Raw genomic sequence first — 115,343 nt, forward strand, 5'->3', positions numbered from 1 at the left:
TGTAGATACCCGCTGTCGGGTGACTCTGAATTGGCCGCGATGAGATCGGGGGTGATGAGGCTAAAGCCATCGAGGGCTGTCTGAAATTGGTTCACTTTTTGAGTTTCCGTTAATACTAAGCTTACTATAGAAAAAGAATCTCCTTCGCGCTAGAGTTTAATAAATAGCGGAGTTGCTGGGAATTTGTGACGTATTGTCACGCGGTATCCTTGTGGCGATATAAGGCTTAACTAAAATTTCATCGGCAATATCTATGGTCGCGATGACGTTGGCTGCACCATCTGCGATGACAGCAAATAGTTTCGACGTCGCTGAAGCGGACGGAACCCTTCAACTTTCGATGAGCTCGGGTGAACCGTGCATGAGGCACACGCTGGCAGAAGTCGAGACAACGCTCTTTGCGCCGCAAGAGGCTCATCAGGCCTGCGAGATGCGAGCGCTCTATCTCAAACATGGGGATCAACGTCGCAGAACATCAGCGCGCGCAGGCCTGTGGTTGGCCGTCACGGTCTATCTGATGTTCTTCGTGACCGACCTGCTGCTTATTCCCGACGTGGCGATCTTCACCATCATCGCGCGCGTGATCGTCGCGCTCGGCGTCTTGATGGTGCTTGAAGTTCAAGTTTGGCGAGGCGTGGGAACCAACGTCCTTGATTTGACGTGCGCGGCTGCCTTGGTCGTGGGGTATTCAGGATGGCTCGTTCCGACGATGACCACGGCATACGTTGAAAATCTCTCCTACTATATGGTGTTCGGCGCGATCTTCATGATGGGCGCAAACCTCTTTTTCAGCTTTCGCTTTGCGTTGTCGATTATCGCATCCGGCCTGATATTGGCGATCTTCCTGGTATCGCTTGCCGTCTTCAGTCCCGGCCCTTCCTATTATCTTTCTTTCGTGACGTTCTACGTGTCGTGTTTCACATTTACGTCCTATGTGAATTGGAAGCTCAACAAGGAGCGGTTCAATGTCTTCCTCAACGCGCATGAGGCGGACCTCCAGCACCAGGAAGCTACAGAGCGGGGGAAAGCGCTTCATAGGCTGGCGAATACCGACCCATTGACCGGATTGGAAAATCGAAGGGCCGTTGACCAGCGCTTGCGTGACTGTTGGGAGGAATGGCAGACGAAGGGGCTCGAATTTGCGACATTTCTGATCGATGTCGATTTCTTCAAGAGATATAATGACTTCTACGGCCATCAGGAGGGTGACAGATGCCTCATCGCCGTGGCAACGGCTCTCGAGGACGCTGTGGCGGCTATCGGGGCGACAATCGGGCGTTACGGCGGCGAGGAATTTATCGTCATCTCGCGTCAAAAGGGCGATGAGGAGGCTGCGCATTTAGCTGAAAAACTCTGCCGAACGGTCGAGAATCTCAAAATCGCGCACGGGCAGCGCCGTGACGGAGTGCCGGTGGTGACAGTCAGCGTTGGCGCAGCGGTGACAAGACCAGGGGCGGGCTCGAAGCTTGAGAAAATTATTAACGAAGCAGATCGCGCTCTCTATTCGGCGAAAGCCAGCGGCCGGAATTGCGCGAAACTCTTCGATCCGAACGATCCTCAGAGCGGCGACGAGACGGAGCATATAGCTGCGCTTTTGAAGATTGCTGTGCCTCAGAAACTCGTTTCCCTCGTTTACCAGCCGATTCAAGACGTCAGCAGCGGCAGCGTTCATGCCGTTGAGGCTCTGATGCGACTTAGGATGCTTGACGGCACGTCAGTGCCGCCAAGCCTCTTCATTCCCGTGGCTGAGCGAACCGGTGCTGTCATGGAACTGGGCTATTGGGCTCTCCGTACCGTGTGCCGTGAACTGCTGACCGCAGATCATGTGGAACTTGTGAGCGTAAATGTGTCCCCGATCCAGTTGAGAGCGCCCGGCTTTGCGTCGTCCGTTGCCGCCGTCCTTTTCGAGACTGGGGTGACGGGCTCAAAACTCGCCTTCGAAATTACCGAGGGGCTTGAAATGGAAATGCATTCGGATCTTATCCGCTGCATCAGCGACCTGAAAGCGCTTGGCATCAAAATCTGGCTGGACGACTTTGGCACAGGCTTCGCGGGCCTATCCTGGCTTCGCCTGATCGACTTCGATACCGTGAAGATCGATCGGTCCTTTCTTCACGACAGTGATACCGCGCGCGGAAGATCCATGCTGCGCGATATCGTCCGGCTCATCCGCAATCGTGGGCATCGTATTCTTGTGGAAGGGGTCGAAACGGCTGAGCAGCTCGAGCTGATGCGAGAATTCCGAATTGACGATGTTCAGGGTTTCCATGTGGGGCGGCCCGCGCCGGCCTCGGAATTCACGCGTCAGCCCACGGACGTTGCGACCAGGTCCGACGGCGACTTGGCCTACAGCGCGAAAGCCTCATGATTTGCGATTCCGGCCTGCAGGTCTTCGGGACAGAGATCTGCCGCAGATAGATTGCTCGGCTTGATCGTGTCCCAGCACGTGGTTTAGGAGCGCTAGAAGAGCCGAGCGCCGACGCGGTGCATGGCGCTGTAGTGGTGAGCGGCTTTGCGGGCGGCCATCAAGGTTTTCCGATTGGGGCGGGTTGTTGAAAGGCCACCGATGACCAACGCCATGATGAACCTGCGCTCGCTTGTTGAGAAGAGTGCAGACGCCGATCTTTTGCGCGACATGATCGGCTTTGCTGCCGAGAAGCTGATGGAGCTGGAGGTTGGCGCAAAGACGGCTGCCGACTATGCCGAAAGGAATGGCTTGCCAATGGCCCAACGCAGGGCTACCGCGACCGAGACTGGGGAAAATACCGATCGAACGGATCAGTGCGCTGATTGCCTATGCGTTTTGAACATCGAATTCTGTAGCTAGGATCGGTCGGCGGCTGACAGGGTTTGTCCACGAGCTCCTATACCTTCTTCTCATTATGGATCGATTGTGAAGGGACGTTGACAGCCCCATCTTCTATCAATCTGCGCTGCGGACGCTGGTAGGAGAGATGTTCCTACACGCTGAAAACGGATCTTCGACCATCCGCAGACTGAGCGAAATCGAAAATAGAGCTACACAGCGTGGCGTTCAAGCAGGGTGACGGCGGCAAGCGTCGTCCCACGAAATCGCTCGCCTCTCCTTTTACCAGGGGCGGGGTTGGCGAAGCCGTAGACCGCCAACCCGCAATTGACCTAGGTGGTTTCTCGAAAGTCAGGCAAGCTTGAACGTCGGTTGAGCATCTTCGAACTTACCATTCAGCTTTACAGCGACCCACAAGGGCTTATCGATCGGAAGAGCGTCAAGCTCCGGTTTCGCTATTAACGACAATACCCTGTCTGTGCTCGTAGAAGAATCATCAGGAACTATTTTGATTTTATAGGTTGATGCATCGTTGCTCCCATCTGGGTTTGAAACGTCATCCCCACCGTCTTCTCTAGTAGATATATACACGTATATATCTTTACTTAGGCCGTAGCCTATGAGTTTAAAAGGGGTCCGAACAAGTAACGGAGCAACTACAGTCGCCGGCTCTAGACGCTCAATTTTAACCTCAGGTTTCGTGGGCATACTAGTCTCCTTGGTCCATCTCTATCGGTGGATTAGTCGTTGTCGCCCGATCTGCGAGGGATGAATCCACCTGATCTTGACATCACGCCGCCGGAGCGGGACATCGCGCCGCCCGATCTCGACATACCGCCGCTCGCCATTCCTCTGGGATCGGCGGAAACCTCGGCCGACAGGAGAATTTGCTCAAGGGTTCCTGTTTCGGCATCGAGCCTCATCGAAACATCGCCCTTGTCATAGATCCAAACCCTCATATCCTTAGCCAGGGCTCCGATTTGGGAACCGAGGCCCGTTCGTGCACTCGAACCAGGGGATCGATACAATCGGTCATACTCGATATCACCGTCGATGTTCCTCGGGGGTGGATCGTCGGGATCGGCGCCGGGGCCGTGGACAACGAAGATTGCTGGCCGACCGAGCTCAAGGAAAGCTCCTTCGAAAGAGAAAGCAAAAATTCGCGCCAGAACCGCGTCGGCCGCACCAAGCTGGTCCCTCAGAAAGTTGTTTCTTCCAGCCAGCGGTACGCTTAGATTCTGGTAAATGGGCCCGCCTCTTAGAATGAGATCACTAAGTGTCTGTTCAAGAATGGCTGGCGGTCGTGGGGTTGAGTGAAGGGCGGCAATCAGATTCTTTGTATTTTGCGACAAATACGGAGAGATCGAATGGCCTGGACACCCTTCACCCGGCGTCATCATGACAGAAGCCGCATGCGCTACGCAAGCGATCTGACTGACCGTGAGTGGGGCCTGATCGAACCCTTTATGCCAAGGCAGCCTCGACTGGGCCGCCGACGCAAGACGTCGCTTCGGGCGGTGATGGACGCGATTTTCTATCTGCTGCAGTCAGGCTGCCAATGGGCATTGCTGCCGCATGATTTTCCACCGAAGAGCACGGTCTATCATTATTTCAAGCGGTTCTGCCGGGACGGGACGTGGCGTCGTATCCATGACGCGCTCTACTGCCGGACGCGGCGGCTTGAGGGGCGCGAAGAACAGCCGTCATTTGCCATCATCGATAGCCAATCGGTGAAGACCGGCCCAGATGCCCGTCTCGATATCGGATACGACGCAGGCAAGAAGATCAAGGGCCGCAAGCGGCACATTCTGGTTGATACCCTGGGCATGCTTCTGAAAGCGGAGGTTCATTCGGCAGGTATTCAGGATCGTGATGGAGCAGCACTTGTTTTCGACAGGCTCGTCAACCGCTTTCCATTCATCGAGAAAATTTGCGGCGATGGCGGGTATCAGGGCCCGACAGTCGAAGAGGCCAGTCCGCGATCGATGGAAATCGTCAAACGCAATCAGGCCGGCTTTCAGGTGCTCCCGAAGCGATGGATCGTCGAGCGGACGTTGGCGTGGCTCGGCATAAACCGCCGAATGGCAAAGGATTTCGAGCGCTTCTCTGGCACAAGCCTCGCCTTCATTCAGACCGCTATGATCAAGCTAATGACAAGAAGGCTCGCTCGATATCCGCTTTCTTGAACGGACTCTAAGTGGGCGCCCGAACAGATATACCGCTGATACGCCGAGCAAGGTTTCATTGTCTGCCACTTCTCCCTCCGTCACCTGATTATTGACCGGTAATTAATCTCGACAGCAGAAACTTCTCGCGATAGTTCATTTTCGGAAGCGCTAGATAATCTATCGGCAGTAACGTGCGTGCAGAAAGCACATGGCTTCGATGCTCGCCGCCTTTAACGTGCACGCCGGCGTGCAGCTCGCCGATCGCCCGTTGCTTGAAGTTTCTACTGATGATCCTTGTGAATTCGCCGCCACTTTCGGCCTGATCAATCGCAAGCATCGTTCTCGCGACGTCGCCGTAGTCCAGAAAGTCGGGAGCAAGAGTCCACAAGGTTTCAGCCAGATATGTCCCGGTGATATCTCGTGCGTCGAGCAGTGCCTCGACAAATCCATCTGAGTTCCGCGCGAAAGCGCGGTCGAAGGCCTGCTGCACCGGCGCCTCGGCAACCGGATCGAACTCGGCGATATCTGCGAGATCTTCAATGGCACGCGAGATCAAGCCGCGGCCCACCAGGCTCTCATGAAAGATGTCGACAAGGATGTCGAATATCGCGCCGGTGAGCGGTTGCGAAAGCTCATGCTCGTCCTTCCATCCACGCGCGAATTCGGTCATCGTCCGTTTGTTGTTGGCAGAACGTATCTGGCGATGCGGCGAAAATTCCGAAAAGCGCGCCAGGCGATTTGCAAGGTAAAGATTGCCGCGCGTCTCCGCGAGGACATTGTCGATCACGGACGGAAAATGCATGGCGGCAATCAGCGACACGCAGTCGGAAAATGCCTCCTGAAAACCAAGATATTCGGCGTACTCAGTTCCCGGACGCGGCACGCCCAATACACTGAAGATAATCGCGTGCCCCACCTCGTGGGCGATGACATCGAAATCCAAGCTGAAGGGAAGGATGCGTCCATCCTTCTCGAACTGGCTCCCAACTTCGAGGAAGCCATAGCCGTACTGAGCGTTGTCCCATTGCGGCAGGATCGTGATTTGCAGACGGTCGTAGTGATCGCGAAAATGCCAGACAAGCGGCTGACCGAGATAGCGCTCCCACACATCCAGGGTGAACCGCACGCAACCGAAGACATGGGCGGCTTCGAAGCCAGGCATCGAGGGTCGGAAATGGTCGAAATTGCCACACCCGCCGGGGGCCGCCGGCTCGAGGATTTTTCCGGTCCAAGGCGGCAGATATATGTACGGCGTTCCCAGCGGCCCGCGGTTCACACCATAACGGCAGGTCTTGCCGACCGGCTCCACAACATACATGCGATCGTCGGCCGGACCAGCTGTCAGGCTACCCAGCGGAGACGATACCTCGACAATCTCGGGGCTTGACCGAGCATCCTCAAATGGAGGCTGTACAAAAAGTCTGAACCGCGTGCCCATCCGCCCCCCAAAGAAAGACTTTATATCGGCCAGCTTAACCTTCGTCGCTTGGAGAAGTTTTAGAACATCCTAAAATAGTAGAAACCAGCCAAATGTACAGCACAGTTATTCAGAAAGCATAATCAACTTCGAATAGCGCGGGTGGCCGCGAATGGAATCGAGGTCGGAATCGTTCCTGAACCACAGCCTCATCTCGGCGCCGACTTGAGGCATCCAACCTTCAAGCACGTCAATCGCGCGGTCTACTTCGCCAAGCAGCGCATAAGTGCAGGCGGCATTGTATTGAATGTTTATGTCGTTGGGATCGGTCGCCAGGGAGCGGCCCAACCATTCCAGTGCTCGATCCCGGACACCGAGAAATGCCAGCACAGTCGCTCCAAGACAGGCAACATTGGCATTCTCCGGATGTAGCCGCATTTCTTCCTCAGCCTTTCTTATCGCGATCCGAGCATAGCTCTCGGCCTTGTCTAGCTGCCCGAGAGAACGGAAAACGTGAACAAGCATGATCGGCGCACCATAATCAGCAGGCTTGATTTCCATTGCGCGCTGAAAGTACGTGGCCGCTGGCCCGAATTGACCGTCGGTGACGCAAAACTCGGCATAGTACCGATTAGCCTCGTGACAATTGGAGTTAAGCGACAGGGCCTGCTCGAATGCAGAAACCGCCTCAGCGCGATTGCCGGCGACCGCCAACGCAAACCCCCTGGCCGCATGGGCCTCCGCCAGATTGGGATCGATAGCGATCGCCTTCGCCGTGTTCGCAAGAATGTCACCCACCGGAATCTGCATGCCAAACTGCGACCGCAGACGCGCGTCGCAAACCGCGACGCCGGCATAAGCGCGGGCATAGCCCGGATCCAATTCGATGGCTCTGGCGAAACTCTGTCTAGCCATCAGATGGTTTGAGCTCGAGGCGATGTGGTAGTACTCGCGCCCCCTCAAGTAGTGAGTATACGCTTCGACGCTGTCTGTTGGCGCCTGCTCGATTGCCTTCTTCTCCTCCGGGAGCAGCTTGACCTTAAGTTGCTCGACGATCGCCTTGGCGATCTCGTCTTGCACTTCGAAAATATTGGTGAGGTCGCGGTCGTAACGCGCGGCCCAGACGTGACCGTCGCTGGCTGCTTCGATCAATTCTGCATTAATCCTCACACGGTTTCCGTCCCTCCGGACGCTGCCCTCGACTATGTAGGCGACGCCGAGTTCCCCGGCGATGCGCTGCAGGTTCTCGTTCCGGCCTTTCCACGTGAAGACGGTATTGCGGCTCAGCACAAATAGGCCTGAGACATTTGATAAATCGGTGATGATGTCCTCAGTGATGCCGTCGCTGAAAAACTCCTGCGCGGGATCGTTGCTGATGTTAGCGAATGGCAGGATTGCAACCGACGGCTTGTTGAAGGGTGCCTGCGTATGGCCACTTGTGGCAGACGGGACCTCGCCTGAGGCTACGTTGCCCCAATCGGCAAAATAGACATGGACCGGACGGGAAATGTTCTTAACCGCCTTGGTGCCCTGGTCTGCGAAATCGAGACCGAGCTTATTTCCGACTTCGTGGCGCACAGCCGCCGAGCAAGCAATGCCACCGGGCGCTGCAAGGGCTTGTAGCCGGACGGCCACATTAATGCCATCCCCGTGAAAATCGTCCGCATCGAAGACGATGTCGCCGAGATTCAGGCCTATCCGGAACGTAAAGTGCCTGTCCGCTGGAATCCCGATGTTGCGCTCTAGCATGCCGCGCTGGATTTCGACTGCGCAGCGTGCCGCACTGAGCACGCTGCCGAACTCGACTAGGAAACCGTCGCCCATTACTTTGATTATACGCCCGCCATGGTTTGCGACCGCGGGATCGAAGAGCTCCCGGCGATGCTGACGAAGGGCATTGAGCGTATCCTCTTCGTTGGCCTCCAGGAGACGGCTGTAGCCCACCACATCGGCAGCCAGGATAGCTGCTAATCGACGTTCAACATGCTCTGCGCACATGCCCGTCTCCCCAAATCTCCCTCAAACCGATAGTCAACATCTACCTGTTTGATCATCCGTTGCGGAAGCTACCCCACGTGCTGGGGCACGAGCCTCGGGGTTCAGTGAGCGCCTTTGATCTCGGCGGCTTCGTCACTACATTAATTCTATCAGGAAAATGCTAAAAATGCAGTGCATCCATGACACAGCAGGAATACCAGCCGAAATATCGATGGCGGAAGACTTGGCCGGGAAAACACGACCAGGATTACAGCGCCTGGGACGGCAACATCGAGTTTGGGAGAATTTTCTTTGAGCGTGCGGGAGCGATGAAAGGCCGTTGGTGCTGGGCAGGCGGTTACGATCCGCGCATCAAGATGATCGTCAAGCCACGTTCGGGTTGGAGCGAGACGGCAGGCAGAGCAACCCAGAAAGTGGAAGAACACTACGAGGCATGCCTTCGTCTGAATGGCCTGTTAGCGTGAGCCATGGCTTTGCCACCACTTCGAACGCAGTAGCCGACGGCCACGCCAGGAGCGGAGCGCGCCTGCCGCCATTTCATTCTGACCTCCTATCGTTCGATCGTGCCGGTCCGGCGAATCTTCTTTTGCAGAAGCATGACGCCATAGAGCAGCGCCTCTGCCGTCGGGGGACACCCTGGGACGTAGATATCGACAGGTACGACCCTGTCGCAACCGCGAACGACTGAATAGGAATAATGATAGTAGCCGCCGCCATTGGCGCAGGATCCCATCGATATGACGTAGCGCGGTTCCGGCATCTGGTCGTAGACCTTGCGAAGAGCGGGGGCCATTTTGTTGCAGAGCGTGCCGGCGACGATCATGAGGTCGGATTGCCTCGGGCTTGCGCGCGGAGCGACGCCGAACCTTTCCATGTCATAGCGGGGCATCGCCACCTGCATCATTTCGATCGCGCAGCACGCGAGGCCGAAAGTCATCCACATGAGCGAGCCGCTGCGCGCCCAGGTGATAAGATCATCCGTTGATGTAACGAGGAAACCACGGTCCGCCAGTTCCGAGCTGAAATCCTCGAAGGAACGTCGTGGCAAGGTGGAAGCTGGGTCCGGGTTCTGCATGTCGGCCTCCCTGTCCCAATCCCAACACACAGGCCCTCGTGAAGTTCCCGCTGCGAGCAAAAGTTAGGGAAGCAAAGGACGAATTCTCCTTCGGCAAATATGAGATCTCACCTAGGCTGCTTGGGCCGGCGCGCAACAGCACCGCTAACATTTTCCTCGACCGAACCTCATCATGCTTCCTCTTGACAAGAGTGTTCACGATCGTGTTTATACGTATAAACAGCTAATACGTATTAGCAACGAGAGGGGAGAAGGAGTGGCAGGATCAAAGCGTCTGACGCAGCACGATATTGCGAAACTGGCTGGCGTCAGTCAGGCGACTGTCTCTCTCGTGCTGAACGGGACCGACACGGCTCTTGACCGCATCCCTCAGGATACGCGCGAACGTGTGCAGAAGGTCATTCGCGATACCGGCTATGTGGCCGATCCGATCGCCCGGCGCATGGTAAAGGGGGTCAATCGCATCCTTGGCGTCTTTACTTATGAGCCTGCCTTTCCGAGTGCGCAGGCAGACTTTTTTGCGCCATTCCTGCTCGGTATCGAGGAAGAGGCGCAGGCGCAAAGCTACGATCTTCTGCTTTTTACCGGTGCCGGCGTCGGCGGCAGGCGCAAAATCTTCGCGGACGGCAATCGCCTGCGGATCGCCGACGGCTGCCTGGTGCTTGGCCGCGAATTCGACCGCTCCGAACTCAAGCAACTCGTCGCCGGCGATTTTCCATTCGTTGCCGTCGGGCGGCGCGAAGATGCCGGCGGGCCGGTCCCTTATGTCGGCGGTGATTATGCTGAGGCGACGCGCGTGCTCGTCGAAAAGGCAAGGCTTTTGGGTCATCGCAAGCTCGCCTATATCGGCCCGAAAGGCTCGGCGGAATCGACTGCAGATCGCTGGAAGGGTTTCAGCGAAGCGCTCAAAGACAAGCTCGACCTTTCATTGCATATCCCGGCAGTGAACGCACCTGCCGGCGAGACCTTGGATGCCCTGCTTTCGAGCGGCGCTACGGCCGCATTCTTCATCGAGCTTGCCGACGCCATCAGACTTGAGGCTGCGGCGCACGAACGCGGATTGTCCTTGCCCGCGGATCTCTCGGTCGTCGTGATTGGAAGCCATATCCGCCCCGAGCGCAGCCGCACGCAATTTACCTCCTTCCATATCCCCCGTGAGGAAATGGCCCGCCAGGCGACGGCGATGCTGGTGCGGCGGGTGGAAAATGCCGAACCCGTACAGCAGATCCTGCTGCCGTGTGAACCCGTCGAGGGCGAGACCCTCGGCCCTGCAATGAGACGGAAATGACGATCGTGAGAGAGATGCAAACAGATATCCTGGTGGTCGGCGGCGGTCTTGGCGGCGTGGCAGCAGCCCTCGGCGCGCTTCGGGCGGGCCGGAGTGTCATCATGAGCGAGGAGTATGACTGGATCGGCGGCCAGCTGACCAGTCAGGCCGTGCCGCCCGACGAGCATAGCTGGGTGGAACATTTCGGCGTCACCCGCAGCTACCGCCAGCTTCGAAACGGCATCCGCCAGTATTACCGCGATCATTTTCCGTTGACGGAGGCCAGCCGCGCCTGGGGTGATCTCAATCCTGGTGCCGGATGGGTCAGCCGTGTCTGCGCCGAGCCGCGTGTCGGTCTGGCCGTTCTCGAAGCCATGCTGATGCCCTATCGCGGCGGCGGCAAGCTGAAGGTGCTGCAGCCCTATCGTCCGGTTGCGGCCGATGTCGAAGGCGATAGCGTCCGCACGGTGACCCTTCGCCACCGCGACACGGAAGCCGAGATCACTGTCTCGGCCACCTATGTCGTCGATGCGACGGAGCTTGGCGACCTGCTGCCGTTGACCCGCACGGAATATGCCATCGGCTTCGAAAGCCGGAGCGACACCGACGAGCCGAATGCGCCAGAGCATGCGCAACCGGAAAATGTCCAGGCCGTCTCGATCTGCTTTGCGATCGACCATGTCGATGGCGACCAGACGATCGACAAGCCGGAAAACTACGATTTCTGGCGAAGCTACGAACCCTCCTTCTGGGGCGGCCCGCTGCTTGGTTTCAAGGCCCCGCATCCGCGCACGCTCGAAACGACAACCCGCTCCTTCACGCCCAATCCGGACGACGATCCGTTGCTCGTCGACGCCGATCAGCGAAAGGGTGGCGGCGACGAGAACCTTTGGACCTTCCGGCGCATTGCCGCTCGGCGCAATTTCGTGCCGGGCGCCTACCAGTCGGATATCTGCCTCGTGAACTGGCCGATGATCGACTACATGGAAGGCTCGATCCTCGACGTCTCCGAAGAGAAAAAGGCCCGACACCTGAGGGCGGCGGCGGAACTTTCCTATTGCGTTTTCTACTGGCTCCAGACCGAAGCGCCGAGGGTGGACGGCGGGCAGGGGTTCAAGGGACTGAGGCTGCGCGGCGACATCACCGGAACCGAGCACGGCCTTGCCATGGCGCCCTATATCCGCGAAAGCCGCCGCATCAAGCCGGTGACGCGCATTGTCGAGCAGGATCTTTCCTACGCCGTTCGCGGTGAAAAGGGAGCGGTCAACTATCGCGACAGTATCGGCGTTGGCATGTACCGTATCGACCTCCATCCCTCGACCGGCGGTGACAATTATATCGATGTCCCGTCTTGCCCATTCGAGATTCCGTTGGGCGCGCTTCTGCCGCAGCGGGTGAAGAACCTTCTGCCGGCCGGCAAGAACATCGGCACGACGCACATCACAAACGGCTGCTATCGCCTGCATCCGGTCGAGTGGAATGTCGGCGAAGTGGCCGGCATGCTCGCCGCCCATTGCCTGAACAAGGGGCTGACGCCGCACCAGGTTCAGGAAAACGACGTTCATCTCGCCAACTTCCAGTCGCAGATTTCCCGGGAGGGGATCGAAATCCGCTGGCCGGACGTGCACGCCTACTAACCGACAAAAGGAGGAGGAACCATGTCGAACCGTCTGAGAATGAAATATGCCGCCATCATGGGGAGCGCCGTGCTCTCGCTGGGCCTTGCCAGCAGCGCAATGGCACAAGACGCCGTCAAGTTGCGCATGACGATCTGGAGCGCCAACGAGGCGCATTTGAAGCTCTTCAACGACATCGCTACAGGCTTCAATAAGGCGCATCCGAACGCCACGGTGACTTTCGAATCCCTGCCGTTCGAAACCTACACGACGGCGCTGACGACGCAGATCGCCGGTGGCAACGCGCCCGATATGGCCTGGATATTCGAGACCACGGCTTACGACTTCGTCAATTCGGGCGCCCTTTATCCGTTGACCGAAAAACTGACTGCCACCGAAGGCTACAATCTCGCAGAGGTCAGCCCGGGTGCTGTCGAACGCTGGTCGAAGGGCGGCACGCTCTATGCCTATCCCTTCTCGACTTCGCCATTTGGGATGTTCGTCAATAACGACCTCATCAAGAAAGTTGGCGCCAAGACGCCCGCTGAGCTGATCTCGGCCGGCCAATGGACCTGGGACAATGCAATCGCGACAGCCTCTGCCGTCGGCCAGACGGGCAAGGGCGGCCTGATCGTCCGCGACTTCAACTATCAGGCCTGGCAGAACCTCGCCTCAATCTGGACCGGTTGGGGCGCGTCGCCGTGGAGCGAGGACGGCAAGACCTGCACGCTTGGGGAAAAGCCGATGACGGACGCGCTGACCTTCATCCATGACGCGGTCTTCACCAAGAAAGCGATGCCGGGGCCTGGCGAGAACGTCGACTTTTTCGCCGGAGATGCGGCCATGACCATAACCCAGATCAGCCGCGCGTCGCTGCTGCCAAAGCAGAACGGCTTCGCCTGGGATCTCGTGCCGCTGCCGAAGGGGCCGGCCGGGGAGTACGCACTTATCGGCCAGGCCGGTATCGGCGTCATGCAGTCGAGCAAGAATGCCGAGACCGCCGCCGAATTCGTAGCCTATATGACCAATCCGGAAAACTCCGCGAAACTTGCCCAGTTCTTTCCGTCGGCCCGCAAATCTCTGCTTAACGCCGAGGTCCTGAAGAAGACCAATCCGCTGCTGTCGACCGAACAGCTGGACAAGGTCGTCATCTCCGGTATTGCGACCGGCAAGGTTATTCCGGGCCACACCGGTTTTGCCCAGATCCAGCAGGTCGTGCGCGCCGGCCTCGACAACATCTGGACGCCGAATGCCGATATTCCGGCCTCCATGCAATCAATCTGCGGCCAGATCGGGCCGTTTCTGCAGCGTTGAGGAGAGCCGTATGGCTGCCGCAGAACCCTATGCGTCCAATCCGAGCCTGCCGGCGGCGAAGCCGTCCTTCTGGACGGTGGAGCGACGTGACAGCCTCGCCGGTTTCCTCTTCATTGCGCCGCAGCTGGTCGGCATCATCATCTTCGTGATGGTGCCGCTCGGCCTCGTCTTCTGGTATTCACTGCATGAGTGGAACGTACTGGCAAATACCTTCACTTACACCGGTGCGCAGAACTACGCTCAGCTCCTGAGCGACCCTTCCCTGCCTTCCGTTCTGGGCTCAACGGCGATCTTTTCGGCCGGGCTTGTCGTGTTCAATATGAGTCTCGCATTGCTGCTTGCCGTCCTGCTGAACCAAAAGCTTGCCGGAATCACCATTTTCCGTACGCTGTTTTTCTCGCCCGTCGTCGTCTCGCTTGTTGCATGGACGATCGTTTGGAGCTTCCTGCTGCAGAAGAACGGCGGCATCAACGGAGTGCTGATGATGTTCGGCCTCGAAGGCCCGAACTGGCTACGCCAGCCAACGACGGCAATGATTTCGGTCATCGCGGTTCAGGTTTTCAAGAATGTCGGCCTCAACATGATCCTGTTCCTGGCGGCCCTTCAAGGCGTGCCGAACGAGCTCTATGAAGCAGCCCGCATCGACGGGGCGCCGCGCTTCAAACAGTTTCGCCGGATCACTTTGCCGCTGATCAGCCCGACGGTTCTGCTGACCTCGATCATAACGATCGTCGGCTCGCTGCAGGTCTTTGCACAGATTGCGGTACTCACGCAGGGCGGCCCTGGCCTCTCGACGACGGTGCTCGTCTACTATCTCTACCAGCAGGCCTTTCAGTTCCATTTCTTCGGTTACGGTTCGACGCTTTCCATTCTGCTGTTCATGATCGTCGCCGTTCTCACCTTCGCCCAGTGGCAGTTGCGCAAGAGGGTCGTCTTTTATGAAAACTGACCTGTCCCCGCGCATGAAGGTCTTCGTCTACGGGCTGATGTGCGTGCTGCTCATTCCCTTCGTCTTTCCGACCTGGTGGATGGTGACCTCGTCTGTAAAGCCGGTCAGCGATATCTTCGCCTTCCCGCCGAAATTCATCCCGACCTCTTACGACTGGACGACCTATTCGCAGGTATTCAAGCTGCAGCCCTTCGTCCATCAGTACTGGAACTCCGCCTACATCGCAGCGATCGTCACCATCGGCACGATGGCCGTGTCGTCGATGGCGGGCTACGCCTTCGCGCGCATACGCTTTCCTTTCGCCAACGCGATCTTCATGGTCGTGCTGCTTGGGCTGCTGATCCCTTCTGAAGTGACGATCGTGCCGCTCTTCCAGATGTTCCTGAAGATGGGCATGGTCAACACGCACTGGCCGCTGATCCTTGTTCCGATCTTCGGCGCGCCGAGCGTTTTCGCCACCTTCGTCATGCGCCAGTTCTTCATCTCGCTGCCGATCGAACTGGAGGAGGCGGCGCGGGTCGATGGCCTCGGGCGTTTCAAGATATTTCGCAAGATCGCGCTTCCCTTGGCGCGACCGGCGCTTGCCTCGGTCGCGATCTTCACCTTCCTGCATAGTTGGAACCTCTATCTGGAACCGATCGTCTTCCTCTCCAGCGCCGAGAAATTCACGCTGCCGCAGGCGCTGACGCAATTCACCGACGCCTATGGCGGGCCGATGTGGAACATCCAGCTCGCCGCCGCGACGCTGACTGCGCTGCCGGTGCTTATCGTCTTCATCATCGCGCAGAAGCAGTTCGTCGAAGGGCTCGCGCATACCGGCCTCAAGGGCTGAAGAACCGGATATCGATCTATGGCTGAAGTTGCACTCTCGAACGTTCGCAAGGCTTATGGCAGCCACGCCGTCATCCACGGCGTCGATCTCGACATCGCCGACGGCGAATTCGTCGTGCTCGTCGGTCCGTCGGGCTGCGGCAAGTCCACCTTGCTGCGCATGGTAGCGGGTCTTGAGACGATAACCGGCGGTGAGGTTTCCATCGGTTCGCGCATCGTCAACAATCTCGATCCGAAAGACCGCGACATCGCCATGGTCTTTCAGAACTACGCGCTCTATCCGCATATGACAGTCGCCGCAAACATGGGTTTTTCGCTAGAGCACCGCGGTGGCAGCAAGGCGGAAATCGCCGAGCGCGTCAAATGGGCGGCAGACATTCTCGGCCTCGCGCATCTGCTTGACCGCTATCCACGCCAGCTTTCCGGTGGCCAGCGCCAGCGCGTCGCCATGGGCCGCGCAATCGTGCGCGACCCGCAGGTCTTTCTCTTCGACGAGCCTCTTTCCAATCTCGATGCCAAGCTGCGCGTCGTCATGCGCGGCGAGATCAAGAGCCTGCATCAGAAGCTGAAGACAACGACGATCTACGTCACCCATGACCAGGTCGAAGCCATGACCATGGCCGACAAGATCGTCGTCCTGAATGGCGGCCGCGTCGAACAAATCGGTGCGCCGCTCGACCTTTATGATCGGCCGGTCAACCAATTCGTCGCCGGCTTCATAGGGTCGCCCTCGATGAATTTCATTCCGGGAGAGATCACCTCCGAAGGTTTTGCGGCAGCCGGTGTGATACTGCCGCTGCCCGAGGCGGCGCATGATCACAACGGCAAAAAGGCGATCTACGGCGTGCGACCGGAAAACTTCCACCTGGCCGAAGGCGGCATCTCTGTCGAGGTTGTGCTTGTCGAGCCCATGGGATCAGAGACGCAGGTGACGATGCGGATCGGACCCATAGAGCTCAACGGTATCTTTCGGGAACGCGTCTTGCCCAGGCCCGGCGAAACGATCACGGTCGAACCCGATATAAGTGCAATTCATCTCTTCGCAGCTGACGACGGCATGAGACTGAACTAGAGCCTCATATCACGTTTCGAGAATCGGAGAGCGCGAACCTTGATAGGTTTGCAACTATGCCGCATTTCAAGTGCGTGGAACTCACCGGGCGATAGATGGGCGCCTCGGCCGAAACCGAGCAGAACCTTATGGGCGCTTTTGATAAGAAAGCTCGAAAGGGGACCTCCTTGCTCGATACTTCGCTGCGCAGCGCTGAGAGCCCGGCTGTATAGGAAGACTTCGATCGCCTCATTTCGATAGTGCCCTTCCGGCTCATTGCCGCTTTCTTCTTGATCTGCCTCATATCTCAGCACGTCGTCGAGGGTGCTCACGGTTCCTTCCATTCGAGAGGAACCCACCGCTTCCTGGTTGCGCAATGGCGCAAGCAGGATCTCGCCATTGTGCATACCCTTAAGCATCTGGTCATAGCGAGCGAGCGCCGCTGATGCAGAGGCTATCGGAATTATGAGCCGATTGGCATCCATTCCCTTGGGAGGGAAATTGATCGTAGTGGTATTCCACTGCGTTTGACAGGTCGAGCGTGGGATGCTGAACCATATTTGGCTCCCAGAGTTCGGTATTTTTGCAAGATAAATAACCTTGGTCGCGCCATGGCCAACTCAATGACATTTGTCCACCAAAAACGAGGAATATTGGAAGACAAACTATTTTGAGTCCGAGTCGTGAGAGTCAATTTGTCTTGAGGTCCGAGATCCTGGATTTTTGAGAGTCAACGGGATTTGAGTCTCACGTGAGAGGTACAAACAACGTTCCCTGCCAAAATACCCAGAATCTGGCAATCAAAGTGGTCGATACCACCACTTACAGCTTCTGCGACGGTCGAGTGCGCGGCGACGATCAAGATCAAGGCGAGACTCGTCGGGGGCTGGGACGCTCATACGGTCCGGGCTGTCTCGCAGCGATCAAACGGCGAACTGGCGATAAGGCCATATCACTCCTCAGCGCCGCATGGTATATTTTGAGGCATGGCGACTAGGTGCCGCTGGAATAGCAGGTTGCTGATCGCGGCAGGTCGCGAGTGCCATATCATGACAGAGGCGCCCTGCTGCGCAGTTGCGGTACCGCTCTCGTGCACAAGGCGGAAGGCTGTTTCATGCACCGCATCGCCGTCGCAGTTTTCGCGCTTGCAGCCGTGGTCAGTTTTTCCGCGCACGCTGAGGTACTGATCGGCGTTTCAGCCGCGATGACCGGACGGCTCGCGTGGATCGGCGAACAGGGGCAGCGTGGCGCAGAGATGGCCGTGGCCGATATCAATGCGGCGGGCGGCGTTCTAGGCCAGCAGGTGCGGCTCATCGCGGTCGATGACTTCTGCGATCCAGAGCAAGCGGTGGCCGTCGCCAAAAAACTCGTGGCTGACGGCGTGGTTCTCGTCGTCGGGCACTACTGCTCTGGAGCCTCGATCCCGGCATCAGAGGTGTATGAGGCGGCGGGAGTTCTGCAGATTTCACCGGGGTCGACCAATCCGCTGCTGACTGAGCAAGGCCGCGCCAACGTGTTCCGCGTCATTGGTCGCGACGATGCGCAAGGCGTCGTCGCCGGCAACTATCTGGCCGATCATTGGGGCAACAAGAAAATTGCGATCCTTCACGATGGCACCACCTATGGCAGGGGCCTTGCCGATGAGACCAAAAAGCAGTTGAACAAGCGGGGTGTGATCGACACGGCCTACGAGGCGTACAGTCCTGCGAAGAACGACTATTCGGTTGAAATCGCTGCACTAAAGGCTTCAAAAGTCGCCGTGATATATGTTGGCGGTTATCATGCTGAAGTTGCGCTGATGGTTCGCGCTGCACACGACCAAGGTTACGCGGTTCAGTTCATCTCAGGCGATGCCCTGGCGACCGAGGAATTTGCCCTGATCGCCGGTCCAGCCGCTGAGGGAACTCTCTTTACGTTCTCCGCGGACGCACGGCGAACGCCCGAAGCGGCCCCGGTGGTGGAGCGGTTCCGTGCAGAAAACTTCGAACCTGCAGGCTATACGCTGCTGAGCTACGGCGCGGTTCAGGCCTGGGCGCAGGCGGTCAAGGAAGCCGGTTCGCTGGAGTTGCGCGAGGTGATTGCTTCATTGCGCGCCCACTTGTTTGATACTGTGCTGGGCCGTATCGACTTTGACGACAAGGGCGACCTCACGGTTCAGAGCTGGGTATGGTATATCTGGAAGGGTGGCGAGTACGTGCCATTGCAATAACGCAACGCTGATCACTGCGGATCGCGTTCGAGAAAAAAGCTGTGCGGGCCATGTTGACCACATCAGCCGGATGGATGGGTCGCCGCGATGTTTGAACGTCTCGGCATACGTGGCCGCTTACTCTTCGCCTTCTTTGGTATCAGCACCTTCGCGGTGCTCGCAACCGCTGCAGCCGTGTATGCCTTCCTGCAAGTGGGCGAGGTCGTCGAGAGGATCACGGAGCGCCGGGTCCCGTCGGCGCTTGCATCGCTCGAGCTCTCCCGCCAAGCTGAGCGGGTCGCCGCCACTACGCCGGCCGTACTTGCAACGACCAGCACGGTTCAGCACAACGAGGTCTCGGCTGCGATCGGCGTGGAGATGTCGCGCCTGGAAGGGTTGCTCGCCGCGCTCAAAGGCACCGCGGCAAGCACGGCGGCGGTGGCTGAGATCGAAGCCGCAGTGATTGGCCTGAGGCGTAATCTCAACGCCCTCAACGATCTTGTCGCCGCTCGCCTCGGTGTGGTGGCGCGCAAAGAGGAACTGCTGGGCCGTTTGTCGGCTACGACAATCGCAAGCGAGCGTCTTGTGGCAGCCGGCATCCTCGTGATGAACTCCAAGATCCCCCAGTGGCGAGTAACCGTGGCGGATGCCGCCGTACCACCCGAAGCACGCGCGGCGGCTACGACAGAGCTTGCGCAGGCAATTTCCGCCTACATCCCGCAACAGAAGGCTCAACGGGAGATTTCCGCGATCAACGAAGCGCTGCTCAAAACGGCGGTTGCACCGACGCCCGGCGACCTAGCGCTGATGTCGTTTCCGCTGCGCCGCTCGGTCGAGTCGCTTGCGACGGTGACATCGGAGATCGATGAGAAGCTGCGAACGCGGTTCCGCCAGCGTGTTGACGAGTTCGAGGGGCTGATCGACGGCCCGAAGAGCATTGCACAAGCGCGTGAGGATGAGCTCGCATTACTCGCAAAGGGCGGGAAGCTATTGGTCGAGAACGCTCAGCTCTCGCGTAATTTGACCGTTGCCGTGGATCGCCTGGTAGCTGCGGCTAACCGTGACATCACCGAGGCTGGTCATGAAGCCGCTACCGTCCAGCGCTACGGTACCGGTGTTGTTCTTGGCTCAGCCGTTCTGAGCCTCCTGAGTTCAGTTCTGATCGTATGGTTGTATGTCGACCGCAATCTTCTTGCCCGCTTGTCGGGGCTGAGCCAGAGCATGCTTGCCATCGCCGGCGGCAATCTTCGGGCACCACTGCCTGCCACGGGCCGCGACGAGATCGGCCGCATGGCCAAGGCGCTTCTGCTGTTCCGTGACACTGCGGTCGAGGTCGAAGAAAAAAACCTGCGTGAGATCGCCGAAGCGCGCCAGCGACTCGTCGATGCAATCGAGAGCATCTCCGAGGGCTTCGCCCTTTACGATGCTGAGGACCGGCTTGTTCTGTGCAACAGCCGCTATAGGGAAATCCTCTATCCCGGCATAGCCGATGCCGTCGCGCCGGGTGCGCAATTTGAGACGATTGTCCGTAAGGCAGTGGAACAGGGCCTCGTCGAGGACGCGAAAGGTCGAGAGGAGGAATGGCTCGCCGCGCGGCTTGAGGCACACTGCAACCCTAAGCAGACGCTGGTTCAACATCGCAGCCATGACCACTGGGTTCAAGTAAATGAGCGGCGCATTACCGGCGGCGGCACCGTCGCGGTCTACACCGATATCAGCAAGCTTAAGAGGCATGAAACAGAGCTCGAGATAGCCCGCGACGCGGCCATGGCGGCGACCCAGGCCAAGAGCAAGTTCCTTGCCAGCATGAGCCACGAGTTGCGCACGCCGCTGAACGCCATCCTGGGCATTACCGAAATGCTGCAGGAGGATGCCAGCGAAGCCGGCCAGGACGAACTGATCGAACCGCTTCAGCGGGTCTCGCGCGCCGGCAAGCATCTGCTCAAGCTCATTAATGAGGTCCTCGATCTGTCAAAGATCGAGGCCGGCCGCCTGGAATTGCATATCGAGGAGTTCGATATCGCAGGAATGGTTCAAGATGCTGCCACAACCGCGCAGCCCCTTGCGCAGAAAAACCGCAACCGGATCATCATCCGCTGCCCAGATGACATTGGCAGCATGCGCGCCGATCAGCTTCGGGTGCGCCAGATCCTCCTCAACCTCTTGAGTAACGCCTGCAAGTTCACGGAGAACGGCCAAGTGACGATTGGGGCGACCTGCGCGGAGCATGATGGAGGCGGTGGCGTGATATTTACCGTCGCCGACACTGGCATCGGTATGACGCCGCAGCAGATGACGAACCTGTTCCAGGAGTTTAGTCAGGCCGACAGTTCCACCACCCGCAAGTACGGCGGCACTGGGCTAGGGCTTGCCATCAGCCAACGCCTGTGCCGCGCGATGGATGGCCAGATCACTGTGGACAGCACTCCCGGCGCCGGTACTAAGTTCACGGTGTGGTTGCCCTCGGCAATCGACGTAGGCTTCACCCTGGCAGAGCAGCCGGCCCCTGGCACCGGCGTCGCCGCTGATGATCACCTTCGCCTCGTCTCGAACGTGGTCCTCGTCGTTGATGACGATAAGGCGGTGCGGGACCAGATGCGCCGGTTTCTTGCCCGCGAGGGTTGCGATGTAGTGACGGCCAGGGACGGTGCCGAAGGCCTTAATCTGGCCCGGCAGGTGAAGCCAGCGCTCATCACCCTTGACGTGCTCATGCCGGGTTGCGACGGCTGGAGCGTCCTGCAGGAACTGAAAGCGGATCCTGAGCTCGCGAGTATCCCCGTTGTGATGCTCACCATGGCGGATAAGAGGAATCGGGGGTACGCGCTCGGTGCCGCCGATTACTTGATGAAGCCGATCGACCGCGACGCGCTCCGGAAACTGATCGCCAAATTCTGGTCGGGCGCGCCCAGCCCAGCGCTTCGTGTTCTGATCGTCGAAGATGATGAGAACACGCGCCAGCAATGGCGTCGCATATTGAGTACCGAGGGTTGCGATGTGGACGAGGCCGAGAATGGCCGGGTCGCGCTGGAACGGCTCATCCGCGCGCCTCCGGATCTGATCATTCTCGACCTCATCATGCCGGAAATGGACGGCTTCGAGTTCCTTATCGAACTGCGAAAGCAGCCTGCCTTCAAGGCGATGCCGGTCGTGGTTGTGACGGCGGCGACCCTTGGCAAGGAAGACCACCGGCGTCTGAACGGTGGCGTCGAGCGCGTGCTCGCCAAAGCCGCCTTCAGCCGCAACGAGCTTCTGGAGGAATTGCGCAAGATGGTTGCTCGATACATTGTCAAACGAAGCTCACCTGACAAGGATCGCCGTGATGGTTAGGATCCTCTATGTCGAGGACAATGAGGACAACGTCTACATGCTGTCCGCGCGGCTAAGACGAAAAGGCTACGAGGTAGTCGTCGCCACCGACGGCGATCAGGGCGTGGCGCGTGCACGATCGGACGCCCCGGCGCTTATCCTGATGGACTTAAGCCTTCCCGTCCTCGACGGCTGGGAGGCGACAAGACGTCTCAAGGCATTGGCTGAGACGCGGGGTATTCCCGTGATCGCACTCTCGTCGCACGCGATGGCTGGCGACCGCGAAGCAGCACTGGCCGCCGGGTGCGATGACTTCGATACCAAGCCCGTCGACTTCGCGCGCCTGCTTGGAAAGATCAAGGCCCTGCTTCCAAAGGAGTCGATGCCATGAGTGAGGTTGGACCTGCCCTGCTTGTCGTCGATGATAACGAGGACAATCGCTTTACACTGACCGAACGCTTGAAGCGAGAAGGCTACCGGAACGTGGGATGCGCCAGCAATGGACGGGAGGCGCTCGAAATGCTGGCAACGAGACTGTTCGACCTTGTGCTGCTCGACATTACGATGCCGGAAATGGACGGCTACCAGGTGCTCGAGCACCTGAAGGCCGACACAACGCTGCGCAACATTCCGGTTGTCATGATATCGGCGGTCGATGAGATCGACAATGTGGCGCGCTGCATCAGCCTCGGCGCCGAGGACTATCTGGCCAAACCGTTCAACGCGGTTCTGCTGCGTGCCCGCGTGGCCGCCTGCCTGGAAAAGAAGAGGCTGCGCGACCAAGAGGCGGTATATATGCAGCAAATCGAAAACGAAAAGCGCCGAGCTGACGAGCTTCTGTACGCCATCCTACCGGCCGGCGCGGTGCGCGAGCTCAAAGCGACCAATGAGGTCCGGCCCCGCCGATACAATGAAGTCGCGGTGCTATTCTGTGATATCGTTGGCTTCACAGCCTATTGCGATGAGAATCCGCCGGAGAAAGTGGTGGAGGATCTTCAGGCGCTGATCGGCGAATGCGAACGAATCGTCCGTCAGCATGGAATGGAGAAGATCAAGACTATCGGCGACGCCTTTATGGCTACGGCCGGCCTGTTTGATCGCATGCCAGATCCGGTTTTTGCCAGCTTGCAATGCGGACTCGACATGGTGACGGCATCACGCCGCATCGAGCCCAAATGGGAAGTACGAGTCGGCGTTCAATTCGGTCCAGTTGTGGCGGGGATCATCGGGCAGCGGCAATACGTGTTCGACCTGTGGGGCGACACGGTAAATATGGCCTCCCGGATCGCAGCCCATGCTAGCCCTGGGACCGTAGCGACCAGCGGGGCCACGTGGCATCGCATTCGCGAGCGGGGTCGCGGGCGCTCACTGGGCTTCGTAGAAATCAAGGGCAAGGGTCGGATTGAACTGATCGAATGCCAGGAACTTCGTTGAGGGGACCGGAACAACCCTAGCCACCCTTCGCCATGCAGTTCGTCTTGCCAGGCTGAGACGTTCCTGAGCGGCGGATGTGGCCGGCATGTGCCGGTGACATCGTGTCCGTGCATTTACCGGATCGGCACATCCCTCTGCCTTGCAGCGGTCAGAAGCCGCTCATGAATACCATTGATTGCAGGAGCGATCATGTAGCCGTTCTCCAGATCGCCAATCATGACCGACTGCTCGCGCGGTGCTGCCAGCCAATGCAATCCAATGAGAGCGCATATCATAGCATCGATCTTGTCCTGGTCAGCTTTCATCGGCGCCGCGTTTGCTGAGACGGCTGAACACCATGACTCTAGTTGCGCCAGGGCTCGAAGCTCTCCGAATTTCCGGACCGTTTCTGACACAGACTGCCAATGCGCGAACTTAAACGTCTTCCGGTTGGCTGGATTATATTTTGGAGCGCCGAGGCGGCGGCAATAGGTATTCTCGATTGCGAGTAATGCCAGGGCAGGAAAAACTTCGAGAAGAAATAATCCTTCATGCGCTGTTCTTGCAAGTTCGGGATCCTCGATTGCACCAAGTGCGCCCTTGAACCGCCAGATTGGCGCAGCAGCATCGAACATGCCAAGCTTCGATCGGTTCGCCGGTTGAACGCCGCCACCTACCCAGGAAATGAGCGATCCGGCAACCTTGTCGACGGGTCGCGAGCCGCTCAGATTTGGGACAATTGTCGGCTGATCAAGAGCGACCAGGCATTTGCCAACTTGCCCTCGCTCGCTATGGATGATCTCTACCGCCTCGTTGAAGGAGGCGAGCCGGGGCATGAAGTGCAATCGCGACCCCGCTTCGTCTTCGCGTAAGACGCAGATCCCTCCTGGCGCCCTGGGATTGTCTGTCCAGGCAGAGTCGAACCCAATCACAGATGTGGTCGAGGTGCTCATTCCATCCCTCTTCAGGCAGACTCACTCCTGCAGAACATAGCTGGAGCTGCGTCCTCCAGCCGCTTCCCTTCTGAGGATACCGCGCCGCAGAAGGTCGTTTATATCCCTCAGCGCAGTGTCCGGCGAGCACCTTTCAATTGTGGCATATTTCGAGGACGTGAGCTTTCCATCGAATCCGTCGAGGAGGCGATTGGTCCTGTCACGTTGGCGGTCATTGAATGTTTCGCCCTCGTGTTGCTTCCAGAATTCGGCCTTGAAAAGCACATCTGAGAGGGTTTCCTTCGCACCTCCTAGGCGCGGTCAAGGCATTGCAGGAACCAGTCCAGCCACGGCGTCACGTCAAGGTCCCGGGCTTTGTGCGTCCTCTCCAGAATATCGTAGTAAGCTTTCCGGTCGAGAGGATTTGCGCCGGCATGCTGTAAAAGCGTTGCGGGCTATCTTCGGACCGGGCAAGCATCATATCCGCTATAGCACGAGCGATGCGGCCATTGCCGTCATCGAAGGGATGGATGGTCACAAACCACAGGTGGGCCAGGCCCGCCTTTAGGACAAGATCAATGTCCTCGCCGCTATTAAACCAGTCGAGAAATGCGTTCATTTCGGGGTCGAGCCGTTCTGCGGCTGGCGCCTTATAGTGGACGCGGTCATTGCCGAGCGGACCTGAGACGACCTTCATCGGCCTCGACTTGTCGTCGCGCCAAGCGCCGACAACAATTCTCATCATGCCGCTGCGACCAGTCGGAAGAAGCGCCGCATGCCAGCCGAACAGGCGTTTGTCGGTCAAGGATTCGTCGAATTTCTGCGTGGCATCGAGCGTCATCTCGATGACGCCCTCAACATCGCGCGATCGGCGGGCAGCACCGCGCCAGCCTCAATGCCAAGGCGACGGGCAATCGATGACCTGACCTGCTGGCGGTCGAGGTTTTCGCCTTCGATCTCGCTGGATTTGATAACGTCTTCGGTCAGCGTCTTGAGAATGGCTTCCTGGCGTAATGGGAAGCCTAGCGCCTGCATATGGCCAAAGAGTCTGCCCTGCCGATGCCGGACGGTGACGAGCTGCTGGGACAGGTTTTCCAGCTTCCATTCGATCTTGGGCCATTCCGGCAGTTGATGAATGTACTTGGACATAATCCCCGCATCTCCTGCGGAGATTATGCGTCCTATTCGCCGCATGCCTGTCTTGCCCATGCAGGTTGCTCGTATCTTTCGCGAGCGCGTCCTGCCCACGCCCGGCGAAACAATCACTGTCGAGCCTGAGATAAGAGCAATTCATCTCTTCGCAGCTGACGACGGCGTGAGACTGAACTAGAACCTAGGGATACCGGAACGATCCCGAATTCTTCGAGGGCAACAGCCGGCTCGGCCGTTAAGGCTGGCTTCATAATCTTGCGCGGCTGAAGAGCAAAACCGACCGGAGGCCAGTAGTGATGCCGAGAGGACGACAGAGAAGCCGTCTTACGACAAGGGTCACTTAAGGATCGAGACCTGATGCACCAGCCATTTGATGCGCTTGCGCTCACATTCCGGCACCGTACTGTTATGACCTAGGTATTCACATTCTACAGGATGCAACATGACGGCCAACCGCCCGATGCCCGAAGAGACAGGTATCCTTGAATTTCTTTCCGTCTGCAGCAGCGTCTGTTCAGACGATGCGGTATCGCAATCTACCGAAGCCCAGCGGGCCCAATATGACGCGCTGTGTGCCCGTTTCAGTCCGCCGATTCCTGCTGGCCTGACTTTCGCTGATGCTCCGATCCGTACTGTGCCGACAAGGTGCTACAGGCCACGGCATGTGACGAGTGAGACCTCGCTTCTCTATCTACATGGCGGCGGTTTCGTCGTCGGCTCGCTTGAGAGCCACCACGCGATCTGTGCGGAAATCGCCGACTTTGCGGGTGCCGAACTGGTCGCCGTCGACTACCGGCTGGCACCAGAACATCGCTGGCCGGCGCAGACCGACGATGGCTTCGCTGTGCTTTCCGAGCTTGCCTCACGCGGCAGCAGGATCGTCCTTATTGGTGACAGCGCCGGAGGCAATCTCGCAGCGGGGCTTGCCATGCGGGCAAAGCAGGCGGGGCTTTCCAACATCGCCGGGCAGGTTCTGATTTACCCGGCGCTGGGCGGTGATCTGACGGCGGGATCCTACGTCGAGATGAGCGAAGCGCCAGGACTGACGACGGCCGATGTGGCCTATTACCGGGAAATCCTGCAGGCGCCGCAAGACGATCCCGTAGCAGCACCGCTCAAGTCTGCCTCTGTTGATGGACTACCACCAGCCTTTATCACCGGCGCGGCCTTCGACCCCCTACGGGACGACGCTCGACAATATGCCGCCAGGCTGGCGCAGAACGGTGTCGAAGTTTGGTTCCGCGAGGAGCCGCAGATGGTGCATGCCTGGTTGCGGGCCCGCCATATGAGCGATGGCGCGCGTGCTGGTTTCCTGACCGTCTGCGAGGCGGTGCGCCGTTTTGCAGCAGCGTGACACTCACATGAGGTCGCGGGGGACGCGTTTCTCCGCGAAAACCTTTTCGAAAATCTGAACATCGGCTTCATAGGCCGTTACCAGGGCATTGATGACCCAGTCGGTCTTCGTGCAGGCGATTTTCGCCGTCGCAACAGTTCGCACGAACCAGCCAGGGCGGCGCATGTCGCAGGTCCAGGTGGAGTTGCCTGTCATCGATAGCGGATCGGCGGGTGAAATCGACCAGACCTCCTCGCGGAGTTGCCGCGTCGAAAGGCCGGTTTCAGGATGCTCGTAGAGGCCGGTATCCTCGTGGATGAGATACTCCGTGCGATTGGCCGAAAGATCACGCATGACCTGCCGCTTCGCCGCCGCGGGTGCGTGTTCGATGTATTTGGGCAAGGGATCGGGATTGGCCGGTTCGGGAATATCGACCCGGCGATGCTCTCCGAGCATTGGCAGCGCCAGGCCAAGCGAGGCGATATCGATCTCTACACCTTGATCGTCCGGCGGCGGCAGGATCATCGGCCAGTATGCGGTGGACAGCGACAGGCGGATGCGATGTCCCTTGCGGAAGCGGTAGCCACAGGCATCGAGGACGAGCCGGATCGAGACTTTCTCGCTGGGCGGAAGCGGAGCGGGGTCTGCGTTGCCGTCGCGATGGGTGAGATTGATGACGCCGAAGGCGACGCGTGTCGCCGTACCATCCGGATGGATATCGACGAGCCGGGCGCAGAGATTGCCGGTGAGGGCTTCGGAGCGCAGCGAGAGGCTGAGCACCGGGCGGCCGAGATAATCATGGTCTGCGGCAAGCGGCGTGGTATCGAAGGTGAGCGAAGCGGCGTCGTCGGAGCGTTGGTCGATCGCCATCTCCGCATCGGGCTTCAGCGTAAAATATTCGCCGGATGCGGTGCCAGTATCTAGCGGCGAACGCAGATAAGCTGTGTGTTCCGGCGCCTGCGGGATCGGCATGCCCTCAGTCAGCTTGCCGAATTGCTCTACATAGAAGCACTGCATTTCCGGCGGCTTCCAATCATCCTTGGCAACCCAGAAGCCCGGATCGAACTCGCGCCGCGGAGCCGGGCGGATGGCGTCAAGAATATATGCTCGGGTCTGGGGCAGCATGTCGATGCCGTTGTCCTCGCCGCGCAGCCACTTGTTCCACCAGGCGATCGCTTCGCCATGAAAGTCTGTCCGCGGCTTCGGCCAGGCGAAGTGCGGATATTTGTGAACCCACGGGCCGATCAGGGCCTTCGCTTTCTCACCCAGCCCTTCGACAGCCGCCAAAGGCGTATTGCGATAGCCGTCCGCCCAGCCTGCGATCACTAGCGCGGGAATCTCGACATTCGAAAAATCCTGTGAGATCGAGCCGTGGCGCCAGAACGCGTCGCGGCGCTGATGGGTCAGCCACTCTTCCATGAAGAAGGGCTCCTGCTCGAGTCGCTCCAGCCACATCTCTTTCCAACGTTCGCCGACCAGAGTCGGATCGGGCGAACGGGATTGATAGCCAAGCATGGTTGCTGCCCACGAGAGTTGCGCGGAAAGATGGCAGCCGTTTTTATAGTGGATATCGTCATTGTAGCGGTCGACCGTGGAGGCGATCGAGATGACGGCCTTCAGCGCTGGAGGCCGGAGCGCTGCAACCTGCAGGCTGTTAAAGCCGCCCCAGGAGATCCCCATCATGCCGACCGAACCGTTTGACCAGGGCTGAGCGGCAATCCACGCGATCAGTTCGCAGGCGTTGGCAAGTTCAAGTTCTGTGTATTCGCCATCGATCACGCCGTCGGATTCGCCGGAGCCGCGGATATCGACGCGGACGCCGGCAATTCCTGCAACCGCGAAGACCGGATAGGTCGATTCGTCGCGAAGGCTCGTTCCGTCCCGCTTTCGATAAGGCAGAAATTCAAAGACGGCGGGCACCGGATCGTTCTCCGCACCATCCGGCATCCAGATGCGGGCGGCAAGCCGCGTGCCGTCCTTCAGCGTGATCCATTGATTTTCGATTGTGCTGAAACCGCGCGCGGTCATGTCATGTTCCATGATACAATTGTCGTGAAGCGAGGCGGCAGCAAGCGCCTCGCGGGATTTCAGTTGCCGGCGCTTTCCATCCGCCGTGTCGCGAAGACGCGTTCCAGCCAGCCGATTTCCATCTCTGGCACAGATTTGAGCAGCAGGTCGGTGTAGTCGTCGAAAGGCGCTGACAGCGCCTTTGACTTCGGCCCGAACCGTACGACCTTGCCGCGATGCATGACGGCGACGCTATCGGCGATCGCTCTGACGGTTGCGATGTCGTGGGTGATGAAGATGTAGGAGATCTGCTCTTTTTCCTGCAGCCGCAGGAGAAGTTTGAGAATACCCTCGGCAACCAGCGGGTCAAGCGCCGACGTAGGCTCGTCGCAAAGGATCAGTTCCGGCCTGGCGGCAAGGGCGCGGGCGATGGCGACCCGCTGTTTCTGGCCGCCGGACAGCTCGGCCGGATAGCGGCCGACGAAGCCGTTGCTCATCTCAATCTGTTCGAGCAACTCCTTGACACGTGCGGTCTTTGCCGCGCCGCGCAGGCCGAAATAGAAAGTGAGGGGACGGCCGATGATATCGCGCACGGTCTGGCGCGGGTTCATGGCGGTATCCGCCATCTGGTAGATGAGCTGAATGCGCCGCAGCTCGTCGCGCGATCGCTCCTTCAGGGCCGGCGTCAGCTTCTTGCCGTTGAAAAAAATTCCGCCTTCGCTGGGCGGTAGGAGCCCGGTGATGACGCGGGCGAGCGTCGATTTGCCGGAGCCGGATTCGCCGACGATTGCCAGCGTCTGGCCCTTCGGCACATGCAGCGAGACATCGTGGAGAACCTTAAACCCGTTTGAATATTGCGCGCTGACACGTTCGACCTTCAAAAGCGCGCCGGATTGATCGGCGGCTTCCTCGCGGGCGATCTGGCGAACGTTGACGAGAGCACGGGTGTAATCCTCCCGTGGGGCCTCGATGATCTGCTGCACAGATCCATATTCGACTTGCCTGCCGTGACGCAGAACCATGATGTCGTCCGAGACCTGCGCAACGACGGCAAGATCATGCGTGATGTAGAGTGCGGCAGTATGCGTTTCCTCAATGGCATGCTTGATCGCCGCCAGGACGTCGATCTGCGTCGTCACATCGAGCGCGGTCGTCGGCTCATCGAAAACGATCAGCTTCGGATTGGAACAGAGCGCCATCGCCGTCATGGCACGCTGCAATTGGCCGCCCGAGACCTGGTGGGGGAAGCGGCTACCGAACGTCTCGGGGTTTGGAAGGCCGAGAACGCGAAAGAGATAGAGAGCACGCTTGCCGGCCTCGTCCTTGGTCATCAAACCGTGCTTGACCGAAGCTTCGATCACCTGCTCGCCCAGCCTGTGGGCCGGATTGAAGGCGGCAGCAGCCGATTGCGCGACATAGCAGACGCGGGCGCCGCGAATCCGGCGGATGCCCGATTTCCCCAGTGGCAGGATATCCACTCCGTCGAGCATGACCGCGCCGCCGGTGATTTCGGCGCCGCCGCGACCGTAGGCGAGCGCTGAAAGACCGATCGTGGATTTGCCGGCGCCGGATTCGCCAATCAGGCCCAGCACCTTGCCCTTCTGCAGGTCGAAGGAGACGCCGTCGACGATTGTGACGCGCTTCGGCGGCTCGCCCGGCGGATAGCTGGTTGCTTCGATCTTGAGGTCGCGAACGGAAAGAAGCTCAGGCATCGCCACGCCCTCCCTTGAGGCTGGAGGTGCGCTTCAGGAGCCAGTCCACCACCAGATTGACACAGACTGCGAGCGCCGCAATCGCGGAGCCCGGAACGAGAGCGGCAGATATGCCGAAGATGATGCCGTCTTTGTTGTCTTTGACCATGCCGCCCCAATCCGCCGACGGCGGCTGGATGCCGAGACCGAGGAAGGACAACGTCGACAGAAAAAGGATCGAGAAGGCGAAGCGCAGGCCGAATTCGGCGAGCAGAGGCGAGAGCGTGTTCGGGAGGATCTCCCGGAAGATGATCCAGATCGTGCCTTCGCCGCGCAGCCTGGCGGCCTCCACGAATTCCATGACCGCCACATCCAGCGCGACGGCGCGGCCGAGACGGTAGACGCGGGTGGAATCGAGGATCGCCATCACCAGGATGAGCACAATCAGGTTCTGCGGCAGCACCGCCAGCACGACAAGGGCGAAGATCAGGGTCGGGATTGACATCATCAAGTCGTTGAAGCGCGAGAAGATCGCGTCGATCAATCCGCGCGAAACGGCGGCGGTGAAGCTGAGGATGATCCCCAGCGAAAATGAGATGATCGTTGCTGCCAGTGCCACGAACAGCGTCGTTCGGGCGCCGTAGATCAGCCGCGAAAGAATATCGCGGCCGAGATTGTCGAGGCCGAAGAAATACTGCGCGTCACCCACTTGCCAGACATTGCCGACAACTTCGGTCTCGCCATATGGCGCGATCCATGGTGCGAAGATCGCACAGATGAAGACCAGCAGAATGCCTATGATGCCGATCCAGGCGGTAATGGGGATGCCTCTCAATCTCATCGTGGATGCCTCAGACGCGGGTTGGCGACGATCGCCAGGGTGTCGGCAACCATGTTGAGAAGGATGTAGACCGCGGCGAAGATCAGGCCGCAGGCCTGGACGACCGGCATATCGCGGACGGTAACGGCGTCGACCATGTACTGGCCCATGCCGGGATAGACGAAGACGACCTCGACCACGACGACGCCAACGACGAGATAGGCAAGGTTCAGCGCTACGACGTTGATGATCGGCGCCAAAGCATTGGGTGCGGCATGTTTGACGATCGAGCGGAAGGCGCCGAGGCCTTTCAGTTCTGCAGTTTCCATATAGGCCGACGACATCACAGAGAGGATTGCGGCCCGTGTCATGCGCATCATATGAGCAAGGACAACGAGTACCAAGGTGGCGGTCGGCAGGGCGATGGCCTTCAGCCGGTCGACGAAATCCATGCCGTCGTAGACGGTCGCAGGAAATGTCGCGATCCCGAATTTCACGCCGAAGAACAGGATGAGCAGATAACCGATGAAGAATTCCGGTAGTGAAATCGCCGCCAGAGAGATCACGTTGATGATCTTGTCAGGCAAACGGTTGCGGAAATGCACCGCCAGCATGCCGAGCCCGACGGCAAGCGGCACCGAAATCAACGCCGCAAAGGCTGCAAGGAAGAGCGAATTGCCGAGCCGCTTGGCGATCTGCTCGCTCACCGAATTCTTGCTTGCCCAGGAGGTGCCGAAATCACCCTGCACGGCATTGCCGAGCCACTCGAAATAACGCGTAGTCACAGGCCGGTCGAGACCGAGTTCGGTGCGGATATTGGCAACAGCCTGCGGTGTCGCCGACTGGCCGAGATAGGTTGTCGCGAAATCGCCCGGCAGCGCTTCAAGGCCGCCGAAGATCAGGATCGAAACAGCAAGAAGCAGCAAAAGACTGAGCACGAAGCGCTCGGCGATGAGGGACAGCAGCGGGAAACGCTGCTTGAATCTTAGTCCCGGCAAGACGGTGCTGGGTGGCGGATTGGACATGACTGATGCCTCGCGCTGAAACCTCAGGAAGACCGCGGAGGTTTTCCGCGGCCCCGGTTCCGTTAGAGATGAGGGCGTCTCCGCCCCGCTTCGAGCATCAGGCGTCCAGCCAGACGCGGGTCGCGACGTAGCCGTTCGACATGTCGTTGCCGATATCGTGAACGTAGCCCTTCACCTGCTTGGTGGAAGCGTTCACGAAGTCGTTGAACATAGGCAGGATGACGCCGCCTTCATCACGGACCATCATTGCCATGCTGCGATACATCTCCTTGCGCTTTGCTTCGTCGAGTTGCGAACGGGCTTCGAGCAGGATCTTGTCGAAGTCCGGGCGCAGGAAGCGGGTGTCGTTCCAGTCGGCCGTCGAGATATAGGCCGTGGAGTACATCTGGTCCTGCGTCGGACGGCCGCCCCAATAGGACGTCGAGAAGGGCTGCACGTTCCAGACGTTTGTCCAATAGCCGTCGCCTGGCTCACGCTTGACCTCGATATTGATCCCAGCCTTCTTGCAGCTTTCCTGATAGAGGACGGCGGCATCGACGGCACCCGGGAAGGCGACCTCGGAGGTACGCAGCAGGACTGAGCCGCTATGACCTGATTTCTTGTAGTGGAAGGCCGCCTTGTCCGGATCATAGGCGCGCTGTTCGATGCCCTCGGGGAAAAGCGCATATGTGCTGTTGATCGGGAAGTCATTGCCGACCTTGCCGTAACCGCCAAGAATCTTCTTGACCATCGTCTCGCGGTCCATGGCGTATTTCAGCGCCATGCGCAGATCGTTGTTGTCGAAGGGCGCAGTGTTGCCATGCATGATGAAGACGTAATGGCCGCGGCCGGACGTCGACAGGATTTCGACATTCGGCGCACGCTTCAACAGGTCCACAGTCTTCGGATCGACGCGGTTGATGTAGTGCACCTGACCTGACGAAAGCGCTGCAATACGTGCCGTCGCATCGTTCATGCCGATGATTTCGATCGAGTCGACATAACCACGATCGCTGCGCCAGTCGTCCTTGTTCTTTTCGAAGGTCGCACGTACGCCGGCTTCGAAACTCGCAAGCTTGTAGGGACCGGTGCCGATAGAGGCGAGCGGGTCGTCATTGCCGCCGTTCGGCTGAATGACGAGGTGGTAGTCGGTCAGGAGCAACGGCATGTCGGCGTTGCCTTCGGCCAGCGTCAGGACGAGGTCGCTGCCGTCGGCCTTGATCTCCTTGATCGACTTGACAACACCAAGAGCGCCTGACTCCGATTTGCTGTCGGTATGGCGCTTCAGTGTCGCAACGACATCGTCGATCGTCAGGTCCTTACCGTTGTGGAACTTGACACCCTTGCGGATTTTGAAGGTCCACGTGACGGCATCGTTAGACGCTTCCCAGGATTCGGCTAGCGCCGGAACGGCAGCGCCGGTCAGCGGGTCGGATTCGACCAGCATGTCGCCCCAGCAACGGCCGACGCAGAACATGAATTGTGACAGGAACTTTGCCGGGTCCTTGGAATCGGTGGCTGCGCCGCCCTCGAGACCGAGTTTCAGGTGACCGCCGCGCTTTGGTTCGGCTGCCGTTGCGCTTTCGGTGAAGAGCTGGTCTGCAAGCGCCAGCGTAACGCCCGCCGCCATTGCGCGTCCCATGAACTCGCGGCGGCTGAGACCGCCCGCACTCACGCGGCTTGCCAGATATTTCGTGTAGTCGTTCATTCCCCTGTTCCTTCTTCTTGATGTTGATAGAACTCCCGGGCAACGCTTCGGGATGCGGTTTCCTCTTCCGCCCCGAAACCTCACTGCCCGCGATCATGCGGAAAATGATGCGGTCGCTGCCGCCTCGTCACCTTCCTTTCCAGATTGGGCTTCGCTTCTCCCCGAAAGCCCGTGCGCCTTCCAACTGGTCCTCGCTCGAATAAAGGGCATCGACCGTTGCAAACTGCCTTTTGGTGATCTTGTTCATGGCAGTCTGAAATGTCATTCCTTCGGCTTCGCGCACGATCTCCTTGATGGCTGCATAGACGAGCGGCGGACCGCTATCGAGAAGGCGGGCCAGTTCCCATGCCCGCTCCATCAGCCTGTCCGCAGTGACAATTTCATTGACGAAACCCCAGCGATGCGCCTCCGTAACGTCAAGCCATCGGCCAGTCAGAAGCATGTCCATCGCGATATGGTAGGGGATGCGCTTCGGCAGCTTGATCGAAGCAGCGTCTGCGACCGTTCCCGAGCGAATTTCCGGAAGTGCAAAGGTTGCGTGCTTGGCGGCGATGATCAGATCGGCGGAAAGGGCAATCTCCAGACCACCACCGCAACAGATGCCGTTGACAGCGCAGATGACGGGCTTGTTGAGGTCACGCAGTTCCTGCAAGCCGCCGAACCCGCCGACGCCATAATCGCCATCGACCGCATCGCCGGCTGCCGCAGCCTTCAGATCCCATCCGGCCGAGAAGAATTTCTCGCCAGCACCCGACACGATGGCGACACGCAACTTAGGGTCGTCGCGGAAATTGCGGAAAATCAGGCCCATGTCGCGGCTGGTCGCAAGGTCGATGGCGTTCGCCTTCGGCCGGTCAATGATGACCTCGAGGATACCGCTGTCGCGTCTGGTGCGAATGGGGTCTTGCAACTTCTGCTACCTCCTTCGCCGGATGAGAGCGTCTGCGGCAACGACACCATGGTTTTCAGGGAGAACCATCAATGGATTAATGTCCAGTTCTTCCAGCCACACGGCATTTTTTACGACATATTCTGCTGCTGATGCGACGGCTTTGACCACTATGTCGAGGTCGCTCTTCGCCGCGCCGCGATAGCCCTCGATGAGTTTCCTGATCCTCAGGCGCGAAATCGCTTCCAAGATCTCCGCTTCTGTTACCGGAAGCGTCAAAATGACGGAATCTTCAAGCAATTCCACCAAAATTCCGCCCGCACCGACGGTTAAAGTCAATCCAAGGACCGGATCGCGTACCGCGCCGATGATCAGCTCGGCCACGGGGCGCTCGATCATCCGTTCAACCAGGTATCCGGCGGCGACATGGGCCATTTTCTGCGCTGCGTTTCGCACCGCTTCAGCATCCTTAAGGTTGAGCGCGACAGCACCGGCCTCGGTCTTGTGCTCGACGCCAAGCGCTTTCAGAGCGATGGGAAAACCGAGACGCTGAGCCTGTTCTGCTGCCTCGTCCGAACTCGGTGCGGTTGCACCAAGCGGAACGGAGAGACCGGCGGCAGACAGTTCCGCTTTGGCTTCCGCCTCGCTCAACGTCTCGATCTCGCCTGCGGTCAACGGTACATTGAGCAGTGGCAATGGCTGTGGGTTTTGCCAGGCTTTGCCGATGTTAGCGGCAATTTCCGCGGCGGCGACGGTTTCGCTGATGCCGCAGAAAGGCACGATGCCATCCTCCATCAACAGCAAGGCAATCTCTTCCGGCATGTTCTCCGGCAATGTCGCCACGATACCGGCGCGCGCTTCGGTTCGTTTCGCGGCCGCCGCGACGGCACTGACCGTCGTCATCCAGTCCGCTGTGTTGCAACGATCGCTCCGCGGAAAATCAAGGACAACCAGATTGAGGGCATAAGCGCCCTCGAACATGGCTATAAAGGCCTCCGACTGGCGGGTCAGATCGCCCCAAACGAAAGTGTGGTAGTCGAGAGGGTTGGAAAGGGCGACCATTTCACCCAGGCTGCACCTGAGAGACGGAAGCTGCCGGGGTTTCAGAGAGCGGAATTCCACGCCCCGGCTGACAGCGGCGTCGGCCATTAGCGAGGCTTCGCCGCCGGAACAACTCATGGAAGAGATCGCATTGCTTTCAAGCGGGCCTGCTACGTGGAGAAGTTTCAGCGTTTCGATCATTTCCGGGAGGGTTGCCACGCGGCCAATGCCGAGGCGAGCGAGAATGGCATCGGCAACCGCATCGCTTCCGGCAAGGGATGCGGTATGCGAAATGGCGGCGCGCTGCGCCTGTTCGGATTTGCCGACTTTCAGCGCAACGATGGGCTTTTTCAGTTCCCGGGAACGTAAGGCAAGCTTCTCAAGCGCCTGAATGTTGCCGAATCCCTCGATATGCAGGCCGATGGCCGTGACGCGCGGGTCCTCGATCACGGCGAGGGCTAAATCCGACAATCCGGTCTGCGCCTGGTTGCCGGCCGTCATCACATAACTGATCGGCAGGCCGCGCTTTTGCATGGTGAGATTGATGGCGATGTTGGAGGATTGCGTGAGAATGGCAACACCTCTTTCGACGCGCACCATTCCGTGCTGGTCAGGCCAGAGCAGGGCGCCATCGAGGCCGTTGATCATGCCATAACAATTCGGTCCGAGGATCGGCATATTTCCGGCCGCTTCGACGAGATGATTTTGCAGTATCGCGCCATCGGCGAGTTCCGCGACCGCCTCGCTGAAGCCGGAAGCATAACAAACGGCGCCGCCGGCGCCTATGACGGCAAGCGAGCGTACGATATCGACAGTCAACAGCCGGTTGACGCCGACGAAGGCCGCGTCGGGTGCCGCGGGCAGCTCGCCCACTGATCGATAACAACGGCGCCCCACCACCTTCTCGAGCACCGGATGGACGGGCCAGATTTCGCCGGCAAATCCCATGCGGTCGCACTGCTCGATGACCCGGCGCGCTTCGCGGCCGCCGAAGACGGCGATCGTTTGCGGTCTGATCAGTCGATCGAGCGAGCGTTGCGTCATCGGGTCACGCTCCGAACGGCCGCAGCAGATCGCGGCTGATGATGTGCCGCTGGATCTCCGAGGTTCCGTCCCAGATGCGTTCGACCCGCGCGTCACGCCAGAAGCGGGCAAGCGGCAGGTCGTCCATCAGCCCCATGCCGCCAAAGATCTGGATCGCTTCGTCGGTGACGCGGGCAAGCATTTCGGAGGCGTAGAGTTTCGCCGAGGCGATCTCTCGGTTGGCACCAAGGCTAGCATCAAGCCGCCAAGCGGCGGATAGCGTCAGCAGGTCGGCGGCGTCGATCTCCGTGATCATGTCGGCAAGCTTGAACGACACACCTTGATTGGCGCCGATCGGCCGGCCGAACTGCTTGCGCTCCGCCGCATAGGGCAGCACCATATCAAAAACGCGGCGTGCACGCCCGACGCAGGTTGCCGCGACCGTCAGACGTGTGCCGTAAAGCCATTCATTGGCGATGTCGAAGCCGCGATGGACTTCGCCGAGCACCTGGGATTTGGGCAGGTGGCAGTCGGTGAAGTTCAGGATGAGGTTGTGGTAGCCGCGGTGCGATATCGATTGATAGCCCTTGAGGATATCGAAGCCCGGCGTGTCGCGATCGACAAGAAAAGCCGTGATCTTCTTCTTGATGCCCTTGGGCGTCTCCTCTTCTCCGGTTGCCGCAAAGACGATAACGAAATCGGCGACATCGGCATGGGAGATAAAATGCTTGGTACCATTGAGCACGAAATCGCCACCGTCCTGCCGCGCCATGCATTTCATTCCGCGCATGTCGGAGCCGGCATCGGGTTCGGTAATCGCCAGCGCGTCAACCTTTTCGCCCCGCACCGCCGGCAGAAGATATTTCTCACGCTGCTCGCCTTCGCAGGCCATCAAAATTCCGGAAGGGCGGCCGAAGAACACTGTCAGTGCCATCGAACCGCGGCCGAGTTCGCGCTCGACAAGAGCAAAGGTAACGTGGTCGAGACCGGCGCCGCCGATCTCCTCAGGAAAATTGCAAGCATAAAAACCGAGATCGATGCATTTGCGCCTGATTTCCTCGCCGAGTTCTGATGGAACGATACCAGTGCGATCGACCTCGTTCTCATGCGGATAGATTTCCGTCTCGACGAAGTCGCGGACCGTCTGGACGATCATCTCCTGTTCTTCGTTGAGCCCGAAATTCATGACTGCTTCCTCCTAGCGTTTTTGCCCGACATGGCGTCCGACGCCATCCGGTATGGGCAGTTTTGCGTGGACCTCGCTGATCGGCTTTATCTTGCTCAGCACCTCCCCCGGTGCGAGAGCGGCTTTTCCCGCCTTGGCATCGACATGCAGCAGCATCTGTTCGGCGGTCGCAATCGCCTGGCCCGTCGCTGTGTCATGAATCGTGTTGAACAGATGCAGCCGCTTCTCGTCTGCTGACAGAAGCTGGCAGGTTGAATGAATCGCCTGACCGAGCTTGGCTTCGCCGAGGTGGCGGATATGGGTCTCGACGGTGTAATAGCTGTGACCCCGCTCGACATAGGCGAAATCGACGCCGATAAGGCGCAGCAGTGCATCCGATGTATCCCCAAACACCTGCAGATAGCGATGCTCGGTCATGTGCCCGTTGTAATCGACCCATGCGGGGCTGACATTGGCTTCGACAAGCCTCAATGGCCGCGCGATGTCCTCGGGATGCTTGCGGCTGCCGCTGGCAGTCCAGAGCGTATGCTCGAAATCCTTGAGCAGCTTGCCGGCACCCCAGCCCTTACCGCCATGGCCGCCCTTCAGCGCCTGCAGGATGCCGACAAGATTTTCGTCGCGGATGCGCTCGAGCTCGCGGATTGACAATCCGTCCGCTTGTTCATCCGACTGCTGGCCGATCTTCTCAACAAGCGCGTCGTCGAGGTCGACGACGTCCATCAGCTTGGTCCAGTTCCATTGCAGAGCCGGACCGAACTGGGCTAGGAAATGCCGCATGCCTGCCTCGCCACCGGCGATTCGGTAGGTCTGGAAGAGACCCATCTGCGCCCAGCGAAGACCGAAGGAATAACGGATGACGTCATCGAGCGTCTCAACTGTGCAGATATCGTCATGGATTAGCCACAGCGCCTCGCGCCAAAGAGCCTCCAGCAGACGGTCGCCGACAAAGGCCTCGATCTCCTTGGCGATGTGAACGCCCTTCATGCCGATCGGTGGCAGCTTCTCCATCGCCACCTTGATGGCGCCATGGCTGGTCTTTTCACCGCCGACGATCTCGACGAGCGGCAGGAGATAGACGGGGTTGTAGGGGTGCGCCACGAAGAGGCGTTCCGGAAACCGCATGTCGCGCTGCAGGTCGGTTGGCAGCAGGCCTGATGTGGAGGACCCGATCAGCGCGTCGGGGCGGCAAGCCGCATCTATCTCCGTCAACACCTTACGTTTGAGGTCCAGTCTTTCCGGTACGCTTTCCTGGATCCAGTCGGCATCAACGACGGCTTCTTCAAGGGTCTCGCAATAAGTGAGCTTGCCGCGTGGTGGCTGAGGTGCCCCGGTCAGCATGGCGTAAGCGCGCTCGGCATTGGCGATGACTTCGCCGACAATGCGGCTTGCCTCCGGATGCGGGTCAAAGACGTCGACATCAATGCCTGCAAGCAGAAAACGGGCGATCCATCCGCCACCGATGACGCCGCCGCCGACACATGCTGCTTTGTTGATCTTGCTCATGGGCGCCTCAGCGGTTCCTCAATTTCAGTTTCTTCCGGACGTCCTCAGGCCCGATGATGCGGGCGCCCATTCCTTCGACGACCTGCACCGCCTTCTCGACAAGCTGGGCATTCGTCGCGAGCGCGCCCTTTCCAGCATAGAGGTTGTCTTCAAGCCCAACGCGGACGTTGCCACCGGCAAGCACCGCCGCAGCCGGATAGGCCATGGCGTTGCGGCCGATCGAGAAGGCGGAGAAGGTCCAGCTATTGGGAACGTTGTTCACCATCGCCATGAAAGTGTTGAGATCATCGGGCGCGCCCCATGGAATGCCCATGCAAAGCTGGATCAGCACCGGATCCTCGATCAGGCCCTCCTCGGCAAGTTGTTTGGCAAACCAGAGATGACCGGTATCGAAGGCCTCGATTTCTGGGCGTACGCCGAGATTTGTCATCTTCTTCGCCATCGCACGGAGCATCGCCGGCGTGTTCGTCATGACGTAGTCGCCGAGACTGAAGTTCATCGTACCGCAGTCCAGCGTGCAGATTTCCGGCAGGCACTCGGCGATGTGGGAGACGCGTTCCGTTGCACCTGCGATGTCGGTGCCTTGCGGATTGAGAGGTAGAGGGCGTTCGACATCACCGAAGATCAAATCACCGCCCATACCGGCCGTCAGGTTGAGTACGACGTCGATATCGGCAGAGCGAATGCGCTCAGTAACTTCCTTGTAGAGGTCGTTGCGGCGGCTCGCGGCACCCGTTTTCGGATCGCGGACGTGACAGTGGACAACTGCCGCCCCAGCCTTGGCGGCGTCGATCGCGGAATCCGCGATCTGCTTGGGAGTGATGGGAACGTGGCTGGATTTCGAAACCGTATCGCCGGCACCGGTTACGGCACAGGTGATGAAAACATCGCGGTTCATCGCAAGAGGCATTTTTTTCTCCCTCGTGTTGGGCCTATTACGGGGGAAGATGGCGCGTCATGCTTTGCATTAACGGAAGTACTTGATACGTTATCGGAAATGATGGAGGCCTAATGCTGACGCGATCCAACGATCGGCTGGATGTTGATCTTCTTGTCATGCCGGAGACGAACCTCATTCTGCTCGCTTCGGTGATCGAGCCCATGCGTGGTGCCAACCGGATTTCCGGCAGTGAGCTTTATCGATGGCGGCTTCTAACGCCTGATGGTTCGCCTGTGCTGACGACGAGCGGCATTCCTGTACCCGCCGCCGGTGGCTTTGGGACGGGGCGGGATGAGACACCGCTCTTCGTGCTTGCAAGCTACAATTGGCGCCGCAGCTCGACACCGGCATTGAAGATGCAGCTCTCTCAGGCGGCCCGTTACCGAAGCATGATCGCAGGCATCGAATCCGGAACATGGCTGCTTGCCGAAGCCAGCCTTCTCGATCGGCTGCCGGCGACGATACACTGGGAAGATTTCGATGACTTCTCGCTTGCCTATCCGCATGTGCGGGCGGTGAAGGAGCGTTTCGTCATCACAGGCAAGCGCATTACCACGGCAGGTTCGCTCCCGACCGTCGACCTGATGCTGGAGATCATACGGCAAAGGCAAGGATACTCGCTGGCGCTCGAGGTCAGCCGGCTCTTCAGCTACGAGCAGGACTCCGTCCACAGCGAGACCCAGCTTTCACCTTCGGGGACAGGTCTGCACATGCGCGATCCTCGGGTCGCCCAAGCTGTACGGCTGATGGAGGAGAATATCGAGCAGCCTATCGTGCTTGCGCGACTGGCTCGCAGAGTGGGCATCGGTGCGCGCCACCTGCAGGGGCTCTTTCAGCAGAGCACCGGCGCGCCCCCGCACGTCCATTATCTGGCACTGCGCCTGAACGCAGCGCGGCGGAAGGTGATCGAAACCAAGGCGCCTTTTGCCGATATCGCGGCCGCGACCGGCTTCAATTCGGCTTCAGCATTTACGAGAAGCTATCGCGCGAGCTTCTCGGAAAGCCCCTCGGACACGAGGCGTCGTCTCCGGCGGCCGGTTACAGCATCGGAGGAACGGCCATAGGCTGAAATGCGTCCCGTACCATATCGGCGAGCCCGCGTACGGCCTCGCTGGAATGATAGGGGTTTCGGCGCAGGACCACTCTGGAGGCATCGACCGGTGGGAACCCTTCCTCCGCAGTCAGCTCGCGGCAGCCCGGTGGTATGTTGCTGCGGGAGAGCGTGGTGACGGCAAGGCCCGCGGACGCGGCGTTCTTGAGCCCGGAGCTAGTATCGGCAACGAAGGCCACACGGTACCTTCGACCCTGCAATTCCAGCGATCTGAAAGCGAAATCGCGCGCCCAGGTGGAATTGCGGTAGATGGCGATCGGCAGCGGCTCGAGGTCGTGGAGCCGGTGGACCTGGGACGTGACCCATACGGTCGGATCGACACAGAGGATTTCGCCCGCCGCCTGATTGCTCCAGTCGAAGACGACGGCGAGATCCAGTTCGTCGCGCTCCAGGGCCGCGAGATTGCGCGCTGTATAATCGCAGGAAACTGTGACCTCCACGGCTGGATGGCGGACGGCGAAAGCGGCAAGTGCGGCAGGCAGCACAGTCTGGCTATATTCTTCGGGTATCCCAATACGCACCGGGCCATCGAGCGGTTTGGTCCGAATGGTCGCTGCCGCTTCGTCTAAAAGATCAATCACACGGCGTGCATAGGGCAGCAGTTGCAGGCCAAGGCGCGTTGGGATGACACCGCGCGCGCCCCGGTCGAAAAGGGTTTCCCCGATAGTTTCCTCAAGTTTCTTAATCTGCGCGCTCACGGCCGATTGCGTCCGACCGACGGCCTGAGCAGCGGCAGAGAAATTCGAGGTCTTGACGACCACGAGAAATGTGCGCAGCAGATCGCTTTCGATGGGTTGACGCATTTTAGCCATAAGAAAATCCGATGGCAGTCATCTCAACTATTCGTTTGCCTGATGTCAAGAACAAGCGCAATCAGAGGCATCAGACCTCTGGTTCGGGAAAACCGATGTCATCCCAAACAGGCGCCCGTCCGTTCGGCCTCAGCGAGCATGACAAGGGCGTGATTCTTGTCGCCGCCGCGACGCTCGCTTGGAGCGCAAGCGGCGTCTACTCGCGACTGCTGACGACCGATGCTTTGACAGCGATCGCGTGGCGGTCATTGTTCGGGGGACTGTTCCTTCTCATTCCGAGCTTCTTCCTCGAAGGAGGAATGTCCAAGCGGCAGTGGCGCTCGGTCTTGCGCCCATCAGGTCTCGCGATGATCGCCTGCCAGACCTTCAGCCAGGCATGTTTCATCGGCGCACTTTATACGACGAGCGTGGCGAATGTCGCCGTCATCTACGCGACAGCCCCGTTCATCGCGGCCCTGCTGGGCTGGCTTTTGCTGAGGGAGCGCGTGGCGAGGCGCACGATGGCCGCAGGCGCCGTCTGCCTGCTCGGCGTGATGGTCATCGTCGGTTCATCAGTCGGGGGCGGCACGGGTCTCGGCGATCTGCTGGCACTGGGTATGACGGCCTCTTTTGCGATGATCATCGTCATTCCCCGGATCAACCCGGGCGTGCCGAGTCTGCCCTCCACTATCGTCAGCGCCTTTCTCACGCTGGCGCTCTTTGCGCCCTTCGGCTCGGTCGGCTCCCTCGATTTCCACAACTGGATCGTCCTCGCTGCATTTGGCGCAACCAATTTCTCCATCGCTCTCGTACTCTTCCTCGCCGGCGCAAGACATATGCCTCCCGCTAAAGCTGCGCTTATCGGAACATTGGAGATCGTCCTCACTCCGATGTGGGTATGGCTCTTCTTCGCGGAACGTCCGCCTGCTGCGACTTTCGCCGGTGGCGCACTGATCTTGGTCGCTGTGGTTTGGCATATCCTAGTGGAAGCCAGGCGTGGTGGGCGTTAGCAGCGAGCGCTGGTCACTGGATGACAATCGCTCTGTCGCCGAATTCGGTCGCAACGGCGAGGTGCGGTTTTTTGGCGACATCTCGTCGGAGCCGGCGTCGGTGGCGTCGATGATCGCCAAGCTTTCCAAGCGCGGAGCCAAGCTTCATTTTTCTCCTGCGTCATGGCCGGGTCTATACCGGCCGCACGCCATGGACGCGCGCTCATGTCCGATGGCTGGCGCGCCAGGCCTTCGATCATCCCGCCCACCACATCCTGTTGGCGGAATATTGCCAAGCCATCGAGGATGCCGGCGTGCGTCTGGACAGGTTGACCAAGCTGGTGGTCGAGACCGCGGCATCCTGGTCGATGGCCCCGGTTGTGGCCGCCTACCAGGCGATGCGCGGCGTTGCGTTCATGACAGCGGTCACCTTTGTCGTCGAAATCGGCGATGTCCGGCGCTTTGATAATCCTCGCCAGCTGATGGCGTATCTCGGTCTCGTGCCATCGGAAAGCTCAACCGGCGAACGGGTCAAACGTGGTGGGGTCACCAAGGCAGGCAACACAAGGGCGCGTCGGGTCCTCATCGAAGGCGCCTGGACATATCGCTTCCCGGCTCGCGTGAGCGTCATCTCGACGACGCCCTCAACATCGCGATCTGCGGGCAGCACCGCGCCAGCCTCAATGCCAAGGCGACGGGCAATCGATGACCTGACCTGCTGGCGGTCGAGGATTTCGCCTTCGATCTCGCTGGATTTGATAACGTCTTCGGTCAGCGTCTTGAGAATGGCTTCCTGGCGTAATGGGAAGCCTAGCGCCTGCATATGGCCAAAGAGTCTGCCCTGCCGATGCCGGACGGTGGCGAGCTGCCGGGACAAATTTTCCAGATTCCATTCGAACTGCGGCCATTCCGGCAACTGATGAATGAATGTACTTTGGCATAATCACCGCATTTCCTGCGGAGATTATGCATCTCATTCGCCGCATGACTGTTGTGAATCGGCGAGGCCCCAGTGCCGGTCCCCAGATTAAATAGTTGTTTTTGCTGACGCGACGGAGGTCATTACGCGATGCCTGTTCACAATCTGCTGCACCAAAGTGTCGCCGGTACCATCGGATCGGTTTTCCCCTGTTTACGCGAGGGTCAAATCCTACGATGAGTGTTTTTTGAGATTGAAGTTCGCGGAGCAGAGGAATGGACCGCATCGACGCAATGAAGGTGTTCGTCACGGCCGTCGAAGAGGGCAGCCTTGCAGGCGCCGCGCGCCGGCTCAAGCGGTCCCCGACCGCGATCAGCCGGGCCTTAGGCCTGCTCGAGCAGCACGTCGGCGTCGAACTGCTTCACCGCACGACCAGAAGTCTGAAGCTGAGCGAAGCCGGCCAGCGATATGTAGAAGCATGCCGCAGGGTGCTTGTGGACCTCGAGGAAGCCGACATCATCGCCAGTGCACAACGCTCCTCTCCTAGGGGCATCCTCACCATCTCCGCCCCACCTATTCTCGGTGAGGAAGTTCTGCGGCCAATCCTCGACGGCTTTCTTCAGGAGCATCCGAGCGTCTCGGTTCGCCTTCTGATGCTGGATCGGTTCGTCAACCTAGTCGACGAAGGTGTCGACGTGGCCTTGCGTATCGGCAACCTGACCGACTCGACGCATATCTCGACACGTATCGGCGGAGACGTCAGACGCGTCGTGGTCGCCTCTCCACGGTATCTTGCGAGCAATCCGGCGATCAAAGAACCTTCCGACCTCCAGAGGCATCAGATCATCGCGTTTTCCAACTTTGGCCTCGAATCCTGGAGCTTCACCGCCAACGGATCTTCAATTCCAAGGACGGTGCATTTCAATCCTCGCTATGTCGTCAATAGCGTGAGGGCGGCCGCGGCGTCTGCCGCAGAGGGGATGGGCGTGACGAGGCTTTACTCCTACCACGTGGCGGATTTTGTTCGAGACGGTCGATTGCAGATAGTCCTCGCCGCCGATGAGCCGGCTGCGCTTCCCGTTCACCTCCTTGCACCGCAGGGACGGACCGCTGTTCCGAAGGTGCGCGCCTTCATCGACTTTTCGGTTCCGCGGCTGAGGGCAGAGCTCGGGCGTATCGCGATGGAAGCCGGGTCTCTGCCTTGATTATCCCGAATATCGGTTGAGTGTCGTGCTGCGCGCGGCAATTCTCCCGATGATCGAAAGCATCTAAATCAAGATCACCGACGCGCAACGCGTGGGGCACGGCCCGATAGCTGGCCGGTGCGCTTGAAAGGATGCATATCATGAACCGTCAAAAGAAGGTTGCCATTATCACAGGTGCCTCGCAGGGCATTGGAGAAGGACTTGTAAAGGCGTTCCGGGACCGCGATTACAAGGTCGTCGCGACGTCGAGGTCGATCAAGGAAAGCTTCGACGACGGAGTGCATGCCGTGGCCGGTGACATCGCAAGGCCCGAAACCGCGGAGCGAGTTGTTCGAGAGGCGCTGGAGCGCTTTGGTCGTATCGACACCCTGGTGAACAATGCCGGTGTGTTCACTGCAAAGCCGTTCGTTGATATCACACAGGAAGATTTTGATCACAATTTCGGGGTCAACGTCGCCGGATTTTTCCACATCACCCAGCGCGCTGCAAAAGCGATGCTGGCACAAGGTTCCGGCCACATCGTCAACATCACGACGAGCCTCGTAGACCAGCCGATCGCCGGAGTACCTGCAGCCCTCGCATCGCTCACGAAGGGCGGCCTCAATTCCGTCACGAAGCAACTTGCGATCGAATTCGCAACGACTGGCATTCGGGTGAACGCCGTCTCTCCGGGCATCATCAAGACTCCGATGCATTCGCCGGAGACGCACGAGGCCATGTCCGCGCTCCATCCCGTCGGTCGCATCGGAGAGATCCGCGACATAGTCGACGCCGTAATTTACCTTGAAGGCGCAAGCTTCGTCACGGGCGAGATCCTTCATGTCGACGGCGGTCAGAACGCCGGCCGTTGGTAGCCGGAAGAAAGCGCCGGCCCAAATCGGACCGGCGCTTACGCCAAGTTCCGGCGCGGGAGGCCGCCAGCGGCGCTAGCCTCAGCCCGCCCCCATAACGAAACTGGAAGCCTTGAAAGGAAAGAGCATGCCAATCGTCACCGTACAGGTAACCCGCGAAGGGACGACACCCGACCGCTCATCGGTGACAGCCGAGGAGAAGGCCGCCATCATAGCAGGGGTCAGCCAGGTCATGCTGGACGTCCTGAACAAGCCCCTGGAGTCCACCTATGTCGTGATCGAGGAAGTCGACCTCGACAACTGGGGATGGGGCGGACTTCCGACCGCGGTGTACCGCAAGGCATTGTCAGAAGCTTCGAGCGACCGAGGACGCGCTGGAAAGTGACCCGGTCAGGTCGGTAGCGCAGCCCCGGACTGCTGGGCAATCATATATGCCGCATACCAGTCCGGCCACGCTTCATCGTGGTTGCCGCCGGTCCGCTTCTCATGTTCTCCGTCAGCGGCCGCGGCACGCCTAAGGGCGCTGGCGAGATTGCCTGCAGACGTGGACGCCGCACCTTTCGCATCGATCCGGCCAGGCAGCCTCGTCGTCACACTTCCTGGAAGATCCAGCCGTTTCCATCTGGATCGCTGAAGGATGATTACGTCTTAAGGACAGCCAAGCCGGCACGGCTGGCGTTGCAAGCACAGCCATGCCAGTCATCCGAGCGGTGGCGGATCGAGATAAATCGGTTTTTCGCTGGAGAGGCTTCGCTTAACCTCCCTGGTGAAATCATCAGTAAGCACCTCTTCCTCGTCAGCCTCAAGGCCGATCAAGGCAGCTTCTGCAACCTGCTGGGGGCTGGTTTTCGTCATATCGAATCCATGGGTCATGTCCGTATCCATGAAGCTGACATGCAGACCGAGAACTGCCGTCGTCTGGCCGCGCAGCTCGATACGGAGGGCGTTTGTGAAGCTCCAAGCCGCGGATTTCGAAGCCGAATATGCGGCAAGCATAGGCCGGGCATACCACGTGGCATCGGACAACACATTGATGATCGCTCCGCCGCCGTTCTTGGCAAGGATCGGAACGAATGCCTGGCTGACGGCGATCGTTCCAAAATAGTTTGTCTCGAAGATCTCTCGCGCGCTGTCGATCATACTCGGGTCAAGGGTGCTGCTGGTCAAACGGGCAATGCCGGCATTGTTGACCAGCAAGGTAGTATCGCCGCATCGGTTCGCCGCCTCGGCTATCGAGGCATGATCCGTTACATCCAGTCTGACTTGTATGACCCCCGGCCTAGTCGCATCAGTGAGATTCCGCACGCCTGCGTAGACCTTCTTTGCGCCGCGATTGAGAGCTTCCTCAGCAAAGGCCAAACCCAGTCCGCGATTTGCGCCTGTTATGAATAGCACTGAATCTTGAATCATCATTTTCGTTCTCTCCGTTGGGCGGGGCCAAACCGTCCTGAAGCGGCTCAAACCTCCCGCCAAGGTACCTTCTCCTCTTATTGTTTTTCGCCAGCGGTGGCCCCCATGAGCCGGCTAATAACCGTCGATTTCGAGGGCAGCTTGAGCAAAGTCGCGAGTACCGCGGATGCCTCTGAGTATGATTGAAATTGGCGCGCGCGCGGGAATGGCGCACCGCGCGCCGAATTTCTCAAAGTGGAAGCGGCTTGCCGGTTTGCTCCGCCACCATGTACTTGGCGTACCAATCCGGCCAGTTCTCGTCGCGCTCGCCTCCATTGCGCTTTTCGTGCTCGCCATGGGCTTCCGACGCACGCCGCATCGCTGCCGCAAGATCTCCGACGGAAGCGTAGTTCGTCGTGTTGGAGTCGATCCGGCCCGAGAACCGGGTGGTGATCTCCTGCAGAAGCCATTCGTTTCCGTCCGGATCGCTGAACGTTGCGTAGGAAAAGTAACTGCGCCGCTGTGGATCGCGGCCGCTGACCACCGGCTTGCCCGGACCGTCGCGGTGGAACACTTCGCTCACCTCTACGCCACGGCCGAAAAGCTCGGCACGCGCTGCCTCGATGTCCGACACGATGAGAAAGAGCCCTTGCGCCGATCCCGGCGCCGCCGAAGTGACACCCGTCCCGAAGTGGATTGAACTCGGTGAGCCCGGAGGTGTGAACTGCACGACTCGAAACGTCTCACCGACACTGAAGTCGGCGTCTAGCCTCCAACCCAGGTCGGCGTAGAAGCTTTTGGCGCGCTCGACGTCGGAGACGGAAATGACGACGACCTCGAGCTTCATGTCGAGCGTCTGCTTTCCGGGTTTTTCGATCGCGTCGCTATGCGTCGGAGTAGTGCTGCTCATGTCGATCTCCTTAGGTTAACCTTGAGAGTTGAACGCGGCCGGGCTGGCGCAGGGTACGCGCCTCAGAAATCTTGTCGGAGCGGTCGGAACGCCGCGCGCAACTCGGCGGAAAACAGTTCGGGCTGCTCCCAGGCGGCGAAGTGGCCGCCCTTGCCGGCCTCATGAAAGTAAATCAGGTTTGGATAGGCGCGCCGGGCCCACCTCTCCGGGGCCTGGTAGCTCTCTCCCGGAAACACAGTGATCGCCACGGGAAGCGATATCTCGGAGGTCATCTCCGGGCCTGCAAAGGCAGGACTGCGCCCGCCGTACTCCCAGTAAAGCCGGCCGGACGAGGTGCCGCTGTTCGTCAGCCAGTACAGTGTGATGTCGTCAAGCACCTCGTCCGGGGACTTTTCAGGATCGTTGCTATCGTAGGTCCAATGCGAGAAGCCGGGATGCCCCAGCATCCACGCCGCAAGGCCAGCGGGCGAGTCATTGATGGCATAGCCGACCGTCTGCGGCCGAGTACCCATCATCAGAGCGTAGGATCTGTTCCCCTTTTTGGCGGCTGCGCTGAAGGCGTTGAATGCCGCGCGTTCCTTCTCGGTCAGTCCCGCCGGTGCTGGTCCGCCGGCGGCGAGCAACACGGCAATCTCGGGCGGCACGATCGCCGGCAGGTTGATGTGGATGCCGAGCAATCCTGCTGGCGCCTGGCGCGCCATCGCACTCGAGACGGGAGAGCCCCAGTCCCCACCCTGTGCGACGTAGCGGAGGTAGCCGAGTCGCGTCACCAGTTCCGTCCAGGTTTGTGCGATGCGGTCAGGCCCCCAACCGGTGTCCGTCGGCTTGCCCGAAAAGCCGTAGCCGGGCATCGAAGGCAGGACGAGGTCGAACGCGTCTTCCGCTCGTCCACCGTGCGCCGTGGGATCCGTCAATGGACCGACCGTCTTGAGCAGCTCGAGCACCGAGCCGGGCCAGCCATGCGTCATGATTAGCGGCATGGCGTTCGGGTGACGCGAGCGGACGTGAATGAAATGAATGTTCACGTCGTCGATTGTTGTCATGAACTGTGGCAGGGCGTTCAACCTCGCCTCGGCCTTTCGCCAGTCGTAGCCGGCTCCCCAGTACTCGATGAGCGGCTTGATCTTGGCGAGCTGGATGCCTTGGGACTGGTCATTGACTGTCTCGCGATCCGGCCACCGTGTTTCCGCGATGCGCCGGCGAAGGTCATCAAGCGCCGCTTGCGGGATGCTGACGGTGAACGGCCGGATCGAGCGATCTTCGGCCGCAGTGGCGTTGGCCAGGGCGGAAAGGATGCAAAGCCCGAATGCCAGCGCGGTCGCCAACTTGTAGAGCTTCATGGCCGAATCTCCTTGCCCGGAGAGTGGAACGTCACGGTTTGCTTGGTGAAGACGTTGCCTTCGGCGTCTACCACCTCGATCAGGACCTTGTGCTGGCCGCGCGGCATGCCCACCAGAATAATGGTGTTGCTCTGGCCGTAATCCGCCCATGCCCAAGGCAGATCATCGACTGTGAGGTGCAGATGTCCGACCCGCGGAGACACGTTGCGCGCGGCCGGCCCACCCACCGGCAGGATGCGCAAGTTTTCCACCCGGTACGGGAGGAACACGACGCCCCCGGCCAACGGACCGGGAAGCGGCGGCTCAACGATCAGCTTGGGCGCAGGCTCGTTGTCGACGGGAACGACCGTGCTCTGGGCGAGCGCATCCGTGGCGAACACGGTGCAAGCCGCGAGCACAGCGAGCGTCTTTATGAGGAGATTCATTGCATTCTCTCCTTTTGGAGATTCGCTATCGGGTAATCGCCAAGCCGAGGATGACGCGCACGTCCGGCGCGCCACCCCGCCCGACACTTCACGTCCGTACCGTTCTGAACGATGCGCGCAGCTCGTCGGTGAAGGACCCGGGCTGTTCCCATGCCGCGAAATGGCAGCCCTTGGGCGGGCGGCCGTAATGCAGAAGTTTCGGGAACGCGCGCTCGGTCCAACTCTTTGGCGCGGTGTAGATTTCGGACGGGTACGCGCTTACGCCGACGGGAATGGTGATGCCTTTGGCGTCGAAGAAGCCCGCCGTCGCCGTTTGCCGGTGTTCCCAATAGAGGCGGGCCGAGGAGATGGCCGTGTTTGTCAGCCAATAAAGCGTGATGTTGTCGAGGATGTCGTCGCGGGTAAGGCCCTCCGGCTCTCCATCGAAGGCGCGGGCGATCAGTGCATAGCTGTCAGCGTCGTGATCGAGAATCCATGACGCTAAACCAGCCGGCGAATCGACGAGCCCATAGAGCGTCTGCGGACGAAGTGCCATCTCGTTGGCGTAGCCCAGGCCGAACTTATAAAAGAAGGCAGCCTGTTCGTAAGCACGCTTTTCGTCGGACCCGAGATCGGCGGGAGGCGGACTGCCGGCAGCCAGCGCCTTCACAATCTCGGGCGGAATGGTCGCTGGCATATTGGTGTGGATGGCGATCAACTCGGGAGGCGCCATCAGAGCCATCTGTTCGGTGATGAGGGCGCCCCAATCGCCGCCCTGCGCGACGAACCGGTTGTAGCCGAGGCGCTTCATCAGCACGATCCACGCCTGTGCGATGCGCGCCGGGTCCCAGCCGGGTTGGGTCGGTTTGGCGGAAAAGCCGTAGCCTGGCATCGACGGGATTACCACGTCGAACGCATCAGCCGCAGTTCCGCCATGCGCCGTAGGGTTCGTGAGCGGATCGATGATCTTAAGCAGTTCGATGATCGAACCGGGCCAGCCATGCGTGATGATGATCGGCATCGCACCTTGATGCTTCGATTTTACGTGGATGAAGTGGATGTCCAGCCCGTCGAGCTCGGTAACGAAATGCGGCAGCGCGTTCAGGCGCGCCTCGCACTTGCTCCAACTGTATTCCGTTCCCCAGTACTGGGTGAGTTTCTGCATCGTCTCGAGTTGCACCCCTTGTGTGTCGCCTGCCGGTAAGGTTTCCCAGGTCCGCCGCGAAGCTGCAGCGGTCACCAGTTCGCGCTCGGGCCAGCGCGTGGCGGTGATGCGGCGACGCAAGTCGACAAGGTCCTCGTCGGGGAAGTTCACGGTGAAAGGGCGGATTGAACTGGCTCCAGCCGCGGCCGCCGGCTGAGCCGAAGTAAAGTTCAACGCCCCGGCTGCCGAAGTGGCGAGTAATGCAGTGGCCGAGGTGGCAAGAAACTCGCGCCGAGTTGGCGCCGGATATGCCGTGGACATGATCAGTCTCCTTCGTTGCGCGGATGCAATTAAGCGGTTGAACACGTTTGTTGTGCTCTCACTCCCGCGCGCGATCCATCGAACGTAGGTTGGTCATGATCGCGCCTTCGTTTATGACGCTCATACTTAAGTATATCCGCATGACAGGCCCGAGCCTTCCCTCGGCTGAATTCGATGCAATTAGACGATTGGACTTTGCGCCGACTGCCGAGCCTGATCGCGCCCGGCGATGGATGACGCTCTAATCGCGGTCACCGCCATTGTTTTTCAAAGCAACGTCGATGCAGCGAGACAGCGTTTCACCGTCAAAGGGCTTGTTCAAAAAGCAGACGGCGCCTCGTGCAAACGCCTGAGCGCGGACCTTGTTATCCGGATAGGCCGTAACGAAGATCGTCGGTATTCTAAGCCCTCGCGCGTGCAAAACCTCTTGCAGCTGGATTCCACTCATGTTCGGCATCTGGACGTCTGAAACCAAACATGAGGTTTCTGTCAGTTGCTCCGAATGCAAGAACGAACGTGCAGATGGAAAAGCGTGAGCGACGAAGCCGAGCGACCGCACAAGGCTCGCGGTCCCGATACGACTGGATTCGTCATCATCGACGATCGAAATAACTGGTGCATCACGCAAGCGATTGGTCCATCAATGTGTACTGTACAATGCTCTGAGCCACCTGCGTGCGATAGTCATACATAGATATGAGGCTGACGAGGCTCCTTTCCCGATTAAATGCCGAGCGCCTCAGCCATCTTGACCAGGTCGGCGAGCGATTTCGCGTGCATTTTCTTCATTGCATGGCCGCGATGAATTTTGACCGTAATCTCGCTGAGGCCGACGTGAGCCGCGATCTGTTTGTTCATTAAACCGGTAGCGACGAGCGCCATCACTTCCTGTTCGCGCGATGTGAGGCTGTCGAACAGGCTTCGTAAGTCGAACCGTGTGCGCTCGGCATCCAGCCTTGTCCGGTCGCGCGTGATCGCGGCGGTGACGGCATCCAACATATCCTGGTCGCGAAACGGCTTGGTGATGAAGTCAACGGCGCCCGCTTTCATGGCCCGCACGGACATGGGGATATCGCCGTGTGCCGTGATGAAAATGATGGGAATATGGACATTGGCCCTGGTCAACTCAGCATGAAGTTCGAAGCCGCTCAACCCGGGCAGGCGCACGTCGAGAACCAGGCAGCTCGGAATCGGAGGCAGCTTGCGTTGCAAGAATTCGTTCGCCGAACGGAATAGCTCGGCGCGCAAACCGACCGAGCGGAATAACAGGCCGAGCGAGTCGCGGATTCCGGCGTCATCATCGATCACATAGACAGCAGGCTCGACCTCACTCGTCGGCTGCGAACTCTTCGGTGCAACCTTGATCACAACGGATCCTCGCGTGCGGAGACAGAGCAAATTGAGGTAAAATGAAATATAGCTCCCTGGGGCGTGTTCGGTGCAGCCCACAACCGCCCGTCGTGGGCTTCGATGATCGACCTGCAGATCGACAGTCCCATTCCCATACCCTCAGGCTTGGTCGTAAAGAGCGGGTTGAATATTCGATCGGTGTCTTGCGGACTAATTCCTGTCCCTGTGTCTGCGACCGATACCCCTACGTGGCCATAGTCATACATCTTAGATTCTACAGACAACACCCGCGATCCGCCGACCGCGATCATGGAATCGATAGCGTTCGTGATCAGGATTACGAGCACCTGCTGTAGCTGAGTTCGATCGCCCATTACCTCCGTGAGCTGTTCATCTATCACCGTTTCAAGCAGTATCCGGTGTTTCGCTAGATCCCCTCGCATGAGAGCGAGGGTTTCCCTGGTAAGATCATTGAGGTTGAATGAAGCTCTCTTCCGGTCTTCTTTCTTGAAGATCGTTCTAATACCTTCAATCACCGCTGCCGCGCGATGGCCGCCGGCAACTATCTGCTTGAATGCCTGCTTCGCTTCCTCCAGATCGGGCGACGAGCGATTGAGAAAGCGCAAGCCCGCATCGGCACTCGTTATCATGCCAGACAGAGGTTGTTTGACTTCATGAGCAACCGTGGCTGCGACGGCCTCTCCGGTTACCAGTCGCGCCTCGCGCTCTTGACGTCGGGCACGGACCGCTCCGAGAAGCCGTGCATAAAGGGTCGTTATCTCATACAGCATGACGATCAGGACGAGACTACTCGAAAAGAAACCGATGATCCGAACGGCATACCAGTCGATGCTAAAACGAACCGGAGTAGGGTAGTAGCTCAAGGGTATTTCTATCGCGTACAGGAACATAACGACCATCAACCAAAGATCGAGCATCGAGCGGCGCCTGATCCAAAGCAGGAGGAGGGCCACAATGCTTACCAGTGCGACGGGCGCTCCGACATATGGCCACAGCGGGCTAAGGCGGAGGGGATCCAGCACCACGCGGGGCAACAGCGCTTCGAGAGCTACGCAGACATATGCCGCGGCTAACACGACTACTGCCGTTAAGGCGACACCCAGCGCGATCGCCGCACCTACCGTGCCCCGCCAGAACCGCTTCTCGGTGTCCGCGTCCTTTAGCAATGCGTATCCAATTACGAACATGGAAAACCCGGCGTGCCACGAAAAGTAGAGCCAGGACGTGCTCTGCAGGCCGCCAATAAGACCCCTACCGGGCACAAATACACCTGGAAACGCCAGGATCCACGGAATGAGGATAAGGGCCGTGAAAACATAGCCACTCGCGATCACGAGGATGGCGCGCGAGCGGAGAATGGAGAACTGGGCGAACAGGAGAATTGCAGTGATCGAGTCGTTCACGAACATCGCCGTCGTGTAGGCCGGGACGAAGGCCTCGATCCGGTGCGGCTGAACGCGCGCGAGTGCCCCGGCGGCGATGAATACGAGGACCAACAAGCCGAACACGACAGCAAGAGCGAGCCATTTCTGCGCTGAACCTGGGGACAGCTCGGAGAGGACAAAGAATTCTTCCTCTGGGGTGCTCACGGCTGCCCTCCATTGAATACTTTTCGCCGCGGCTGCAGCGCGCGGCACGAAAGTCATCACGTTCGGAATATCATAAAGCTATTTGCCTGATCGCGCGGTTATTCTACCACCCACGCCGAACTGCACACAAACGAGATTATCTTCCTGGGTGCCACCTACGCCTTCGATGGCACGCTCGGTGTCGTGGGCTCAAGCGCAGCAGGCGGAAACGCATGCGACAGCTCCCGTTTGTGCTGTCGTTCCCTGCCAGCGGCGCACAAAGGTGTGATGGCCCGCTTCGACAGCTGCGCGTCGGCATCAAGCGTTGCGCGATTCGATTTTTACTTTTCCTTTGCGGCGTTTCCCGGCAATGAATACGGCAAACCACGCCGCCCTGCGGAGAGTCCTCTCTTGAACCTGAAGCATCCGTTGCCGCCGCTCAACGCTCTTCGTGCCTTCGATGCGCTCGCCCGCTGCGGCAGCCTGCGCGCCGCAGCTCAGGATCTTGGGGTGGTGCCGGGAGCGGTTAGGCAGCAGCTTCAAAGCCTTGAGGAGTATTTCGGAGCGGCTCTCTTTGTCCGCAAGGGTGGCAGGGTGACGCTCAATGCCGCCGGACTGCGTTTTGCCGATGCAGTTGGAATTGCATTCGCGATCGTCTCCCGTGCGGCAGAAGAGATTCAGCAACGAGATCGCAAGACGCGCCTTCGTCTCGGCGTACCCATGCCGATGGCCCTTTCCTGGCTAATGCCACGACTGCCGCGCATTCATGCGGATCTTCCCGACCTGGAGATCGATGTCGTTCCAGTTGCCATTACCCGCACGCTCGCAGACTCGCCCGACCTTGACGCCGTGATCGCCGGCGGCGAATATCGCCCTTTGCCCGACATCGTAGCTACCGCCTTCATGGTCGATGCGTTCGGCCCGGTTTACAGCGCCGCCGGGCCTGCTCCATCCGGCACCGATCTTGATGACTGGCTCGCAAATGCCACGGCACTGGTGGCCCGCGATGTTCCCTATCTCTGGGACGATTGGTTTCGTGAAAGCGGAACACGCCCGTCTCGTTTTCTGAAACGGGTTGAAATCGAGGACCTGACGCTGGCGATCGGTGCGGCGAAGGCCGGTCTGGGTGTTACGATAGCGCCGCGGGCTTCCATCGAGATGGAGCTCGCCAGCGGTGCGCTGACAGCGCATTTTGGTTTCGCAATCCGACCGATCGGATTCAGGCTGTGCTGTCGCGCCGCAGATCGCAAGAGCCGGACGATCGGTCTCCTGGCGGATTGGCTGCGCCGGGAAGGTCAGGCGGCCGATCTGGCCTGAACAGGAAATCTGCCCATTGGCGCAGTATTATGTCCCTGTTGACCGCCGGCTTCGCACGGTAGGGAACATCCGCAGAAAAACCGGCAGCGCGCCGACGATCAGCGGAGAGAAGACCATGGCACGACAACACCAACTTTCGCGAATCGAATGGGTGGCGGACAGTTGCCGGCTGCTAAACGCTATCGCCGAAGAATTCTCCCGCACAAAGCCTTTCCAGGGTCTGACGATCGGCACCGCCATTCACCTGGAACCCAAGACTGTCGCTCTTCTCATGACATTGAGAAAGGGCGGCGCCAATCTCGTGGCAACAGGCAATCTCAACAGCACCCAGCCTGCGACGGTGGAATACCTCAAACGGCATGGAATCGCCGTGATCGGCGAGCAGAGCACAGACGCGAGGGCGCATCGCGGCTTCATCGACACTCTGCTCGACCGCCAGCCAGATTTATTGCTCGACAACGGAGCCGATCTTTTCGCCCGCGTCGCCGAGCGACCCTACAAGAACTTGCTGGGCGGTACTGAGGAAACGACGTCCGGACGACGGCGTCTCGCGCCGATGCGCGAGGCGATCGCGCTGCCGATTCTCGTCATCAATGACAGTCCGATCAAGCAGTTTGCCGAAAACCGCCACGCGGTCGGCCAGTCGCTGTTCGAGAGCTATATGCGCTTCACCAACCGTTCGACCAATGGCAAGCGCGTGAGCGTTTTCGGTTATGGTGCCTGCGGCAAGGGTGCCGCCGGATGTTTCCGCAGTGCTTTTAGCAATGTCAGCGTGGTCGATGTCGATCCCGTCACTGCTCTTGAAGCCCATCTCGACGGCTTTTCAACGCCGCCCAGAAGCGATGCCATCGCGTCCGCCGATGTGATCGTCACCGTCACAGGCTTTGCCAATATCATCACAGCCGCGGACCTGCCGATGTTCAAGGACGGTGTCATGCTGATCAATGGCGGACATTTTCCGACCGAAATCGATGTCGATGGCATCAAATCGGCAGCAGGGCCGAAAGCGGTCGACACCTATGCGGGTGACGGTATCGAAACCTTACTTCTGGACGATGGCCGGAAGATCCATATTCTCGGCCGTGGGCATATGGCCAATCTCGCGGGCCCCCGGCCGCTCGGAAATTCGATCGAATCGATGGATCTGGGTTTTGCCCTGCAGGCGCGCTGCCTTGAGCGGGTGGCGGGCGGAAAGCTTGATCATACCTCTTGTGTGGTTCCGGTACCAGCTGACATCGATGCGCAGGTCGCCTCCGGCTACCTCGATCTCAATCGCTAGGAATGCCAAATGTTACATTGGGGAACATTCGGAACCCCAGTTGCTATGGCCGCGAGGCATTCTAGTTAGTCACAATCCACACATTTGAGACGCAGGACATCTGGCCGTCCTGCGCCCGGGTGGCCATGGCCGGAAGGCCGAGGCCGCTCTTGCCGACCTTGCGGCATGGGAAGTCGATAGTTCGCCTGGCATCGACCGGGAGACGCTGGTGAACAATGCTGCCGACGCCGTCTGGTCTCTCTTTGTCCAGCGGCAAATCTGCGGCCTGCATAATAACCGGGACGTGGTCTTGCGATATGGGATACCAAACGAGGTGCTCGCGCGGCTCGGCGTCGTCCGCAGATAATGCGAGCTTCCAGCCTCGTCGCTTCAATATGCTGGTTTGACGGGAAACCAATCCGCGCGCTGCTTATCGAGGTATGCGCCGGCAATACCGGAAACGCGATATCTCTCGAGGGATCCCTCATCGATGACAACACCGAGCCCTGGCTCCTCGGGCACCTCAAAGCGGCCGCCAGCCAGTACCGGCGGATTGGCACAGATATCGCCACCGAGATAGGCCCGTTCGGTGTCGATCGCGATGGAGAGGTTGGGGATCGAGGCGGCAAGATGGATATAGGCGGATTGCGAGAGCGCCAGTTCCGCGCCGGAGTGTAGTGTCACAGGAATGCCGACGGCCTCGCAGATCGCGGCTGCCTTGATCGTCTGCCAGAGGCCGCCTGCCTCGTGCGGATCGAGCAGCACGACATCGGCAGCCTGCGCGCGGACGATATTGCCGATATCGGAAAGCGTGTAGGCGCTTTCGTCGAGCGCGATCGGCACGGGACTTCCCGCGACAAGTGCGGCATGGCCGGCGAGATCATCGAGTTCCAGCGGCTGCTCCACATAGGCGGGATCGAAGGGCTTCAGCTTTTCGAGCTGCCGCTTGGCTGTCGCGATGTTCCAGGCGCCGTTGACGTCGAGGCGCAGCGGCCGGCCGCCGATGACATTACGCGCCGTCTCAGTAAGCAGGATATCGCTCTTCTCGTCGAAGCCGATCTTCACCTTGAACGTTTCGTAGCCGGAATCGAGGAAACGCTGCAGCCGCGGCTTCAGTGCCGCCGGATCGTTGGTGAAGAGATAGGCTGCCGCTTCGACATCCTTGCGCCAGCGGCCTCCCCACAATGCGTAGAGCGGCAGTCCCGCCTGCTTGCCGAGCGCATCCCACATCGCCATTTCCAAAGCAGCGATTGCCATCACCGCGGCACGCTTGTGGTGATAGAAGCCAGCGCCGAGCACATGGCGGTGGAGCCGCTCGACATCGGTGACCGGATAGCCGATGGCAAGCGGTGCGACGACATCCGTAAAGACGGCCGGTACGTTGGCGATCAGGGAGATGGTCTCGCCCCAGCCGGTGATTCCCGCGTCCGTTTCTATCCTGCAGACGAGCCGCGTCGTGCCGATCCGGCGTCCGGAGCCCCAGAGGATATCCTCCGTAAAGGGCACGCGTATCAACCAGTGGGACACTTTCGTAATGCGCATTCTCTCTCCTCCCCGACAGAGCGAACCGGCGCATCCGTCACATTTGATGTTGACATGGAACTTAGTTCCAAGATATTCGATCGGTCAAGGGCGGAGAGGATTTCGCCGCGGGAGACGTCATGAGCAAGGTGCAACTGAGCATCGACACGGCCGAGCGCGATACGGTTGGCGGGGAGGGACATGGCGTTCCCGGCGTTCAGGCGCTGACGCGCGGCATCCAGATCGTCGAGGCCGTCTCAGCCGAGCCGCGCGGCCTGCGTTTCACCCAACTGCTGGACGAGACACAGTTGCCGAAGGGCACGCTGCACCGCCTGCTGCAGGCTCTCGTCGACGAACGGCTGCTCGCCTTCGACAGCCGGGACCAGGTCTATCGCCTGGCGCCGCGTCTCTTCCAATGGGCGCACAAGGTCTGGGACAATTTCGACCTGCGCGGTGCCGCCGAGCCGGAGCTCGAGCGCCTGCGCGACATGACCGGCGAGGCGATCCGGCTCGGCGTGCTCGACGGCTCGATGGTGCTCTACATCGATCAGCGCGAGGTGCCGCAGCCGCTCCGCCTCAACAACGGCGTCGGCGGGCGTGCCGCGCCGCATGCGAGCGGCATCGGCAAGGCGATCCTTGCTCATCTTTCGCTCGAAAAGCGCCGGGCGCTGCTTGCCGACATCGAACTCGAGCGGCTGACGCCGAACACCATCATTGATGTCGAGGAGCTGCAGCGTCAGCTCGACCTCACGAAGGCGCGCGGCTATGCGGTCTCGGTTGACGAGCAGAATACCGGCATCTCCTCCGTGGCCGCGCCGGTCCTCAACCATCGCGGCGAGCCGATCGGCGCGATCGGCATCATCGGCCCGTCCTTCCGGCTTCCCGTCGATCGCCTGCACGCGTTCGGACGCGACGTGATCGAGGCCGCACGCCGGACATCCGGCAATTTCGGAGAATTCGCAATGTCGCTCGCCGTCAAGCCGCGCCCGCTCGGGCCGGATCGCTCCGATGTCCGCTGCGTGATCCCGGCAAGCACGTTTCTCGGCGAGGGGCCGCACTGGTCGGCGAGGGAAAACAAGCTCTATTTCGTCGATATTCTGGCACCTGCCGTCTATACTGGCGATACCGTCAAGGGCACCTACACGACGATGCAGGTGCCGGAGCTGATCGGCTTCGTCATTCCGCGCAAGCGCGGCGGCTTCGTCGCCGCCATGCATGGCGAGATCCGCGGCCTCGATCTTACCTCTGGCGAGATCACGACACTTTCGCGGCCCGAAGCGGACCGACCCGGCAATCGCTTCAACGACGGCAAGTGCGATAGGGCGGGCCGCCTTTGGGCAGGCACGCTGGCGATCGACACCTCTCCCGACCAGGGCCGTCTCTGGCGTCTCGATCCGGATGGCCGCACCCATGAGATGGATCGCGGCTTTCACGTCTCGAACGGCCTCGGCTGGAGCCCCGACGACAAGACCTTCTACTTCACCGACACGGCCAAGCAGACGATCTATGCCTATGATTTCGATCTCGAAACCGGCGCGATTGCCAACCGGCGCATCTTCGTTGCCGTGCCGGAGGCGGAGGGCAAGCCGGACGGGCTGACGGTCGATGCGCAAGGCTTCGTGTGGAGCGCCCATTGGGACGGCTGGTGCGTCACGCGCTACGACCCGGACGGCAAGGTGGAGCGGGTGATCAACCTGCCGGTGCCGCGTCCAACGAGTTGCGTCTTCGGCGGCCCGGATATGCAGACGCTTTTCGTCACTTCAGCGCGGATACGGCTTTCGGCAGCACAGCTTGCCGACGCTCCGCTTTCCGGCAGCGTCTTTGCCATCGATACCGGCATCAGGGGTCTGCAGGACCCGATGTTCGGCGGCTGAGAATGGTTGATATTGGGGAGGAGGAATGAATGGCCAAACTGGAACTCAGCGGGATCAGGAAATCCTTTGGTGCCGTGGACGTGCTGAAGGGGATCGATCTCACTGTCGAAGATGGTGAATTCGTCGCCTTCGTTGGCCCTTCCGGCTGCGGAAAGTCGACGCTGCTGCGGCTCATCTGCGGGCTCGACGAGATCACCGCCGGCCAGATGGCGATTGACGGGGAGATCGTCAACGACGTTCCGCCGGCCAAGCGCGGCATCGCCATGGTTTTCCAGTCCTATGCGCTCTATCCGCATATGACGGTTGCCGGCAACATGGGCTATGCGCTGAGGCTCGCCGGAGTGCCGAAGGAGGAAATCCACAGCCGCGTGGCAGCCGCCGCCAAGGTGCTGCGCATCGAGACCTATCTCGACCGCAAGCCACGGCAGCTTTCCGGCGGCCAACGCCAGCGCGTCGCAATCGGCCGCGCCATCGTGCGCGAACCGCGCATCTTCCTCTTCGACGAACCGCTGTCGAACCTCGATGCGGCGTTGCGCGTGGAAATGCGCATCGAGATCGCCCGCATGAAGGAAGAGCTTGGCACGACCATGGTCTACGTCACGCACGACCAGATCGAGGCGATGACGCTTGCCGACAAGATCGTGGTGCTGAACGGCGGCACGGTCGAGCAGGTCGGCTCGCCGCTCGATCTTTACAACAAGCCGGTCAACCGCTTCGTCGCCGGCTTCATCGGCAGTCCGCGCATGAACTTCCTGACGCTCGGCGCCCGCAAGGCCGACAACGTTCATGCCGTATCCGGCGGCGAGATCCGCCTGGCGGCGAAGCTATCCGAAGCGCCGGCCGAGATCGGCATCCGGCCCGAACACATCTCCCTGACGGCCCGCGGCGCGCCGGATTCGCTTGCCGGCAAGGTAACGATGACCGAGCATCTCGGTTCCGACACTTACGCCTATGTCGCTCTCGACGGCTCGCAGGACGTGCTCGTCGTGCGCCTTTCCGGCGAAAAGGCGATCAAGCGCAACGAGCCGATCGGCGTCCATGCCGATCCCGGCATGGCGCATGTCTTTTCCGCGGCCGGTCTGTCGCTTGCCTCCGCTCGTCCCGTCTCGCTGGAGGCTGCATGACCACCCATCCCGAACTCGTTGCGAAAGTTCAAGTCGAGGCCGCTCGCTATCCGAGCCTCGCCGGCAAGGGCGTCATCATCACCGGCGGCGGCTCCGGCATCGGCGCTTCGCTGGTGGAGCATTTCGCCGCCCAAGGCTGCAAGGTCGGCTTCATCGAGCTCAATGGCGAACTGGCGGCAGAAAACGCCAAGGCCATCGACGACCGGACGGGCAACAAGCCGGCATTCCGTGTTGCTGATCTTCGCAACATCGAGGCGCTCCGTCGCGCTGTGGGAGAGCTTTCCGCCGAGATCGGCCCGGTCCGCATCCTTGTCAACAATGCCGGCAACGACGATCGTCTGCCGCTCGAGGAGGTAACGCCGGAATACTGGGACGACCGCTTCGCGACCAATCTGCGCCATCAGTTTTTCGCGGCGCAGGCTTTGATCGACGGCATGGCGCAAGCCGGCGGCGGGGCGATCATCAACATGGGGTCGATCTCCTGGATGCGTGGCGCGGCAGGGCTGATCTTCTACACCACCGCCAAAGCCGCCGTCATGGGCATGACCAAGTCGCTTGCCCGCGAGGTCGGCATCCGCAACATCCGGGTCAATTCCATCGCGCCCGGCTGGGTGCTGACCGAGCGCCAGGTGGAGCGGGCCAAGCGCATCTACCAGGGCAAGTTTTCCGAGTATCTCGAGGCGCAATGCCTCAAGGAGCATGTCCTGCCGCCCGATATCGCTCGCATGGCCCTGTTCCTTGCGGCCGACGACTCGCGGCTCGTTACCGGCCAGACCTTCATCGTCGATGGCGGCGTCGTCTGAAACATTTGTCCGATTGCAAGTTGAAACACAGTTCCACAATGGGAGGAGGAACAATGAAAATGAGGAAACTGGTCACGGCGACGCTCGCCGTCAGCATGTTCGCGATGGGGGCCGCTCGCGCCGCCGATTTGAGCTGGATGGGCTACAGCTATGCCGAGGAATCGGCAAAGCCATCCGTTGAGAAGATCATCGCGGGCTTCACGGCCAAAACGGGTAAGACGGTAGAGCCGATCCCGTCCGCCTTCGGCGACTTGCAGAAGAACGTGTTTCTGCGGGCCCGCTCCAAGACGCTGCCGAGCGTCGTCCAGATTTCCGAGCGCTGGTTGCCCTCGCTCAGCAAGCTGCCCGGCCTCGTCGATTACAACACGGTCTTCGGCAAGGAAAATCTCGAAAAGATCTATGCGCCCGAGGCGCTCGCCATGGGTCAGATAGACGGCAAGCAGCTTGCCGTGCCGCTGATGTCCGGTTCGATCGGCATGGTCGCCAACCAGGCGGCACTGACCAAGGCCGGCATCACCGACCTGCCGACCACAGTCGAGGAATTCAAGGCCGACCTGGTCGCGATCCGCGACAAGGTGCCGAATTCGGTGCCCTATGCCATGGCGACCAAGAACAACAGCGACATTCTCGTCGATTTCCTGACCTGGGAATATGTCTTCGGTGCACATGTCATCGATCCTGAGGGCAAGGTGGTGGTCGACAGCGACGCCAGCCGCAAGGCGCTCGCCTTCCTCGTCGATCTCATGAAGGAGCGGCTCGTTGCACCCGAGATCGGCCGGCCGGATGCCCGCCGTCTCGTGGGCCAAAGCGCTGCCGCCTTCTATCTCGATGCACCGCAGTCGCGCACCTTCCTGCGCAGCTTCTCCGGCCAAGGGCCAGCCTTCGACGCCAACATCAAGCCAATGCAGGTGCCGGTCGTAAAGGCGGGTGATACGCCGGTCTCGATCCAGTGGGCGCATCTGATCATCTCCTTCGCCCAGAACAGCCCGCCGACGAAGGAGGATGCGAACATGCAGTTCATTGCTTATCTCGGCGACGATGCGGTGGAGACGCAATTTCCGGTCGAGCAGAGCGCGCTGCCCGGCACCAAATCCGCCCGCGCCAACCCGGTCGTCGCAAGCGATGCGTATCTCAGCGCCTGGGCGAAGAACAACACCCATCCGCGGCGCAACGAAGTCGGCATCTGGAGCAATGGCGGCGAGTTGACCGACATCCTGGCCCAGGAGGTGCAGGCGGCCCTCCTCGGCCAGAAGAGCGCGGATGAGGCGATCAGCTCGATGAGCACGCGCATGAAGGCGTCGATGACCAAGGCCGGCCACGCGCAATAGGGCCCGACGCCATGGCGGCCGCGAGCCGACTTGCGGCTGCCCTTTCATGACAGGAGGAGAAGATGACCGACGTGATGCAGGCGCCTGGCCGCCTCGACTATCCCGTGTCGCCGCATGCCCGCAAAGGTGGGTTGCAGGCGGCGCAGCGCCGCATCGGCATGCTGATGCTGGCGCCGGCGGCGATCGCCTTTTCAATCATCATCCTCTATCCGTTTGTCCAGGCGCTCGGCCTGTCGTTCTTCGAAGATACGCTGCAGACGATCGAGCCGACCTTCATCGGACTTGCGAATTTTAAGGCCATCCTCACCGATCCGGAGACCTGGCAGTCCTTCGGCATCACCGTCGTCTATGTCGGAGGTGCGACGATCGGCACGGTGGTGCTCGGCCTCGGCTGGGCGCTGATCCTCAACCAGCCGTTCAGGGGCCGCAGGGTAATCCGCGCACTGACGATCATGCCCTGGGTGGTGCCGAGTACAGTCAGCGCCTTCGTCTGGGCCTGGATCTTCAACAGCCGTTTCGGCGTCATCAACGGCGTGCTCCTCGAGCTTGAGCTTATCGACGTGCCGCAGGCTTGGCTTTCCACGCCAGAGGGCGCACTTGCCGCTGTCATCCTCACCCGCATCTGGCGATCGATCCCGCTCTTCATGGCCTTCTTCCTCGCCGGCCTGCAGAATGTCGACCAGGAGCAGATCGACGCAGCACGCGTCGACGGCGCCGGCAATTCCGCCATCCTGCGCGATCACCTGCTGCCGCATCTGAGGCCGGTGCTGATCGTCGTCGTGGTGCTCGGCGTCATCGGCGGCCTGCAGGATTTTGACACGATCTTCGCACTGACGGGTGGCGGACCGGTGCGGGCGACCTCGGTGCTCTCCATCTCCGTCTATCGCAAGGCATTCGAGCAATGGGACATCGGCATGGCCTCGGCCATGGGCGTGCTCTGGGTAGCGACGCTACTGCCGCCCGCCTATTTCTATCTCCGCATGCTAGTGAAGGGGCGCTGAGATGTTCGATCTTTCCAGCCGCACGGCCAAGCTCGTCTTCGGCGGCACCATTCTGCTGATCGGCTTCTATCTGTTCTTTCCGATCTACTGGATGATCATCTCCTCGCTGAAGGCCAATGAGGAGCTCTACCAGGTCCTGCCGACCTTCTTTCCGAGGAACCTGACGCTTTCCCACTACTGGTCGCTGATGACCGAGAGCCAGCTCGGGCTCTATCTCTTGAACAGCCTGATCACCTCGGGCGCGAGCGCGACGATCAACACCATCCTGGCGATCTACGCTGGATACAGCTTCGCCAAGTACCGCTATCCCGGACGCCAGCCGATCATGCTCTTCATGCTCTCGGCGCAGATGTTCCCCTTCGGCCTGCTGCTCATCAGCATTTATCCGGTCATGACCGATTTCGGCCTGCTCGACACGCGGCCGGGGCTGATCCTGAGCTACATCGTCTTTGCCCTGCCGGTCGCCGTCTACATGCTCTACAGCTATTTCAGCCAGGTGCCGGACGAGCTGATCGATGCGGCGCGCGCCGATGGGGCCAGCGACTTCCGCATCTTCCACACGATCGTCATCCCGATCTCGATCCCGCCGATCGTCACCGTCTTCCTTTATTCCTTCATGTGGAGCTGGAACGATCTGCTCTATTCGATGACGCTGATCGTCTCGGAGGACAAGCGCACCATCGGTCCCGGTCTGCTGCTTACCTATCTCAATGAAACCAATGCCGACTGGGGCGGCGCCATGGCGGCATCCCTGGTCGTCTCGGCCCCGATCGTCGCGGCCTTCATGTTCCTCCAACGCTATTTCATTCAGGGCGTCACTGCCGGAGCTGTCAAATGACCACGAAACTTGCCGGGTCCTTCCCGGTGCTTCCCACCCCCTTTTGCAACGACGGCACGATCGACGAGCCGGATTTCCTTGCTGTCATCGATTTCGCCATCGAGAGCGGTTCCGACGGCGTCGTCTATCCGGGCGTGGCGAGCGAGGTGGATACGCTGACGCCGGAGGAGCGTCGGCGTCAGGTGGTCCTGCTCGGCGAGCGCATCGCCGGCCGGATCCCGATCGTCATCGGCGCGAGCGACCCTGACCCGAAAGCGGCCGCCCGCCATATCGCCCAGGCGGCCGCAATCGGTGCTGCGGCTGCGATGGTCATGGCGCCGCTCCATCTCGCTAACGACATCGCTGCCCAGATCGCCTATTTCAAGGAAGTCTCCGCCGGAGCCGGCGTGCCGATCATGCTGCAGAACCAGCCGAAGCCGATCGGCGCGGGACTGACGCCGGAGGAGGTGGCCGGGATCGCGAGCGCGGTGCCGGCAATCCGCTACATCAAGGAGGAGACACCTCCCTGCGGCCAGCATCTGACCCGCATCAAGGCGGCCGCCAACGGTTCGCTCGAGGCGATCTTCGGCGGTGCCGGCGGGCGCTATATCACCGACGAGCTCGCCAGGGGCGCGGCGGGCACGATGCCGGCCAGCGAGCTTGCCGACATCCATGCCGCCCTCGTGCATGCCTGGCAGCAGGGCGATGTGAAGACGGCGAGAAAGCTCTATTCTGCCTCGCTGCCGCTTCTGAATTTCCAGGCGATCTTCCGCATGCACATGACGAAGGAGGTGTTGCGCCGGCGCGGTGTCATCAGGAATGTCTTCGTGCGCGGCAAAGGCCCGAAATTCGACGACGGCGACCGCGCCGAGCTTGCGGCGCTGATCGCGGATGCCGATCTGCCCTATAAGCATCACATACCGAGCTGAGGTCGAAGACATGGGCAAGAACATCGTCGATGCGATCGTTTCAGTCGAAACCTTCATCATCTCCATTCCGCGCGAGGTGCCCTATCTCGGGCCGCTGAAGGAAGGCGAGGCGATCAACGGGCGCGGCTATCTCATCCGCAAGGGCAACCGCACGATCTATCCTTCCGCCGACATGACGCTGCTGGTGAAAGTGACCGGAGAGAGCGGCAGGGTCGGTTGGGGCGAGTGCTACGGCATCGTGGCACCGGAGGCGACCAAGGCGATCATTGACGACGTGCTCGGCCCCGTCATCATCGGCCGCGACCCGGCGGGCGCCGTCGTCATCCATGAGGACCTTTACGATCTGATGCGGGTGAGAGGCTTTTTTGGCGGCTACTATCTCGATGCGCTGGCGGGCGTCGACATCGCGCTCTGGGACCTTGCCGGCAAGGGCCTCGGCGTTCCCGTTTCGACGCTGCTTGGCGGGCGTCGCCACGACGCAATCCCCGCTTATGTGTCGGGCCTGCCGCGCGCGACGATCAAGGAGCGCTGCGACATTGCCGTCGAGTGGATCGGCAGGGGCTACAAGGGCATCAAGTTTGCCGCGGCGGTGTCAGATGAAGGCATCGTCAAGGAGATGGCAGCGCTGCGGGAGGCGGTCGGTCCGGACGTCGACGTCATGGTCGACCTGCACTGGAAATTCGAGGCGGCGGAGGCGATCCGGCTCATCCGCAGGCTGGAGCCCTACAATCTTTACTTTGCCGAGGCGCCCTGCCAGCCCGAAAATCTTGAAGGACAGGCGCGCGTCGCGCAGGGCATCGGCGTGCCGCTGGCGCTCGGCGAGGAGCTGCGCACGGCTTACGAATACCGTCCGCGCTTCGAGGCGCGGGCGATGAGCATCGTCCAGCCGGAGGTCGGCCACTCCGGCATCTCGGAATTCATCCAGATCGGCCGCATGGCGCAGGCGTTCCACATGAACGTCATTCCCCATGCCTCGATCAGCATCGGCATCTTCATGGCTGCCAGCCTTCAGGCAGCGTCAGCACTTCAGAATGTTCCCTATCACGAATACCAGCACTCCGTTTTTGACCGAAACCTCGATTTCGTTACCGGAGACATGGCATGCCAGGAGGGCTATTACACGATACCGACAGGAAGCGGACTTGGCGTCGAGCCGCATGACCGTCTTTTCGAATATATCAAGTAGAAGCACCTGGCGGGACAATATGGACGGGGCCGCACGCTCGCGCGGAGACGAACGCCGGCATCGATCGATCGCCCGGCGCCTTGCGTCATGTCCGAACAGCGTCTGCGGAGAGCTCCGTCTTGTCGGCATAGTTCATTATTCGATGAAAGCTCATCGAGATATGGGCGCGGCGTATGTATCCGATTGCTTCCCAGTCGCCTATCTCGGCTGCAGAGAGAACCGCCTGCATTTCACTGCGAAAGGCGGCAAACTCTTCGGCCAAACCGAGCTTCGGCATCATCTTCAGCACGACCCGCACGACCTGATAATAAAGCCGCTCGCTGATTTCCCTGAGCGGCAGGTTCCCCGTGAAGGCCCGGATCTCGGCGAAGAATGCCATGTTCAGCAGCAAAAAAGCCTTCTGTGTCGGGTTCTGCATCGCGGCATCGCATCGTGCGATGAGCGACCTGATCCGTTCCAGATCCTTCGCATCACGTGGCACGGGAGAAAGCTTGCCGATGAGAAGGGCGAGTTCCATCCGAAGATGGTAGATTTGCACCAGTTCGTTGATGTCGGGATCGGTAACGATCGTGCCCACCCCATGGACCGATTCCACGAGTCCTTCGGATTCCAGCCTCGCCAGAACACGCCTCACGGGCGTGCGGCTGGTGGAGAATTCCTTTGCTAGCTCTTCTTCGGACAAGCGGCTGCTCGGCGCGTATTCGAGCAGGCAGATGCGGTCCCTAAGAGTGTAGTATATGCGATCGAACCTCTCGCGGGCCGACCCGGACGGAAGAGGTTCGATGCTGGCCGTGTCGCTGGGTGTTTCAGTTTGCAATACTATCCCGCTTGCAAGACAGCGTTGAGAAACTGCCTCGTCCTTTCGTTCTTGGGGTTCCCGAAGATTTCCGCCGGGGGCCCCTGCTCGCAAATCTTGCCCTGATAGAAGAAACACACCCTGTCGGAGAATTCCTTGGCGAACCCCATCTGATGGGTGACCATTAGCATGGTCAGGTCATGTTCGGTGCCGACCTTCCTTATCACCTGAAGAACTTCCCCGACAAGTTCAGGGTCCAGCGCGGAGGTGACTTCGTCGAACAGCATGATCTTTGGCCGCATCGCGAGCGCGCGCGCGATTGCGACGCGCTGCTGCTGGCCCCCGGAAAGTTGCGCAGGGTAATGGTCCTTCTTTGTCGAAAGCCCCACCATGTCGAGCAGCTCGGCGGCTCGCTCTTCGGCCTCCCGGCGCTTCATTCCAAGCACGGTGATCGGAGCTTCGATGCAGTTGCCCATTGCGGTCATGTGCGGAAACAGATTGAAGGACTGGAACACCATGCCGATCTTTGCCCTGATCCGCCGTATGTGCTTGGCGGTTGCCGGCACGAGCCTTCCGTCTTTTTCCATATGGGTCATTGGCTCCCCGTCGACCCAGAGCACGCCGTCGTTGATGGATTCCAGGGTCATCAGCATACGCAGCACGGTGGTCTTGCCCGAACCGGAAGGACCGATGATCGATACTTTCTCGCCGTAGCCGACATCGAGATTGAGATTGTCGAGAACGCTGAACGTGCCGTACCGTTTTGAGACGTTTTCGAAACGAACCATTGGCATGTCGGTCATTATTAGTATCTCCACTTGAGCCACGATTCGAGCAGTCGCACCATGCTCGCCGAAATTAGACTCATGCCCAAAAAGAAGACGCCAACGAGTGTGACGGGCTCTGTGTAGCGGAAGGTCTCCGATCCGATGATCTTTGCGGTCTGCATGAGTTCAAGAACCGCGATCGCCGAGAGCAGGGGTGTTTCCTTGAAAAGCGCGATCAGGTAGTTGCCCAGTGCTGGAACCACGGGAGGCAGAGCCTGCGGCAGAATGATATCCCGAAACGTGCGCCAGGAAGAGAGGTTGAGGGCGATCGAGGCTTCCCACTGCCCTCTGGGCACGTTCTCGAAGCCGGCCCGGTACACTTCCGAGCAATAGGCGGCATAGTGGATGCCGATCGCCAGCACGCCCGCCGTAAACGCGTCGAGCACGATGCCGGCCTTCGGCAGCACGAAGAAGAGAAAGAAGATCTGGATGAGCAGCGGCGTCGATCGGATAAGTTCAACAAGGACCGTGACCGCCACGCCGGCGAGCGGGAAAGCGAGCCTTATCGAGGCGAGCAGAAGGCCGAGCGTTGCGGCAATGACAAAGCCGAGCACGGTTGCTTCGACGGTCACGATGGCGGCCCGGCCGAGTACCGGCAGAATCTCGAACGTAAATGCCCAGTCCCACATCAGGCGGCCTTTCCGCGTGTCATTCCTTGCCCAGCGCGTTGTTCAAGAACGCGCATAGCGATTGTGACGGTCAGAGAAATGGCGAGATAGATCAGCAGGACGAGCGTGAACACCTGCACGGTCTTCAGCGTCGTCTGGTTCATCTGCTGGGCCTTGAGCGTCAGGTCCGCCAATGTGATCAACGAAACAAGCGAAGTCGACTTGACGAGTTCAATCAACAGGTTGCCCCAAGGCGGGATCATCGCTGCGAAGGCCTGCGGCAATATGATCCGGCGGAGCATCTGTCCCCTAGACATGTTCAGCGCGACGGATGCCTCCCACTGTCCACGTGCCACCGAAATAATGGCACCTCTGACGACTTCAGCGCCATACGCACCGATATTGAGGCCGAGCGCTAGAACGGCCACGACAAAGGCGTCGAGAGAAACGCCGAACTGGGGAAGCACGAAATAGAGCCAGAAGAGCTGCACAAGTGCCGACGTTCCGCGGAATATCTCGATGTATGCCGACGACAGCCATCGTATTGGGAGGGGAGCATAGAGTTTTGCGAGTGCCGCGACGAAGGCCATAAAAATCGCCACGATGGCTGCCAGCAACGTGATCTCGACAGTCAGGACTGCACCTTGGAGCAGACCTGGCAAGAAAAGCCAGTATTCATCGTTCAATGAAAGCAGCAAAATTAGAAGCAGCGTTGCAGCAAGCATTGCGGCGAGCATACGAATCCACATCTGCGTCCCTCGTCATAGGGGATTTGGAAAGGCGGCGTTGCCGCGCCGCCGGCCATACGGCATCATTCGCCTGCGCAGAGTTCCTTCGTCGTCTTGTTCGGAAGGTATCCTTTCCCGAAGCCGAGGGGCTCAACAAGTGCAATATGCTCAGGCGTTCCCAAAAAGGCAGCAAGTTCCTTGTTGAAAGCGTCCACGAGATCGGCGTCTTCCTTTCGGAATCCGAAGCCGCCATGTCCTTTCACTGACTTACCAGCAACCTCGCCGAAGGGTTCGGTCGACTCCACACCGTCTGCCTTCTTGGCCATGTCGGCGATCGACAGCGCGGTCAACGCGGCGGCGTCCGCTCGCCCGGACTGAACGGCGGCGACGAGGCTGGACTGGTCGGGTAGGGAGACGACCTGTGCCGCCGCGAGCCCCGCGTCCTTGGCGTAACCGCCTTCCACCGCACCGGCCATGACGGCAAGCTTCAGATCCTTGTTCGATGCAAGGGTGGAATAGTCCTTGATCGCCTTGGGGTTGCCCTTGGCAACCAGCATGGCCTGCCCGATGCCATAGGAGGGCTCGGAAAACGCGATCTCGGCGCAGCGTTTTGGATTGATGAACATTCCTGCGGCGATGATGTCGAAACGCCCCGCCTTGAGGCCGGGAATGAGGGATCCGAATTCCGTGAGAACGCCGTCAACCTCGGCGATGCCCATTTTCTTGAGTACGGCCTTGGCGACTTCCGGAGCCTCTCCGGAGAGCTTGCCATCCGGCGTTGCGAAACCGAAGGGCGACTCGTTGGCAAATCCGATGCGGATATAACCCGCAGCCTTCGCTTTTTCGAGCGTGGATTCCGCATGGGCATGGATGCCGAAAGATACGGTGGCGATCGTCAGCGCGGCGGCCCTGAGAGTGTTCCTGCGGGAGATGAGCATTTTAAACATGGGTTCCCCTTTTTTCGTTTGGTGGTCGCCTGGACGGCAGATGCCTTCAGGTGAAAGAAGTATACATCTGTCTTGCAATTTGGCAAGGAAAACCCAGAAAGTCGGCAACACATCCGCATAAAAGCGAGCAATGTTGCATGTTGCAGAAAATGATGTACACATCTATGCGATGCCATATGGTGAAAGGGAGATGTCGTGAACAGACGATCTGTTTTTACCAAAGCGGAGTTTTCCCGACGGATTCGCGACGTGAAGCAGCGGATGGAGCGGGCGAGCTTCGATCTCCTGGTCTGCCAGGATCCGGCCAACATGAGCTGGCTCACCGGTTACGACGGCTGGTCCTTTTACGTTCCGCAATGCGTGCTTGTGCACCTCGACGAGGAGCTGCCGATCTGGTTCGGCCGGGCGCAGGACGAGAAGAGCGCACGTCTGACCACCGGGCTGCCTGCGCGCAACATTGTGCCCTTTTCCGAATATCTGGTGCAGAACCCGGATGGGCATCCTTTCGATGAACTCGCAGAACTCGTCCGCCTAAGAGGATGGGGCAGGGCGCGCATCGGAGTAGAAATGGATGCACATTATTATACGGCGCGCTGCCATGCCCATCTCGTCAAAGGCCTGCCGGGGGCGAGATTTTCCAACAACGGAGACCTCGTCAACTGGGCACGCCTGGTCAAATCCGAACCGGAGCTGGCGTTGATGCGAGAGGCGGGGACGATCTGCTCGCATGCGATGGATCGGGCGATCGGCAAGATGCATCCTGGCGTCCCGCAGAATGAGGTTATCGCCGAACTCTATCATGCCCAGATCATGGGCGTGGATGGTCTTGGCGGAGACTATGCCGCGATCTGTCCGCTGATGCCGGTCGGCGACGGGACGGCGACGCCGCATCTGACTTGGACCGAAGCTCCGTTGCCTCAATCGGGACTTGCGATCCTCGAGATCGCCGGCGTGAGGCGGCGCTACCATGCAGCCCTCACGCGCACAGTGCATTTTGGCAAACCGCCGCAGGTCTATCTCGACATCGCAAATGCGATCGTGGACGGCGTGGACGCCGGTCTCGAGAAGGCCCGCTCCGGCAGAACCGCCGAGGAGGTGGAGGCGGCGTGGCAGTCGGTCCTGCGCAGCCGGGGACTGAAAAAGGAAAGCCGGGTCGGCTATCCGATCGGTCTTGCCTATCCGCCGGACTGGGGCGAGCGGACGGTAAGCCTGCGGCCGGGCGACAGGACGGAACTGCAGCCTGGCATGTGCTTCCACATGATGGCGGGCGTTTGGCTTGATGATTTCGGCGTGGCGATTTCGGAATCCTTCGTCGTGACAGACAAGGGCGGCGAGAAGCTGTGTGCGTCACCGCGTGAGCTGATCGTCGTCGAATAGATATTCCCGCAACTCAACTCGGCCGGATTCGGCCGATTGCGGATAAAGAAAAGAGAGACTGATATGGACGGCAATCCCTTTACCGGTGGCGAAATTGCGCGCCGTCTCGACGCGGTACGCACTGGGCTCGCCGAGCAAGAACTGGACGCTGCGGTTTTTGCATCGCCGGAGAACGTTTTCTATCTCACGGGCCTCGACCACTGGGGCTATTTCGCGCCCCATCTTCTCGTGGTGCCGCTTGAAGGGGAGCCCACGCTCATCACCCGCGCAATGGAGCGGGTCACGATAGAAAGCCATGTCCGTGCCGCCGGGTTCCGCGGTCACAGCGACAGCGAAACTGCCGCCGACGTTGCTTCGCGGGTCCTTGGTGAGAAGGGCTTCGCCGGCAAGCGGATCGGTCTTGAGTACTGGACGGCGGGATTGAGCCATGGCCTTGCTTTGCGGCTGAAATCTCTGGTGAGTGCCGACTGGCGCGATGTCTCCGGGCTGGTCGATCGCCTGCGGCTTGTAAAGAGCACCGAGGAGCAGGTCCTCATGCGGCGGGCTGCGGCAATTACCGATCTGGCGGCGGCTGCCGTCATCGAGATGATCACCGATGGTGCCGACGAGCGTGACGTTGCCGCCGCATGCATCGCTGCGATGACCCGGGCGGGCGGTCATGTGCCCGGCTTCGGCCCGTTCATCCGTCCGGCATCGAGGCTCGGCGAGGAGCATACGACCTGGGGAGGAGGGCAATACCGCAAGGGCGAGCCGGTCTTTGTCGAGCTTTCCGGGTGTATCTCCCGTTATCACGCGCCCCTCGGACGCTTGATCCGGCTTGGCGGGATCAGCGATGCCGACGCGCGCATGGCGGACGTGACGGCAAGGGCGTTCAACGCCGTTCTCGGAGCGCTCAAGCCGGGCACGCTTGCCCGCGATGTCTACGCGGCTTGGCAGGGTGCGGTCGACGACGCAGGGCTTTCCCACTACCGGCGGCATCACTGCGGTTACTGCGTCGGCGTCGGCCAGCCGCCGTCGTGGACCGGCGGAAACTCGGTGACGGGTCTCAGGCACGATTCCGATCTCGAGATCCGTACCGGCATGAGCTTCCACATTCTGTCCTGGCTGATGGGCACGGGCCAGGGCGACGACTTCGTTTCCAACACCGTGCTGTTGACGGAAGACGGTCCCGAGGTGCTCACCCGCACGCCGCTGGGTCCGATTGTTCGATAGGACTACCCCATGGGCCGCTATTCGATTTTCTCGCTGCTGCGCCATGCAGCCACAGGCAACAGAGGCTGGCAACGCGCTTGGCGTGCTGCCAGCCCGAAGCCGTCGTATGACGTCATCATCATTGGAGGTGGCGGGCACGGCCTCGCCACCGCCTTCTATCTTGCGGAAAACCACGGTGTCCGCAACGTTGCCGTCCTGGAAAAGGGATATATCGGCGGCGGCAACGTCGGGCGCAACACAACGGTTATTCGATCGAACTACCTGCTCGACGGCAATACCCAGTTCTACGAATATTCCATGAAACTTTGGGAAGGCCTGTCGGCCGCCCTGAACTTCAACGTCATGTTTTCACAGCGCGGCCAGTTGGTCACGGCGCATTCGGCCGACCAGCTTGACGCATTCGCTCATCGTGCCAACATCATGCGCTCGAACGGCATCGACGCCGACATTCTCGACCGGCAGCAGGTCCGCAAGCTCGTTCCTTACCTTGATTTTTCCGAAACAGCACGGTTTCCGATCCATGGCGCAATCTTTCAAGGCCGTGCCGGAACGGCCCGTCACGACGCCGTCGCGTGGGGCTATGCGCGGGCAGCGAGCTGCCACGGCGTGGACATCATAGAGGGCTGCGAAGTAACGGGCTTTCTTCGCGATGATGAACGGATCGTCGGCGTCGAGACGACACGCGGCCATATCGGGGCCGGGCGGGTCGGTCTCGCAGTGGCCGGCCACACCTCCGTCCTCGGTCAGATGGCCGGTCTCGAACTTCCGATCGAAAGCCATCTCCTCCAAGCATTCGTGACGGAACCGGTCAAGCCTTTGGTCAACCATGTCATCGCCTATGGCGCTGACCATTTCTATCTCAGTCAGTCCGACAAGGGCGGCCTGGTCTTCGGCGGCAATCTTGATGGATACAATTCCTACTCACAGCGCGGCAACACGGGAGTGCTGCGTGAAGTCTGCGAGGCAGCGATCGCGCTGATGCCGAACATATCCCGGCTTCGTCTGCTTCGACACTGGGGCGGGATCATGGATATGACGCCGGACGCAAGCCCTATCATCTCGCCCACGCCCGTCGAGGGTCTCTATCTGAACGGCGGCTGGTGCTACGGCGGATTCAAGGCGACCCCTGCGTCGGGCTGGTGCTTTGCGCACATGCTGGCAACCGGGAAGACACATCCTCTCATCGAAGGCTATGGGCTCGACCGCTTCCGTACCGGATATTTGCTTGACGAAGCGGGTGCAGGCCCCTTCGCCTGGCTTCAGTAGGAGAGCGAAATGCTTCGTATCGAATGCCCTTGTTGCGGCACCCGCGACCATGGCGAGTTCCGCTACGGCGGTGACGCCGCTGTCGAGCGGCCGGCCCATGACAATTCCGACCCTGATGCCTGGTATCGATATGTGTATGTGAGGTCCAACCCGAAAGGTCTGCACCAGGAATTTTGGCAGCATGTTCTGGGGTGCCGTCAATGGCTCGTCGTGGAGCGGGACACGGTCACGCATTCCATCCGTTCAGTCAGTTTTTCCAGAAGGCAACGGGCATGACATTGATCGACAAGCGTCTTCCTTCGGGCGGATATCTGGACCGCTCGCAGACATTGAAATTCACGTTCGACGGCCGCCAGCTCTCCGGTCTCAAGGGAGACACTCTGGCTTCCGCCCTGCTTGCCAACGGAGTGACGCTGGTCGGCAGAAGCTTCAAGTATCATCGTCCACGCGGCATCCTGTCTGCAGGCGCGGAAGAACCGAATGCCCTGGTTACAGTCGGCACCGGGGGACGCCGGGAGCCGAACCTTCCGGCCACGACGATCGAGCTCATGGCGGGGCTGGATGCGGCCAGCCAGAACAATTGGCCGTCCCTGCGTTTCGATTTGCAAAGCGTAAACGGCCTGTTCGGCCCGCTTCTCGCGTCGGGATTCTACTACAAGACCTTCATGGGACCGACCCGCAGCGCGTGGAGGTTCTACGAACATTTCATCCGCAAGGCTGCGGGCCTCGGCAAGGCTTCGATGGAACCCGATCCTGATTTTTATGACGCCCGCGACGATTTCACCGACGTGGCGGTGGTCGGCAGCGGTTCGGCTGGCCTTTGCGCCGCAAGGGCCGCCGCCGAGGCAGGAGCACGCGTGCTGCTGATAGAGCAGGATTTCGAAATCGGCGGCCGGCTGCTTTCCGATCCGGCAGCGGCGGCATGGCTGAACACGATACGGGCGGAACTGGCGACAATGTCGAACGTTCGCGTGATGACCCGTACCGCAGCTTTCGGCCAGTATGACGGGAATACGCTTGCCCTCATCGAGGATGCCAACCCCATTGTGGAGGGTGCGGCACGCGTGGCGCGGAAGACATTCACGTTGCTGCACACCAAGAGCATCGTATTTGCCACTGGTGCTATCGAGAGGCCGCTGGTTTTCTCCAACAACGACAGGCCGGGCGTGATGCTGAGTTCGGCAATCCGGACCTATGTCAACCGCTACGCCGTTCTTCCGGGCAAGGAGGTCGTCATAGCGGCCGTCGATGACCACGCCTATCTGACCGCCTTCGACCTGGTTTCCAATGGCGCGCGCGTCACGATCGCCGACGCACGGCAATCGGCCACGCCGCAACTCGTCGCTAAGGCGCGACGCCTGGGTGCCGACGTGCATCTTGAAACGGGCATCGCAGCTGCAAAAGGCAAGCTGGGCGTTCGGGCAGCTGTGCTCGAAGGAAAAAAGGGGCGCGTGGAGGTAGCCTGCGATCTCGTCGGCATGTCGGCCGGCTGGTCGCCAGTCCTGCATTTGACATCGCATCAGGGGGTAAAGCCTGTCTACAGGCCGGACATCGACGCCTTTGTTCCGGGGCAATTGTCCGAAAGCCAATTTGTCGCGGGTGCGGTCGCCGGAAGTGCCACCATCCGTGCCGCCGTTGCAGAGGGCTGTCGCGTCGGCCGCGCCGCCGCTGCCATCGCCGGATGGCATGGAAAGGTCTGCGAAGCGCCCGCGCTGGAACTGGAGGAAATAGACGGCCTGATCGCCGCTTACACGCCGGCCTTCGGCCTGCACAAGGCATTTGTCGACTTGCAGATGGATGTGACCCTCGACGACATTCAACTGGCGCAGCGGGAGGGTTATCAATCGGTCGAACATCTCAAACGCTACACCACGCTCGGAATGGGGACAGACCAGGGAAAAACCAGCAATGTCAATGCGCTGAAAGCGATGGCGAAGCTGCGCGGCTTGCCGGTCCCGGCAACGGGAACGACAACATTCCGTCCGCCTTATACGCCGGTTTCGATCGGTGCCGTCGCCGGAGGGGCGATCGGCCATCACTTCCGCCCCTTCCGTCTGACCCCCATGCATGACTGGCATGTCGCGAATGGCGCTGAAATGCTTGAGGTTGGGCTCTGGATGCGTCCGTGGTTCTTTCAGGCTTCCGGAACGGAGGTCAACGCGGCCTATGTGAACGAGATGCGGCACGTGCGATCGGCAGCCGGGCTGATGGACATTTCCACGCTTGGCAAGATCGAGATTCAGGGGCCCGACGCTGCCGCTTTCCTCGACAGGGTGTACGCGAATGGCTTTGCGAGTCTCAAAGTCGGCCGTGCACGTTACGGCGTCATGCTGCGCGACGACGGCATCGTCTTCGACGACGGAACAACCACGCGCCTCGACCAGGACCGTTTCTTCATGACGACCTCCACTGGCAAGGCGGCGGACGTGCTCTCCTGGCTCGAATTCCTGCTGGACACCGCATGGCCGGACTTGCGGGTTTCGGTTTCGTCAGTCACCGATGAATGGGCAGGCATGTCCGTCGCAGGTCCCGAAAGCCGCAAGATACTGGCAGCCGCGTTTCCCGATATCGATGTCTCGAACGAGGCTCTGCCCCACATGGGCCTCGCCGAGGGAACGTTTTGCGGCAGCAGTTTGAGAATCATGCGCCTGAGCTATTCGGGTGAGCGCGCCTACGAGATTTACGTCGGAGCATCGAACGGGGAAGCCGCATGGCTGCATGTCCTGGAGGTCGGGGCGCAGTATCGGCTGAAACCCTATGGAGTCGAGGCTCTTGGTGCCTTGCGGATCGAAAAGGGCCATGTGGCGGGCCCCGAAATCGACGGCAGAACGACACTGGCCGATCTTGGCATGGCAAGGATGGTCGCGAAGCGGGCAACCTACGTCGGCGAGGTCCTGAGCCGCCGCGATGCGTTTCGGGCCGCCGACCGGCAACGATTGGTGGGCCTGAAATGCAGCGAATCCGGAAAACGGCTTCGCGGTGGAGCCATTCTGTTTGCGCCCGGCGATTTGCTGGAAGGGCACGGCCGCGGCCGCGTGACATCCGTGACCTACAGTCCGGAACTCGATTGCTACATAGGTCTCGCCCTGCTTGCTGCGGATGTCATGGGCGACGAGGTCATCGCAGTCTATCCGATGAAAAGCGAAACAGTGCGAGCGAAGGTGGTTTCCCCCGCCTTCCTGGATTCTGCCGGAGAACGCATGCATGGTTGAGATTCATTCTTCGGAACCCATGGTCCTCAAGCAATCGCCCTGCCCGCTGATACAGTACGAGGCATGGGATCTCGAGCTTCGTTCTTTCGAGGCGGCATTGGCGCAGAAAATAGACGGCCCTGTGCCGGGGAGGGTGGGAGAGATCGCCGTCCGCGATGACCTGAAGGTCGTCCGTGCGGCGCCGCGCCGATTCTGGCTCTTCCCTGCTGCGCGGGGCGCGGGCGCGTTCAGCATTCCGCCGGAACTGGGCTACGGACTCGATCTCAGCGAAGGGCGCGTACGCATCCAGGTCATCACGCCGCATTTGCGGGACCTTCTTTCCACGTGCCTGCCGATCGATTGGGACACGACCGAGGGGGTGGCGACGTTCTCGTCATTTCACCGTATCCCGATCATGTTCACCCGATCCTCCGACTTCGAGGGCGAGTTCATCGTGCCGCGAAGCTTTGCGAGAAGCATCTCGCATTGGCTATGCTCCAGGCCCGTCGGAACGGCCCTGCAGTCGTCAAGTCCAGCGACACTTCGCTTTGCTCAACCCTGAGCTCAGTGGCGATCAGGAAAGCGGGGATTAGGTCAGCGTTCGGACTGATTCCTGGAGATCGACTGGCTGGTATTCCATGAACCATGCGACGGGCCTTTGCCGCTTCATTCTCTGGTCCAATGGGACGATCGCATCGCCGAGAGCAAATGAATTCAGTCTGTGGTCGAACCTGCAATCCTCCGCGTCCATGCCCTCCAATGCGAGCCAGCAGCTTAATCGCGCCAGCAGCCGCATCTGCCCACGGGCGACCTGAGTGTGAGCGAGGTCGTCCGGCTTGTCCGTACCCGTCGTGCCGCTGGCCGGCAACTCCGCTCGATCAAAGCGTTGCGGCCCATATTGGCCTATTTGAAGTCTCGTCGCGTGGTGCTGCCGTCGAGCCGCGCCCGACGATCCGGCAGATGTGCTTCTGGAACGATACCAACGCTACCTGACAGCTGAGCGCGGTTTTGGCGAATGCCACCGCCGGTCATTATGTGCTCATGCTCGGTCACCCTCTCAGGACAATCTACCAACACTTACTGTCGAACAATTCCGAAGGATATGTCAGATAGTACCAATACGCTTTGGCGTACAGATCGATAAATGCTACCATGTCGAGTGCTTCCGGGGAATTTCCGTGTTCCCCTCGGTAAAGATGATACGTCAACATAACGTCATACGGGCACAGACCAAGAGAAACGTTTTTGTTTCTTTGCCGCATACGCCAACGAGGTCGCCAAGCTCGTCATCATAATCATAGAGTATCGTTTGCAATCGGAAACGGTGATCAAACATATCCGCCGCAAGATTGTATTCTTGATATATCTCCTGCGTCGTCACGTATTTTATGAATTTCTCCATTTCTGCAGGTGAGGCTCCTTCCATTTGAGGTATATTTATATACACAGCGGTTTTCTCTATATCCGTGTTTTCTGGCCGGTATTTCCTGTTGCCATTGATTACTGCATCGTAGTCGATTGAGGCAAACTCAGAGTTAAAAAAAAGCGGCGTCCCGTCAAATTGGCCCAACGACGCATTCTGGTACTTCCAGAACAAGTCGTGGCTTTTGTTGGGGAAGAGCCTTTCGAGAGATGGCCCCAGTTTCTCTACAAATGGGTTTTGCTGGGAGTGCGGATTGGCACTAACTGGTTCTCTGCCCACATAGACATAGCGGTCGCTCTGATCGAAGACGTTGTCGGAAACCACGTCAAACCCAACCGAACGCCCGCTCACCTTAGCAAGAAACTCGTAAACGACACGTATGTGGCGCGCGAAAGCCTCGGGCACCGCGTCGTCGATGGCGACCCGAAACTCCGACGCCCGGTCGTCCCGACTAAATTTGCTTGTGTAGATATAGTTGATTAGCACGCCATATTCGTACAGGGCCTTGTCAAGAAAAGCATTGTACTCTAGCCGCTTGTCATTGGCGGATGTAATGACGAACCACCCAACCATGGTGACCACTACTGCCAATCCCATGAGCCCTACTAACCGTCGAAAAATTGCTTCGCCCTCCGGAAGGTCATAGCCATCCATCATAGATGGAAATTTTCCTGTGCAACAATATTGCGCCCCAGAATCTCTAGGGCGCAAATTGCTTGCGGCTTGTTGCCCTGTTGATGTAGAGCCGGATGGCATGTTCAGAAATGCCAAGTTTGACAGCAATCTGCTTTGGCAACTCCCCATTTGGAAGCCAGCGTCAGGCATTCCAGCTTTCGTGCTGATAGACACGCAGGATCTGCAGACGCTTCGCGCATGGTGCTGGCCCTCCAAGCTGTATCGCACTAGCCAGCAATCTTTATCCGCATCGGAAATGCCTCAAGTTGGGTAATATCTCACTTTCAGATAGATGGCTGAGATGTCTTCACTGCAGCGGTCGGGCGCGCTCGTTCTCCGTTGCGAGCGAGCGTCGAGGAGCTTGCGGACAACCGACCGTTCAAGGGTGGAATGCAATGCCCAGTCATGTAGAGGCGTTGACTGAGGAAGGTCGTTCGCTCTACGATCCTAGGCGATAGTGCACGCCCTCCCCTAAGCTGCCACGATACCGAGCCGCCCTGGACGGCACCCATAACCTCGCGGCCGAGCTGGCGGTCGATAACCGGCCGCCAAGGCACAAGGGTAAACTCGTGGCTCCGCTCGACGATGACGAATTTGCCACTCGATAGCTGGACCGCCCCGGTGAATTTGGCGCTGGCGGTTTCGCCGTCTGTGGCGGCCCGGAGCGGTAGCGCCTTGCTCACCCTTATCTCCGTGCCGATACGTGCGACCTCGCGCTCGGCAGCCCGGCGAGGAGGAGGCCGACCGGTTTTAAGCAGGCAGCCCGGAAACGAAAAAAGCCTGCCGCGGGAGGAGATGCGGCAGGCTTTTCGAAAAGAACCGAACAGCGACGGGGGAGGAGTGCCGCTGTTTCTACAGACGCCCCTGGGAGGAGGAGTGGGCCGTCTGAGACACGAAGCTTTGCGGGAGGAGGTGCATCGCTTCGTCGAGAACGACCATAGACGATCGCGTGGTATTGGATAGGCGTTATGTTGCACTGCAGCTATGCAGAAAACACAAACCACAAGGCGCGCGACAAGGCACAATACAACAGAGTGCGCAACCGAGACAGCTGACGCAAAAACGCCCGCATGATGAGCGGGCGTCGAGCAGTCGCAAGCGAGTTGGGTTCCAGCGCTATTTAGCGAGCGATCCCCGGGCAATGCTGCGGATGTCGGCGCGGTCGATACCGAGGTCCTGCAGTTCACGGCTGGACATGCGGCCAAGTTCGGCAACGGTCTGACGGAACTTGCGCCAGTTGTTGAAAGAGCGTGCGACGTTCATGATAATCCCCTTTCCTGAGGGCTGTCTGACGTCAGCAACCTTGCTTGGCTCCGGCGTCGTTTCGATGGTTGGAATATAGGCGTTTCAATCGGTTTAAAAAAGTGACAATCCTTCACTCCACCTATGCACAAGACGCATAGGCATGTCCGTGCCAAGGCGCAAACCTTCCGCATCCCGCCAACAGCGGATGCGCCGGGCAAGTCGCTGTTCGGCGGCAATTGCCCGGGCTACTTGGCCACGGTGGAGGAAACCTCCAAGCGAGTTTGCCGTGAGGGCCTGCTAAGGCCGGTACATGGTTCTGAGAGTATTGTTGCCATAGTTGGCGGCGGAAGCAGAGGTGTGGATGAGACACCGCCAGATCGAGGTAGACGGAAACAGCGTATTCTATCACCAGGACGGGCTCTGCCGACGCGCCGGTGCTGCTGCTGCCGCACGACTATCCCTGTTTCTCATGACAGTTTCGAAGACTGCTGCCCGCGCTCGCCGATCGCTGGTAGACGACAGCGCCGGACAGCTCGATGTTCCGACCGTTGACGGTCTTTACCGGAGCGTATGTTACAGGCGTTCAGCGCCGCATTTTCGTGCGGCCGTCCCGAGCAAGAAGGAAGGATTGCGGATATGTTTCGAATGTCACGACGCCCCTTCACGATGATAGACAATCACTTGGGGAAGAGGAATGTCAGCGCGACGCGGAACCCAAGCCCATTCGGGCCATTCTCCGGCGCGTCGGCCCAATACCGGACGCCGGCCGTTAGGCTGATCGGCTGCTTGTCGATGGTAATCAGCTTGGCGACCGTGACGTTGATCGGGACCGACCAGTCGTTCGTTTCCCAGTTATAGGTGGACTCTGTGTTCAGCGAGAACGTCCAGGCGTCCTTGGTCGTGTAGGAAATGAACGGCTGGAGGAACGTCGAACTCACATCCTCCCGGTCGCTTTGACCAGCGAACGACCAGATGTGGTTACCGAGCATCCCGAACGTCCACGGGCCGTCCTGCTTGAGGACGACCGCTGTCGGACCCGCACCCCATTTGCCGCTTCCGAGTAATTCGTCCGTCGCCGTCGGAAGCAGGAACACGGGACCGACGCCCCAGACGATGCCGCTCTCGGTCGGCTTCGAAGGCGAGAAGAAGAAGCTTTGCGTTGTGTCGCCGAGACCGAACTGCGTTCCCGATGGCCCGGCGATGTCGTTCTGCCATGTGACTGGCAGGATGGTGCGCGAGATGATGTTCCAGTCCTCGTTTAACTCGAAGGGAATGACAGGCTGGATGTTGAGAGTCGCCTTGTCGCCGTCGTTCGGACCATAGCCGTGGTCGTAGTTGAACTGGAACGGCACGCTGATGAGCGAGGCGATCGGATTTGAGAGCTTCTTCGCCAGGTCTTCATTCGACTGGGCGTATGCCAGCCCTGTACCGAGCCCAAGTGCCGTCAGGGTCATCACCGTCCGACCAGCTATGCTATTCATTTGATGCCATCCCCATTGAACATCGAATTTTCATGAGCCGCCGCCTAGAAGTGAAACGCGACGCCGATGATCGGACCCTGCTGGACGACGTCGAATACAAAACCATCGTTGTTATAGTTCACGCCTAACGCTCGGTAGCCGGCGACTGCAGAGATCGTGTCGGTGAACTTGTAGCCGAGCGCCAGGGAGACATCCCAGTCGACATCCGCGCCGCCGCCGCCGACAAGACCCCAGCCGGTGACGTAGATTTCAGGCGTGAAGAAGTAGTTCCCCTTGACACCAGCGAGGGCGTCGACCCAGGTCGCGCCATCGTCCGCTTCGCGGCCACCCAGGATGCCGCCGTTGAATCCGACGGTCGTATCGACCGACCAGACGCGGACGCCCCCGACGATGTCGAGATGACCCGACTGGCTCTCCAGCACCGAATATCCGGCCCCGAGCAGTCCAGCGAAGGTCTTCGAGGTCACATCGACGCTGTCTGCGAGAATGCCGTTTCTCGTGTTCGCGTCCGCTCCGAGCTTGGTGTAAATGATGTCGCCGAAGATACTGAAACGGTCGTACCGGGCTTCGCCTGCCGCCATGAAGGCGAAGTCGAGGTTTTCCAATAGGTCGCTGAAGCTGGAGTCGATATGGACTTCGGGCAGACCGAATTGCGCCACGTCTCCCGACAACCCCGCGGCCCAGAAGTAGGGGGCTGCGGTGTATGACCAGCCGCTTTCGCTTTCGACCACCTTGGCTTCCGGAATGCCCGGCGCGATGTCCGCGGTCCGTCCAGACGAAGCTACTGCAAGGCTCGCACAAAGAACCGCAGCGTGTACCAGAATTACCCTCATGAAAGTCCCCTTGTATTGCAGTCACGTTGGTATTGGCGAATCAAAGTATATCACTGACCACCGAGGCTGGAATCTCGAATACTAGCGTTTGCAGTTCGGCGTCGGTCGTCCGTCCTCGCAGTGCTTGACCGTTGCTGCGCCCGGCCGCGCGCCATTCGTGCCTGCCACACTGCTGACGTGGCTCGCATAGTTGTCACGTGTGTCCTGATCGATCACGGCAACGGGCGCGGCTAGAACCAGACCCGCGACGTTGCCCGCCGCGGTCGCCGCCCCGCTGGTCGCCACCAAAATCTGGTCGCCAAGTCCGACGTGACTGTCGGTCAGCGTCTGCCCCTCCGAAATGCGCTGGCCTATGAGCTGGACGATCTGGGGGGATTCAGCAAATTTGCCGTGGTTCATGCTGTCGCCGGATTTGATCCTGGTGAGATCGATCACCATGATCTTATTGTCTTCCAGCTCCTTCTTGTACGGAGCCTGCTCCGGATCGATGGCGCCGAGCCGAGAAACGTCCCCCCAGACGCGGCGCGAAAACGCCAGCGCCTTGTCGTCACGGGACACGAACAGCGTGAACTGCGGATGCTGCTTGCCCATATCGGCGATCTGCTGGCTGAACACATCGACGTCCACGTCGGGGGCGGCGAGCATGACATTCTTGAACTTCTTCGGCAGGCGGCCATTGCGGATGGCCATTTGGCGCAGCGATTCCAACGCAAGCCAGTTACCCATCGAATGCGCCAGGATCGAGACTTCCTTCACCTCGGGATCCTTTGCCAGATACTGGAAGAGCGTCTCCAGGGCATTGCGGGTATAGTTGGTGCTCTCACGATCGTAGCCATAGGCCAGCAGGCTGCCGCGCGACGGCCATGTCACGAGCACGGGCGCACTACGGACGCCGGAGTCATGGACGATCTGCGCGAAGCGGTAAACCGCATCCTCGAATCGGTTGTTGAAACCGTGAATGAAGACGAGGACGCTGCCGTCGGGGGTCTTCTTGACAGTAGCGCTCAGCCATCTCTTCGCTTCGTCGACGTCGAGGTCGTCGGCCTTCACGGTGGCGAAGTCCGTTGCAGGATTGGACGGCAGCCGCTTCGGCCAGGCGACCTGGCCTTCCTTGCGGACCTTGCTCGGAGGAATGGATATCGTCATGTCGGCGAAGGCGGGGGCCAGCGCACGTTCTCCGTTGAACATCTCTCCCGGCACGGTCGACCGGGTGCGGGTCGTCGCGATCAGCATGTCGACTTTCGGCGAGCCTGGAGACGTGTCGGCCACGGGGGTCAGCACATCCTTCGGATGGCCGCCACATCCGGGAAGTGCCGCAAGCACGGCACTCACAACAAGCCAACGAAGCCAGCCTTTCTTGGCCGACGCCCACCCAACGCAACAATGACTGCTCACCGATCGCCCTCATTCAACAAATGCTCACTGACAGACCCTCGACTGCCTCGTCCTAACAGTAGTAGACGCCCACCGCGCAGCGCCGGACGGTGCGCCGTGCCACTCCGGCGACGCTGACCGGAGTTAACGGCCGGCCGATCCGGGCTTCGGCCGGGGTTGCGATGCCGCCTGACACAGGAATTGAAAATTTCTCGGCGACCTCAAGCGCGGAAATTCCGACGGCCGCGGCAATCAGGAGAACTCGCACTCGTCTGAACAAGGTCATTGTTTCGCTCCTTTTGCGAGGTGATCGGGAAGCTCGTCCGTATCCTTGAGCTTCGACAGATCGACCTTCTTGGCGTCCGTGGTGTTTTTGAACGTGTAGTCTGCGGCCAGGACGTCGGTGCCTGTCTTCCAGTCGCTGATCTGGATGCTGTATTGCGGCCCCTGATCGACCTGCGTCGCCGTGATCACATACCTGCAGGGGTAGGGATGTTCGCCTTGCGCGATCCATATCTGCCAGTCGACCTCCTCGGCGCGGAAGGCGAGGTGGTCGCACTCGGTACCTCCGATAACGCCGCTGCCGAGATCCTTCACGTCCGTCACGCCGTCCATCAACGTGCCGTAGACGTCGGGCAACAGGAGGTCGGCACCGGGAACAGGCCGATGCAGCTTGTCCCGCATTTCGTCCACAAGGTGATCGATCGTGCCGGGCACCTCGGCTTGCCCATAGAGATTGGCGTCCTTGCCGAATAGGGTCGCCGTCTTGCCATCGAATGTCAGCTCGACATTGGCAAACCCGCCATGCCGGGTGACGCGGAGCTTGTCGGGCCGGCCCATCTCCATCTTACCGGAGCTTGCAAGCAGGATCTTCTGATGGTCGGGGGTTACGACCTCAAGATTGGTGTCGTAGTCAAATGAGATCGCTTTCTGCGAGGCGAGATAGTCCGACATCGCCTTCACCAGCTTCTTGGCGTCGGCTTCGTCGGCACGGGTTACCGACAAGGACCCGGAAACGATCAGGGCGAGGGACCCCGCCGCGAGCGCAGCCGAGAAACGATGCCGAAATTTTCGTGATTGTCTGGCCATCGACGCATGCCCTTCTGTATGGATCGTTGCAATCCGTCGAACTCTACAGTCGGGCGACGGCAAACGCCCGTAACATCTAGTAGCATCTGTACCGAAACGGCTCGGTGCACTGCCGTCCCACGGCGCTACCGTGGCACAAGTACAGCCGATCCTTGAGGCCGCCACAGCATCGACGCCTGCACCTCGTCGGACGCGGGAAGGCCAGCCTTTCTGATGTCCGCGATCAGTCTTGCCCTGTCGGCGGGTCGGAAGTTTCTCGCCTTGAGTTCGGCCACCACGTTGGGAATGAAATCCGGCCGCATCTCGTTGAAACTGAAAGCCTCGCGGCGGGCGTCGTCCATCATCCCCGCATTCACGTAGATCACCGCGGCGACGGCATGGAAGAGCGGAAACTTCTGGAGATCCGCCTGCTTGATCTCGATGACGGCGGTCTTGTTGTCATGCAGCATGTAGGCGGCGAGCGCTCGGGTGCCATGGTAGTAGCCGGCGCCGCCTGGGTTGAGGGCAAGAGCGCGGTCGAGCAGTTCAGCACCACGTTGCCATTCTCCACTCATCGCGACACGCGTACCAAACTCCCCGAGTAGTTCGGTATCGTTTGGGTTGGTCGCCAACGCCTGTTCGCCAACGCGGAGGGCTTCGGAAACCTCCTGATGGAAGAATAACGCCGTCATCAGCGCCTGATGAGCGCGCGTGTTGTCCGGATCCAGTTGCACGGCGCGACGGGCCGCCTGCAAGCTGCGATTAATCGGAGGCGACCCGCTAGTGTTCCGATTAAACCGGAACCGGTCCTCGTCGAGATAAATTATGGAGAGCATTGCCCATGCGGTTGCAAAGGATGGATAACGGGCGACGGCTCTTTCGAGGCACTCCCGCACGTCTAAGTGCCGCGTGGCGCTCAATTCCGCACGGTATCCATAGAAGCTCAGCGTGCAGCCATAGACGCCGAGATCGTCAGGGGCCTGATTGGAGACGTCCGCCTGAGCCATGATGCCGTAGGGCTGGGCCACTGCGGTCGCCACCTTGTTAGCGACGTCAGACTGAATGCTGAACAGATCACCACTCTTAATGTCGTCGTCGTAGGTCTGCGACCACAGGATTTCGTCATTGTCGGTATCAAGCAGGCGCGCCGTCACGCGAATGCGGTCACCCGAAACACGAACGCCGCCCGCAAGGAGGAAGCGAGCGCCCAGCTCGCCACGCACCTGGGACGCCTCGACGCCGGACGGCAAGGACTTCGATGTCTCGCGACCGAAAACCCTGATTTCCTTGAAGCGAGGAAGGGCGGTCAGAAGCTCCTCGGTCAGGCCCGCGGTGTAAAGGCCTGCCTGCGGCCCGTCTCCGAGATTGGCGAACGGGGCGACGACGAGCGTCGGACCTTCCTTGATGGATCCCTGCGATGTAGAGCCCAACCTTGTGGGTAGCAAGTAGGCAGAAACGGCCAGCGCCACCATGACCACGCCGAGCATGATGGCAGCTCCAAGACCGAATGGCATCAATTTCTGTAATCGTTGACGCAGTGTCGGAAGCCGTTCATCAGACGACGCCGGGACCTCTTTATTCCAGACGAAAGATGGCGCGTAGCCGCCTTTGGGGATGTCGATTCTGATCGGATCATTTTGTCCGGCGACCAAGTAGTAGCGCTCTAACGTGCGCCGCAGCCGACCAGCCTCTATACGGACTACGGGATCGTCCTGCTTGAACCCTTCGCGCCGCTTGAACACTTCGATGGCAATCGAATAGCCCTTGATGCGCTCGGCGCGGCCCGCAAGCGCCTCCTCCGTGACATAGGTGAGGAAGGCGGCGCTTCGGCCCACCTTCGGAAATTCGCAACTGGAAAAGATGCGCTCGAGCTGAGCTCGAATATCGTCGTGGTTCGGTGGAGCGCACGACAAGCACGGCGCAACATCGTGCTCCGCTGGCAATTGGTTCTGCACGGCCTGCTCCTCACCCGCTCTTGAGGGACGCGTATGCAAGAAAAGGATTTTATTACCCCTATGGAATGTAACCTACACTAGAAACGGATTGTCGTCCACGACGATAAGATTGCGTCGGGCGCAGTTCCTGCACGGCGAATTCAGGCCGTTGCTCTATCTGGAGTATTGCCCCGATCAGCCGCACCATATGTCCGAAGCGCGCGGCGCGATACTCGTATGTTACCGTTACATACTTGCGCTTTTACAGTGCCCGGCCACGATCGCGGTCGAAGGCAAACCCCGTGTCTATTGGCTGGATAGGGCGGGAAGTGCTGCCGAACGGGATTCGATAACTCATCGAACAATAGGAGTACGGCAAATGTTGACGAAGCGAGATCTACTTCGCTCCACCGCGGCGATCGCCGCCGGCGCCGCGATTTCAAGGCCAAGCCTGCTGATGGCGCAGAGCTACCCCGGCATCATCGAGGCCAAGAACATCGCCGAGGAAGGTTTCGTCTACGGCCTGCCGCTCGTAATGAATTATGCGGTCATGCACGAGTTCGCCGTCGACCCGAAGTCCAGCCAGTTCAAGGCGCCGTTCAACAAGATCGACAACCTCAACCACGTGGCGACCTACGAAGACACAGCAGTCGTCACGCCGAACAGCGACACGCCATACTCCATACTGTGGCTGGATCTGCGTGCCGAGCCGATGGTGATCTCCGTGCCGGCGGTGGAGAAGGAGCGCTATTGTTCGGTGCAATTGATTGACGGCAACACCTACAACTTTGGCTACATGGGTAGCCGCGCTACGGGCAACGATGCGGGCTCCTATCTCGTTGTCGGACCCGACTGGAAGGGCGAAAAGCCCACCGGCATCAAGCAGATCTTTTCCTCGACCACCCCGTTCGTGTTCGCCAACTTCCGGACCCAGCTTATCAACGTCGAAGATATGCCGAACGTGGAGAAGGTGCAGGCCGGCTACGACGTGCGGCCGCTGTCGGCCTTCCTCAAGCAACCCGCACCCCCAGCCGCCCCGACGATCGATTTCCTGCCGGCCACGACGCAGGGCATCAAGGAAAACTTCTTCGATTATCTCGATGCCGCCCTCGAGTTCGTGCCGCCCACGGAAGAGGACAAGGCCATTCGTGCCAAGCTCGCACGTATCGGTGTGGGTCCGGGTAGATCGTTTGATTTCAAGGAGCTTCCGATCGCTCACAAGCTGGAAATCGGGCTTGGGATGAAGGATGGCGATGAAAAGGTCGCAAAGTTTGCGGCCAGCGGAAACAAAACGATCAACGGTTGGAGCATCGGTTCGTTCTTTGGCGACCGCACCTTTTACAAGGGAGATTGGCTAAAGCGTGCCGCCGCTGCCAAGGCGGGTCTCTACGGAAACGATGCCGTGGAAGCCATGTATCCCTTTACCCGTACGGATGCGGCAGGCGAAACACTCGACGCCAGCAAGCACAACTACGCCATCACCTTTCCCGCCGGGCAACTCCCGCCGGTGAACTCCTTCTGGTCGGTGACAATGTACGACGGCAAGAGCCAGCTCCTGATCAAGAACCCGATCGACCGCTACCTCATCAACTCGCCGATGTTGCCGGGGATGAAGAAGAACGAGGACGGTTCGCTCACGCTCTATATCCAGAAAGACAGCCCCGGCGCGGACAAGGAGGCAAACTGGCTGCCTGCGCCCAATGACACGATCTATCTCGTGATGCGCTTGTACTGGCCGAAAACAGATGCGCCTTCCATCCTGCCGGCCGGCGAAGGCACTTGGCAGCCGCCCGGTATCAATGTGGCGCAATATTAAATCCACACCATGAATTATCTCGACCAGGCTGACGCGTGGCGTCGGATGCCGATGAGGAGAAAACAGTGATACGCACGACGAGACTGATTTGCGCCACCGCCGCGGTGGTGCTGATAGGCCTGGGCACGGCTTCGGCCGAGACGGCGCCGAAGATGAAAATGACGACGCCGATACCGGATTCGATCATCACGCCAGAGAGTTTAGACACCAGACTTGGCAAACTGAACTTTTTCGATGGTTTCCCGGACGACGCCACTTCGGAGAAGATCTACGACAATCTCGATTTCATGCGCGGCGTCGATGCTTTTCTTAACGCCATGCCCGGTGCTTCGGTCGAAGCCCTGCGGGTTGGACTGGCCGGCCAGGGCGCGGACAACAATCAGACCATCCTGATCTTCGAAAATCTCATGGACTCGCGTTCGTTGTTCCTGACCGGCAACACGGAAAGCATCTACAATCTCATGTGGCTCGACACCAAGGCCGGTCCGCTGGTCATCGAGACGCCACCCAACATCCTGGGAATGATCGACAACCACTGGTTCGAATATGTCGGCGATGTCGGCAATGCCGGTCCAGACAAGGGCAAGGGTGGAAAATACCTGCTCTTGCCCCCAGGCTACGAGGGCGAGGTTCCCGAAGGTTATTTCGTGTTGCGGACGTCGACCTACGGAAACCTGTTCTTCTGGCGCGGTTTCCTCGAAAACGGTAGCACCGCAACGGCGATCGAAAACACCAGGAAGTTCGCCAAGGTCTATTCTCTTTCGGAAGCCGGCAACCCGCCGCCGATGAAGATCATCAATACCTCGGGCAAGGAGTACAACACCATCCATGCCAATGACTTTCATTTCTACGAGGAAGTGAACGACATCGTCCAATACGAGCCGAACGAGGCCTATCACCCGGAAGTGCTGGGACAGCTCGCTGCCATCGGCATCGAAAAGGGCAAACCCTTCGCACCCGACGGGCGAATGAAGAAGATCCTCACGGAAGCCGTGGCCGTCGGCAACGCGACGGCGCGTACCATCACCTTCAAGGCACGCATGAAGGACGCCTATTACTATCCGGGCAGTGCCTGGTTCACCGGCTTCGTCGGCGGCAGCTACGAGTTTCTTCTGCAGCCCGGCGTTCGCTATCTCGATGCCCGTGTCCTGTTCCACTACTATGCGACGGGTATCACGCCGGCCATGGCGATAAAGCGCGTAGGCATCGGTTCGCAATACGCCGGTGCCACGACCGACAAGGACGGCAAGCCGTTCGATGGCAGCAAAACCTATAAGGTGCACCTGCCGCCAAACATTCCGGCAAAGGAATTCTGGTCTTTCGTCGTGTATGACAATCAGACGCGTTCGATGCTGCAGACGGACCAGCAATTCCCCAGCATCGGCAGCGATAAGAAAGACATTGTTATCAACGCGGACTCCTCGGTCGATGTCTGGTTCGGTCCGACAGCGCCGGAAGGCCATGAGGCCAACTGGGTCCAGACGGTGCCCGGCAAGGGCTGGAACGTCCTTCTTCGCCTCTACGGCCCGCTGGAGTCATGGTTCGACAAGAGCTGGAAGCCGGGCGAGATCGAACTGCTGCAGTGACGGAACCCTGCCCGTGGGCCATGTTGATGGCCTCACGGAGGCCCGCCACTTCGGACGGCTGTATGACGAACATCAGTGCGCGAAATTTTTCGAGGAACGAAAGGATACCCCGATGAAGGCCAGCACGCTCAATGGAATCCTCCTCGCAATGACGGTGGCCATAACGGCTTTTCCAGTCACCGTGGCGAGTTCAGCCGACGCAATCACGGAGGAAGAAGCCCACGTGATCGGCGTGGACGCCTATGTGTATTTCTACCCTCTGCTGTCGATGGACATCACCCGGAAGCAGCTGACCAACGCCGAAGCCAAAGAAGGTGCGATCGGGGGTCCGCCTAATCGATTTAACAACATCCTCGAGTTTCCCCCGGCGGACCTGAAGGTGGTGGTCCGTCCGAATTTCGACACCCTGTACTCGAGCGGCTGGCTCGACCTGACCAAGGAGCCGGTGGTGGTCTCGGCTCCGGATACCGGCGGACGCTATTACTTACTGCCGATGCTAGACATGTGGACGGATGTGTTTGCGTCGCCAGGCTGGCGCACAACTGGAACGGAGGCGGGCCACTTCCTGGTCGCACCGCCTGGCTGGCGGCCCGATCTGCGCGACGAGTTCGACGAGTTCAAGCTGCCGGAAGGGACCCAGAGGATCGATGCGCCGACGCCCTATGTCTGGGTCATCGGGCGGACGAAGACGGACGGACCGCCGGACTATGACGCCGTGCACAAGATCCAGGACGGCTACAAGATCACCTTGCTCTCGGAATGGGGCAAGGAACCGAAGCCGATCGAGGTGGAGATCGACCCGTCGATTGACATGAAGACGCCGCCGAAGGTCCAGGTCGATACCATGCCGGCAGACCGTTACTTCGCCTACGCTGCTGAGCTTTTGAGGCGGATCCCGCCGCACGTCACCGACGAGCCGATCTTGGCCCGGATGAAGCGGATAGGCATCGAGCCGGGAAAGAGCTTCAATCTCTCCAAGGCCGACCCAGTCGTCCAGAAGGCGCTCTCGACCGTTCCACGGGACGCCCAGGCACTCATGGCGTGGAAAGTGAAGACCGTTGCCCGGGTGGAAAATGGCTGGTCGATGAACACCGACACGATGGGTGTCTATGGCAACTATTACCTGAAACGCGCGATGGTCTCGCAACTGGGCCTTGGCGCCAACTTGCCCGAGGATGCCATCTATCCGCTCAATCTCGCCGACGAGACCGGGCAGCCGCTCGACGGCAAGAACAACTATACTATCCATTTTGACAAGAGCGAGATTCCGCCGGCGAAGGCCTTCTGGTCGATAACGCTCTACGACAACAAGGGATTCCAGGTCGCCAATTCGATCAACCGGTTCGCGGTCAGCAGTTGGATGCCGTTCCAGTACAATGCCGACGGCTCTCTCGATCTTTATTTCCAGACCGAAAGCCCCGGCAAGGACAAGGAATGGAACTGGCTGCCGGCTCCCACAGGGTCGTACAATCTGACGATGCGGCTCTACGCTCCCGCGTCGGACGCGCTGACCGGCAAATGGAATCCGCCGGCGGTGACCAAGTCAAGCGCAGTTCCGGCTCTGGTAGCTCAATGATGCCCGGACGCCCATCGAAGTCGCAATCGCCTTCAGCATTCTGCTGCTCGCCTGCGAGATCATCTCGATCGGTCAGCCCGGCATCACTGCCCGTGCCCTTGGATGGTCGCCTTCGCGTTCGGACTGCTGCATGGACTGGGCTTCGCGGGTGTGCTTTCGGAGCTGGCACTTCCTGCCGGAGACATTCCACTCGCCCTGCTGTTCTTCAATGTCGGCGTCGAGATCGGCCAGTTGATGTTCATGACCACGGTGATCGGCCTGATCGCACTTGTGAGGCTGGTGAGATATCCGGCCTGGTTTGGTCGTCATCCTTCATGAGGGCGACCTACGCGATGGCGGCGTTCTGGTTCGTTGAGCGCGTGGCGTCGTTCGAAGCGGGTGTGTCGGCCACGGGACCGTTGGTTACTGTAAGGGGCATACGCTCCGAAAGGAGAGATTTGTATCATCATGTCCTGGGCTCGCCTGCTGTCAGGCGATACATGCGAATGGATGAAACCGGATGGGGAACGGCGTTGGATTCGTAAAGAGGTGCTTCACGCGACGCGCCAATGTTATCGAGGAGCTCGCTTTGCGCAGCGAGGGGTTTCGCGACCTCTGTGACGACTTCGCCAGTGCAAACGATGAGAAACTGCAATGGGAGCGGTCATCCGCTCCAGAACATGACGAGCGCATTGCCGAGTATCAGGAACTCGTAGACAGCCTCCGGATTGAAATCGAGCAGGCCCTCGACAGAGCCGCGGTCGTGCCGTTCATACGGCCACGACGATGACGATACCACCAGTGTTGCGGGTGTTCGTAACTGTAACTTACTTCCATCTCTACTCGATACACGCCACGCATATCGACGGGAAATGACCGCTTCATATCAATCGCTCCAGGATAGGAACAGCAATGATAGACAGAGTTGGCATCTTCGCAGGGACGGCGCTCGCAGCCTTCCTCGCCCTAACCGCTGTCGGTCGGGCCGACACGATCAGCTACGCCGATGCGGTAACAACGCTTGCCAAAGAGTGCGGCGCCGACATCAAGAAGTTCTGCAACGGAGAGAACCTCGGAAACGGTCGCATCCAGGCCTGCCTCGAGAAGAACGCGTCAAAGGTCTCCCCGACCTGCACATCGACGCTTGGAAGCGTCATGACATCGGTCGCCCAGCGCCAGCAAGCGCAGGCGTCGGTGTTCAAGGTCTGCCAGCATGACATCTCCCAATACTGCAACAGCGTGAAGGGCGACGGGAACATCCTCTCCTGCCTCGTCGAGACAACGCGCGTGGACAACAAGGCTTGCAACCAGGCAATCACCGACGCTGGATGGCGGTGAACCACGACCGGAAAGAGGGAGAACAAGATGATCATTCATGGCCTTCGAATTTCACTGGCACTCGGCCTGCTACTGGCTCCGTGCATCGCTTCAGCCCAGCAGCTCGACAACACTCAGATCATGACCACTCTCGGACAGGTCAAGGCGGCAGCACCCGCCGTCGATGTCGCTCTGCTCGTGGAGGAAGCCAACGCCAATGTCGGAAAGGGTGTCGCGGCGCTGCCCAACTGGAGCAAGTTGTCAGAGCTCTCGCAGTTGATCGTCGAGATCGATTTCGAGAACAACTCGACTGCCATCGCGCCGAAATCCTACCGCACCGTCGGGCTCATCGCGGACGCGCTGCACCATCCGAACCTGTTCCGGTACAAGTTCCTGATTGTCGGGCACTCGAGCGCGACGGGAACGGCCAAGCACAATCTCGAACTCAGCCAGAAACGCGCCGACGCGATCAACGAAGCGCTGTCGACCACCTTTGCGGTTTCGCCTGATCGCCTGTTCTCGGTCGGAGCCGGCGAGGAATGGCCGATCGATCCAGGTCATCCGGAGTCGGCAGACAACCGACGTGTTCAACTGATCAATCTGGGACTGTTGAAATAACGCCACTCAGTGGAAAAACGGGAGAAAGCAGATGCTTAGAATCTCCGATATGTGCATGATAGCAATCGCAGCAGGCCTTCTATCTTCAACGCCGGTTCTCGCGCAGGACGCCATCTCGGCACCTGCTCAGAAGTCCATCGGCGCAACCAAGTCAAAAATGGTGCCGTCGCTGGCCGTCCTCAATTCCGGAGGCGCAAAGCTTGAGAACGGAAAGCTGACGATGAGCGGCATCTCGGCGGTGTCTATCGTGTTTGCCGACCGCCCGGTGCGCTCTGCAGGTCATGTGCTGACCTCCGAGTTCATCAAGCAGTGGGGCGAGGGGGCAGACAGCTTCGCCAAGGATCCTCCGAATGCGACGATATCGGTCCTGAGCGGCAAGGGAGATTCCGTCGCTGATGCCGTAGTCGTCTTGAAGACGCCGAAGCTCGAGGGAACAAATCTCACCTTCGACGTGGCTGTGCTCGAAGGTGATCTCGCCGGAGCCGACGGCCCCGCATCACTGTTCATCGACTGGTTTGCGGCACGTGGTCCTTACGGGGGCGTCGCCGTCGGGGGCGCTGGCTTTCGCGCCCCCGTCTGGCGTGGCGGATGGTATGCCCATCCTGGCGCATATTACGGAGCGGGCGTCGTTGCGGGGGCGGCAATCGGTGCCGCAGTCGCCGAGGATCGTCGCTATTATCCGCCTCCGGCTTGCGGATATTACCCGTATCCACCCTGCTACTAGCACTAGGGTATAGCAACATGCCCGTGCTGGTTTCGGCCCGCTGGAAGGCTTGTTACAGGCCTTCCAGCGGTGGTTGCAAGACCGAGGACGTAGCAATTGGACCATCCATCGAATCCTGATCCAGTTCTGGAAATACTCGTCGGCACTGTGTTTCTGGTTATGGTAATCTTCGTGCACGGCGTTGGTATCCGGAGCATCAGCCTTCGGTTCAGCAAGTCATGGGCAAGCGTCACGAATGCCACGCCGCACTGGCGTCTGAACCTGATGCTGGCCGTGACGATCGCTGCGCTGGCGATTCTGCATTTCACAGAGACGCTGATCTGGGCGGTGCCTCTCTATGCTAGGGCAATCATCCCCTCGATGCGCGACAGCTACTACTATGTGCTGGAAAGCTACACGACGCTCGGGGAGGGCAATGTCAGTTTGCCCGATCGCTGGCGGCTGCTCGGGCCAATCATTGGGATGTCGGGGCTGTTCACCTTCGGCTGGACCGGCAGCGTCCTGGTCAGCATTATGACCGACTTCGGCAAGTTCGACAGACTGCAGGCGAAACGGGAGCAAAGGGAGGAGGGGAAGGCGGAGTCATGAGGATGACTGCCTTCTCGAAGACGACGCCTGGAGATTCGATTGGCTGCAGCCGCCTCGTGAGACGGGGCCGATGAAGACGGCACCGTCGACAAGTGACTGACCGATTTTAACAACATGTTCAAGGAGTTCGGCACGGTGAAGGACCCGCTGCCACCGGCCAGCTACTACGAATCGGAGCTTTTCGCTTCGGCTTGAAGTGTGCGTTCTGCATGTGGTCAAGGATCGGCGTCGTGTGAATGCCGCTGATTGTCATGGCTGAGAAGACGCTATCGGAAATCCACACGCTTCAGGCGGCATGTCGCCAGTGAAAAACGCCAACCGAATGGGGCCTGCCGGCCACCTTGCCGCCTTCATTGTCGAAGAGAGCGATGAAAACTGGCATGACACACGTAGCATTTTTAAAGTTTTTATGTGAAAACATCGAGTTAGCTTATATGCATTCGAAGGCGCGACTGGAATTCGTGACGGAAAAGTGGAACGCAAAGTCAATCTCAAAGATGTCGCGCGCGATGCGGATGTGTCCCTGAGCACAGCCTCGCACGCCCTGAACGGAACCGCGCCTCTGACGATCGAAGTGCGCGAGAGGGTTCTGAACTCGGCGAAGCGGCTAGGCTATCTTGAGCGCAGGAGGGAAAAGGCGACGATTGCGGCGTTGCGCGTTTTGCTTCTGGCGATTCCTGACGATGCCGCTCCGCAAAGTGACCTCAACCTGGTGAGCTGGACGATCCTCAACGGTCTTCGAAGAGAGTGCGAGCGGCGCGGGATCAGGATAGTGCCCTTCGTCAGCACCGGCCGGAGAATTGATGGAGCGCAGGTAAGACAGATTGCGCTTTCGGAGCGTGCCGACGGTATTGTGATCTTGAACGACGATCACGCGGAACTCATCCGAAGCGTTGCCTCTGCCGGCATGCCTGTCGTCGTTATAAACGGTGAGGATCCGGCCATGCTAGTCGATACGGTCACGCCCGAAAATCGCTTCGGTGCGCGCTTGGGCATCGAACATTTGCTCGCGCTCGGACATCGCCGCATCCTGCACCTCACCTGGAAGGGCCGAACGACGATCCAGCGCCGATATGACGGCTTTTCCGATGCGTTTCTTGCCGCGCAGCTTCCTGTTCTGGACGACATGATCGTGGAAGCTGAAGGATATGAGCCCAGGCATGGCGAGGCTGCCATCAATGCACTGCTTGATCGGGATCCTTTAATGCGAGGGGCGACCGCCATATTCTGCGCCGCCGACAACTTGGCGCTCGGGTGCCTGAAGGCGTTGGCCGATCGCGACATTCGCGTGCCGGAGGCGATTTCGGTGCTGGGATTCGATGACATCGTGCGCGGCGAGTTCAGCCGTCCGCCGCTGTCGACGGTCAGCGTTCCGGCCGACAGACTCGGCGCTGCTGCCTTGTCCCTCATCGAACAGCGGCTGATTGCCAACGATCCGCAGCGGCCGGCACATCGCCTGGAACTCGGATGCCATCTCGTTTTGCGCGGCAGCGTTGCGCCGCCGCGCTGACCCAGATCACTTCATCCCTGTTCCGGCGATGCCTGTGGTGATGTATCTCTGCAGAAACACGAACACGATCGTGACAGGCAGCAGGCTGAGAAACGTCATCGCCAGGATGTAGTGCCACTGCACCGAGAACTCTCCCTGGAATGCATTCAGGCCGACCTGCAGTGTGAAGTTCTCGCGGCTGTTGAGGACGATAAGCGGCCAGAGGAAATCATTCCAGCGCCAAAGGACGGAGAAGATCGCCAGCACCGCCAAAGCAGGCGCCGTCAGCGGCAGGATGATGCGCCAGAAGATGCAAAATTCGCTTGCAGCATCAACGCGTGCAGCCTCGATGAGCTCATCCGGTATCGTCAGCATATATTGCCGCAACAGGAACACGGCTGTCGGGGAGGCGATCGTCGGCAGGATGACCCCCCAGAGGTTATCGGCAAGGCCAACTCCTACGATGACAAGATATGCCGGGACCATGACGACGGCGAGCGGGATCATCAGGGTTGAAATGATGATCACGAAAACCGTCGTGTCGCCGCGAAACCGGTATTTCGACAGCGCAAAAGCTGCCAGGGCATTTACCAGCAGCGTCAGAACCGTTGCGACGAACGTGACAAACACCGAGTTCTTGAGGAAGGTCAGGAAGTTGAAACGCGTCAACGGATCGGCGTAATTTTGCGTGGCCACGGTCAACCGCTGCACGGGCGTTATGCTCTTCACGTCGACGCCCACGGGCTTTCCCGGATTTGCAGGGTCAACCATCTGGGCTTTGAGGCCGATACGGCGAACCATGGCCATTTCGCGCTTCTCGCCGTCAATGGTGACTTGCCAGAGGCTGAGCGGCTTGTCGAAACCGGACACCGTCTGCTCGACGGCAGCGCGGGGTAGCAGCGTCGGCGGAAACCGGGTGATTTCGGCGGCCGGCTTTAGCGAGGAAAGGCCCGCCCAGACAACAGGAACGAGCACCGCAAGGGTGCCGGCAAACAACCAGACCCATGACAATATGTCGGTTACATCGACGCGTTCGGTCCGTCGCGTGCGCGTCAGAAATCGGATCGGATTCATTAGGCTGTTCATTTTATGACTCCATCCGCCGGCCAAGGCGCAGCTGTATGAGGGTCAGCACCAGGAGCACGGCACCCATCAGAACGGATGCTGCGGATGCAAGGCCGAAGAGGCGAAGATCGCTGCCGAAGGCCATCTGGTAGATGTATTGGACGATAAAGCTGTTGGCTGTGCCCGGGCCGCCGCCGTTCGTCAGAACCCAGGCTTCGTCGAAAATCTGGACGGACCTGATCATCAGAAGGATCAGAACGACCAGCAGGTTCGGCCCGAGGAGCGGCAGCGTGATCCTGAAAAGCGTGCGCCGAGGCGAGGCCGCGTCGATTGAGGCTGCTTCATAAAGCTCCTTCGGGATAGCCTGAAGGCCGGCCAGGAGGATGAGCGTATAAAAGCCCATGTGAAACCAGACGGAGACAACCACGACGAAGAAGCGCGACCAGCCGACATCCAGAAGAAAGATTTCCGGCGGCACGCCGAGCATCTGCAGGAAGGCGTTTAGCAGGCCGTTTCGATCGAGGAACCATTTCCAGATCAGGCCGATGACGACCGGAGACAGCAATACCGGATAGAAAAAGATTGCCCTGAAGAAGCCTCGCGCGGCAATCGCTCGATTGAGTATCAGTGCGGTGATGAGTGCCACGAGCAATGTGGCAACGACGTTGAATGCCACGAACCAAAGGGTATTCCACACAGCCGTCCAGAACAACGATTCCCGGCACGTTCCGGGCCTCAGATAATCGTCGCAGGCAAGCAGGGTGCGGAAATTGTCGAATCCGACGAACGGCCGGTCCGATACGAAAAGATTCGTCCCGCCGGTAAAGGCGTAGCCGACTGCAATCGCGATGGGAAGGAATGTGAATATGCCGAACAGAACCAGGTTCGGCGTCAGAAACAGCCATGGCATGCGTTTGCGGCCAAGCACTCGCTCCATTGCATTCACGGGGGCCTCGACCACCCTCATGATTGTTTCGCCCGCCTGGTAAAGCAATGCGCCTCCCTTGAGCGTCGCCATGTCAGAGCCCCCCTTTTCCCTGCCGCCGGCCAAAAGCCAGACCGCTTTCGGGATCGAACAGATGAACGCGCTCAGGAGTGGAGTTGATCAGGATGCGATCACCTGGGGATGGCGCGAAATGGCCTGCCTCATGAATGATGATCTGCGCGTCCTCACCCTCCAAGTGGCCATAGACGTAGGTTTCGGTTCCAAGACCCTCGTGATACTGGACGATGAATGGCAGGCCAGCCTGGCTGGAGCGTGCGAAGTGCGCGGGCCTGACACCGGCCAGCACGGCCTGCCCGACGTTGAAGCCAGCAGGGTCCACGTCACTGGCGAGCTTGCCGCCGTTGCCGACGTCGATGGAGACGCCGTCTTCGCCGACACTGGCCACCTTGCCTTTCATGATGTTCATGCGCGGAGAGCCGAGAAAGCCGGCCACGAAGAGATTTCGCGGCCGATCGAACAGTTCCAGCGGGGCGCCGACCTGCTCCACCTGCCCGCTGCGCAAGACGACAATCTTGTCGGCCATCGTCATCGCCTCGACCTGGTCGTGCGTGACGTAAACCATCGTGGTCTTGATCTCGCGATGGAGCTTGGTGATTTCGGCTCGCGTCTGAACGCGCAGTGCGGCATCGAGGTTCGAAAGCGGCTCGTCGAAGAGAAAGATATCCGGTTCGCGCACGATCGCCCGGCCGATTGCGACCCGCTGGCGCTGCCCGCCTGAAAGTTGCTTCGGACGCCGGTCCAGATAGGGCTCGATTGCCAGCATTCTGGCCGCTTCGGCAATGCGCGCTTCGATCTCGCTACGCTTGAACTTGAGGTTCTCCAAGCCGAAAGCGAGGTTCTTGCGAACGCTCATATGCGGATAAAGCGCGTAGGACTGGAAGACCATTGCGATTTTGCGCTCGGCCGGCGAGAGCTGGCTTACATCCCGCCCGCCGATCGAGATTGCACCGGATGTTATGTCTTCGAGTCCCGCAATGATGCGCAGCAACGTCGACTTCCCGCATCCCGAGGGACCTACGAAAACGACGAACTCGCCATCCGTGATATCAAGGTCGACATCATGGAGGACTTTGACGGCGCCATACGATTTGTTGATAGTAGAAAGCTTCAGTTCTGCCATGCCCTGCTCCCATCAGGTGTCGCCGTTTCGAAGGCGACGTCTATCTTGTTCCAGCCCTGCGGCAACGGCGCCGGCCTCTTGATCAGCACCTCTTCCATAAAGATCCCGGTAATCCCGGCCAGGTATGCGGCTGGCATTCCTCCTGGATAGCGCTGCAGTCCGATCACCTGTCCGTCCGAACCGCGGGTCCAGGCATTGGCGCGGCCGCCTCCATCGGCCTTCGGCGCCAAATCCGCATTCGTCGGGCGCAGGTCGTAGGATTGCCCGGTGCCCAGCTGCCCCGCCTGCTGATCCAGCTTGATGCGCGCCAACCGGATATTTCGAATGCCGGCGGAAGACGTCGAAATCAACGTGATCGCTCCCTCCATTTCGCCGGTTATGTCCTCGACGATCAGATTCTCGATGGCACCGGCAGTCGGCTCCGCCACACGGTCGACGGCATTGATCGTAAGCGCCTCTCCAGAGCCCCAGAAGCCGTCGAGCGTCTCCCGGCACTCTACTGCAATTCTCGAAAACCTGACGTTCGATATTCGTCCGCCGTCGCGCGAGAAGACGCCCAACGCACGGTTGGAGGCCGAGACGTTGCAATCCTCGAACACGACATTGGTCACGTCGCCATGCGTTTCCGTGCCGATCTTGAGCGCGCAGCTCAGGCTTTGGACCGAGCAGCGGCGGACGAGGATGTTTTGGCACTGCCCTATGGCGGCACCTGCCGGACCAATACTCGTCTTCAGGCATATGCCGTCGTCGGCGGTCGATATCAGGCAATCTTCGATGACGGCGCCGCGGCACGCATCGAGGACGATGCCATCCGTATTGGGGAGACGACGGTCGTTCTCGATCGTCACGCCCCTGACCGCAACATCCGTGCAGTCGATGAAATGCAGCGTCCACATCGGCGAGCGGGAGATATGGATGGAACTGATCTCAACGCCGTCACATGCCTCGAAGACGACAACGCGTGGCCGAAATTCGGCTGGGATGAAGGTCCCCACCGTTTTGTCGTCTCCCACGATGAAGCTGTCGCAACCGGCCTCGATGCGGCCCGAGCCCGTCAGGCTGATCCACCGCGCATTCTTGGCGACGATCATGCCGCGGTTCGACTTCTCGGCAATGACCGAAACGGTCGTATGCGCATATGCGTCATAGTCCGGAACCGGACGCAGGATCGCGCCGGCGGCCAGGTGAAGATCGACGCCGGACTTGAGCTGGAGCCCCCGGCAGACATGGATACCGGCCTCAAGAACCACGCGTCCGCCGCCTGAAGCCGATACCTCGTTGATCGCCGCTTGCAATCGAGCTGTATCGTCGCTGCCGATCGCATCGATCGAGATAGGAGAGGTCGGGCTCATTGCTCGTGACCGCGCTCCAGGAGGACTTCCGTCAGGAGCAACATGGTGAGCGCCTGGCCGTAGGGCGTCGGCACATTCGGTATGCGCCTGTAGAAATCAAGATCATGACCCATCGGCGTACCATCTGAGACGCCGTGTACGACACCTTCCTCATCGATGCGCGCGAGCACCGCCGCAAGCGCACGCTCTGCGTGGGCCCTGTCGCTGTTGTCGAGAATGCCGGCATCCACGGCGCGGAGGATGCCGTAGGCAATTCCGGCGGTGGCTGAGGTCTCCAACGGAGACGACGGGTCGTCCAGCAGGGTCGTGAACATGCCGTCGGGCCTCTGGCACGCCTTCAGCGAGCGCACCTGGCTGGCAAGAACGTTTGAAAGAAAACGGCGGTCTTTCTCCCCAAGGGTCGGAACGAGATCGAATAGTTCCGGGATGGCCACCGTGATCCAGGCATTGCCGCGAGCCCAGAAGGCATTGGCAAAATTGTGCCGCCCATTGAACGTCCAGCCGTGATACCACAGCCCGCTCACCGGATCGGACAGGTAGCGCGTGTGGATCACGAACTGATAGACGGCTTCATCGATCCATTCGCTGCGTTCGCAAAGCACTCCCGCCCGGGCCAGAAAGAGGCAGGCCATGAACAGCGTGTCGTCCCAAAGTTCGCCCTCGTTGAGGCGCTCTTTGACAACGTGCTGAAAACCACCGTCTTCCGTTTTGGGCAGCTCTTTGACGAGCCATTCGGCCCAGTCCTCGACAAGCGCGCGAAAATCCGGACGATCGACATGCTGAACGAGGATCGCAAGCGGCAGCATCGGAGCCGTGCTGTTGATCTGGCGTGGCGGGAGGCCGCGCTCGATCTGGCCGCTGTACCAGGCCACAAGCTCCTGAAGCGCTTTTTGATCATTGGTGGAGATTGCGCGTCTCAAGAAGCCATAAAGACCGACGCCGACCTCCCAATCCCATTCGTCGAACTGGATCCCTAAGGCAGGCCCGGCCGTCACCAGACCTTCCTTGATGCCCTTGAGACGGCTGAAAGCCGCCGCGACGCGATCGATCGTCGTCAGAAGGACGGCGTTGTCGACAGATGTTGGGTTCATGCTGGCACCTATTTTCAAGAGTAGAACGGCCTGTCAGCGCCAACGTCAGATGCGGCACTGTCGTAGGTGAGGATCGGGTGCGGTTGATCATGAGTGAACGGTCGGGCCTGCCCATCGATCGAAAGTCCATCGGCGTAAGACAGGCTGATGGTCGGACCACCGCTTGGCGTCAGCACAAGGCGCCGAACCTTCCGATCAAACGAGACCTTTGTTTGGCGGATGCGCTCGACGAATGTCATGAACCCGTCGCCATCACCGCATCCGACAATTGCTGCCCAGCCGCAGATCGACCCGTAGGAGCGCACTTCCCGGCCGGCCGTCGGGCCCTGCGTGACCAGTTCCAGACCGTTTGATGCGTAGATCGCAGAAAATCCGTTGCCCGAGCGCGCGATGAGCCAATTGTCATCGATGATGACATCGTCCAGACCGTCGCGGCCGATATAAGCGTGCGTCCATGTATGCCGTGCGTCGCGGGTATCCTCAATCAGAAGCGCGACGTCACGATGCTGGGCGACGCGTGGCAGAATGCCGTTACCCGCCCAGTAGGACGGTCTTTGATTCCCCCACGGATCGTCCTCGCCGGGATGGTTGATCCAGAGCCTTGCCATGGGATGGCCGGCCAGACGCACATCGATGACATGTTGCTGGTGCCCCTTCTGCCCGGTCTTGTGATCAACGACGGTCGAAAGCTGCGCCGCTTCGTTCTTGAAGAGCACGAGCTTGCCGCTCTCCAGGCCCTGACTGTAACGGGCCTCCACGCTCCTGCCCGGTGCCAGGTTTGCAATCTCAGTGAGATCGGCAGGCGGTTGATAGCTGCCGGCACAGAACAGCGGTAGCGATGCCACCCCACTGTTCAGCCAACCGATCCCGAAAGCGACTTGGGCAAAGGGTGCGAGCTCGGTCAGAGGCCCGGCGCGCAGTTCCTTGTCATAGGCGCGGCCTTGCGATCCGGCCGGAACACCCGAAAGCGTATGCAGAGCGATCATACGGAAAATGAGATCGAGCAGCGCACGGGCGCGCCTTGCAATAGACGCCTCGGCCCAGCGTTCCAGCGCCAACAGGCCGATGAAATCGACCGGATAATATGCCGCCGAATTCCACTCCGCGAGGCCGTGCGCCTCCACGCTGTCGAACCAGCGTCCCAGGCGCTCGGCGGCAAGCTCTGCCTGCTGTTTTCCTGTCCTGCCGGAAGCTGAAAAGGTCTCCTCTGGCAAGAGGAGTCCTGCCAGCAACTGGCTCGTGTGGAAGCAGAGCACATGGTTCTCGCTCCAGAACCACATGGCATCGTTGCCCGGCTCATCGACCCAATAACGGTAAGAAAGAATGGAATACCGGATTCGCTCGACCACGCCGGCCGGCATCCGCTCGGCATAGGCGCCGAGCAGCCACAATAGCGGCACCATGATAAAATCCGAGCAATCCTCACGCGAATCGATGGAGGTGAGAGTCGCCTCGATGATGCGGTCAAAGCTCTCCTGGTCATAATCGCCGGTTTCCATCATCGCAATGATGCGGGCCACGCGATCGGCGCCGAAGCGGGCACTGTATTCGAGTGCCTGCCGCTTGCGATCCACGAGTGTCGCTTCGGATGGCGGTGGAGAAATGCTGCTCAGAAAGCCGGCATCGATGACACGTTTGACCGAGCCCGGCCCGCTGCCGATCGTCAGATGCACGCCGTGATAACCATCTGCGATGCCGAGCATATCCCCGGCCGTCAGGCGGTTTTGATGGGCACGCAGCGTCAAATGGGATTGCGCAAGAACAGGCCTCTCATGGCCATGACCGACGATCTTAAGCTCGATCGGCAAGTCGCGCTCAGGCGCCGTATCGAATATCAGCTCCAATGGCTGGTTGACGAACACGTCTCGTGAAGGGCGCACGCCGCGCGAAAGGCCCTCCAGTTCCCGTACTTCGTCCTGATCCAGTGCCACAGGCAGCAGCACGCAGAGCGGCTCCTTATCCAGCACTTCAAGTTCGAAGAACCAGGTCGTGTCGCGTTCGGCAAGGTCCTCGGTATGAACGAGAATCTGGTTGTCGCCGGCCTCCAGCGACAGCGTGATGTCCGTTGAACTCTCGACGTTGCGCCTGAACGGCTCGAAGCGCACCGTCTCCTCTCCGTTGACCCATATGCGAACCCCGCCGCAGGTCTTGAGCCTGAGATGCAGCACGCGGGGCAACGCTGTCCGGAAGGTACCCTTCAGCCATCGCCGCAGATGGGTGGGCACGTGCCAAAAACCGGTGAATTCCACGCGGCGATTAGAGCCCGGGAGGTAAAGGCTCGCGGTCGACCACGAAACGTCGGGCACGAGCTCTCGCCCGACCATTGTTGACCAGAAGGCCTTTCGGCAAGTTCCCCGACATCTACAAAACCATTGATAAAGCGATAGTTGACGCGGTCTTCCGCCGGCGCAGGGACACCGGGAAAACGGCTGGTGATGAGGTCGGAAACCGCCCATGCCGTCACGGTTTGGCCCTGCCCGATATTATATGCAGGCTCCTCAGGCCCCGGCCGTTCGTTCACAGATCGCCTCCTCCGCAATCGAATGAAAACTTTTTCATTCGACAGTTTTATGCGACCTCTTTCTGAGAATTGCTCAAAAGCCTCGCAATTGCCGCAGAAAATAGCTTGACGGGAGGAATGTCAAGTATATGAAATTTGTCTATCGACGATTTATATCGCGATTGATGAAAATATTTTCATGGGAGGATGAAAATGAAAAACGCTCTTTCGGCTGCACTAGCGCTCGCACTGACAGCCGGTTCCTTCGCGTGGTCGAGCACGGCCATGGCGGAGACCAAGACGATTACCTTCCTGTTCACCGACGACGACCAGGCTTACGTCGAAAGAATGGAAGCGCTCAGCAAGGAATTCGAGGCCGCGCATCCAGACGTCAAGGTCAACTTCGTGTCGTCCGGCTACGATGCGGTTGCCAAGCAGCTACCGGTGCAGCTGGCAGTCGGCGAGGGGCCTGATGTCGCCAAGATCGCCGATTGGCAGCTCGCGCCATATTACCTCGACATGCGACCCTACATGAAAGATCCCGAAGGCTTCGCCAAGCTGCACGGCGACAGCCTCAACGTTCTTCGTTTCCCTGGCGTCAACGATGCGCAGTCGATCAACGGCTACCTCGCGTCCCAGACATTCAATCTGCCGTTTGTCAACAAGACACTTTTCGAACAGGCTGGCGAACCACTTCCTAAGCCTGGTGCCACATTGAAGGAAATCGTCGAAGCGTCCGCGCGCGTTGCGAAGGCCACAGGGGCCCAGGTTCCCTTCACGATGGATCGATCGGGCCATCGTTTTTCGGGCGCGGCATTCTCGTATGGTGCCACCTACGTCAAGGACGGCAAGTTCTCGTTTCCGGACGACGCCGCCAAGCGCTACATTTCGGATCTTTACAGCTGGACACAGGACGGGTCTTTTCCGAAGGAAATGTGGGGCGCAGCCGGCGGATCCCAGTACAAGAACATGGGCGACGAATTCGTCAACGGTAACGTCGTGACGTATCTTGCCGGCAACTGGATGGTGAACCCGTTCCAGCAGAAGATCGGCGATGCATTCGACTGGACTGCAATCAGCGCGCCATGCGGCGATGCCGGCTGCTACGCCATGCCGGGCGGTACAGCGATCGTCGGCTTCAAACGCACCAAATACCCTGAGACCGTTGCCTCGTTCATCGAGTTTCTCGGCTCGGAGAAGGTCCAGCGCGAGATCGCCGAGAACTACGTCATCCTGACGGGCGCCGACATCAAGGACCCGCAGTACAAGCTCGGCAGCCAGAATGCCAAGGACGCGATGGCCGTCTTCCTGGCGAGCCGTAAGAGCGTGCCGCAGGCAGCTCGCGACATGGAACGTCTGAAAGGATCCTCAGCCATCTACCAGCTGATTGTCCAACGCATGAGCCAGCTGATCGTCGGCGAACTCTCGCTCGACGAAACCTTTGCGGCAATGAGCGCCGATGTCGACAAGACCAACCAGGCAATCGCTGCCAAATAGCCGATCACGTTGATCTTCTGCAGTATGCGAATTCATCCACGGCCTCGACCGAAGGCCGTGGATAATAACACAAGCCGCTCGGTGTAGGGATGCGCGAATAGCTAACGCGACTTCGGGTTAAACGAGACTTTCAAAAACCTGTATTGAATTCATGGTCTTAAATTCTAGAGGATCAGCTTCGTGCTTTTAGACAACACTCGACATTTCAGTCGGCTTGTGGCGCGACGGTCAGGTTTCCAAAAGTTCGACCGCCTGAGTACGAAGCGATGGCCAGAGTCCTCGCTGGCGAAACGCGCTTTTCAAGGTGTCCTAAGCAAGTCGATATTGGAAGGTTCCGCTAGCCGGCGGGTATCAACTATCCGCCGAGCAATCAAAGCAGACTGGACTTCAGGGGAATGAGTTTCGCATGGCGCGCATTCACGTAAGCAGCGAGTACATCAGAACGCCGACAGAACCCCAGAAGACAACCATCACAAGTGCCATCGCAAAAACGAAGATCTTCGCCATAGCAAAAACTCCATAAGCTTTGCGCAGACAAAAACTACTGCAGCTGCCGGCAGATGGTATCGGCACAAAGTCTGGAAACGGGTCGGACTTTGGTCCGATACTCATTTCTTAACACCTGCCCAACTGGGCCTGGCTGTGTTTTGGCGTGGCATTTGACCACACCACCATGCGACAGCCACAACACGAAAGGAAAGGGCCGGGCGACACCTGCACCGGCCCTTCCTGATCAAACGACGGCGGCTGCCAGTCCATCCGTGGTCAGCCACCAGTGCGTTGATGAAATCATGATAGCGTCTTTGATGTGAATCGCTATTACCCGACAGTAATACATTTGGCGAGCGGACCGGCAGACCCGTGGAGTAGTCCACGTCCAGGTTGAGGCTGCCATCTAATCCGCCGCATCGGTGAATTCCGGCGCGATCCGCTCCCCAGACCGTCGCGCGCCGGTGCACATGAGTTGAATACCCATAGTTTAATTTGCGTCCGCGCATCGTCAGGATCCAGACGTTGCATCGGGACCTACAATACTTGTTCCAGTGACATTCCAAGGAGTTGCTACGATTTCTGCGTCGCAATGGCGTCTCTGACGATACGGCGGCGGACCTGCTTCAACAGGCTGACCGCTGTTGACGGCGCTCGGTGTGAGAAACGAGATCGGCCGCGCTAGTCAACTGGTCCTCGCGGGCTGCCCTTCGAACACGTCGATTGAGTTCGAGAAAGCCCCAAAGGAGCTGCTGCCGGAAGGAAGCGTCAGAGCACAGGTCACTTTGCGCCACCGTTCAGAAGCGAATGTAACGCTCTTCCGGCTGGGGCGATTTCAGCGCTTGGCAGCCGCAGGACGTGCCTGAAGGCAGTCGTGCTGCCGTTTCCAGGGCGACGCGCGAGGCGAGCATGGACAGGCTGGGAAGCACGCCATCCTGGAGCAACGTGCCGCGGCTTCTATCCATGTAATCGTTAAATCCGGCGGTTACGAATGCGCACGGCACGAAGCATGCGCCGATTTCGCGCGATAGCGTCGCTTCGGGCGCAATCGAATGGTTAATCACATCTGCGCCCATGGAGCGAAATGCCAGCGCCTCCGCGGGGGTTGTCAGGCGCGGACCGTAGACGTGCGCCGCAACCAACCCCTGTTCGATCCCATGGACTCGGCAAGACGAGGGCCAGACGCTTCGCGCCGTGTCTGCCAGGATGGCCGCGCAATGAGGGCAGACGATTTGTTTGCCGGAACAATCGAAACGCTGCCGGCCAGGAAGAAGTGAGTATAGGGTCTGTGTCAACTCGATGATGTCGGCATTGATCACCATATCACCCGGCTGAATAGCCTTGTTGATCGCGCCGAGCGTCGAGCACGCCAGTACGTGACGCACACCCGATTCCATGAGGACCCAGAAGGCGCGCCGATGGCAGGAATGGTCTATATGATCCCGAGGATTGCCATGGGAATACATGCAGAGCGCGCGCTTGGTCTGGCGATCCTGCACGATGCTTGCGTCGAATTCCAGGAGCTTCCAGTTATCTGATACACCGTAAGGGGTATCGAACGACAGGTCGCGGGCAACCACGCGAACGCCTGGCATCGCGACGTCCTCGGGAAAAGCGAGGCCCCAATTGGCTGAACCGGTGATAATCGCCAGATCGGTTTTCGGAATGACAGGGCTGATTGCAGGATGAGTCATGAATTATCTTTCACGGCCTCTGACCGCGTTCGCGTAAGTTGAAAAACAGAACTACACCGGAGATCAGGAGAGTCCAGAGGGTGGAAATGGCGGCAATGGTGGGGTCGATCTGGTCCCGCAGGGAAATGAACATGAGCTTCGGCAATGTGCTGCTTGGCCCATTGGCCACGAAGATCGAGATGACCGCCTCATCAAGGGATGTCAGGAACGCCATCAGTGCGGCGGTCGACAAGCTGAGCCCCAGCTGTGGCAGGATGATGCCCCCCATGGTGCGGAACCAGCCCGCACCAAGGCTGCGGGCGGCCTGGGCCTGAGCCCAGTCGAACCGATTGATGGCGGGGTAAAGCACGATCACCGCCACCGGGATTGCCAGGACCACATGTCCCACAAGCACTCCGGTAAGGGTGCCCACGAGCCCGAGCTTTGCAAGGACAAAGAAGAGGCCGATTGCCAGAAGGATGCCGGGTGTTACCGACGGAGACAGGAGCAACCCGTAGACTGTCGCGGCGCTACGCCCGCCCAGCCTGTTGATGGCAAAACATGCAAGAAAGCTGATCGGCACAGCAATCACGGCCGTCAGTACTCCCAGGAGCAGGCTGGTCCTCAGAGCATTCATCCAACTGGGCGACGAGAAGAAAACCTCGTACCAGCGAAGAGACCAGGCCCTCGGTGGAAACTCCAGGAGATCCGAGGCCGAAAAGGACAGCGGCACCACGATCAAGGTGGGGAGCATGAGAAAGACGAGGATCAGTGCGGAGAAGATCCAAAGGAGCGCTTTGGTCAGCTTGCTGTCGTGATAGGCGTCAAGCATCACGTGCCCCCTTCGTTAGAAGCCAGCGGAGGCCGAAGAGCATGCCGCCGGTTATCAGGACCAGAACCAGGAGCAGGACGCCAAGCGCACTGGCCGAACCCCAGTCCTGGAATGTCGAGAGAGTGCGATCGATGCGGATGGAGATCGGGCTCACCTTGCCACCTCCAAGAATGGCAGGCGTGATGAAGAAACCAAGCGTGTAGATGAATACGATGGTTGAGCCTGACAGGATCCCGCCGGCCGATAGCGGCAGGACGACGGTCCGCACGCAGTGCCAGAGGCTCGCACCCATACTGGCGGCAGCGCGGATCACGTTGTTGTCGATGTCGCGCATTGCGGCATAGACCGGCAGGACGAAGAGCGGCAGCATGTAGTGAACCATGCCGATCAGCGTGCCGGTGAAATTGTAGACAAGCGGCAAAGGGGTGTCAGTGAGACCGAGGCTCTGCAAGGTGGAATTGACGAGGCCGTCACGACGCAGGAGCACCAGCCATCCGTAGGTGCGAACCAGGATGGAAGTCCAAAGCGGCAGCATGATCAGGATCAGCACCCTGTTTGCGATGCGGGTGCTCGTGCTGGCCAGTGTCAATGCCAAAGGAATGCCGAGGACCATGCAGATGGACAATGTCGCACCAGACAAGGCGAGGGTGGTGCCAAGCCCCGACCAGGTGAGACCACTCGAGAGGATCTTTTCATAATTGGCGGTTGATAAGGCACCCCCCATGGTCAGGAACGACTGGCGCAGGATCCATATGACCGGCAGCATGGCAGCAAGGCCGACAAGCACCAAAGCCGGTGCGGCAAGGGACACAAAGAAACGGCGTTCGCGCCGGACGTCCTGCAAAACAGCCGCAGCGGTCATCTCCTAGCTTCCTCGGGCAGTGTGTGCACGCTCGAAGCGGCCGCATAGGCGGTTATCGCCTGACCGGTTCTCAGCTCGGCGCAACAGGCAGCGCGTGTTGCCGGCACGCTCAACATGACCTGGGCGCCGGCCTCGGTTTCTACATTGAGAAGCCAGTTTTCGCCGCGGAAAGCCTTGGCGCACAGACTGCCTGTGATGGCGATCGCGTCAGGTTCCGCATCGGCAGCATCAAGATGGAAGCTCTCTGCCCGGATCATCGCAAATCCCTGGCGGTCTTGAGTTGATCCGTTGATCTGCGTCAGACTTCCGACGGGAAGAATGTTGGCTTCGCCCATAAATTCCGCGACGAAGCGGTTGGTCGGATGATGATAGATTTCGGAAGGTTTGCCGATCTGTTGGATCTCGCCAGCATCCATGACTGCAATCCGGTCGGACATCGTCAGCGCCTCCCGCTGATCATGCGTCACATAAATCGTGGTGACACCCAGATCATCGTGCAGGCGTCGAATTTCGAACTGCATGTGTTCACGCAGGTTCTTGTCCAATGCCGAGAGAGGTTCATCCATCAGCATGACACGCGGCTCGAATACGATGGCCCGCGCCAGCGCGACGCGCTGCCGCTGGCCGCCCGAGAGCGCGGCGATGTTGCGCTCGCCGTATCCGACCAGCTTGACCCTCGCCAATGCGCCTAGCGCCCGCTCGCGAGCCTCGGCCTTTGGCACACGGCGCAGCATCAGCGGATACTGGACGTTGGCAAGCACGCTCATGTGCGGAAAGAGGGCATAGTTCTGGAAGACGATACCGATCTCCCTTTTTTCCGGGGACAGCCGGGTGACATCCCGGCCGCCGATGATCAGAGAGCCGCTATCGGGACGGACAAACCCCGCAAGAGCCATCAAGAGCGTGGTCTTGCCCGATCCTGAAGGGCCGAGCAGGGTCAGGAATTCGCCAGCGGCAACGTCCAGCGAAACATCGTTCAGCGCCACGTAGGAACCGAAGACTTTCCTTACAGTGCCGATGGCGATGGGAAGCGAGGTTATGGCCATCTTGATAGCTGCTCCTTGTCGGTCAACGGTTCATCATCTCGTCGAAGGCGACTTGAGCAGCTTCACCATTCTTCACCCACCAGTCGGCCTTGGAAAAAACGGAGGTTTCGACATTGCCGGGGGCGGTGGCGAGGAGCTGCATGCGTTCTGCCGGGATCAATCCGCCCTCATAGGCCTTCGGGTTGACGGGTCCATAGGAGATGAAATCCGTCAGCTTCGCGCCTCTTTCCGGCTTCGTCATCGCGGCAATCAGCTTCATGGCGGCATCCTTGTTTGCTGTGCCTTTCGGGACGGCAAGGCAGTCCGTACCGATGACGGAGCCCTTGAAGCTGTAGTCGGCCGCACCGCCGTCTGCTTTCACACTTTGGGCGCGGCCATTCCACGTGACGACGAGGTCGGCCTCGCCATCCTTCAGGATCTGGGCTGATTGCGCACCCGACGTCCACCAGACCGCAACATTTGGCTTTAGTTCTTCGAGACGGGCGATGGCGCGCTCCAGTCCCCCCGATGCGCTCAAGATGTCATAAACTTCACCTGGTGCCACCCCTTGCGAGAGAAGTGCGATCTCAATCAGATCCTGGGCATTGGCGCGCAGCGCGCGGGTTCCGGGAAATGCCTTGACGTCCCAAAACTCGGCCCAGGTCTTGGGCGCACTGCTGACAGTCTTTGCGTTCCACGCCATGACAGTGCCGTAGGAACTGAAGGGATAGCAATACTCTGATTGCGCGCCTGCTGGCAGTGATTTGCCGTCGATGACGGAATAATCCAGCGCCTCCAGGAGGCCTTGAGCGGCAGCCTGTGCACCTTCCGGCGACCCGAGATGGATAACGTCGGTCGTGACTGCACCGGACGTGACTTGCATCTTGAGCGCTGCAAAGCCGTCGCTCTGGGTTTCTTCACGCACGTCGAGGCCAAGCTCAGTGGCCGCGGGCCCCCACATGGCCTGTTTCATGGCGGCACCATACTCGCCGCCGGCAGTCGTGATGGTCAGTGTCTGGGCAGCCAGCGGGCCGGCGGCGGTCATGGCGATAGCAGCCACGGATAGGCGCAGCATACGAAGCATTCGTATATCTCCTTTGTTCACCTCTGAATGACGATTTTTTGGGTCTAGCGCCCAATTTGTTGAAATCGTAACGTTACGATTGCGGAATGTTGGTGCATTCGTCAAGCGGAATCTTGTTCCTCAACCTCTCCACTTCCAATCCGTTGGCGGAACGGGCAGTGTATCGAAGAACCGAACCACGGAAGATTGACAGACGCGATGACAGTGAATTCGAGACCCAATCTGAGGCAGATCGCCACGGAGCTTGGCCTTTCGGTGACAACCGTTTCCAGGGCATTGAAGGACGGACCGGAGGTCCACCCTGACACCATCAAGCGTGTAAAAGCCGTCGCCAATGCGGCGGGCTATATCCCGAACTTCCATGGCAGGGCCTTGCGCACAGGTCTCACGCGGGCGTTGACAGCCATACTGCCGATGGAAACACGCGACTATCTGTCGGATATCGCGAAACTGCCACTGATCGAAGGGCTCACGCTTGCCGCACGGGAACATGGGTATAGCCTTTCGATTTACTCCACGACGCCTGAGGAAGATCCGCAGGAGAACCTCAGTCGGCTGATCGAAACCGGCGGCGCCGATGGAATCGTGATTACCCGAATGGTCTCGGAAGATCCGCGAATACCGTTCCTCCTGGACCGCAGCATTCCGTTCATTGCGTTCGGCCGCAGCGGCAGCGTGCTCAACTACGCTTTCGTCGACGTCGACAACGAAGGTATAGCTTTCCAGGCCGCCAACATCCTACTCGAACGAGGGTGCCGGCGCATTGCGCTTCAACTGTTGACTCCCGAGGACCAATACAGCACCGCGCGTATGGCCGGTTATGCCAAGGCGATGGCGGGAGCAGGGCTTTCGATCGATCATCAACTGATCGGCCACGAGGATTTCACCATGGAAGCGAGTGAGCGCTGGATCGCGCGTCTGCTGGATCTCGCGGAGCCGCCGACGGGCCTGGTCTGCGCCAACGAACTCG

Annotated in this window: 98 protein-coding genes and 9 pseudogenes (2 of these 107 cut by a window edge); 51 read left to right on the top strand and 56 right to left on the bottom strand. The window is 59.7% G+C overall.

Annotation, left to right across the window (positions count from 1 at the left end):
* Positions 1-95, bottom strand: the 5' portion of a protein-coding gene (locus N2599_RS20845) for a class I SAM-dependent methyltransferase (protein WP_027513650.1). The gene continues 943 nt to the left of window position 1, outside the view; the window shows 95 of its 1,038 coding nt (coding positions 1-95); the start codon lies at positions 93-95; its stop codon lies off the left edge, out of view.
* Positions 96-361: 266 nt separating this feature from the next.
* Between N2599_RS20845 and N2599_RS20850 the strand changes: the two genes are divergently transcribed.
* Both N2599_RS20850 and N2599_RS20855 read left to right on the top strand, forming a co-directional pair.
* On the top strand, positions 362-2,368 hold the full coding sequence (locus tag N2599_RS20850; RefSeq protein WP_051336842.1) for a putative bifunctional diguanylate cyclase/phosphodiesterase: 2,007 nt from the start codon (positions 362-364) through the stop codon (positions 2,366-2,368).
* A gap of 198 nt (positions 2,369-2,566) precedes the next feature.
* Positions 2,567-2,757 (top strand): annotated as a pseudogene (locus N2599_RS20855) (IS256 family transposase); the annotation flags it as partial.
* 400 nt (positions 2,758-3,157) lie between these two features.
* Here N2599_RS20855 and N2599_RS20860 read toward each other — a convergent pair.
* Both N2599_RS20860 and N2599_RS20865 read right to left on the bottom strand, forming a co-directional pair.
* Entirely contained in the window at positions 3,158-3,514 is a 357-nt protein-coding gene (locus N2599_RS20860; protein WP_037144133.1) for a hypothetical protein, read from the bottom strand.
* 32 nt (positions 3,515-3,546) lie between these two features.
* Entirely contained in the window at positions 3,547-4,206 is a 660-nt protein-coding gene (locus tag N2599_RS20865) for a hypothetical protein (RefSeq protein ID WP_260308538.1), read from the bottom strand.
* Here N2599_RS20865 and N2599_RS20870 point away from each other — a divergent pair.
* Positions 4,174-4,992 (top strand): IS5 family transposase, encoded by an 819-nt coding sequence (locus N2599_RS20870; RefSeq protein WP_087003020.1) that lies wholly within the window; start codon positions 4,174-4,176, stop codon positions 4,990-4,992. The two genes, N2599_RS20865 and N2599_RS20870, sit on opposite strands and share 33 nt — an antisense overlap.
* Positions 4,993-5,080: 88 nt before the next feature.
* Here the strand turns inward: N2599_RS20870 and N2599_RS20875 are convergent, their stop codons facing one another.
* Complete coding sequence (locus N2599_RS20875) at positions 5,081-6,412, bottom strand: gluzincin family metallopeptidase (RefSeq protein ID WP_027513606.1); 1,332 nt, start codon at positions 6,410-6,412, stop codon at positions 5,081-5,083.
* Between the two features lie 105 nt (positions 6,413-6,517).
* Positions 6,518-8,389, bottom strand: coding sequence for an adenylate/guanylate cyclase domain-containing protein (locus N2599_RS20880; RefSeq protein WP_027513605.1), 1,872 nt, complete (start codon positions 8,387-8,389; stop codon positions 6,518-6,520).
* Between the two features lie 179 nt (positions 8,390-8,568).
* Here N2599_RS20880 and N2599_RS20885 point away from each other — a divergent pair, with 179 nt between their 5' ends.
* Positions 8,569-8,853: a hypothetical protein gene (locus N2599_RS20885; protein ID WP_037144090.1), complete on the top strand. Its 285-nt coding sequence runs from the start codon at positions 8,569-8,571 to the stop codon at positions 8,851-8,853.
* An 86-nt stretch (positions 8,854-8,939) separates the two neighbouring features.
* Here the strand turns inward: N2599_RS20885 and N2599_RS20890 are convergent.
* Positions 8,940-9,407 (bottom strand): annotated as a pseudogene (locus N2599_RS20890) (NuoB/complex I 20 kDa subunit family protein); the annotation flags it as partial.
* Positions 9,408-9,720: 313 nt separating this feature from the next.
* Between N2599_RS20890 and N2599_RS20895 the strand changes: the two are divergent.
* The 6 genes from N2599_RS20895 to N2599_RS20920 are packed head-to-tail and all read left to right on the top strand — an operon-like array spanning position 9,721 to position 16,513.
* Positions 9,721-10,752 (top strand): LacI family DNA-binding transcriptional regulator, encoded by a 1,032-nt coding sequence (locus tag N2599_RS20895; RefSeq protein WP_027513603.1) that lies wholly within the window; start codon positions 9,721-9,723, stop codon positions 10,750-10,752.
* Between the two features lie 14 nt (positions 10,753-10,766).
* Positions 10,767-12,368: an FAD-dependent oxidoreductase gene (locus N2599_RS20900; protein ID WP_027513602.1), complete on the top strand. Its 1,602-nt coding sequence runs from the start codon at positions 10,767-10,769 to the stop codon at positions 12,366-12,368.
* 21 nt (positions 12,369-12,389) lie between these two features.
* Entirely contained in the window at positions 12,390-13,661 is a 1,272-nt protein-coding gene (locus N2599_RS20905) for an ABC transporter substrate-binding protein (RefSeq protein WP_027513601.1), read from the top strand.
* Positions 13,662-13,671: 10 nt separating this feature from the next.
* Positions 13,672-14,610: a carbohydrate ABC transporter permease gene (locus N2599_RS20910; protein ID WP_027513600.1), complete on the top strand. Its 939-nt coding sequence runs from the start codon at positions 13,672-13,674 to the stop codon at positions 14,608-14,610.
* Positions 14,600-15,442 (top strand): carbohydrate ABC transporter permease, encoded by an 843-nt coding sequence (locus N2599_RS20915; protein ID WP_027513599.1) that lies wholly within the window; start codon positions 14,600-14,602, stop codon positions 15,440-15,442. The genes N2599_RS20910 and N2599_RS20915 overlap by 11 nt, the downstream gene beginning before the upstream one ends.
* Positions 15,443-15,460: 18 nt before the next feature.
* On the top strand, positions 15,461-16,513 hold the full coding sequence (locus N2599_RS20920; RefSeq protein WP_027513598.1) for an ABC transporter ATP-binding protein: 1,053 nt from the start codon (positions 15,461-15,463) through the stop codon (positions 16,511-16,513).
* Here N2599_RS20920 and N2599_RS20925 read toward each other — a convergent pair.
* Positions 16,510-16,977 carry a Fic/DOC family N-terminal domain-containing protein gene (locus N2599_RS20925; RefSeq protein WP_027513597.1) on the bottom strand — a complete coding sequence of 156 codons (468 nt, stop codon included), beginning with the start codon at positions 16,975-16,977 and terminating at the stop codon, positions 16,510-16,512. The genes N2599_RS20920 and N2599_RS20925 overlap by 4 nt on opposite strands.
* A 629-nt stretch (positions 16,978-17,606) precedes the next feature.
* On the opposite strand from N2599_RS20925, the gene N2599_RS20930 reads away from it, so the two are divergent.
* The 5 genes and pseudogenes from N2599_RS20930 to N2599_RS20950 all read left to right on the top strand — a co-directional run bounded on the left by N2599_RS20930 (position 17,607) and on the right by N2599_RS20950 (position 23,420).
* A complete protein-coding gene (locus N2599_RS20930; RefSeq protein WP_027513596.1) occupies positions 17,607-18,701 on the top strand; it encodes a branched-chain amino acid ABC transporter substrate-binding protein in 1,095 nt (364 codons plus the stop codon).
* Between the two features lie 87 nt (positions 18,702-18,788).
* Positions 18,789-20,483 (top strand): annotated as a pseudogene (locus N2599_RS20935) (PAS-domain containing protein); the annotation flags it as partial.
* 3 nt (positions 20,484-20,486) lie between these two features.
* Positions 20,487-22,007, top strand: a complete 1,521-nt coding sequence (locus N2599_RS20940) for a hybrid sensor histidine kinase/response regulator (RefSeq protein WP_244914732.1) — start codon at positions 20,487-20,489, stop codon at positions 22,005-22,007.
* On the top strand, positions 22,000-22,377 hold the full coding sequence (locus tag N2599_RS20945; RefSeq protein WP_027513595.1) for a response regulator: 378 nt from the start codon (positions 22,000-22,002) through the stop codon (positions 22,375-22,377). Before N2599_RS20940 ends, N2599_RS20945 begins: the two co-directional genes overlap by 8 nt.
* Positions 22,374-23,420 (top strand): adenylate/guanylate cyclase domain-containing protein, encoded by a 1,047-nt coding sequence (locus tag N2599_RS20950; RefSeq protein ID WP_027513594.1) that lies wholly within the window; start codon positions 22,374-22,376, stop codon positions 23,418-23,420. The genes N2599_RS20945 and N2599_RS20950 overlap by 4 nt, the downstream gene beginning before the upstream one ends.
* A gap of 113 nt (positions 23,421-23,533) precedes the next feature.
* On the opposite strand, the gene N2599_RS20955 is transcribed toward N2599_RS20950, so the two are convergent.
* Together N2599_RS20955 and N2599_RS20960 are read right to left on the bottom strand one after the other, a co-directional pair.
* Positions 23,534-24,352, bottom strand: coding sequence for a DUF429 domain-containing protein (locus N2599_RS20955; RefSeq protein WP_027513593.1), 819 nt, complete (start codon positions 24,350-24,352; stop codon positions 23,534-23,536).
* 21 nt (positions 24,353-24,373) lie between these two features.
* Positions 24,374-25,480, bottom strand: a pseudogene (locus tag N2599_RS20960) (Fic family protein).
* 445 nt (positions 25,481-25,925) lie between these two features.
* On the opposite strand from N2599_RS20960, the gene N2599_RS20965 reads away from it, so the two are divergent.
* Entirely contained in the window at positions 25,926-26,837 is a 912-nt protein-coding gene (locus N2599_RS20965; RefSeq protein ID WP_027513665.1) for an alpha/beta hydrolase, read from the top strand.
* Between the two features lie 3 nt (positions 26,838-26,840).
* Here N2599_RS20965 and N2599_RS20970 read toward each other — a convergent pair whose 3' ends face one another.
* The 10 genes from N2599_RS20970 to bcoG all read right to left on the bottom strand — a co-directional run bounded on the left by N2599_RS20970 (position 26,841) and on the right by bcoG (position 40,598).
* Positions 26,841-28,844 (bottom strand): CocE/NonD family hydrolase, encoded by a 2,004-nt coding sequence (locus N2599_RS20970; protein WP_027513666.1) that lies wholly within the window; start codon positions 28,842-28,844, stop codon positions 26,841-26,843.
* 59 nt (positions 28,845-28,903) lie between these two features.
* Positions 28,904-30,535 (bottom strand): ABC transporter ATP-binding protein, encoded by a 1,632-nt coding sequence (locus N2599_RS20975; RefSeq protein ID WP_027513667.1) that lies wholly within the window; start codon positions 30,533-30,535, stop codon positions 28,904-28,906.
* On the bottom strand, positions 30,528-31,355 hold the full coding sequence (locus N2599_RS20980) for an ABC transporter permease (RefSeq protein ID WP_027513668.1): 828 nt from the start codon (positions 31,353-31,355) through the stop codon (positions 30,528-30,530). Before N2599_RS20980 ends, N2599_RS20975 begins: the two co-directional genes overlap by 8 nt.
* Positions 31,352-32,359, bottom strand: coding sequence for an ABC transporter permease (locus tag N2599_RS20985; RefSeq protein WP_027513669.1), 1,008 nt, complete (start codon positions 32,357-32,359; stop codon positions 31,352-31,354). The genes N2599_RS20980 and N2599_RS20985 overlap by 4 nt, the downstream gene beginning before the upstream one ends.
* A gap of 97 nt (positions 32,360-32,456) precedes the next feature.
* Positions 32,457-34,046 (bottom strand): ABC transporter substrate-binding protein, encoded by a 1,590-nt coding sequence (locus N2599_RS20990; RefSeq protein WP_027513670.1) that lies wholly within the window; start codon positions 34,044-34,046, stop codon positions 32,457-32,459.
* Between the two features lie 127 nt (positions 34,047-34,173).
* On the bottom strand, positions 34,174-34,956 hold the full coding sequence (locus N2599_RS20995) for a carnitinyl-CoA dehydratase (protein WP_027513671.1): 783 nt from the start codon (positions 34,954-34,956) through the stop codon (positions 34,174-34,176).
* 6 nt (positions 34,957-34,962) lie between these two features.
* Positions 34,963-37,020, bottom strand: a complete 2,058-nt coding sequence (locus N2599_RS21000; protein ID WP_027513672.1) for an acetate--CoA ligase family protein — start codon at positions 37,018-37,020, stop codon at positions 34,963-34,965.
* Between the two features lie 4 nt (positions 37,021-37,024).
* Positions 37,025-38,185 carry an acyl-CoA dehydrogenase family protein gene (locus tag N2599_RS21005; protein WP_027513673.1) on the bottom strand — a complete coding sequence of 387 codons (1,161 nt, stop codon included), beginning with the start codon at positions 38,183-38,185 and terminating at the stop codon, positions 37,025-37,027.
* Between the two features lie 12 nt (positions 38,186-38,197).
* Positions 38,198-39,688 (bottom strand): carnitine 3-dehydrogenase, encoded by a 1,491-nt coding sequence (locus N2599_RS21010; RefSeq protein ID WP_027513674.1) that lies wholly within the window; start codon positions 39,686-39,688, stop codon positions 38,198-38,200.
* Positions 39,689-39,695: 7 nt separating this feature from the next.
* On the bottom strand, positions 39,696-40,598 hold the full coding sequence (bcoG, locus tag N2599_RS21015) for a 3-dehydrocarnitine:acetyl-CoA trimethylamine transferase BcoG (RefSeq protein WP_027513675.1): 903 nt from the start codon (positions 40,596-40,598) through the stop codon (positions 39,696-39,698).
* A 101-nt stretch (positions 40,599-40,699) separates the two neighbouring features.
* On the opposite strand from bcoG, the gene N2599_RS21020 reads away from it, so the two are divergent.
* Positions 40,700-41,692, top strand: a complete 993-nt coding sequence (locus N2599_RS21020) for a GlxA family transcriptional regulator (protein ID WP_027513676.1) — start codon at positions 40,700-40,702, stop codon at positions 41,690-41,692.
* Here N2599_RS21020 and N2599_RS21025 read toward each other — a convergent pair.
* Positions 41,667-42,542 (bottom strand): LysR substrate-binding domain-containing protein, encoded by an 876-nt coding sequence (locus N2599_RS21025; protein ID WP_027513677.1) that lies wholly within the window; start codon positions 42,540-42,542, stop codon positions 41,667-41,669. The genes N2599_RS21020 and N2599_RS21025 overlap by 26 nt on opposite strands.
* Positions 42,543-42,646: 104 nt before the next feature.
* Between N2599_RS21025 and N2599_RS21030 the strand changes: the two genes are divergently transcribed.
* Positions 42,647-43,540 carry a DMT family transporter gene (locus N2599_RS21030; RefSeq protein WP_027513678.1) on the top strand — a complete coding sequence of 298 codons (894 nt, stop codon included), beginning with the start codon at positions 42,647-42,649 and terminating at the stop codon, positions 43,538-43,540.
* Positions 43,527-44,145, top strand: a pseudogene (locus N2599_RS21035) (transposase); the annotation flags it as partial. The gene N2599_RS21030 and the pseudogene N2599_RS21035, both read left to right, overlap by 14 nt.
* Here the strand turns inward: N2599_RS21035 and N2599_RS21040 are convergent.
* A pseudogene (locus N2599_RS21040) lies at positions 44,142-44,444 on the bottom strand (DUF4172 domain-containing protein); the annotation flags it as partial. The pseudogenes N2599_RS21035 and N2599_RS21040 sit on opposite strands and share 4 nt — an antisense overlap.
* A gap of 269 nt (positions 44,445-44,713) precedes the next feature.
* Between N2599_RS21040 and N2599_RS21045 the strand changes: the two are divergent.
* The 3 genes from N2599_RS21045 to N2599_RS21055 all read left to right on the top strand — a co-directional run bounded on the left by N2599_RS21045 (position 44,714) and on the right by N2599_RS21055 (position 46,879).
* Positions 44,714-45,643, top strand: coding sequence for a LysR family transcriptional regulator (locus tag N2599_RS21045; RefSeq protein ID WP_027513451.1), 930 nt, complete (start codon positions 44,714-44,716; stop codon positions 45,641-45,643).
* Between the two features lie 140 nt (positions 45,644-45,783).
* Positions 45,784-46,497 carry an SDR family NAD(P)-dependent oxidoreductase gene (locus N2599_RS21050; protein WP_027513452.1) on the top strand — a complete coding sequence of 238 codons (714 nt, stop codon included), beginning with the start codon at positions 45,784-45,786 and terminating at the stop codon, positions 46,495-46,497.
* Positions 46,498-46,621: 124 nt separating this feature from the next.
* Positions 46,622-46,879, top strand: coding sequence for a tautomerase family protein (locus N2599_RS21055; protein ID WP_027513453.1), 258 nt, complete (start codon positions 46,622-46,624; stop codon positions 46,877-46,879).
* Between the two features lie 5 nt (positions 46,880-46,884).
* Here N2599_RS21055 and N2599_RS21060 read toward each other — a convergent pair.
* The 9 genes and pseudogenes from N2599_RS21060 to N2599_RS21100 form a co-directional block, all read right to left on the bottom strand.
* Positions 46,885-47,135 (bottom strand): annotated as a pseudogene (locus N2599_RS21060) (VOC family protein); the annotation flags it as partial.
* Positions 47,136-47,193: 58 nt separating this feature from the next.
* Positions 47,194-47,907, bottom strand: coding sequence for an SDR family oxidoreductase (locus tag N2599_RS21065; protein ID WP_027513455.1), 714 nt, complete (start codon positions 47,905-47,907; stop codon positions 47,194-47,196).
* A gap of 226 nt (positions 47,908-48,133) precedes the next feature.
* Positions 48,134-48,793, bottom strand: coding sequence for a VOC family protein (locus tag N2599_RS21070; protein ID WP_027513456.1), 660 nt, complete (start codon positions 48,791-48,793; stop codon positions 48,134-48,136).
* A 62-nt stretch (positions 48,794-48,855) separates the two neighbouring features.
* Positions 48,856-50,133, bottom strand: coding sequence for an epoxide hydrolase family protein (locus N2599_RS21075; RefSeq protein ID WP_027513457.1), 1,278 nt, complete (start codon positions 50,131-50,133; stop codon positions 48,856-48,858).
* Positions 50,130-50,558 (bottom strand): DUF6130 family protein, encoded by a 429-nt coding sequence (locus N2599_RS21080; RefSeq protein ID WP_027513458.1) that lies wholly within the window; start codon positions 50,556-50,558, stop codon positions 50,130-50,132. Before N2599_RS21080 ends, N2599_RS21075 begins: the two co-directional genes overlap by 4 nt.
* Before the next feature lie 88 nt (positions 50,559-50,646).
* Positions 50,647-52,002 (bottom strand): epoxide hydrolase family protein, encoded by a 1,356-nt coding sequence (locus N2599_RS21085; protein WP_027513459.1) that lies wholly within the window; start codon positions 52,000-52,002, stop codon positions 50,647-50,649.
* Between the two features lie 241 nt (positions 52,003-52,243).
* Positions 52,244-52,561 (bottom strand): response regulator transcription factor, encoded by a 318-nt coding sequence (locus N2599_RS21090; RefSeq protein ID WP_311319504.1) that lies wholly within the window; start codon positions 52,559-52,561, stop codon positions 52,244-52,246.
* Between the two features lie 164 nt (positions 52,562-52,725).
* Positions 52,726-53,370, bottom strand: coding sequence for a response regulator transcription factor (locus tag N2599_RS21095; protein ID WP_027513461.1), 645 nt, complete (start codon positions 53,368-53,370; stop codon positions 52,726-52,728).
* Positions 53,367-54,962: a sensor histidine kinase gene (locus N2599_RS21100; RefSeq protein ID WP_027513462.1), complete on the bottom strand. Its 1,596-nt coding sequence runs from the start codon at positions 54,960-54,962 to the stop codon at positions 53,367-53,369. The genes N2599_RS21095 and N2599_RS21100 overlap by 4 nt, the downstream gene beginning before the upstream one ends.
* 390 nt (positions 54,963-55,352) lie before the next feature.
* On the opposite strand from N2599_RS21100, the gene N2599_RS21105 reads away from it, so the two are divergent.
* The 3 genes from N2599_RS21105 to N2599_RS37630 all read left to right on the top strand — a co-directional run bounded on the left by N2599_RS21105 (position 55,353) and on the right by N2599_RS37630 (position 57,883).
* Positions 55,353-56,258: a LysR family transcriptional regulator gene (locus N2599_RS21105; RefSeq protein ID WP_027513463.1), complete on the top strand. Its 906-nt coding sequence runs from the start codon at positions 55,353-55,355 to the stop codon at positions 56,256-56,258.
* Positions 56,259-56,373: 115 nt separating this feature from the next.
* Positions 56,374-57,537, top strand: a complete 1,164-nt coding sequence (locus N2599_RS21110; protein ID WP_027513464.1) for an adenosylhomocysteinase — start codon at positions 56,374-56,376, stop codon at positions 57,535-57,537.
* Between the two features lie 208 nt (positions 57,538-57,745).
* Positions 57,746-57,883, top strand: a complete 138-nt coding sequence (locus N2599_RS37630; RefSeq protein WP_311319505.1) for a DUF6665 family protein — start codon at positions 57,746-57,748, stop codon at positions 57,881-57,883.
* A gap of 23 nt (positions 57,884-57,906) precedes the next feature.
* On the opposite strand, the gene N2599_RS21120 is transcribed toward N2599_RS37630, so the two are convergent.
* A complete protein-coding gene (locus N2599_RS21120) occupies positions 57,907-59,058 on the bottom strand; it encodes a mandelate racemase/muconate lactonizing enzyme family protein (RefSeq protein ID WP_027513466.1) in 1,152 nt (383 codons plus the stop codon).
* A gap of 119 nt (positions 59,059-59,177) precedes the next feature.
* On the opposite strand from N2599_RS21120, the gene N2599_RS21125 reads away from it, so the two are divergent.
* The 8 genes from N2599_RS21125 to N2599_RS21160 all read left to right on the top strand — a co-directional run bounded on the left by N2599_RS21125 (position 59,178) and on the right by N2599_RS21160 (position 68,099).
* Positions 59,178-60,911, top strand: coding sequence for an SMP-30/gluconolactonase/LRE family protein (locus N2599_RS21125; RefSeq protein ID WP_027513467.1), 1,734 nt, complete (start codon positions 59,178-59,180; stop codon positions 60,909-60,911).
* 29 nt (positions 60,912-60,940) lie between these two features.
* Positions 60,941-62,035, top strand: coding sequence for an ABC transporter ATP-binding protein (locus tag N2599_RS21130; RefSeq protein ID WP_027513468.1), 1,095 nt, complete (start codon positions 60,941-60,943; stop codon positions 62,033-62,035).
* Positions 62,032-62,838 carry an SDR family NAD(P)-dependent oxidoreductase gene (locus N2599_RS21135; RefSeq protein WP_027513469.1) on the top strand — a complete coding sequence of 269 codons (807 nt, stop codon included), beginning with the start codon at positions 62,032-62,034 and terminating at the stop codon, positions 62,836-62,838. Before N2599_RS21130 ends, N2599_RS21135 begins: the two co-directional genes overlap by 4 nt.
* Positions 62,839-62,891: 53 nt before the next feature.
* A complete protein-coding gene (locus N2599_RS21140; RefSeq protein ID WP_051336830.1) occupies positions 62,892-64,166 on the top strand; it encodes an ABC transporter substrate-binding protein in 1,275 nt (424 codons plus the stop codon).
* A 62-nt stretch (positions 64,167-64,228) separates the two neighbouring features.
* Positions 64,229-65,167: a carbohydrate ABC transporter permease gene (locus N2599_RS21145; protein ID WP_051336831.1), complete on the top strand. Its 939-nt coding sequence runs from the start codon at positions 64,229-64,231 to the stop codon at positions 65,165-65,167.
* 1 nt (position 65,168) lies between these two features.
* Positions 65,169-66,005: a carbohydrate ABC transporter permease gene (locus N2599_RS21150; protein ID WP_027513471.1), complete on the top strand. Its 837-nt coding sequence runs from the start codon at positions 65,169-65,171 to the stop codon at positions 66,003-66,005.
* Positions 66,002-66,913: a dihydrodipicolinate synthase family protein gene (locus N2599_RS21155; protein WP_037143975.1), complete on the top strand. Its 912-nt coding sequence runs from the start codon at positions 66,002-66,004 to the stop codon at positions 66,911-66,913. The genes N2599_RS21150 and N2599_RS21155 overlap by 4 nt, the downstream gene beginning before the upstream one ends.
* Positions 66,914-66,923: 10 nt before the next feature.
* The gene (locus tag N2599_RS21160; protein WP_084606708.1) at positions 66,924-68,099 is read left to right on the top strand and encodes a mandelate racemase/muconate lactonizing enzyme family protein; all 1,176 of its coding nucleotides are present in this window, start codon (positions 66,924-66,926) and stop codon (positions 68,097-68,099) included.
* Between the two features lie 85 nt (positions 68,100-68,184).
* Here N2599_RS21160 and N2599_RS21165 read toward each other — a convergent pair whose 3' ends face one another.
* From N2599_RS21165 to ehuB, 5 genes are all read right to left on the bottom strand, one after another.
* Positions 68,185-68,916, bottom strand: a complete 732-nt coding sequence (locus tag N2599_RS21165; protein WP_167333949.1) for a GntR family transcriptional regulator — start codon at positions 68,914-68,916, stop codon at positions 68,185-68,187.
* Between the two features lie 2 nt (positions 68,917-68,918).
* On the bottom strand, positions 68,919-69,698 hold the full coding sequence (gene ehuA, locus N2599_RS21170) for an ectoine/hydroxyectoine ABC transporter ATP-binding protein EhuA (RefSeq protein ID WP_027513474.1): 780 nt from the start codon (positions 69,696-69,698) through the stop codon (positions 68,919-68,921).
* A 2-nt stretch (positions 69,699-69,700) separates the two neighbouring features.
* Positions 69,701-70,351 (bottom strand): ectoine/hydroxyectoine ABC transporter permease subunit EhuD, encoded by a 651-nt coding sequence (ehuD, locus tag N2599_RS21175; protein WP_037143979.1) that lies wholly within the window; start codon positions 70,349-70,351, stop codon positions 69,701-69,703.
* Positions 70,351-71,079 (bottom strand): ectoine/hydroxyectoine ABC transporter permease subunit EhuC, encoded by a 729-nt coding sequence (ehuC, locus tag N2599_RS21180; RefSeq protein WP_037143982.1) that lies wholly within the window; start codon positions 71,077-71,079, stop codon positions 70,351-70,353. The genes ehuD and ehuC overlap by 1 nt, the downstream gene beginning before the upstream one ends.
* Before the next feature lie 62 nt (positions 71,080-71,141).
* On the bottom strand, positions 71,142-72,005 hold the full coding sequence (ehuB, locus tag N2599_RS21185) for an ectoine/hydroxyectoine ABC transporter substrate-binding protein EhuB (RefSeq protein WP_027513477.1): 864 nt from the start codon (positions 72,003-72,005) through the stop codon (positions 71,142-71,144).
* A 195-nt stretch (positions 72,006-72,200) separates the two neighbouring features.
* Here ehuB and N2599_RS21190 point away from each other — a divergent pair, with 195 nt between their 5' ends.
* The 6 genes from N2599_RS21190 (at position 72,201) to N2599_RS21215 (ending at position 79,613) form a co-directional block, all read left to right on the top strand.
* Positions 72,201-73,382 carry a M24 family metallopeptidase gene (locus tag N2599_RS21190; RefSeq protein ID WP_027513478.1) on the top strand — a complete coding sequence of 394 codons (1,182 nt, stop codon included), beginning with the start codon at positions 72,201-72,203 and terminating at the stop codon, positions 73,380-73,382.
* Between the two features lie 63 nt (positions 73,383-73,445).
* Complete coding sequence (locus N2599_RS21195; protein ID WP_027513479.1) at positions 73,446-74,594, top strand: M24 family metallopeptidase; 1,149 nt, start codon at positions 73,446-73,448, stop codon at positions 74,592-74,594.
* A 9-nt stretch (positions 74,595-74,603) separates the two neighbouring features.
* The gene (locus tag N2599_RS21200) at positions 74,604-75,860 is read left to right on the top strand and encodes a sarcosine oxidase subunit beta family protein (RefSeq protein WP_027513480.1); all 1,257 of its coding nucleotides are present in this window, start codon (positions 74,604-74,606) and stop codon (positions 75,858-75,860) included.
* Positions 75,861-75,869: 9 nt separating this feature from the next.
* Positions 75,870-76,136 (top strand): sarcosine oxidase subunit delta, encoded by a 267-nt coding sequence (locus tag N2599_RS21205; protein WP_084606710.1) that lies wholly within the window; start codon positions 75,870-75,872, stop codon positions 76,134-76,136.
* Complete coding sequence (locus N2599_RS21210) at positions 76,133-79,072, top strand: sarcosine oxidase subunit alpha family protein (protein ID WP_027513481.1); 2,940 nt, start codon at positions 76,133-76,135, stop codon at positions 79,070-79,072. Before N2599_RS21205 ends, N2599_RS21210 begins: the two co-directional genes overlap by 4 nt.
* Entirely contained in the window at positions 79,065-79,613 is a 549-nt protein-coding gene (locus N2599_RS21215) for an aminomethyltransferase family protein (RefSeq protein WP_027513482.1), read from the top strand. Before N2599_RS21210 ends, N2599_RS21215 begins: the two co-directional genes overlap by 8 nt.
* 642 nt (positions 79,614-80,255) lie before the next feature.
* Here the strand turns inward: N2599_RS21215 and N2599_RS21220 are convergent.
* The 9 genes and pseudogenes from N2599_RS21220 to N2599_RS21260 form a co-directional block, all read right to left on the bottom strand.
* Entirely contained in the window at positions 80,256-81,131 is an 876-nt protein-coding gene (locus tag N2599_RS21220; RefSeq protein ID WP_027513484.1) for a hypothetical protein, read from the bottom strand.
* Positions 81,132-81,604: 473 nt separating this feature from the next.
* Positions 81,605-81,868: pseudogene (locus N2599_RS21225) on the bottom strand (DUF3363 domain-containing protein); the annotation flags it as partial.
* Positions 81,869-82,265: 397 nt separating this feature from the next.
* Positions 82,266-82,412 carry a DUF1127 domain-containing protein gene (locus N2599_RS21230; protein ID WP_084606540.1) on the bottom strand — a complete coding sequence of 49 codons (147 nt, stop codon included), beginning with the start codon at positions 82,410-82,412 and terminating at the stop codon, positions 82,266-82,268.
* Positions 82,413-83,071: 659 nt separating this feature from the next.
* Complete coding sequence (locus N2599_RS21235) at positions 83,072-83,875, bottom strand: hypothetical protein (protein ID WP_027511453.1); 804 nt, start codon at positions 83,873-83,875, stop codon at positions 83,072-83,074.
* Positions 83,876-83,919: 44 nt separating this feature from the next.
* Positions 83,920-84,708 carry a hypothetical protein gene (locus N2599_RS21240; RefSeq protein WP_027511452.1) on the bottom strand — a complete coding sequence of 263 codons (789 nt, stop codon included), beginning with the start codon at positions 84,706-84,708 and terminating at the stop codon, positions 83,920-83,922.
* 81 nt (positions 84,709-84,789) lie between these two features.
* A complete protein-coding gene (locus N2599_RS21245; protein WP_027511451.1) occupies positions 84,790-86,031 on the bottom strand; it encodes an alpha/beta hydrolase in 1,242 nt (413 codons plus the stop codon).
* Positions 86,032-86,155: 124 nt separating this feature from the next.
* On the bottom strand, positions 86,156-86,368 hold the full coding sequence (locus tag N2599_RS21250) for a hypothetical protein (protein WP_027511450.1): 213 nt from the start codon (positions 86,366-86,368) through the stop codon (positions 86,156-86,158).
* On the bottom strand, positions 86,365-87,171 hold the full coding sequence (locus N2599_RS21255) for a DUF2092 domain-containing protein (RefSeq protein ID WP_027511449.1): 807 nt from the start codon (positions 87,169-87,171) through the stop codon (positions 86,365-86,367). The genes N2599_RS21250 and N2599_RS21255 overlap by 4 nt, the downstream gene beginning before the upstream one ends.
* A gap of 125 nt (positions 87,172-87,296) precedes the next feature.
* Positions 87,297-89,105: an adenylate cyclase gene (locus tag N2599_RS21260; protein WP_027511448.1), complete on the bottom strand. Its 1,809-nt coding sequence runs from the start codon at positions 89,103-89,105 to the stop codon at positions 87,297-87,299.
* A 358-nt stretch (positions 89,106-89,463) separates the two neighbouring features.
* Between N2599_RS21260 and N2599_RS21265 the strand changes: the two genes are divergently transcribed.
* The 10 genes from N2599_RS21265 to N2599_RS21310 all read left to right on the top strand — a co-directional run bounded on the left by N2599_RS21265 (position 89,464) and on the right by N2599_RS21310 (position 98,798).
* On the top strand, positions 89,464-90,900 hold the full coding sequence (locus N2599_RS21265) for a DUF1254 domain-containing protein (protein ID WP_027511447.1): 1,437 nt from the start codon (positions 89,464-89,466) through the stop codon (positions 90,898-90,900).
* 65 nt (positions 90,901-90,965) lie between these two features.
* Positions 90,966-92,486: a DUF1254 domain-containing protein gene (locus N2599_RS21270; RefSeq protein WP_027511446.1), complete on the top strand. Its 1,521-nt coding sequence runs from the start codon at positions 90,966-90,968 to the stop codon at positions 92,484-92,486.
* Positions 92,487-92,634: 148 nt separating this feature from the next.
* Positions 92,635-94,062: a DUF1254 domain-containing protein gene (locus tag N2599_RS21275; RefSeq protein ID WP_100770570.1), complete on the top strand. Its 1,428-nt coding sequence runs from the start codon at positions 92,635-92,637 to the stop codon at positions 94,060-94,062.
* A 102-nt stretch (positions 94,063-94,164) separates the two neighbouring features.
* Positions 94,165-94,380: a HupE/UreJ family protein gene (locus N2599_RS21280; RefSeq protein ID WP_027511444.1), complete on the top strand. Its 216-nt coding sequence runs from the start codon at positions 94,165-94,167 to the stop codon at positions 94,378-94,380.
* 181 nt (positions 94,381-94,561) lie between these two features.
* Positions 94,562-94,831: a hypothetical protein gene (locus tag N2599_RS21285; RefSeq protein ID WP_027511443.1), complete on the top strand. Its 270-nt coding sequence runs from the start codon at positions 94,562-94,564 to the stop codon at positions 94,829-94,831.
* 122 nt (positions 94,832-94,953) lie between these two features.
* Complete coding sequence (locus tag N2599_RS21290; RefSeq protein WP_027511442.1) at positions 94,954-95,379, top strand: cysteine rich repeat-containing protein; 426 nt, start codon at positions 94,954-94,956, stop codon at positions 95,377-95,379.
* A gap of 27 nt (positions 95,380-95,406) precedes the next feature.
* On the top strand, positions 95,407-95,976 hold the full coding sequence (locus tag N2599_RS21295; RefSeq protein ID WP_027511441.1) for an OmpA family protein: 570 nt from the start codon (positions 95,407-95,409) through the stop codon (positions 95,974-95,976).
* Between the two features lie 31 nt (positions 95,977-96,007).
* Positions 96,008-96,700, top strand: coding sequence for a hypothetical protein (locus N2599_RS21300; protein WP_027511440.1), 693 nt, complete (start codon positions 96,008-96,010; stop codon positions 96,698-96,700).
* A gap of 96 nt (positions 96,701-96,796) precedes the next feature.
* Positions 96,797-97,288: an ion channel gene (locus tag N2599_RS21305; RefSeq protein ID WP_027511439.1), complete on the top strand. Its 492-nt coding sequence runs from the start codon at positions 96,797-96,799 to the stop codon at positions 97,286-97,288.
* Positions 97,289-97,760: 472 nt separating this feature from the next.
* On the top strand, positions 97,761-98,798 hold the full coding sequence (locus tag N2599_RS21310) for a LacI family DNA-binding transcriptional regulator (protein WP_027511438.1): 1,038 nt from the start codon (positions 97,761-97,763) through the stop codon (positions 98,796-98,798).
* A 6-nt stretch (positions 98,799-98,804) separates the two neighbouring features.
* Here the strand turns inward: N2599_RS21310 and N2599_RS21315 are convergent, their stop codons facing one another.
* From N2599_RS21315 to N2599_RS21340, 6 genes and pseudogenes are all read right to left on the bottom strand, one after another.
* Entirely contained in the window at positions 98,805-99,851 is a 1,047-nt protein-coding gene (locus N2599_RS21315; protein WP_027511437.1) for a carbohydrate ABC transporter permease, read from the bottom strand.
* A 13-nt stretch (positions 99,852-99,864) separates the two neighbouring features.
* On the bottom strand, positions 99,865-100,860 hold the full coding sequence (locus tag N2599_RS21320) for a carbohydrate ABC transporter permease (protein WP_027511436.1): 996 nt from the start codon (positions 100,858-100,860) through the stop codon (positions 99,865-99,867).
* Position 100,861: 1 nt separating this feature from the next.
* Entirely contained in the window at positions 100,862-101,968 is a 1,107-nt protein-coding gene (locus N2599_RS21325) for an ABC transporter ATP-binding protein (protein WP_027511435.1), read from the bottom strand.
* Positions 101,956-103,320: a polygalacturonase PglB gene (gene pglB, locus N2599_RS21330; protein ID WP_027511434.1), complete on the bottom strand. Its 1,365-nt coding sequence runs from the start codon at positions 103,318-103,320 to the stop codon at positions 101,956-101,958. Before pglB ends, N2599_RS21325 begins: the two co-directional genes overlap by 13 nt.
* A complete protein-coding gene (gene bglB / locus N2599_RS21335; protein WP_027511433.1) occupies positions 103,317-104,411 on the bottom strand; it encodes a beta-galactosidase BglB in 1,095 nt (364 codons plus the stop codon). The genes pglB and bglB overlap by 4 nt, the downstream gene beginning before the upstream one ends.
* 14 nt (positions 104,412-104,425) lie before the next feature.
* Positions 104,426-106,932 (bottom strand): annotated as a pseudogene (locus tag N2599_RS21340) (hypothetical protein).
* Positions 106,933-107,118: 186 nt separating this feature from the next.
* Here N2599_RS21340 and N2599_RS21345 point away from each other — a divergent pair.
* Positions 107,119-108,408, top strand: a complete 1,290-nt coding sequence (locus tag N2599_RS21345) for an ABC transporter substrate-binding protein (RefSeq protein WP_100770382.1) — start codon at positions 107,119-107,121, stop codon at positions 108,406-108,408.
* A gap of 1,286 nt (positions 108,409-109,694) precedes the next feature.
* Here N2599_RS21345 and N2599_RS21350 read toward each other — a convergent pair.
* From N2599_RS21350 to N2599_RS21370, 5 genes are all read right to left on the bottom strand, one after another.
* Complete coding sequence (locus N2599_RS21350; protein WP_245209270.1) at positions 109,695-110,477, bottom strand: phosphorylase family protein; 783 nt, start codon at positions 110,475-110,477, stop codon at positions 109,695-109,697.
* A gap of 124 nt (positions 110,478-110,601) precedes the next feature.
* A complete protein-coding gene (locus tag N2599_RS21355) occupies positions 110,602-111,402 on the bottom strand; it encodes an ABC transporter permease (protein ID WP_027511430.1) in 801 nt (266 codons plus the stop codon).
* A complete protein-coding gene (locus N2599_RS21360) occupies positions 111,395-112,264 on the bottom strand; it encodes an ABC transporter permease (RefSeq protein ID WP_037142656.1) in 870 nt (289 codons plus the stop codon). The genes N2599_RS21355 and N2599_RS21360 overlap by 8 nt, the downstream gene beginning before the upstream one ends.
* Positions 112,261-113,310 (bottom strand): ABC transporter ATP-binding protein, encoded by a 1,050-nt coding sequence (locus tag N2599_RS21365; RefSeq protein WP_037142654.1) that lies wholly within the window; start codon positions 113,308-113,310, stop codon positions 112,261-112,263. Before N2599_RS21365 ends, N2599_RS21360 begins: the two co-directional genes overlap by 4 nt.
* A gap of 22 nt (positions 113,311-113,332) precedes the next feature.
* The gene (locus N2599_RS21370) at positions 113,333-114,373 is read right to left on the bottom strand and encodes an ABC transporter substrate-binding protein (protein ID WP_027511429.1); all 1,041 of its coding nucleotides are present in this window, start codon (positions 114,371-114,373) and stop codon (positions 113,333-113,335) included.
* A gap of 198 nt (positions 114,374-114,571) precedes the next feature.
* On the opposite strand from N2599_RS21370, the gene N2599_RS21375 reads away from it, so the two are divergent.
* Positions 114,572-115,343: the 5' portion of a LacI family DNA-binding transcriptional regulator gene (locus N2599_RS21375; protein WP_037142650.1), read on the top strand. The gene runs 248 nt beyond the window's last position; only the first 772 of its 1,020 coding nucleotides appear in the window; the start codon lies at positions 114,572-114,574; its stop codon lies beyond the right edge, outside the window.

It is taken from the genome of Rhizobium sullae (assembly GCF_025200715.1).
GTDB lineage: Bacteria > Pseudomonadota > Alphaproteobacteria > Rhizobiales > Rhizobiaceae > Rhizobium > Rhizobium sullae.

Bases quoted from the DNA above. Each gene is read 5' to 3' on its own strand.
- N2599_RS20850 (WP_051336842.1), top strand. From the start codon at position 362: ATGAGGCACACGCTGGCAGAAGTCGAGACAACGCTCTTTGCGCCGCAA.
- N2599_RS20860 (WP_037144133.1), bottom strand. From the start codon at position 3,514: ATGCCCACGAAACCTGAGGTTAAAATTGAGCGTCTAGAGCCGGCGACT.
- N2599_RS20870 (WP_087003020.1), top strand. From the start codon at position 4,174: ATGGCCTGGACACCCTTCACCCGGCGTCATCATGACAGAAGCCGCATG.
- N2599_RS20865 (WP_260308538.1), bottom strand. From the start codon at position 4,206: ATGATGACGCCGGGTGAAGGGTGTCCAGGCCATTCGATCTCTCCGTAT.
- N2599_RS20875 (WP_027513606.1), bottom strand. From the start codon at position 6,412: ATGGGCACGCGGTTCAGACTTTTTGTACAGCCTCCATTTGAGGATGCT.
- N2599_RS20880 (WP_027513605.1), bottom strand. From the start codon at position 8,389: ATGTGCGCAGAGCATGTTGAACGTCGATTAGCAGCTATCCTGGCTGCC.
- N2599_RS20885 (WP_037144090.1), top strand. From the start codon at position 8,569: ATGACACAGCAGGAATACCAGCCGAAATATCGATGGCGGAAGACTTGG.
- N2599_RS20900 (WP_027513602.1), top strand. From the start codon at position 10,767: ATGCAAACAGATATCCTGGTGGTCGGCGGCGGTCTTGGCGGCGTGGCA.
- N2599_RS20905 (WP_027513601.1), top strand. From the start codon at position 12,390: ATGTCGAACCGTCTGAGAATGAAATATGCCGCCATCATGGGGAGCGCC.
- N2599_RS20910 (WP_027513600.1), top strand. From the start codon at position 13,672: ATGGCTGCCGCAGAACCCTATGCGTCCAATCCGAGCCTGCCGGCGGCG.
- N2599_RS20915 (WP_027513599.1), top strand. From the start codon at position 14,600: ATGAAAACTGACCTGTCCCCGCGCATGAAGGTCTTCGTCTACGGGCTG.
- N2599_RS20920 (WP_027513598.1), top strand. From the start codon at position 15,461: ATGGCTGAAGTTGCACTCTCGAACGTTCGCAAGGCTTATGGCAGCCAC.
- N2599_RS20925 (WP_027513597.1), bottom strand. From the start codon at position 16,977: ATGGATGCCAATCGGCTCATAATTCCGATAGCCTCTGCATCAGCGGCG.
- N2599_RS20930 (WP_027513596.1), top strand. From the start codon at position 17,607: ATGCACCGCATCGCCGTCGCAGTTTTCGCGCTTGCAGCCGTGGTCAGT.
- N2599_RS20940 (WP_244914732.1), top strand. From the start codon at position 20,487: ATGAGCCACGAGTTGCGCACGCCGCTGAACGCCATCCTGGGCATTACC.
- N2599_RS20945 (WP_027513595.1), top strand. From the start codon at position 22,000: ATGGTTAGGATCCTCTATGTCGAGGACAATGAGGACAACGTCTACATG.
- N2599_RS20950 (WP_027513594.1), top strand. From the start codon at position 22,374: ATGAGTGAGGTTGGACCTGCCCTGCTTGTCGTCGATGATAACGAGGAC.
- N2599_RS20955 (WP_027513593.1), bottom strand. From the start codon at position 24,352: ATGAGCACCTCGACCACATCTGTGATTGGGTTCGACTCTGCCTGGACA.
- N2599_RS20965 (WP_027513665.1), top strand. From the start codon at position 25,926: ATGACGGCCAACCGCCCGATGCCCGAAGAGACAGGTATCCTTGAATTT.
- N2599_RS20970 (WP_027513666.1), bottom strand. From the start codon at position 28,844: ATGACCGCGCGCGGTTTCAGCACAATCGAAAATCAATGGATCACGCTG.
- N2599_RS20975 (WP_027513667.1), bottom strand. From the start codon at position 30,535: ATGCCTGAGCTTCTTTCCGTTCGCGACCTCAAGATCGAAGCAACCAGC.
- N2599_RS20980 (WP_027513668.1), bottom strand. From the start codon at position 31,355: ATGAGATTGAGAGGCATCCCCATTACCGCCTGGATCGGCATCATAGGC.
- N2599_RS20985 (WP_027513669.1), bottom strand. From the start codon at position 32,359: ATGTCCAATCCGCCACCCAGCACCGTCTTGCCGGGACTAAGATTCAAG.
- N2599_RS20990 (WP_027513670.1), bottom strand. From the start codon at position 34,046: ATGAACGACTACACGAAATATCTGGCAAGCCGCGTGAGTGCGGGCGGT.
- N2599_RS21000 (WP_027513672.1), bottom strand. From the start codon at position 37,020: ATGACGCAACGCTCGCTCGATCGACTGATCAGACCGCAAACGATCGCC.
- N2599_RS21005 (WP_027513673.1), bottom strand. From the start codon at position 38,185: ATGAATTTCGGGCTCAACGAAGAACAGGAGATGATCGTCCAGACGGTC.
- N2599_RS21010 (WP_027513674.1), bottom strand. From the start codon at position 39,688: ATGAGCAAGATCAACAAAGCAGCATGTGTCGGCGGCGGCGTCATCGGT.
- bcoG (WP_027513675.1), bottom strand. From the start codon at position 40,598: ATGCCTCTTGCGATGAACCGCGATGTTTTCATCACCTGTGCCGTAACC.
- N2599_RS21020 (WP_027513676.1), top strand. From the start codon at position 40,700: ATGCTGACGCGATCCAACGATCGGCTGGATGTTGATCTTCTTGTCATG.
- N2599_RS21025 (WP_027513677.1), bottom strand. From the start codon at position 42,542: ATGCGTCAACCCATCGAAAGCGATCTGCTGCGCACATTTCTCGTGGTC.
- N2599_RS21030 (WP_027513678.1), top strand. From the start codon at position 42,647: ATGTCATCCCAAACAGGCGCCCGTCCGTTCGGCCTCAGCGAGCATGAC.
- N2599_RS21045 (WP_027513451.1), top strand. From the start codon at position 44,714: ATGGACCGCATCGACGCAATGAAGGTGTTCGTCACGGCCGTCGAAGAG.
- N2599_RS21050 (WP_027513452.1), top strand. From the start codon at position 45,784: ATGAACCGTCAAAAGAAGGTTGCCATTATCACAGGTGCCTCGCAGGGC.
- N2599_RS21055 (WP_027513453.1), top strand. From the start codon at position 46,622: ATGCCAATCGTCACCGTACAGGTAACCCGCGAAGGGACGACACCCGAC.
- N2599_RS21065 (WP_027513455.1), bottom strand. From the start codon at position 47,907: ATGATGATTCAAGATTCAGTGCTATTCATAACAGGCGCAAATCGCGGA.
- N2599_RS21070 (WP_027513456.1), bottom strand. From the start codon at position 48,793: ATGAGCAGCACTACTCCGACGCATAGCGACGCGATCGAAAAACCCGGA.
- N2599_RS21075 (WP_027513457.1), bottom strand. From the start codon at position 50,133: ATGAAGCTCTACAAGTTGGCGACCGCGCTGGCATTCGGGCTTTGCATC.
- N2599_RS21080 (WP_027513458.1), bottom strand. From the start codon at position 50,558: ATGAATCTCCTCATAAAGACGCTCGCTGTGCTCGCGGCTTGCACCGTG.
- N2599_RS21085 (WP_027513459.1), bottom strand. From the start codon at position 52,002: ATGTCCACGGCATATCCGGCGCCAACTCGGCGCGAGTTTCTTGCCACC.
- N2599_RS21110 (WP_027513464.1), top strand. From the start codon at position 56,374: ATGGCACGACAACACCAACTTTCGCGAATCGAATGGGTGGCGGACAGT.
- N2599_RS21120 (WP_027513466.1), bottom strand. From the start codon at position 59,058: ATGCGCATTACGAAAGTGTCCCACTGGTTGATACGCGTGCCCTTTACG.
- N2599_RS21125 (WP_027513467.1), top strand. From the start codon at position 59,178: ATGAGCAAGGTGCAACTGAGCATCGACACGGCCGAGCGCGATACGGTT.
- N2599_RS21130 (WP_027513468.1), top strand. From the start codon at position 60,941: ATGGCCAAACTGGAACTCAGCGGGATCAGGAAATCCTTTGGTGCCGTG.
- N2599_RS21135 (WP_027513469.1), top strand. From the start codon at position 62,032: ATGACCACCCATCCCGAACTCGTTGCGAAAGTTCAAGTCGAGGCCGCT.
- N2599_RS21140 (WP_051336830.1), top strand. From the start codon at position 62,892: ATGAAAATGAGGAAACTGGTCACGGCGACGCTCGCCGTCAGCATGTTC.
- N2599_RS21145 (WP_051336831.1), top strand. From the start codon at position 64,229: ATGACCGACGTGATGCAGGCGCCTGGCCGCCTCGACTATCCCGTGTCG.
- N2599_RS21150 (WP_027513471.1), top strand. From the start codon at position 65,169: ATGTTCGATCTTTCCAGCCGCACGGCCAAGCTCGTCTTCGGCGGCACC.
- N2599_RS21155 (WP_037143975.1), top strand. From the start codon at position 66,002: ATGACCACGAAACTTGCCGGGTCCTTCCCGGTGCTTCCCACCCCCTTT.
- N2599_RS21160 (WP_084606708.1), top strand. From the start codon at position 66,924: ATGGGCAAGAACATCGTCGATGCGATCGTTTCAGTCGAAACCTTCATC.
- ehuA (WP_027513474.1), bottom strand. From the start codon at position 69,698: ATGACCGACATGCCAATGGTTCGTTTCGAAAACGTCTCAAAACGGTAC.
- ehuD (WP_037143979.1), bottom strand. From the start codon at position 70,351: ATGTGGGACTGGGCATTTACGTTCGAGATTCTGCCGGTACTCGGCCGG.
- ehuC (WP_037143982.1), bottom strand. From the start codon at position 71,079: ATGTGGATTCGTATGCTCGCCGCAATGCTTGCTGCAACGCTGCTTCTA.
- ehuB (WP_027513477.1), bottom strand. From the start codon at position 72,005: ATGTTTAAAATGCTCATCTCCCGCAGGAACACTCTCAGGGCCGCCGCG.
- N2599_RS21195 (WP_027513479.1), top strand. From the start codon at position 73,446: ATGGACGGCAATCCCTTTACCGGTGGCGAAATTGCGCGCCGTCTCGAC.
- N2599_RS21200 (WP_027513480.1), top strand. From the start codon at position 74,604: ATGGGCCGCTATTCGATTTTCTCGCTGCTGCGCCATGCAGCCACAGGC.
- N2599_RS21205 (WP_084606710.1), top strand. From the start codon at position 75,870: ATGCTTCGTATCGAATGCCCTTGTTGCGGCACCCGCGACCATGGCGAG.
- N2599_RS21210 (WP_027513481.1), top strand. From the start codon at position 76,133: ATGACATTGATCGACAAGCGTCTTCCTTCGGGCGGATATCTGGACCGC.
- N2599_RS21215 (WP_027513482.1), top strand. From the start codon at position 79,065: ATGGTTGAGATTCATTCTTCGGAACCCATGGTCCTCAAGCAATCGCCC.
- N2599_RS21220 (WP_027513484.1), bottom strand. From the start codon at position 81,131: ATGATGGATGGCTATGACCTTCCGGAGGGCGAAGCAATTTTTCGACGG.
- N2599_RS21230 (WP_084606540.1), bottom strand. From the start codon at position 82,412: ATGAACGTCGCACGCTCTTTCAACAACTGGCGCAAGTTCCGTCAGACC.
- N2599_RS21235 (WP_027511453.1), bottom strand. From the start codon at position 83,875: ATGAATAGCATAGCTGGTCGGACGGTGATGACCCTGACGGCACTTGGG.
- N2599_RS21240 (WP_027511452.1), bottom strand. From the start codon at position 84,708: ATGAGGGTAATTCTGGTACACGCTGCGGTTCTTTGTGCGAGCCTTGCA.
- N2599_RS21250 (WP_027511450.1), bottom strand. From the start codon at position 86,368: ATGACCTTGTTCAGACGAGTGCGAGTTCTCCTGATTGCCGCGGCCGTC.
- N2599_RS21255 (WP_027511449.1), bottom strand. From the start codon at position 87,171: ATGGCCAGACAATCACGAAAATTTCGGCATCGTTTCTCGGCTGCGCTC.
- N2599_RS21265 (WP_027511447.1), top strand. From the start codon at position 89,464: ATGTTGACGAAGCGAGATCTACTTCGCTCCACCGCGGCGATCGCCGCC.
- N2599_RS21275 (WP_100770570.1), top strand. From the start codon at position 92,635: ATGACGGTGGCCATAACGGCTTTTCCAGTCACCGTGGCGAGTTCAGCC.
- N2599_RS21280 (WP_027511444.1), top strand. From the start codon at position 94,165: ATGGTCGCCTTCGCGTTCGGACTGCTGCATGGACTGGGCTTCGCGGGT.
- N2599_RS21285 (WP_027511443.1), top strand. From the start codon at position 94,562: ATGGGGAACGGCGTTGGATTCGTAAAGAGGTGCTTCACGCGACGCGCC.
- N2599_RS21290 (WP_027511442.1), top strand. From the start codon at position 94,954: ATGATAGACAGAGTTGGCATCTTCGCAGGGACGGCGCTCGCAGCCTTC.
- N2599_RS21295 (WP_027511441.1), top strand. From the start codon at position 95,407: ATGATCATTCATGGCCTTCGAATTTCACTGGCACTCGGCCTGCTACTG.
- N2599_RS21300 (WP_027511440.1), top strand. From the start codon at position 96,008: ATGCTTAGAATCTCCGATATGTGCATGATAGCAATCGCAGCAGGCCTT.
- N2599_RS21315 (WP_027511437.1), bottom strand. From the start codon at position 99,851: ATGAATCCGATCCGATTTCTGACGCGCACGCGACGGACCGAACGCGTC.
- N2599_RS21320 (WP_027511436.1), bottom strand. From the start codon at position 100,860: ATGGCGACGCTCAAGGGAGGCGCATTGCTTTACCAGGCGGGCGAAACA.
- N2599_RS21325 (WP_027511435.1), bottom strand. From the start codon at position 101,968: ATGGCAGAACTGAAGCTTTCTACTATCAACAAATCGTATGGCGCCGTC.
- pglB (WP_027511434.1), bottom strand. From the start codon at position 103,320: ATGAGCCCGACCTCTCCTATCTCGATCGATGCGATCGGCAGCGACGAT.
- bglB (WP_027511433.1), bottom strand. From the start codon at position 104,411: ATGAACCCAACATCTGTCGACAACGCCGTCCTTCTGACGACGATCGAT.
- N2599_RS21345 (WP_100770382.1), top strand. From the start codon at position 107,119: ATGAAAATGAAAAACGCTCTTTCGGCTGCACTAGCGCTCGCACTGACA.
- N2599_RS21355 (WP_027511430.1), bottom strand. From the start codon at position 111,402: ATGCTTGACGCCTATCACGACAGCAAGCTGACCAAAGCGCTCCTTTGG.
- N2599_RS21360 (WP_037142656.1), bottom strand. From the start codon at position 112,264: ATGACCGCTGCGGCTGTTTTGCAGGACGTCCGGCGCGAACGCCGTTTC.
- N2599_RS21365 (WP_037142654.1), bottom strand. From the start codon at position 113,310: ATGGCCATAACCTCGCTTCCCATCGCCATCGGCACTGTAAGGAAAGTC.
- N2599_RS21370 (WP_027511429.1), bottom strand. From the start codon at position 114,373: ATGCTTCGTATGCTGCGCCTATCCGTGGCTGCTATCGCCATGACCGCC.